Raw genomic sequence first — 112903 nt, forward strand, 5'->3', positions numbered from 1 at the left:
GGTCAAGAACGAGCCGACACTGCCCGGGCCGGTGTTCGCCGCTCACTTCCATCTGCCGGGCGAGGTGGCCGGCCCGTACTCCTACGGCCGTGACGACAACCCGACCTGGACCCTGCTCGAGCGCGCCATCGGCGAGCTGGAGGCGCCCGGACGGGACGGCGTGGAGACGCTGGTGTTCGCCTCCGGCATGGCCGCCATCTCCGCGGTGCTGTTCTCCCAGCTGCGCGCCGGGGACACTGTCGTACTGCCGTCCGACGGCTATCAGGTGCTGCCGATGGTGCGCGCCCAGTTGGAGGCGTACGGCATCGAGGTGCGCACCGCGCCTACCGGCGGCGACGCCCAGCTCGACGTCCTCGACGGAGCGAAGCTGCTGTGGATCGAGTCGCCGTCGAACCCCGGGCTCGACGTGTGCGACATCCGGCGGCTGGTCGAGGCGGCACACGCGCGTGGAGCCCTCGTGGCCGTGGACAACACCCTTGCGACGCCGCTCGGGCAGCGGCCGCTGGAGCTGGGCGCCGACTTCTCCGTGGCCAGCGGCACCAAGCAGCTCACCGGGCACGGAGACGTCCTGCTGGGATACGTCACCGGCCGCGACGCGGAGGTGATGGCCGCCGTACGCCGGTGGCGCAAGATCGTCGGGGCCATTTCGGGGCCGATGGAGGCGTGGCTCGCGCACCGCTCCATCGCCACGCTCCAGTTGCGCGTGGACCGGCAGTGCGCCACCGCGCTCGTGCTGGCGGAGGCCCTGCGGGCGCGGCCCGAGGTGAGCGGGCTGCGCTATCCCGGGCTGCCCGACGACCCTTCGCACAAGATCGCCTCGCAGCAGATGCGGCGCTACGGCTCCGTGGTCTCCTTCACGCTGCCCACGCGCGCGCGTGCCGAGCGATTTCTCGAGTCGCTGCGGCTGGTGGAGGACGCGACGAGCTTCGGCGGGGTGCGGTCCACGGCCGAACGGCGCCGCCGCTGGGGCGGAGACGCCGTCCCGGAGGGCTTCATCCGGTTCTCGGTCGGTGCCGAGGACGCCGAGGATCTGGTGGCCGACGTCCTGCGCGCGCTGGACGAGTCGGCGCAGTGACCGGATGACGGAGGCCTGACCGGGGGCGGCTACGTACAACGGACGGTCCGAGCCTCCCCCCTCGTGGCTCGGACCGTCCCCGGTTCCGCGCGCGAAGAACCGCGCGAACAAGGCTAGTTGACTCTGTGTCAGTGTCCAATCACTGTAGCGACAGAGACCTATCGACTTATTTATAGTTGGGCCCTGCTCGGGGGCTGGGGATGGGCAGGGAAGGGGAGGGCGTGCCATGGATCTGGCCTTGCTGCGCACTTTTGTGACCGTGCACCGGGCCGGCTCCTTCACTCGCGCCGCCGCACTGCTCGGCCTTTCGCAGCCGGCCGTGACCTCGCAGATCCGGACGCTGGAGAGACAGGTGGGCCGGCCGCTGTTTCTGCGGCAGGCCCGCGGAGTGACTCCGACGACCATCGCCGACGAACTCGCCCACAAAGCGGCACCGCATCTCGACGCCCTTGTGGAGATAGCCGAGACGGGCCTCGACGACGAGTCGGCCCTACGGACCCTGCACCTCGCCGGTCCCCCGGAATTCACCGCAGAACGCGCCCTTCCCGCCCTCACGGAACTCACCGGCGACGACGGCCAGGCCTTTGCGCTGCGCGCTTCCTTCGGAAACGCCGAGGAGATCCTGGAAGGACTGGCCGCCGGGCATCACGATCTGGCCATCAGCACGGCCCGTCCGCGGGGTGCCCTGCTCACGGCGACTCCGCTCTGCGACGAGGAGCACGTGCTGGTCGCCGCCCCGCGCTGGGCCGAGGAGATCGATGAGGAGCAGGTGTGCTGCAAGGGGGCACCCGCGCTGGAGAACCTGCCGGTCATCGAGGTCCATGAGTCGCTGCCCTTCGTCTCCCGCTACTGGGCATCGGTGTTCGACTGCCGCCCGGCGGCCACCGGCACCGTCATCGTGCCCGACCTGCGCGCGGTGCTCGCATGCACGATCGCGGGCGCGGGCCTCGCGGTGCTGCCCCGCTATCTGTGCGCCGCGGCCCTCGCGTCCGGTGACATCGTCGCGCTGCACGATCCCGCGGTGCCGCCCCTGCGGACGTACTTCCTGGTGATGCGCACCGGCACGCTCGCCATGCCGCATGTCGCACGGGCGCACGAGTGGCTCCAACGGGCGGCCGTGCACTGGGGCTGAGCACCTCGGCGGGCGAATCACGCCGTGCGGTCGGACAGTGGCGCTTTGCGATGTTTCACCTGGAACCAGCCGGGCCACATTTCCTCCATGACCGTCCGACCCGTGGTCAAGCGCACCGCTCGCGCCGTCCTGCTCGACGGTGACGACCTCGTCCTCATCAAGCGCACCAAACCCGGTGTCGATCCCTACTGGGTCACTCCCGGTGGCGGGGTCGAACCGGAGGACCCGACCGTCGTCGACGCCCTGCACCGCGAGGTGCACGAGGAACTCGGCGCCAAGATCACCGATGTGGTGCCCTGCTTCGTGGACACCGTGGAGCACATCGGCGAGGACGGCGGCACGACCGGCGTGAAGGTGCAGCACTTCTTCGTCTGCCGGCTGGAGTCCATGGACCCGGCCCTGCGCCACGGTCCCGAAGTGGACGAGCCCGCGGGTGAGTACGAGATCGTGCGCGTGCCGTTCACCCGCGTCGGCATCGCCTCCGTCCACCTCGTCCCGCTGTCCCTGAGGCACTATCTGGACGGCAACATCGAGGGCGTACGCGCCATGCACGCCCCGGACCTCGGCTGAGGCTGTACTCCGGCAGGCGCGGCAGCAGCAGGGGGAGGCTGCGCGCCGACGGGCGTGTGAGTGGCGGGATGCGGCTGCGCGGGCCGGCAGAATACGGCTGCGCTTCGCCGGGCACAGGGGCATACGGCCGGGCGCCTGTGGGCGAGGGAGCCGAGGGGCCGAGTGCCGGTATTCGTTCCTGCGCCGTGGGAGCCGGGCTCGTGGGAGCCGGGCCGCCGTGAGAGGCGGGAGTGTCCGTCGTCGGGCGTGAGGCGTCCGTGGTCGCATATGGAGGAGCGCCGTCGGTCCCCTGACGGCCCACCGGTCGTACGACGGCTGGGCGGCGGACCTCGTCGGGTTCCCGGTCATCGCCCGGCGGCGCGTCCGGCGGCATCTTACGCGGCGTGTACCAGCCGCCCGCGCCGTTGTCCGCCACCCTGGTGGTCGGAGCGTCCATGGTGTGCCTCGCCTCGAACATCTTTCGGTCGGTCTGGGCACTTCCTCGTCGGGAAGAAACCCGCTTCCCCCCGCGGACGGCTAGCCGTTCCCGCTCCAGCCAAGCGGCCGGTGAGGCCACCACAGCATCACATCCAGAGCGAATACCCATGCAAGAGGTGAAACCAATAATTCCCTCAACTACCGGGCATCACGCACCAATTCATAGGCATCCCATAGATTCCGGCCCGTGTACGAGTGTGTCGCGAGACCGGCGAGATGCCCGTCCGCGTTGACCGCGACGGACACTGGCACCGAGGCGAACAGGTCCTGGTCCGACATCGAATCCCCGTAGGCCACACAGTCGGCTCGCCGCACTCCGAACTCCGCGCACAGCCGGTCCGCGATCCGCACTTTGGCAGCGGCGTTGAGGACTCCGGCCGGATCCACCGGCTCGGTGAACGGTACGGCGGGAAACCGTGATCCGAATGCCGCGTGCGCGCCCCAGCCAAGGAGCCGTTCCACGAAGAAGGACGGGGAGAGCGAGACCACCGCGCAGTAATCGCCCGTACTTCTGATCTCCGCCCAGACCTCCCGGATGCGGGCCAACCAGGGAGCTTCCGCGAAGGCCGTGGCCACATGTGCCTCGGTGAGATCGGCCCAGAGGTCGTACACCTGCACCGCATACTCGGGCGAACCTATCCGCCCGGCCGAGATGGCTTGATCCAGCGCCACCGTCTCGGCTTCCCGCCCCAGTTGCCGGGATATCTCCACGGGCGCGGAGGTGCCGTGCAGCAACGTGCCGTCGAGATCGAAGAGATGAAGTCGCGCCATGAGCCCCGAGGCTAATCGGGACGGGTCCGTTTCTTCGATGAATTCGCAGGTTGCTCGCCGTTCGCCCGTGTTTCACGTGAAACACCTCGCGCCCGTCCGGATGGCGTGCTGAGAACCACGACATGACCAAAAGGACGTGTGTCTCCACCGAAACAGGTGGACGCGGGGGGTACAGGTCGGACAGCCTGACCTGCGTGCCGACTCCTTTCCTCGCCGCTCTGCCCATCCGCCGTCTGACGCTTCGTGATCTCAGCGCCTGCGCAGACCTGTCAGAAGACCGGGGGTGGCCTCGGGAGGAACACAAGTGGGGCTTCCTCCTCACCGCGGGAAAGGGTTACGGCATCGACGACCCCGACGGCGGCCTCGTCGCCGCATGCGTCGTCACCGAGTACGGCCCGCAGGACCGTCCGGATCTGGGTGCCATCGGCATGGTCCTGGTCGCCGAACGGTACGCCCGCCAGGGCGTGGGACGCCGGCTGATGCGCCACATCGTCTCGGCGATGGGGACCACGCCACTGACGCTGCACGCGACACCGTACGGTCGCCCGCTGTACGAGGAACTCGGCTTCAAAGTCACCGGCCGGGCGGAGATGCTGCGGGGCCACTTCACACCGGGCGAGCCGGAGCCCCGGGTGGCCACGCGTGCGGCCACCGCCGAGGACCTCACGTCGATCCTCCGGCTGGACGAGGAGGTGTTCGGCGCCGACCGCACGCACATCATCACGCGGCTGCCGGCCTTCGCCGACCGACTGCGCGTGGCAGAGGAGAACGGCCGTCTCATCGGATACGCGGGCGTCTGGCCCAACATGGACACGCATGTCATCGGCCCGCTGATCGCTCGCGACCCGGAGACGGCCAAGGCCCTCGTCGCCTCGCTCGCCGCCCACACCGACCGTCCGCTGCGCACCGACATCGACGTACGGCACGAGGATCTGCTGGCGTGGGCGAAGGAGCGCGGGCTGGCCTCCGTGGCCTTCAACGCCGTCATGACGTACGGCACCACGGAGCTGCCCGGCGACTGGACCCGGCGGTTCGCACCGGTGACAGTGGCAGCGGGCTGAGCGGCTGATACGGCGGCGCCGGCCCCCACTCCACGGTGGGGGCCGGCGTCTTCGTCGTCGGTGACTCAGGTGTCGGTGACTCAGACGAGCGCCGACACGGCCGCGAGGGCGAAGCCGTGGTCCTGCTCCGGCGCGCCTCCGCCCACACCGATCGCGCCGATCAGTCGGCCGTCGCGGTGGACCGGGATGCCGCCCGCGATGAACAGCAGGGGCCGGTCGAGCGCGGTGGGCAGGGTGTGGAAGAGACCGCCGGGCTGGACGGCGTCGACGAGATCCGCTGTGGGGGCATTGAGCTGGAGGGCCGTGTAGGCCTTGCGGGTGCTGGTCTCTCCGGAGATCAGCACGGCGCGGTCGTCCCGCCGGAAGGCGAGCAGATGGCCACCGGCGTCCAGGACGGTGACGCTGACCGTGACCCCGGCGGCCTCGGCCACGCGGCGGGCCGCGGTGACGAGGAGCTCGGCGTCCTGGGTGGTGAGCGGGGTGACGGTGGTCGTGCTCATGGAGAGTTCTCCCTGGGTGGTGCTGAAGGGGTGATTTCAAGGGGTGCCGGCGAGGGGGCTGCCAGGTTCATATGCGGGGCCGGAGACCGGCCCCGCAGCCCCGACGTCTCAGTGGTGAACCGCCGTGCGCTGCCGCGCGGGCGTGCCGCCGGCCACCACGACGCCGGGGGCGTCGGCCCGGTGCTCCAGGGCGGCCGAGAGGATGGCGAGGACGAGGGCGGCCGCGGCCAGGGCGGCGCCGACCCAGTTGGGGGCGGTGTAGCCGAAGCCGGCCGCGATGACGATGCCGCCGAGCCAGGCGGAGAGGGCGTTGCCCAGGTTGAAGGCGCCGATGTTGACGGCGGACGCCAGCGTGGGAGCGCCGTGCGCCTGGTCCAGGACCCGCTTCTGCAGCGGCGGGACGGTGGCGAAGCCCAGGGCGCCGATGAGGGCGATGGTCACGGCTGCCGCGATCTTGTTGTGCGCGGTGAGAGTGAACACGGCGAGCACGACGGCAAGGGCGCCGAGCGAGACGTACAGCATGGGCATCAGAGCGCGGTCGGCGAACTTGCCGCCGACGAGGTTGCCGCCGACCATGCCGAGGCCGAAGAGCACCAGCAGCCAGGTGACCGAGCCGTCGGCGAAGCCGGCGACGTGGGTCATCATCGGCGCGATGTAGGTGATCGCCGCGAAGACTCCGCCGAAGCCGAGGACGGTCATCGCCATGGCGAGCAGGACCTGGGCGTTCTTGAAGGCGGCCAGTTCGTGGCGCAGATGCACTCCCTCGGGCCTGGGCAGCTCGGGGACCAGCTTGGCGATGCCGACCAGGCCGACGACGCCGAGCGCGGCCACGATGCCGAAGGTGACGCGCCAGCCGACCTGTTGTCCGACGAGGGTGCCGAGCGGGACGCCGACGACGTTGGCCACGGTCAGGCCGGTGAACATCATCGCGATGGCCCCGGCCTTCCTGTCGGGGGCGACCAGTTCGGCCGCGACGACCGATCCGATGCCGAAGAAGGCGCCGTGGGCGAGGGAGGCGACCACGCGTCCGATCAGCATCACCGCAAAGACGGGCGCCACGGCGGAGAGCAGGTTCCCTGCGATGAACAGGCCCATCAGCACCATCAGCATCCGCTTGCGCGGGACCTTGGTGCCGAGCACGGTCATCAGCGGCGCGCCGATCACCACGCCGAGCGCGTACCCGGTCACGAGCAGGCCCGCGGTGGGGATGGAGACCCCGAAGCCGCCCGCGACCTCGGGCAGCAGGCCCATGATCACGAATTCGGTCGTTCCGATTCCGAAGGCCCCGATCGCGAGGGCCAGAAGCGCGAGAGGCATGAGGAGGTATACCTTCCCAGACGATTGCAGGAGCGCTTTGCGTGCGTTCACAATAGTTGCAGACGCGGACTATATGCAAGCACAGGATATTGCGACCCTGCTCTATCCTGGTTCCAGCCGCTCCGGGACGGAGGAAATGCCAATGACAGCGACGGACCCCGCGCTCACCGCCCTCGCCCAGGGCTGGTCCGCCCTTGCCCTGCTGCACGGGAGGATCGAGGCGCACATCGAGCGCGTCCTGCAGGCGAAGCACGACCTGAGCGTGCGCGAGTACTTCCTGCTCGACGTGCTCAGCCGGCAGCACGACGGCGACGGAGGTCATCTGCAGATGAAGCAGGTCGCCGACGCGGTCGTCCTGAGTCAGAGCGCCACCACCCGGCTGGTCACGCGCCTCGAGGACCGCCGCCTCCTGGAGCGCTATCTCTGCCCGACGGACCGACGCGGCATCTACACGAACGTCACCGCCGCGGGGCTCAAGCTGCTCGATGCGGCGCGTCCGACCAATGACGCCGCCCTGCGCGAGGCCCTCGACGAGGCGGCCAGGAACCCCGAGCTGGCTCCGCTGGTCCGCGTCGTAAAGTCGCTGAACGTACCCGCATAGGGTGCGGACATGGGAGATCTTGAAATACGCGCCGCCGTCGCCGACGACATCCCTGCGATCGTCGGCATGCTCGCCGACGACCCACTGGGCGCGCAGCGCGAGTCACCCGACGACATCGCGCCGTATCTGACCGCGCTGGAGCGACTGGACGCGGATCCGAACCAGCACTTGGTCGTCGCCGTGAGCGACGGCCGCGTGATCGGCACACTCCAGCTCACGGTCATTCCGGGACTGTCCAGGCGCGGTGCGACGAGGTCGATCATCGAGGCGGTACGCATCGACGCCGACGAGCGCGGCAGCGGTCTGGGGACACGGCTCATCGAGTGGGCCGTCGACGAATCCCGGCGCCTGGGCTGCCAGTTGGTGCAGCTGACGTCCGACAAGTCACGGACCGAGGCTCACCGCTTCTATGAACGGCTCGGGTTCACGCCCTCACACCTGGGATTCAAACTCCAGCTCTGAGGTCCGGCGCGCTCCCGGGAGCGGAAGAAGCGGCGTGTTTCACGTGAAACACGCCGCTTTCCCTTGATGCCTCCGCGTTCGATGGCGTCTAGCCGATCCCGCGCCACCCCTCCGGATCCACACCACCCGGCACCGGAGCCGCCTCGTCGTACGGCTGACGCGTGAACACGAACGAGCCGAGGTCGAGATGGCTCGCGGATCCGTCAGGACGCCGTACGGCCCGCAGGACCTCTCCCGCGTAATAGCCCTCGAGACCCGTCCAGGTGCCGTCACCATTGGCCCGGAACCGCGAGCGGCGGCCCTTGCCGGACAGCGGTTCCAGTGAGACGAGACCGTCGGCGGTCACCCTCAGGGCGAAGCCGTATGTGCCCCAGTACCATGGGCCCGCCAACTCCAGTACCGATCGGTCGACTTCGCGCAGGGGCCGCCAGGGCTCGGGGATCCTCGGCTCCGCCTCGGCGACGATGCGGATCAGATCGGCGCCGACCGCCGACAGCAACGGGCCCGAGGTGCAATTGGCCAGGACGACGGCGGCGACGTCGTCCTCGATACTGATGGTGAGGTTTGCCAGGAAGCCCGGGAGCGAACCGGAGTGACCGACAAGAAGCCTGCCGTCACGGTGCTGGACCTGCATACCGAGTCCGTAGGCGGCGCCGTCGACGACGTCGGCCGCTTCGGCCGGTGCCGCGGGCGTGCGCATCTCCCGTACGGACTCCGCGCTCAGCACCCGGTCGTCCCCGTTCGCCAGGAAGACCGCGAACCGGGCCAGATCTCCTGTGGTGGACCACAGTTGACCTGCCGGAGCCATACGGCCGAGGTCCTCGACGGGCTCCGGAAGGAGCGCGTCGGCCCAGGGATGCACGGCCCAGCCGCCCGCATGCGGTGCCCGCGGCTGTGCGCCGGTGCGATCCAGACCAAGGGGTTCCAGCACCTCGCGCCGCAGCACCTCCTCCCAGGGCGCACCACGTAGCTCCTCCACCAGCGCGCCCAGCAGGGTGTAGCCCGGGTTCGAGTAGTGGTGCCGCCGGCCGACGGCATGCACCAGGGGCTGTTCGCCGAGCACATCACTCAGTTCGGGGCGCAGCGACCCCGGCGTCCGCTCCCACCACGGCGCGGGTGACTCGGCCGCCAGCCCGCCCGTGTGCGCGAGCAACTCGGCGATCATGGCCTCCCCCGCGCCGGTGCCCGGCAGGTGCTTCTCCAACGGGTCACCCAGATCCAGCACGCCCTCGTCACGCAGCCGCAGCACGAGCACGGCCGTGAACGTCTTCGTGATCGACCCGATCCGGTACTGCACGTCCTCGTCGGGCCCGTGCCCGTCCACGGAGGTCCGCGACCCGTGCCACACGGCCCGGCCTCCCCGCACCACCGCCGCCACCAACGACGGCGCCCGTCCCGCGGCCTGCGCCACGGCAATCCGATGCACCAAAGCCCGCCGTGTACCGGGAAGCAACTCTTCCGAAGATGTCGTCATACCCCCAGTCCACCGGCTGGGATCGCGCGCGTCGAGTTCATTTCCCCGGGGTCGGCGGCCCGTCGAGCTCCCTGGGGCCGTAGGGGGCGGCTTCCGCTCCTGTCGTCAGCGCCCAGTAGCGGTCTCCGTACGACCAGTGCCACCACTCGGTCGGGTAGTTGACCAGACCGGCAGCCATGAGCGCCCTGCTCAGGATGTCCCGGTGCGAACGGGCCTCCTCGCTGATGTCGACGGCCCGGGTGTAGCAGGCGCCGGCGCTCTCCTCCGGGGTCGCGTTCATCCGCGTACCCAGGTCGAGTTCACGGCCGTCGTCATCGGCGAGCGTCAGGTCGACGGCCGCCCCGGCGCTGTGCGGCGCGATCTCGGGCGGAGACACATAGCGGCTGGCCGCGGAACGGACCTGCTCAGCGGTCCATTCCGGGTGATCGACTCGCAGTTCGCCGGCGTATGCGTCGAAGTACTGGCGCTGAAGGGACGGCGGCCGATACCCCTCGACGAACAACAGCCGCAGCCCCCGTGGGAGTTGCTTCTGCGCTTCGAGGAGGCGGTCGAGCACTCCTTCCCGAAGATGGGCGAAGGCGCCGGCGGCGTCGTGCCACTTCCGCTCGTCGACCAGCAGGCGGCCATGCCGCCGGACATCCATGAGCCGTTCGCCGCACTCCTCGACGGGCACGGCCGCGACCCTCGGGTCGGACATCAGAATGATCTCGGTCATGCCGCGATCATCTCCCGGGCCACAGGAACGAGACAGGCCCGCGACCGACGAACGTCAGGTCTGCGCCATGTCCACGAAGCGTGAGTAGTGGCCCTGGAAAGCGACCGTGATCGTGGCCGTGGGGCCGTTTCGGTGCTTGGCGACGATCAGGTCGGCCTCGCCCGCGCGGGGAGACTCCTTCTCGTACGCGTCCTCACGGTGCAGCAGGATGACCATGTCGGCATCCTGCTCGATCGACCCGGACTCACGCAGGTCGGAGACCATCGGCTTCTTGTCGGTGCGCTGCTCGGGGCCACGGTTGAGCTGGGAGAGCGCGATGACCGGGAGCTCCAGCTCCTTGGCGAGGAGCTTGAGGTTACGGGACATGTCCGAGACCTCCTGCTGACGGCTCTCGGCGCGCTTGGAGCCGCCGGACTGCATCAGCTGGAGATAGTCGATGACAACCAGCTTGAGGTCGTTGCGCTGCTTCAGCCGACGGCACTTGGCGCGGATCTCCATCATCGACAGGTTCGGGGAGTCATCGATGTAGAGGGGAGCCGCGGACACGTCCGGCATCCGGCGGGCCAGGCGCGTCCAGTCCTCGTCGGTCATCGTGCCGGACCGCATGTGATGCAACGCGACACGTGCCTCGGCGGACAGCAGACGCATCGCGATCTCGTTCCGGCCCATTTCGAGCGAGAAGATCACGCTCGGCAGGTTGTTCTTGATCGAGGCCGCCCGCGCGAAGTCCAGCGCCAGCGTGGACTTACCCATGGCAGGACGGGCCGCGATGACGATCATCTGGCCGGGGTGCAGCCCGTTGGTGAGGGAGTCGAAGTCGGTGAAGCCCGTGGGCACACCGGTCATCTCGCCGCTGCGCGAGCCGATCGCCTCGATCTCGTCGAGCGCGCCCTCCATGATGTCGCCGAGCGGCAGATAGTCCTCGCTGGTGCGCTGCTCGGTGACCGCGTAGATCTCGGCCTGCGCACGGTTGACGATCTCGTCGACGTCGCCGTCGGCCGCGTATCCCATCTGCGTGATGCGCGTCCCGGCCTCCACCAGGCGGCGCAGGACGGCCCGCTCGTGGACGATCTCCGCGTAGTACTCGGCGTTCGCCGCCGTGGGCACCGTCTGGACGAGACCGTGCAGATACGAGGCGCCGCCGACCTTGTTGATCTCGCCGCGCTTGGTGAGTTCGGCCGCGATCGTGATCGGGTCGGCCGGCTCGCCCTTCGCGTAGACATCGAGGATCGCCTGGTAGATCGTCTCGTGCGCGGGCTTGTAGAAGTCGTGGCCCTTGAGCAGCTCGACCACGTCCGCGATGGCGTCCTTGGACAGCAGCATGCCGCCGAGAACGGACTGCTCCGCGTCGAGGTCCTGCGGCGGCACCCGTTCGAAGGACGAACTGCCGCCGTCCCAGGCACCGTTCTCCCGGCCCCGGTCGTGCTGGTCGTCACGGATTCGGCCGGTGTCGCCGCGCCGGCGGGCGGCAGGCAAACGATCACCGGGTCCACTGTCGGCCCACGGGTCGTCCAAGGGCTCGGAAATGCTCATCGAGCCACCTCCTCCCGTCCGCCCGGCGGACCTCGCCATGCCCTCAGTTCTACGGCACGACACTGACAATTCGAGAGGCCCAACTCCGGTTCAGACGCGTCGGTTTTGTGACGTTTCCGAGTCCGCCGCACGGAGCGGGCGCCGGACCACGTTAGGCCCCTCGGCACCGTCAGCCAATCTGGTTATCCACAGGCCATGTGGACGACGGCCCCTATGCTGTGGAGAACTCGGCCAAACCTGTGCACGACCCGGTGGACAGTGCTGTGAACAAGCCCTCGATCATCTCAGAAGAACTAGCCTGACCAGCACTTTTCCCATCCACCGGCTGTGCAGAAGAAAAACTTCCTCAGTCGGACCAAGATCGGTTCGAACAGGACGCAAGAGCGCATGCCACGAGACTGACAGTAAGGGGTGCAAGCAGATTGCATCTCTTACCTGTGGACGATTAGATTAGTGCTCATGCCACAGGCTTCCGTGATCCCGAAGGCTACTCGACGACGCCACGATCGGGAGATCGTCGCACTGGCAGTCCCCGCCTTCGGCGCGCTCGTCGCCGAGCCCCTGTTCGTCATGGCCGACAGCGCGATCGTCGGCCATCTCGGCACCGCCCAGCTCGCCGGTCTCGGCGTCGCTTCGGCTCTGCTCACGACGGCCGTGAGCGTCTTCGTCTTTCTCGCCTACGCCACCACGGCGGCCGTCTCCCGACGTGTCGGCGCAGGCGATCTGCAGTCGGCCATCCGCCAGGGCATGGACGGCATCTGGCTGGCCCTACTGCTCGGCGCCGCCGTCATCGCCGTCGTGCTGCCTCTGGCCCCCGCTCTCGTCGACCTCTTCGGTGCCTCGCCCACGGCAGCCCCGTACGCGACGACCTACCTCCGGATCTCCGCCCTCGGGATTCCGGCCATGCTGACCGTACTCGCCGCCACCGGCGTACTGCGCGGGCTCCAGAACACCAAGACCCCTCTCTATGTGGCCGTCGCGGGGTTCGTGGCCAACGCGGCCCTCAACGCCGGACTCGTCTACGGCGCCGACCTCGGCATCGCCGGTTCCGCCTGGGGCACCGTCATCGCCCAGTGCGGCATGGCCGCCATCTACCTCGCCGTGGTCGTCCGCGGCGCTCGCCGGCATGGAGCGTCGCTGCGTCCCGACGCCGCCGGGATCCGGGCCTCCGCCCAGGCCGGTGTACCGCTGCTCGTCCGCACGCTCTCCCTGCGGGCGATCCTCATGATCGCCACGGCGGTCGCGGCCCGCCTGGGCGATGCGGACATCGCCGCCCATCAGATCGTCCTGTCGCTGTGGAGCCTGCTCGCCTTCGCGCTCGACGCCATTGCGATCGCGGGGCAGGCCATCATCGGACGCTACCTGGGCGCGGACGATCCCCGGGGTGCCCAGGACGCCTGCCGTCGCATGGTCCAGTGGGGCGTGGCCACCGGCGTGTTGCTCGGCCTGCTCGTGGTGGCCGCCCGGCCGCTCCTGCTGCCCCTGTTCACCGGTGACCCGGTAGTCAAGGACGCCGCACTGCCCGCACTTCTGCTGGTGGCGCTGTCCCAGCCGATCTGCGGCGTCGTCTTCGTCTTGGACGGCGTGCTGATGGGAGCAGGCGACGGGCCGTACCTCGCCTGGGCCATGGTGATCACTCTCGCGGTGTTCAGCCCGGTGGCTCTGCTCGTGCCCGCGCTCGGGGGCGGCCTCACCGCGCTCTGGGCGGCGATGACGCTCATGATGGCGGTCCGGCTGCTGACCCTCTGGGCGCGTGCCCGTTCCGGACGCTGGATCGTGACCGGCGCGACCCGCTGACCGTTTCACGTGAAACACCGCGGTCCCGTACATGAGTTGGGCCAAACGCGAGGGGCCGCACCCGGGAAGGGTGCGGCCCCTCGTACACCGGCTCAGGCCGAGCGCGGCGGTCAGGCCGAGATGACCTCGATGTTGACCTTGGCGGCAACCTCGGGGTGCAGACGCACGGACGTCTCGTGGGCGCCCAGGGTCTTGATCGGCGAACCGAGCTCGATACGACGCTTGTCGACCTCGGGGCCACCGGACGCCTTGATCGCGGAGGCGACGTCGGCCGGGGTGACGGAACCGAAGAGACGGCCGGATTCGCCGGAGCGGACGGCCAGGCGGACCTTCACGCCCTCGAGCTGGGCCTTGATGGCATTGGCCTGCTCGATGGTCTGGATCTCGTGGATCTTGCGAGCACGACGGATCTGCTCGACGTCCTTCTCGCCGCCCTTGGTCCAGCGGATCGCGAAGTTCCGCGGGATCAGGTAGTTGCGAGCGTAGCCGTCCTTGACGTCGACGACGTCACCGGCGGCACCGAGGCCGGAGACCTCGTGGGTGAGGATGATCTTCATGTGTCGGTCACCCTTCCTTTAGCGCGCAGTGGACGTGTAGGGCAGCAGCGCCATCTCACGGCTGTTCTTCACGGCCGTGGCGACGTCACGCTGGTGCTGCGTGCAGTTGCCGGTCACGCGGCGGGCACGGATCTTGCCGCGGTCGGAAATGAACTTCCGCAGCATGTTCGTGTCCTTGTAGTCCACGTACGTGACCTTGTCCTTGCAGAAAGCGCAGACCTTCTTCTTCGGCTTGCGCACAGGCGGCTTCGCCATGGTGTTTCTCCTGTGTGATCAAGAAGTTTGGGTACGACCCACCCTCGGCCTGAAGGCCTAGAAGGGGGGCTCGTCCGAGTAGCCGCCACCGCCACCGGAGCCTCCGCCCCAGCCGCCGCCACCCTGCTGACCGCCGGCGGGAGCGCCGGTCGCCCACGGGTCGTCGGCCGGAGCGCCGCCGCCCTGCTGGCCGCCGCCGGAGCCTCCGCCCCAGCCGCCGCCACCCTGGCCGCCACCGCCGCCGTAACCACCCTGGCCAGCGCGGCCGCCGCCAGAGGTCTTGGTGACCTTGGCCGTGGCGTTGCGGAGGCTGGCGCCGACTTCCTCGACGTCCAGCTCGTAGACCGTGCGCTTGACGCCCTCACGGTCCTCGTAGGACCGCTGCTTCAGCCGGCCCTGCACGATGACGCGCATGCCTCGCTGGAGCGACTCGGCGACGTTCTCCGCCGCCTGGCGCCAGACCGAGCAGGTCAGGAAGAGGCTTTCGCCGTCCTTCCACTCGTTCGTCTGGCGGTCGAAGGTGCGGGGAGTGGACGCGACGCGGAACTTCGCGACCGCCGCACCGGACGGGGTGAAGCGCAGCTCGGGGTCATCGACAAGGTTGCCGACGACCGTGATGACGGTCTCGCCTGCCATGGGGAACCTCTCGGCGGGTTTGCTGCTCTGGCTGCTTGGTTGCTGCTACTCGAATCCCGGGATCAGCTGAGCTGAGAAGCTCAGTGGGTCTCGGGGCGGAGGACCTTGGTCCGAAGGACCGACTCGTTCAGGTTCATCTGGCGGTCGAGCTCCTTCACGACCACAGGCTCGGCCTGCAGGTCGATGACCGAGTAGATGCCCTCGGGCTTCTTCTTGATCTCGTACGCGAGACGACGACGGCCCCAGGTGTCGACCTTCTCAACCTTGCCGCCGCCGTCACGGACGACGGACAGGAAGTTCTCGATCAGCGGGGAGACAGAGCGCTCCTCGAGATCGGGGTCGAGGATGACCATCACCTCGTAGTGACGCATGTGGAACCCACCTCCTTTGGACTCAGCGGCCACGGTCGTTCCGTGGCAGGAGGGTTGTGATGCGTTCGCAACGGTATCGGCCGCCACTGACAATCGGGGGTCCCGAGGGGATTCCCGTTCATGGCCCGGGCAGACACCGTGCAGCGGTACAGACTACCCGCACACCGGCTTCCGGTTGAAATCCGGCCGCGGGGGCCGTCAATCTGTACACATCGGGTGTGTACGGCGCTACGATGCGCCGCCTTCCGCAGGAGGTGCCCCATGGCCCAGGCATTGCGACCCAACACCGCCGGATCCCTCTTCGCCACGGACGACAGGCCCCATCCCGTCCAGGACGCCATGCTCGCCGTGACGCTGGTACTCGGACTGATCGCCTTCATCACGTCGTTCTTCCACAGCCTGCACCTGCTCAGCTCCTGGACCGGCCTGGCGGGCATCTTCACCGGCCTGTACGGACAGTGGATCTCGGAGACCACGCGTGAGCGCTTCGGCCTGATCCTGGGTCTCGGTGCCGCCGGCATCGGCTTCTTCATCGGTATGGCGCACGGAGGGCTGTTCGGCGGGCTCTTCTGACCATCCGGACACGCCCTCCGCACAGCACGTCGCTCCCACCGCAGCGCCCCGGCGGCCCACAGGCCGGGGCGAAGGTGCCGTACGCCCAGTCGGGGCGCTCGCGGGGCGCAGTAGGCTTCGGCGCGAGAGCCGGAGCCCCTGTACCCATGGGGACACACCAGCCGGAGGAGCCCCCCGAATGAGCCTGACCCTGAGGACGATCAGTCGCGAGCAGCATCTGGCGTACATCCAGAGCCTGCCCTCGGCGAGCCACATGCAGGTCCCGGCGTGGGCCGACGTCAAGGCGGAGTGGCGCTCCGAGAACCTCGGGTGGTTCGACGACCGCACCGGCGAGCTGGTCGGCGCGGGCCTGGTCCTCTACCGGCAGCTCCCCAAGATCAAGCGCTACCTCGCCTATCTCCCCGAGGGCCCGGTCATCAACTGGTTCGCGCCGAATCTGGACGACTGGATCCAGCCGATGCTGGCCCACCTCAAGCAGCAGGGCGCCTTCTCCGTGAAGATGGGCCCGCCGGTGATCATCCGGCGCTGGGAGGCCAACTCCATCAAGCAGGGCATCCAGAATCCGGACGTGAAGCGCCTGCGCGACATCGAGGCCGATTTCATCGAGCCGCGCGCCTTCGAGGTGGCCGACAAGCTGCGCCGCATGGGCTGGCAGCAGGGCGAGGACGGCGGCGCCGGCTTCGGCGACGTCCAGCCCCGCTACGTCTTCCAGGTGCCGCTCGCGAACCGCTCTCTGGAAGAGGTCCACAAGAACTTCAACCAGCTGTGGCGCCGCAACATCAAGAAGGCCGAGAAGGCCGGCGTCGAGGTCGTCCAGGGCGGCTACCAGGACCTCGAGGAATGGCAGCGCCTCTACGAGATCACCGCCGTGCGCGACCACTTCCGGCCGCGGCCCCTGTCGTACTTCCAGCGCATGTGGACGGCCCTCAACACCGAGGACCCCAACCGCATGCGGCTGTACTTCGCGCGGCACAACGGCGTGAACCTGTCGGCAGCGACGATGCTGATCGTCGGCGGGCACGTCTGGTACTCCTACGGCGCCTCCGACAACATCGGCCGTGAGGTCCGGCCTTCGAACGCGATGCAGTGGCGGATGCTGCGTGACGCCTACGCGCTCGGCGCCACCGTCTACGACTTGCGCGGCATCTCCGACTCGCTGGACGAGACCGACCATCTCTTCGGTCTGATCCAGTTCAAGGTGGGCACCGGCGGGCAGGCGGCCGAGTACCTCGGCGAGTGGGACTTCCCGCTCAACAAGCTGCTCCACAAGGCGCTCGACATCTACATGTCGCGCCGCTGATACCGGGCCGTTTGGTTCGATAGCTTCCACACCTCTGATACACCGCAGCGACGAGAAAGGTTCCGGGTCCGGCCATGGCGCTCACGCTCTACGTCGACACCGCGCGCTGGCGGGCGCACCACAAGCACGTGCAGGAGCAGTTCCCGGGGCTCGTCCCGGTCTGCAAGGGCAACGGCTACGGCTTCGGGCACGAACGGCTGGCGGAGGAGGCGACGCGGCTCGGCTCGGACGTCCTCGCCGTCGGCACGACGTACGAGGCCGCGCGCATCAAGGACTTCTTCGGCGGCGACCTGCTGGTGCTGACGCCGTACCGGCGCGGCGAGGAACCCGTTCCGCTGCCCGACCGGGTCATCAGGTCGGTGTCGTCGGTGGACGGCGTGTACGGCCTCGTCGGTGCGCGTGTGGTCATCGAGGTGATGTCCTCGATGAAGCGGCACGGGATCAGCGAGCAGGACCTGCCGCAACTGCACACCGCCATAGAGAACGTCCGGCTGGAGGGCTTCGCCATCCATCTGCCGCTGGACCGCACCGACGGCTCGGACGCCGTCGAGGAGGTCATCGGCTGGATGGACCGGCTGCGTGCGGCACGGCTGCCGCTGCACACGATGTTCGTCAGCCACCTCAAGGCCGAGGAACTCGCCCGCCTGCAGCAGCAGTTCCCGCAGACGCGCTTCCGCGCCCGGATCGGCACGCGGCTGTGGCTGGGGGACCACGAGGCCACGGAGTACCGCGGCGCGATCCTGGACGTCACGCGCGTGTCGAAGGGCGACCGGTTCGGCTACCGCCAGCAGAAGGCAGCCTCCGACGGCTATCTGGTGGTCGTCGCGGGCGGTACCTCGCACGGGGTGGGCCTGGAGGCTCCGAAGGCCCTGCACGGTGTCATGCCGCGCGCCAAGGGCGTCGCACGGGCCGGTCTCGCCACGGTCAACCGGAACCTTTCCCCGTTCGTCTGGGGCGGCAAGCAGCGCTGGTTCGCGGAGCCCCCGCACATGCAGGTGTCGATCCTGTTTGTGCCGTCGGACGCGCCCGAGCCGAAAGTCGGCGAGGAGCTGGTGGCCCATCTCCGGCACACCACCACGCAGTTCGACCGGCTGGTGGACCGCTGACGGTTTCCCTGGCAGGCGAAAGGCCGTACACGAACGACCGTGTACGGCCTTTTCCGTGGCCTGAGCGGAGCCCAACACATGGCCCGCTGCGCGCTGTTCGCTCAGAGCGAACCGTCCGTGGAGGACGGCGCTCCGCGGCTTCCCCATGCGACTGCGGGCCCCTCGAAGTGGGCGGCATGGCGCCGCGGACGGGCCGCAGCGCCGAACACGAAGACGTCCTCGGCCCCGTCCAGCACACCGCCCGCCGGATCGTCGTCGCCGGCCCGGCGCACCACGTCCCGTTCGGGCATGAAGATGTCGCGGACGACCACGGCGCACAGGTAGAGCGTGCCCAGCAGATGCACGGCGATCGCCCAGTGATAGCCGTGGGTGGGCAGGCCCTTGTGGGCGTCTCCGCTGGTCGTGTACGCGAGGTACATCCAGATCCCCAGGAAGTACGCCACCTCGCACGCCTGCCAGATCAGGAAGTCCCGCCACTTGGGCCGGGCCAGGACGGCCAGTGGCACGAGCCACAGGACGTACTGCGGCGAGTAGACCTTGTTGGTCAGGATGAAGGCCGCCACGATCAGGAAGGCGAGCTGGGCGAAGCGCGGACGGCGCGGGGCCGTGAAGGTGAGCGCCGCGATACCGCCGCTGCACAGCACCATCAGCAGCATGGCGAGCAGGTTGACCGTGTCGGTCGTGGGCGGCTTGCTGGTGTTCTGGGCCCAGATCAGCCAGAAGGAACCGAAGTCCACGCCCCGTTCCTGGCTGAACGTGTAGAACTTCGACCAGCCGTCGAAGGCGAAGAGCATCACCGGCAGGTTCACCACGAGCCAGGCGACCGCGGTACCGCCCAGGGCCTTGCCGAAGTCCCGCCACTTGCCCGCACGCCAGCACAGGACGAGCAGGGGGCCGAGCAGCAGCACGGGATAGAGCTTGGCAGCCGTGGCCAGCCCCAGGAGGACACCGAAGGCGAGGGATCGGCCCCGGGACCACATCAGCATCGCTGCGGCCGTCAGAGCGACCGCCAGCAGGTCCCAGTTGATGGTGGCGGTCAGCGCGAAGGCGGGCGCCAGGGCGACCAGCAGGCCGTCCCAGGGACGTCGCTTCTGCGTGCGCGAGACACAGACGGCGATGACCGCGGCGCACACCATCAGCATCCCGGCGTTCACGAACCAGTACCACTGCTCCTGGTGCTGGATGCTGCCGCTGCCGGGGGTGAGCCACGCGGCGACCTCCATGAACACGCCGGTCAGCACCGGGTATTCGAGGTAGTCCATGTCGCCCGGGAGCTTGTCGAAGTACGGCACGAGCCCGTCGGCGAAGCCGCGCCCCTGGTAGAGGTGCGGGATGTCCGAATAGCAAGCGTGCGTGTACTGGGAACTCGCGCCGAAGAACCAGGCGCCGTCGTAGCACGGAGCCTTCTGGACCAGGCCGAGGGCGAACATGCCGATCGCGACGAGCGCCACCACCCGCACGGGCGTCCACCAGGACGTCCCGAGCAGGGCGCGCCGCCCGATGGGGCCTCCGATCAGCTCGCTGCCGGCCGCGGCGACCTCGTCCTCCCTGGTCGGCCGCACCGGCTCCGGCTCGTGCGCGCTCGCGGGCGTCGTTTCTGCACTGGGCATGGACCACATCCTGCCGTACCCGCCCATGGATACGCCGAGGGCCGCCGCACCTCACAGGTGCGGCGGCCCATGTTTCACGTGAAACACCCGTGGCGGCCGAAATGACCGCCAACCGGCACTTCCCGGCTCAGCCGGTGTTTCCGCCGAAGAGGCCTCCGTTGCCGTTGCCCCTGCTATTGCCGGGCGACGAGCTGTCGGTGGGCGTCGGCGACTCCGTCACTCCTCCAGTCGTACCGCCGTTGCCGCCACCGTTGCCGTTGCCGCCGTTGCCACCGTTGCCGCAGCCCCAGAAGCCACAGGTGTTGCTGGCTGTGGGCGACGGGAAACCTGGCCTGTCCGTCGGCGACGGGCTCACCGACGGACTCGCCGACGGACTCTCTGTGGCCGAGGGAGTGGGCGTCGGGCTCGGCTCGGCGTTGATGACCTTGCCGATGGGCTCCGGGGTCGGGAACTTCTCCGGCTGCTCGCCCTGCAACGCCTCCGCCATGTAGTCGTGCCAGATCTGCGCCGGGAACGAGGCGCCGTGGATCTTCTCCTGACCACCTGTCCCGTACATCTCCAGGAACTTGCGGTTCTTGTTGCTCGCGTTGTCGTCCAGGCGGAACATGCTGATCGAGGTGGACAGCTGCGGGGTGTAGCCGACGAACCAGGCCGACTTGTTGCCGTCGGTGGTACCGGTCTTGCCCGCCACGTCGCGACCGGGCAGCTGCGCAGCCGTACCCGTGCCCTTGTCAACCACGGTCTTGAGGACATCGGTGACGTTGTCGGCGACCTTCGGCTCGAAGGCGTCCTTGGGTTGTGCCTTGTGGGTGTAGACCACCCCGTCCTTGTCCCTGACCTCCGTGACCGAGAACGGGTCGTTCTGCGTTCCACTGGACGCGAAGGTGGCATACGCACCGGCCATGCGGATGGCGCTGGGGTCGGACGTACCGATGGAGAACGACGGGAACGCGGAACTGGCCAGGCTGCCCTCCAGGACTCCTGCGTCCAGAGCTGCCTGCTTGACCTTGTCCAGACCTACGTCCATGCCCAGCTGGACGTAGGCGGAGTTCACCGATTGCCGCATCGCCTCACGAAGGTCGATCTTATAGCTGGGCGGGTTGATCGACTCGTTGCCGTCGTTGGTCTGAAGCCACTCCTTGCCGTCCTTGTCCGTCCAGACCGAGCCGTCGTAGTTCTTGATCTTGAGCTTGTTCTTGCCGCTGTAAAGGCTCTTCGGGGACGCCACGGTGCGTTCGTCCTGTGCCTGCGACTCGAGGCCGTCGGGGTTCCGTACGCCCCACTTCATCGCCGCCGCCAGCACGAACGGCTTGAACGTCGAACCCACCTGGGCACCGGTCGCGTCGGCGTTGTCGGTGAAGTGCTTGGTGGCGTTCTCACCGCCGTAGATGGCCTTGATGGCGCCCGTGGCCGGATCCACGGAAGCACCGCCGAACTGCACGTGAGTGTCGGTCTCGGGGCGGAGCTTGGGCTTGATGTTCTGTTTCTGGACCTTCTTGACGGCTGCCTCGAGCGCTTTGACCTTCTTCTTGTCGAAGGTCGTCCTGATCGTGTAGCCGCCCTGCTGCAGCTTGTCCGCGGTGATGTCGGTGTTGTTGACGATGTACGACTTGGCGAGGTCGACGAGATAGCCGATCTGCCCGCCCAGCTGGCTGTTCGACCGCGGACTCTGGACCTTCGGAAGCGTCGTGTACTTGGCCCGCACCGAGGCGTCCAGGTGGCCGTACTGGACCATCTTGTTCAGCGTGTCCTGCATCTGCGCCAGGGCCCGCTTCCGGTTGGCCTCGGGGGTGGCCGCCTGGTCGAGCGACCTCGCGCCCGCGGGGTCGTAATACGTGGCGCCCTTGAGCAGCGCCGACAGGAAGGCGCACTCACCCGGGTTCAGGTCCTTGGCTTCCTTGTTGAAGTACGCCCGCGCGGCCGCCTGGATGCCGTAGGCACCACGGCCGAAGTACGCCGAGTTCAGGTAACCGGCCATGATCTGGTCCTTGGGGACCGTGGCGCCGACCTTGACGGCGACGAAGATCTCCTTGAACTTTCGGGAGATCGTCTGCGACTGGTCGTCCAGCATCGCGTTCTTGACGTACTGCTGGGTGATGGTGGAGCCACCCTGCGTCTGGCCGCCCCTGGCCATGTTGAAGAAGGCACGCGCGATGCCGTTCGGGTCGATACCGCTGTCGGTCTCGAAGGTCTTGTTCTCCTGGGAGATCACGGCGTACCGCATCTCCTTGGGGATCATCGAGTAGTTGATGATCTGGCGATTGGTCTCACCGCCGGTGGCGACCATGACCGAACCGTCGGACCACTCGAAGACGTTGTTCTGCGCCGTGGCGGTCTTCGCGATGTCCGGCACGCTCACCATCGCGTACCCGATGCCGGCCACGGCCACCAGGCTCCCGATCAAGCCGATGAACGTGCCGGTGACGACCTTCCAGGAGGGCACCCAGCGGCGCCATCCGTACCTCCCCGCGCGGGGATAGTCGATGAAACGCTTCCTTGCGGGCGGGGCGGCACGGCCCCTGCCGCGGCCGGGGCCGGCCGGGTCGGGCGCTCTGCGGCGGCCGCCTCCGCCTCTCTGCGCCGCCCGGCGGGCCTCGGCGCGGCTGCCGTAGGGGCGCTCCTCACCTCCCGAGCCAGGGGAGTCCGACCCATAGGAATGTGCCCCATAGGAGTCGGAAGGAGACCCGGTGGCGCCTCGCGGTGCCGCTCGGCGGCCGGTGGACGAACCGGGCTGGCCGCGTCGGGCCGCGGCACGTCCGCCTCCCTGCGGCTGCGGCGGTTTGCGACGGTGCTCGCTCATCGAACGACTACTCCTCGGGCAGGCGCACCCGTGCGCGCCTGGAAACGGCGGCTGGTTTCCGGTCCCCCCGAAGTACGGATGTGGTCGGTTCGGCATTCACCCGTACTGCACCAAGGACGAGGACGTTCCCTGGCGTCACTTGGTTCCCGGCAGTTGGCATGCCGCACAGACTACGCACCGTCAAAACCTGTCTAATCCTGAAGTTCGTCCTAAAGCAGGCAACTTGCCTCCTGCGAATCGGTGATGTGATCCCGTTCACCGTCCTCCCTCTTGTCCCACGCGGAAGGCCGTTCTATCGTCAAGATGTATCGAGCCGATACATCAGCGTGAGATAAGCAAGTGACAGGGGCGAGAGGAGGCGACGATGAGCCGGCGTTCCGGCATCCTCGAGTTCGCCGTACTCGGCCTGCTCCGCGAATCTCCGATGCACGGCTATGAACTGCGCAAACGACTTAATACGTCACTGGGTGTCTTCCGGGCATTCAGCTACGGGACGCTCTACCCCTGCCTCAAGACGCTGGTCACCAACGGCTGGTTGATCGAGGAACCGGGGAACACCCACGAGGACGCCCTCGCCGCACCACTCGCGGGGCGCCGCGCCAAAATCGTCTATCGGTTGACGGCGGAAGGTAAGGAGCACTTCGAGGAACTGCTCTCGCAGACGGGCCCGGACGCGTACGAGGACGAGCACTTCGCCGCCCGGTTCGCCTTCTTCGGGCAGACGTCGCGCGATGTGCGCATGCGCGTCCTCGAGGGCCGCCGCAGCCGGCTGGAGGAGCGCCTGGAGAAGATGCGCGCCTCGCTGGCACGCACCCGGGAGCGCCTCGACGACTACACGCTTGAGCTCCAGCGCCACGGGATGGAGTCCGTGGAGCGCGAAGTGCGCTGGCTGAACGAGCTCATCGAGAGCGAGCGGGCCGGCCGGGACCTTCAGGGTTCCGCGTCCGGGGGGTCCGCTCAGCAGGACACCACATCTGGAGCGACGGGCGGCCTGCCCCGTCCCGGGGACGACCCCGGGACGGATACGCCCGGCGACACCGCCACGTGAAGCCCACTCAGGGCCTCACTCGTACACACAGGGAGCAACCGGAATGGGTTCGGTTCGCGTAGCCATCGTCGGCGTGGGCAACTGCGCCGCCTCGCTGGTGCAGGGAGTCGAGTACTACAAGGACGCCGATCCGGCGTCCAAGGTCCCCGGCCTGATGCACGTGCAGTTCGGCGACTACCACGTGGGTGACGTGGAGTTCGTCGCTGCCTTCGACGTCGACGCGAAGAAGGTCGGCCTCGACCTCGCGGACGCCATCGGCGCCTCCGAGAACAACACCATCAAGATCGCCGACGTGCCGAACACCGGCGTCACGGTCCAGCGTGGCCACACCCTCGACGGCCTCGGCAAGTACTACCGCCAGACCATCGAGGAGTCCGAGGCCGAGCCGGTCGACGTCGTCCAGATCCTCAAGGACAAGCAGGTCGACGTCCTGGTCTGCTACCTGCCCGTCGGCTCCGAGGACGCGGCGAAGTTCTACGCCCAGTGCGCCATCGACGCCAAGGTCGCCTTCGTCAACGCCCTCCCGGTCTTCATCGCCGGCACCAAGGAGTGGGCGGACAAGTTCACCGAGGCGGGCGTCCCGATCGTCGGCGACGACATCAAGTCCCAGGTCGGCGCCACTATCACGCACCGCGTCATGGCGAAGCTGTTCGAGGACCGGGGCGTCATCCTGGACCGCACGATGCAGCTGAACGTCGGCGGCAACATGGACTTCAAGAACATGCTCGAGCGCGAGCGCCTGGAGTCCAAGAAGATCTCCAAGACGCAGGCCGTCACCTCCCAGATCCCCGACCGGGACCTCGGCGAGAAGAACGTCCACATCGGCCCGTCCGACTACGTGCAGTGGCTCGACGACCGCAAGTGGGCCTACGTCCGTCTCGAGGGCCGTGCCTTCGGCGACGTCCCGCTGAACCTGGAGTACAAGCTCGAGGTCTGGGACTCCCCGAACTCCGCGGGCGTCATCATCGACGCCCTGCGCGCCGCGAAGATCGCCAAGGACCGCGGCGTCGGCGGCCCGATCCTCTCCGCCTCCTCGTACTTCATGAAGTCCCCGCCGGTCCAGTACTTCGACGACGAGGCCCGCGAGAACGTCGAGAAGTTCATCCGCGGCGACGTCGAGCGCTAAGGCGACCGCTCGCAGAGAACGCTCCTGCCAGGGCTGAGAGGGTCCTCGGGTCCATGACCCGGGGACCCTCTCCGTATGTGAGGCTGTGCCCCATGCCCGTCGTCCGCGACCTGCGCGTCCTGCTCCGCTTCCGGGACTTCCGCCGCCTGCTCGCCGTACGCCTGCTCTCCCAGGGAGCCGACGGCGTCTACCAGGTCGCCCTCGCCACATACGTCGTCTTCTCCCCGGAGAAACAGACCTCGGCCGCCGCGATCGCCTCCGCGATGGCGGTCCTGCTGCTCCCGTACTCGCTCGTCGGCCCCTTCGCGGGCGTCCTGCTCGACCGCTGGCGGCGCCGTCAGGTCTTCGTGTACGGCAATCTGCTGCGCGCCGTGCTCGCGTCGGCCACCGCCGTCCTGATGGTCGGCCAAGCCCCCGACTGGCTGTTCTACGTCTCCGCACTGTGCGTCACCGCAGTCAACCGCTTCGTCCTCGCCGGACTGTCCGCCGCCCTGCCGCGCGTCGTCGACAGCGAGCGACTGGTGATGGCCAACTCCCTCTCCCCGACCGCCGGCACCCTCGCCGCGACCGCGGGGGGCGGTCTCGCCTTCGTCGTACGGCTGCTGGTGTCGGACTCCGACGCCGCGGTGGTCCTGCTGGGCGCCGCGCTCTATATGTGCGCCGCGCTGGCGTCATTGCGTATGGCTCCCGCACTGCTCGGCCCCGACCTGGCGCCGGTGCGGCCGCGGCTGGCGGCGACGCTCGCCGGCACGGCACGGGACCTGCTCGCGGGCGTACGGCACCTCGCCGCGCCACCGCGCCGGGAAGCCGCGTGGGCGCTGGCCTCTATGACGCTGATGCGCTTCTGCTACGGCGCCCTGCTGGTCCTCCTGCTGATGCTGTGCCGGTACGCCCTCTCCTCGACCCCGGACGAGGGGCTCCGTCTCCTGGGACTGGCCCTGGGCGTGTCCGGCGCCGGCTTCTTCGCGGCGGCCGTGGTGACGCCCTGGGCGGCGGGACGGCTCGGTCCCGGCTGCTGGATCGCTGTGTGCGCGGCCGCCGCCGCGGTGCTGGAGCCCGCGCTGGGTCTCCCCTTCGCCACCGTTCCCATGCTCGTCGCGGCGTTCGTCCTCGGACTGATCACCCAGGGCGCAAAGATCGCCACGGACACGATCGTCCAGTCGTCCGTCGACGACAGCTACCGGGGCCGGATCTTCTCCGTGTACGACGTCCTGTTCAACATGGCGTTCGTGGGCGCCGCGGGAGTGGCCGCGCTCATGCTTCCACCGGACGGCCGCTCGACGGTCCTGGTGGTCACGGTCGCCGTTGTCTACGGGGTGGTTGCGGCAACTATGGCCCGCTTTGAACGGCGGAGAGTGTCACAGCAATGACACAGCGTCCTTCCTGGCCGCGGGCGTGTCAGCGGGAGCCGCTAACTTACGTGGGTCTTATGTAGCGCGGTGCCCATCCATATTCCGTCGTGCGCACCCATGTTCCAGGGGGACTCCACAGTATCTACTCCGCCGCCGCCCCAAGGGCCGAACCCGTACGCCCAGACACCGCCTCCGCCGGCGGGGCAGCAGCCCTACGGACAGCCGGGGGTTCCCCCACAGCAGCCGTACGCACCGTTCCCGAACCAGGGTGCGGGCGCCCCCGTTCCGCCGCCGGCGGCGCCACCCAAGCGGAGCAAGAAGGCGGTCCGCATCATCGGCGCGATCGTCGTCTTCATCGTGATCGCCGCCGTGAAGTTCGGCATCGGCTTCGGCATAGGCCTTCTGGACAAGGAAGACGCGGAGACCACCTCTGCGGGCGCCTCCATGCACAACAACGGGACGGAATCGAGTCCGGACCTCAAGGAGGTCGACTGCACCTCCAGCGACGCCCAGTACAAGGTTGTCCAGAAGTTCGACGACTCCACCGACACCTCCAAGTGCGAGAGCGTCACAGAGTCGACCATCGCCTACGTCCAGTACCGCACGGGCCACAAGGTCGTGCTCTGCCTGAAGGGCGTGTAGCGACCCCCACGTTCAAGCAGAGCCGGAGGGGCGATGTTTCACGTGAAACATCGCCCCTCCGCACGTGCGAACGGGGTCATGTTTCACGTGAAACATGACCCCGTTTTCGCGGCCTGTCACCCTCAGTCCTGCTCGGCCCACCACTCCTTGAGCGCAGCCACCGCCACGTCGTGCTCCATCGGCCCGTTCTCCAGGCGAAGCTCCAGCATGTGCTTGTACGCCTTGCCCACCACCGGGCCCGGTCCGACGCCCAGGATCTCCATGATCTGGTTACCGTCGAGGTCCGGGCGGATCGCGTCGAGCTCCTCCTGCTCCTGGAGTTCGGCGATGCGCTGCTCGAGGCCGTCGTAGGCACGGGAGAGCGCGACGGCCTTGCGCTTGTTGCGGGTGGTGCAATCGGAGCGCGTCAGCTTGTGGAGGCGGTCGAGCAGCGGGCCGGCGTCACGGACATAGCGGCGCACCGCCGAGTCCGTCCACTCCCCGGTGCCGTAGCCATGGAAGCGCAGATGGAGTTCGACCAGACGTGAGACGTCCTTCACGAGCTCGTTGGAGTACTTCAGAGCCGTCATGCGCTTCTTGGTCATCTTCGCCCCCACCACCTCGTGATGGTGGAACGAGACCCGGCCGTCCTGCTCGAAGCGACGGGTGCGGGGCTTGCCGATGTCGTGCAGAAGCGCCGCCAGCCTGAGCGTGAGGTCGGGGCCGTCCTCCTCCAGAGCGATGGCCTGTTCCAGGACGATCAGCGTGTGGTCGTAGACGTCCTTGTGCCGGTGATGCTCATCACGCTCCAGACGCAGGGCAGGCACCTCGGGCAGCACATGGTCGGCCAGCCCGGTCCCGACGAGCAGCGTCAGGCCCGTGCGGGGGTGGCCGGAGAGGATCAGCTTGTTCAGCTCGTCCCGCACCCGCTCGGCCGAGACGATCTCGATGCGTGCAGCCATCTCCTTCATCGCGGCGACGACCTCGGGGGCCACCTCGAAGTCGAGCTGGGCGGCGAAGCGCGCGGCCCGCATCATCCGCAGCGGGTCGTCGGAGAAGGACTCCTCGGGCGTACCCGGCGTGCGCAGCACCCGCACCGCGAGGTCCTCGAGCCCGCCGTGCGGATCGATGAACTCCTTCTCCGGCAGAGCCACGGCCATCGCGTTGACCGTGAAGTCGCGCCGGACGAGGTCCTCCTCGATGGAGTCGCCGTACGACACCTCGGGCTTGCGCGAGGTCCGGTCGTACGCCTCCGATCGATACGTGGTGACCTCGATCTGATAGCCCTCCTTCTGCGCGCCCACCGTGCCGAAGGCGATCCCGACCTCCCACACCGCGTCCGCCCACGGCCGCACGATCTTCAGTACGTCCTCGGGGTGGGCGTCGGTCGTGAAGTCCAGGTCGTTACCGAGGCGGCCGAGGAGCGCGTCCCGGACCGAGCCGCCGACCAGGGCGAGGGAGAACCCGGCTTCCTGGAAACGGCGAGCGAGCTCGTCGGCGACAGGGGCCACCCGCAGCAGCTCGCTCACCGCGCGCTGCTGCACCTGGCTCAGGGCAGTAGGAGTGTCTTCGTTGGCGTTCGGCACAACAGAAGAGGGTACGTGGCCCGGGCACCCAGGAGCGCCTCCTTTGTGTTCGCACGGACGCCTCCGCCCATACCTCCACAAGGGCTGCCCTCACGGCGTACGAACACGCCGCACTCGATACTGGACATAAGGGCTCGCTGCTGTCATCCGCCCGATCTTGTGGACCGGACCGCGGCACTTCCCCTCAGCGCGCATCGTTACCATGCGTGGACGCACATTCCAACGACCACTGACGACGAGGGACGGACGAACGCGTGGCCGAGGCGGCAGACTTCCAGGGCATGAGTCCCTCACCGCCCCGTCGGTGGCTGCGGCGCACCGGAGCACTGCTGGCCGGAGCGCCTCTGCTGGCCGGCCTGCTCCAGCTGCCCGCCGCTGTGCCCGCACAGGCGTCCTCCTCCGGCGATGTGTCCGTCTCGGTGGACACCCTCACGCCCAGCGCCCCCACGGACGGGGACACGCTGACCGTCACCGGCACGGTGACCAACGAGGGCAAGCAGACGGTCACCGGCGCTCATGTGGGACTCCGCCTGGGCTCCCTGCTGAACACCCGCTCGGCCATCGACAACGTCGCCGACAACCCCGACGACACGCACGCCTACCTCGGCGCCGAGGTGGGCGACAAGTACGTCCAGGAGTTCGCCAAGCTCGCCCCGGGCGCCTCCCAGCCCTTCAGCATCTCCGTGCCGGTCGACAAGCTGGACCTGGGCCAGGACGGTGTGTACGAGTTCGACGTCTCCCTGTCCGGCCAGACCGCGGCGCAGCCGTGGGACCAGGTGCTCGGCGTCCAGCGGACCTTCCTGCCCTGGCAGGCCGAGGAGGCCGGCACCAGGACGAAGACGACGTACCTGTGGCCGCTCGTCTCCGACGTCCACATGACGGCGAAGACGGGTCCGGGTGAGCAGCAGACGCCGGTGTTCGACAACGACGAGCTCGCCAAGGACATCGCCCCGGGCGGCCGCCTGGCCCAGATGGTGAACCTCGGCAAGGACCTCGACGTCACCTGGGTGATCGACCCGGACCTGCTGGCCTCGGTCGATGCGATGACCCGCAACTACCGCGTCCAGAGCGACGGCGACACCACCACGGCCGGCACCCACCAGGCGCAGGCCAAGAGCTTCCTCGCCGATCTGCAGAATGCCGTGACGGATCGCGAGGTCGTCGCCCTGCCCTTCGCCGACCCCGACCTGGCCTCCCTGGCCCACAACGGCACCAGCGTCACCGGTTCACTGAGCCACCTCAAGGACGCCACCGACGTGGCCGCCATCACGGTCAAGACCGTGCTCCACGTCACACCGAGCACCGACTTCGCCTGGCCCGTGGAAGGCGCCGTGGACCCGTCGATCATCAAGGTCGCCACGTCCGCGGGCGCCGACAAGGTGATCGCCCGCAGCGACAGTCTCCAGGAGACCGGCGGACTGACCTACACGCCCTCCGCGGCCCGCCCGATCGGCGGCGGCACGACGGCGGTGATCGCCGACGCCCGGCTCTCCACGGCGTTCGACGGCAACCTCAGGAAGGCAGGCGCGGCCACGCTCGCCGTGCAGGAGTTCCTGGCGCAGAGCCTGGAGGTCGACCTCCAGACCGGCAAGCAGCGCAGCATCGTCGTCGCCCCGCAGCGCATGCCGTCCATGAGCCAGGCCCAGGCGATGGCCCAGGCCGTCATGGCTCTCCAGGACGGCACCTGGTCCGAGTCCCAGGAACTCACCGCGGCCGCCAAGGCCAAGCCCGACCCGGCCGCTTCCACGCGCGTCCCCTCGACCTCGGCCTACCCTTCCTCGCTGCGAAAGAAGGAACTGCCCCGGTCGGCCTTCGAGCAGATCGCGCGGACGCAGGACAAGCTCGACAACTTCCAGGTGGTCCTCACCAAAGAGTCCCGTGTGGTGACCCCCTTCGGACGGGCCGTGAACCGCGAGATGTCGACGTCATGGCGGGGCCGAGCATCCGAGGCGGCCATCTTCCGGGCCGGTGTGGAGGTGTGGCTCGACGACCTCACCGACCAGGTCAAGCTGATCGACAAGTCCGAGACGAAGCTCTCCGGCCGCAGCGCAACCATCCCGGTGACCGTCCAGAACAACCTGGTGCAGGGTGTGGACCACCTGGTCCTGCGGCTCACCTCGACCATGCCGACCCGCCTCGAGGTCGGCGGCAAGGCCTACCAGGAACAGCCCGTCACGGTCTCCGGCGGGCACAGCCAGTCCGTGAAGTTCAGCACCTCGGCCAACGCCAACGGGCGTGTGACGGTCATCGCCCAGTTGTACACGGAGGACGGCCAGGAGTACGGCGCCCCGGTCAGCTTCGACGTGAAGGTCACCGAGGTCACACCCACCGTGATGCTGGTCATCGGCGGCGGCGTCCTGCTCCTTGTCCTCGCCGGCTTCCGCATGTACACCCAGCGCAAGCGCGCCGCGTCCCGGCAGGCCGAGGACGACGGACCCGACGAGCCGGGGGAGACCACCGAAGCGTCGCAGAACCCCGAGGGCCCCGCGGAACGTCTCCAGGAGGAGTCCGACGCCCGCCTGCGGGCAGACGACCCGGAGCAGCCGAGTGACCCGACGCCGGACACCGCATCGGAAAGCGCCGACCCGTCCACGACGGGTGAGAGAGTGGACCGTTGAGCGATGTCGCGGCCGGTCGGCCTGGGGACGATGAGGTGGGGTAACCATGAACGCGCCGTACGACGGTGACCGTGGCCAGGCCGCGGCCGGCTCGGGCTACCCCGAGCCGCCGCCCGAGCCCGGCCAGGTGCCGCCGCAGCACGCGGCGGACATGTACCTCCAGGACGCCTACGACGACGACCCCTACCGGGCGCAGGACCTCTCCGCTCAAGACCCGGTCGCCGAGGCGCTCTACGACCGTGCCGCGCACCCGCCGCCGCCCCCGGGCACATACCCGCAGGAGCCGCTGTACGGACAGCCGGCGCAGTCGCCGTACGCCCCCGATCCGCGCGTGTGGGCTCAGACCCCGGCGCCGGAGCCGGACAGGCCGGCGCAGCACCTGCCCTACGGCGACAATCCGCGTACGACGCAGTTCGTGGGGGTGGACGACCTGGTGACCCACTCCAGCGAGGAGCACCACGAGCCGGACGCCTTCGCGCACCTCTTCCGGGACCAGCAGCAGGGCGGCGGCCGTCCGCCGATGGACCCCCCGGCGGTACCGGGTCCGGCCGGCGCGCCGGGCACGGGACAGGGCCCGGCGGGGCAGTACCCCCAGGGCCAGTACCCGCAGGGCCAGTACCCGCAGGGGCAGTACCCGGCGACGCCGTACCCCGCGAACCCGGCCCCCGGCGCCCAGTACTCGGCGCTGCAGTACCCAGCGGTCCCGCCCACACCCCCGGTTGCCGCACCGACGCCTGCCGCGACCACGGTGCCGCCCACGCCAGTGGCCCCCACCGCCGCGTCCGCGCCGGTGGGGAAGAAGGGCGGGCGCGCCTCGGGCCTGCTGAAGTCCAGCGCAGTGATGGCGGCAGGCACGATGGTGTCCCGGCTCACGGGGTTCGTCCGCTCGGCGATGATCGTCGCCGCGCTGGGCGTCGGCCTGCTGGGTGACACCTTCCAGGTCGCCTACCAGCTGCCCACGATGATCTACATCCTGACCGTGGGCGGTGGCCTCAACTCCGTCTTCGTGCCGCAGCTCGTGCGTGCCATGAAGGAGGACGAGGACGGCGGTGAGGCCTACGCCAACCGTCTGCTGACCCTGGTGATGGTGGCCCTCGGCGGGCTCACCGTGGCCGCGGTCGTCGCGGCCCCGCTCCTGATTCGCCTGCTGTCCGATCCGGTCGCCAGCGATCCGGCGGCGAACGAGGTCGGTATCACCTTCGTCCGCTACTTCCTGCCCTCGATCTTCTTCATGGGCATCCATGTGGTGATGGGTCAGATCCTCAACGCCCGCGGGAAGTTCGGCGCGATGATGTGGACCCCGGTCCTGAACAACATCGTCATCATCGTGACGCTGGGCATGTTCATCTGGGTGTACGGCACCGCCGCGAACTCCGGGATGAAGGTCACGACCATCCCGCCGGAGGGCCAGCGCCTGCTCGGCATCGGCGTGCTGCTCGGTCTCGTCGTCCAGGCCCTGGCGATGATCCCGTATCTGCGCGAGACGGGCTTCCGGCTTCGGCTGCGCTTCGACTGGAAGGGCCACGGCCTCGGCAAGGCCGCCACGCTCGCCAAGTGGACCGTCCTGTTCGTCCTCGCCAACCAGGCGGGCGCCATCGTCGTCTCTCAGCTGTCCACCGCGGCCGGCAAGGCCTCGCCCGTCGACGGAACCGGCTTCGCCGCCTACGCCAACGCCCAGCTGATCTGGGGCCTGCCCCAGGCCATCATCACAGTCTCCCTGATGGCGGCCCTGCTACCGCGCATCTCCCGCTCAGCCGCGGAGGACGACGGGGGCGCGGTCCGCGACGACATCTCGCAGGGCCTGCGGACCACGGCTGTGGCGATCGTGCCCATCGCGTTCGGTTTCCTGGCCCTCGGCATCCCGATGTGCACGATGATCTTCGGCTCCTCGGGCACCAGCGAAGCCACCAACATGGGCTACATGCTGATGGCCTTCGCCCTCGGCCTGATCCCGTACTCCGTGCAATACGTCGTCCTGCGTGCCTTCTACGCGTACGAGGACACGCGCACGCCCTTCTACAACACCGTCATCGTCGCCGTGGTCAACGCGGGCGCCTCGGCGCTCTGCTACTTCCTCTTCCCGGCCCGCTGGGCCGTGGCCGGCATGGCCGCGGCGTACGGCCTCGCCTACGCGATCGGCGTGGGTGTCGCGTGGAAGCGCCTGAGCAAGCGCCTCGGGGGCGACCTGGACGGCTCCCGCGTCCTGCGCACCTACGCCCGCCTCTGCATCGCCTCCGTCCCTGCCGCTCTGCTCAGCGGTGTCGTCGTCTACGGCATCAGCCAGGCCCTCGGTCAGGGCGTCTTCGGTTCGTTCGCCTCACTCGTGGTCGGCGGTGCCGTCCTGCTCGGCGTCTTCTTCGTCGCCGCTCGCCGTATGCGCATCGAGGAACTCAACTCCCTCGTGGGCATGGTCCGAGGGCGTCTGGGACGCTGAGGCGGGGGTAGGCGCACAACCATCGTCCGCCGCCGCGTGTCGTGCATAGCGCCGGACTGTGGGCACAATTGGTTTCGGCGTCGGACAGCGTGCAACGCAACGGATGGGGAGGCAGGGAACGACGGTGGCGGAACGGAGCACGGCTGCCGTCGACGTGGCAGACAACAGCGGTGACCAGCCGCTGACCGCCAAGGCGGACCAGGCCACGGCCGACGGGGTGGCCCAGAACCCGGAGCGGGACACGGAAAGCGACGAGGCACAGGGAAACAGCGGGACCGGGAGTCCCACGAAGAAGACCTCACCTCCCGAACTGCACAGCGGTCACAAGCTCGCCAGACGCTACCGCCTCGAGGAGTGCGTCACCCGTCTGGACGGATTCAGCAGTTGGCGAGCGGTCGACGAGAAGCTCCGTCGCGCCGTCGGCGTCCACGTTCTTCCCGCGGACCATGCGCGAGCCCGTTCGGTGCTGGCCGCGGCACGCTCCTCGGCCCTGCTCGGCGATCCACGCTTCGTCCAGGTCCTTGACGCCGTCGAGGAGAACGACCTCGTCTATGTCGTGCACGAGTGGCTGCCCGATGCCGTCGAGCTGACCACCCTGCTGTCTGCGGGCCCACTGGAGCCGCACGACGCGTACCAGATGGTGAGTCAGGTCTCCTCCGCGATGGCCGCCGCCCACCGCGAGGGCCTCGCCCATCTCCGCCTCAACCCGAACGCCGTGCTGCGCACGTCGACCGGCCAGTGGCGCATCCGCGGCCTCGCGGTCAACGCCGCGCTGCGCGGCATCAGCTCCGACACCCCGCAGCGCACCGACACCGAGTCGATCGGCGCCCTGCTGTACGCGGCGCTCACCCAGCGCTGGCCGTACGACAACGACGCCTACGGTCTGTCCGGGCTGCCCAAGGACGTCGGTCTGATCGCGCCGGACCAGGTGCGGGCGGGCGTCCATCGCGGGCTGTCCGAGCTCGCCATGCGCGCGCTCGCCAACGACGGCGCCACCGCCTCCCGGCACGAGTCCCCGTGCACGACACCGGAGGAACTGGTGAAGGCGATCGGCGAGATGCCGCGCATCCGCCCCCCGGAGCCCGCGTTCACGGCCCCGCCGGAGTATCAGCGCACGACGTACCAGCAGGGCACGTACGGCCGCCCGGCCCCGCGCCCCGGTGCCGCCCAGCCCCTGCAGGCCCCGCCGCCTCCGCTCCAGAGCCGTACCGGCAAGGCACTCAAGTGGGCGGTCTCGGCCCTTCTGATCGCCGCGCTGGGCCTGGGCAGCTGGCAGCTCGCCGATGCACTGATGGACCAGGGCAGCGGCTCCGACGACACGAACAACACGCAGACGACAGACGGGGGCGACAAGGGCGGCAGAACCAAGCCCGCCACGCCACTCAAGATCCAGGATGCGCAGGAGTTCGTCGCGAAGGGCGACGCCCAGCATCCAGGCGACGTCAACAACACGTACGACGGCGACCCCTCGACGTCCTGGCGCACCAAAACCTTCACCGGCGGTCCTTCCATCCCGCCGTACAAGCCGGGCGTGGGCATCGTCTACGACCTCGGCTCGGCCAAGAAAGTGTCCGCCGCGAGCATCGGACTTCGCTACGGCGGCGATCACACCACGGTCAAGCTGTACGCGTCCGACACACTGAAGCCGGCGTCGCTGGACTCCCTGAAGGCGATCGGCAGCGTGGACACGAACGGGACCACCGCCACGGTGAAGCTCGACAAGTCCGTGAAGAGCCAGTACGTCCTCGTGTGGCTCACGGCCGTGCCGTACTCGGGCGCGGACGCGGCGTCGTACAGCGGCACCGGATACAAGCAGGCCATCACTGAGGTGAAGTTCACGGGCTGACGTCTCACCGGAGGCGGAGGGGGTCAGATGGCGGAGGGCGCCGGTTTCGACGGTGCGAGCGATCAGGAACTGCTCGGCCGGCACGTCGAGGGTGATCCGGAGGCCTTCGGTGAGATCGTGCGGCGTCATCGGGACCGACTGTGGGCGGTGGCGCTGCGGACTCTGGGGGACCGTGAGGAGGCCGCCGACGCGGTTCAGGACGCCCTCGTGTCCGCGTACCGGGCCGCCCACACCTTTCGCGGCCAGTCGGCCGTCACCACCTGGCTGCACCGGATCACGGTGAACGCCTGCCTGGACCGTGCCCGCAAAGCGGCCACACGGAAGACCTCCCCGGTCGATGACACCGAGCGGCTGGAGCAACTGCTGGAGCCCCACGAGTCGGCCTCGGCGCCGGCCGAGCGCAACGATCTGCACCGCCAGCTCCTCGAGGCCCTCGGCACGCTGCCGCACGATCAGCGGGCGGCCCTCGTCCTGGTGGACATGCAGGGCTATTCCGTCGCCGAGGCCGCCCGCATCCTCGACGTGCCGACCGGCACCATCAAGAGCCGGTGCGCCCGAGGCAGAGCCAGACTTCTCCCGCTCCTCACCCACCTACGGCCGGACAACACGGGCGACGGGAAAGAGCAGGACCCGGCACGGAACCGGGCGCAGGAGACATCCGTCCCACCCGCAGCAGGACCTGAGCACAGAGGTTCCCAGGGAACGGGGCCGAGCGATTCAGCCGCAGTGAAGGGCGGAGGTGGGCGAGCGTGACTTCCACGACGGACACGGCCGGGCACCCGGACGTCGCCGAGATCTCCGACCTCACCGAAGGCCTCCTCCCCCCGGACCGGACCGCGGACATACGGCGTCACCTGAACGAGTGCGAGCTGTGTACGGACGTCCATGCCTCGCTGGAGGAGATCCGCGGGCTTCTGGGCTCCCTGCCGGGACCATCCCGTATGCCCGCCGACGTCGCCGAGCGCATCGATGCCGCGCTCGCGGCCGAAGCGCTGCTGAGCGCCACCGCTCCCGACTCGGTGACCACTCCGGTCCTGGTCTCCGCCTCCTCCACTGCGTCCGACGACGCCGAGCCCCATGTTTCACGTGAAACATCGGCTCCCGGGGGCCGGCCCGCCGGGCGACCGCAGGCGGCGACCGGTCCCGGCCGCAAGGACCGGGGGCCAGGCCGGCGTCGCAGGAAGATCGTCCTGGGCGCCGTCCTCACCGCCGCCGTCCTGGGCGCAGGATCGCTGTTTCTTCAGTCGCTCGGTGAAGACAAGTCCCACTCGACTGCTCAGGGCAAGGAGACGAGCGCCTCCGGCACCTTCTCCGGGAGTCCACTCAAGAGTGAGGTGAAAGGCCTTCTCTCCACGCGGCCGAACTCTCAGCGCGGCTCCGACAGCCAGAAGCCGCGACTGGGCATCGAGTCGGAGACCGATACCCCGAACTCGACGGAGAGCGCGAACACGCTGCTCAAGCCGTCGGTTGCGGTCCCTGACTGTGTGCGGCTGGGCATCAACAGCAATGCGGATGTCCTAGGTGCGAAGAAGGGGACGTACGACGGCAAGGAGGCGTACCTCGTCGTACTGCCGGACGTCTCCGACACCACGCGGGTCACCGTGTATGTCGTCGACACGGCCTGCGTCGGCGGGCAGCCCGTGGCGCCCGGCAAGGTCCTGTTCAAGCAGTCCTTCGCGCGTCCCTGAGCCGTCCGCGTCTCCTCTCCCGTCCAACGCTCTGGTTCCCTCCTACGGGGCATGCCCGTGTGCCCGGGCACGGCGGGAATGCGCGCCCCGTAGGATCCGTTGGGTGGGGTGGGAGCTCCGAGAGGGGCTCACACCGGTCGAATGACGCAGACCAGAGACGAGGAATCCAGCCGTGAGCGACGTCCGTAACGTGATCATCATCGGCTCCGGGCCCGCCGGTTACACGGCGGCGCTTTACACCGCGCGCGCGTCGTTGAAGCCCCTGGTGTTCGAGGGGGCTGTCACCGCGGGCGGTGCACTCATGAACACCACCGATGTGGAGAACTTCCCCGGCTTCCGCGACGGCATCATGGGCCCCGAGCTCATGGACAACATGCGCGCCCAGGCGGAGCGCTTCGGCGCCGAGCTCATCCCGGACGACGCCGTCTCCGTCGACCTGACCGGTGACATCAAGACCGTCACGGACACCGCAGGCACGGTCCACCGGGCGAAGGCCGTCATCGTCACGACCGGATCGCAGCACCGCAAGCTCGGCCTCCCGAACGAGGACGCTCTCTCCGGCCGCGGCGTCTCGTGGTGCGCCACCTGTGACGGATTCTTCTTCAAGGACCAGGACATCGCGGTGATCGGCGGCGGTGACACCGCGATGGAGGAGGCCACCTTCCTCTCGCGGTTCGCCAAGTCCGTGACCATCGTTCACCGCCGGGACAGCCTGCGCGCCTCCAAGGCGATGCAGGAGCGCGCCTTCGCCGACCCGAAGATCAAGTTCGTCTGGGACAGCGAGGTCGCCGAGATCCAGGGTGACCCGAAGCTCTCCGGCCTGAAGCTCCGCAACATCAAGACGGGCGAGCTGTCCGACCTGCCCGTGACGGGTCTGTTCATCGCGATCGGCCACGACCCGCGCACCGAGCTGTTCAAGGGCCAGCTGGACCTCGACGAGGAGGGCTATCTGAAGGTCGACGCGCCCTCCACCCGGACGAACCTGACCGGTGTCTTCGGCGCCGGCGACGTGGTCGACCACACCTACCGCCAGGCGATCACCGCAGCCGGCACCGGCTGCTCCGCCGCTCTCGACGCCGAGCGCTTCCTCGCCGCACTCGCGGACGAGGAGAAGGCCGAGCCCGAGAAGACCACCGTCTGACCCCCTTCCGCCCTCCGCACGAACGAGTTAAGGAGCCCGCTGTGGCCGGCACCCTGAAGAATGTGACCGACGATTCCTTCGAGCAGGACGTCCTCAAGAGCGACAAGCCCGTCCTGGTGGACTTCTGGGCCGCCTGGTGCGGTCCGTGCCGCCAGATCGCCCCGTCCCTCGAGGCCATCGCCTCCGAGTACGGCGACAAGATCGAGGTCGTCAAGCTCAATATCGACGAGAACCCGGGTACGGCCGCCAAGTACGGCGTCATGTCCATCCCGACCCTGAACGTGTACCAGGGTGGCGAGGTCGCCAAGACCATCGTCGGTGCCAAGCCCAAGGCCGCGATCGTGCGCGACCTCGAGGACTTCATCGCCGAGTGACGTTTCACGTGAAACACGAATGGGCCAACCCGGAAGGGTTGGCCCATTCGTGTAAGAGCTGAGCGCTGCGACGGGACCGCCACCGCGGCCGAGAGCGCTAGAGCGGCCGAAGCGCCGGTTCCTTCTGTACGGCCCCCAGCAGCCGGTCGATGGCCATCTCCACGTCTTCCTTCCAGGAGAGCGTCGTACGCAGCTCCAGGCGAAGCCTCGGGTACGTCGGATGCGGACGTACGGTCTTGAAGCCCACCGCGAGGAGATGATCAGCCGGCAGCACGCAGGCGGGCTCCTTCCAGCGGGCATCCCCGAAGGCTTCGATCGCCTTGAAGCCGCGCCGCAGGAGATCCTTGGCCACGGTCTGCACCATCACCCGGCCCAGCCCCTGCCCCTGGTAGCCCGGCATGATGAACGCCGTCATCAGCTGCACGGCGTCGGGCGAGACGGGGCTCGTCGGAAATGCCGTCGAGCGGGGGACGTACGCGGGCGGAGCGTAGAGCACGAAGCCCACCGGCACGTCGTCGACGTAGACCACCCGGCCGCACGATCCCCAGTCCAGCAGGACGGCGGAGATCCAGGCCTCCTTCTCCAGCGCTGCCGTGCCCGCTCTTACCGCTGCCTCGCCGCTGACTGGGTCCAGCTCCCAGAAGACGCACGAGCGACAACGCTTGGGAAGGTCCTGAAGGTTGTCCAGCGTGAGCGGTACGAGCCGACGGCCCATGAAGGCTGTTCCTCGCTTCCCTCGCCCGCGGCGTCGCGAGCGGCTGTCAGAGCGTTCCGTTCCCTCAGCAGACCTCCGACGAACCCGCCGACGACCCCCAGGCCCAGGCCCGCACTCACCAGTCCGGTGCGGCTCATCGTTCGCATGGCCCCCGCCTCCCACTCCGAGGTGCTGCCCGGTGGATGCGCCATACCCGAGTCGCATCGTATCGACGATGTGATTCCACCGATACCGCCTGAAAGCAAAGAGCGGACCGTGTTCCGGTACACACCGGACACGATCCGCTCCACCGCCCGACAGGAGACGTTCACACGAGGCTCAGTCCTCGGCTTCGTCGGCTTCCTCAGCGTCGCCATCGTGCAGGCCCTTCTGCAGGACCGGCCCCTCACCCGGGGCAAGAGTGCCCAGGATCCGCTCGAGGTCCTCCATGGAGGCGAACTCGACGGTGATCTTGCCCTTCTTCTGACCGAGATCGACCTTCACCCGCGTCTCGAAGCGGTCCGACAGGCGCGTCGCCAGGTCGGTGAGCGCCGGGGAGACACGGCCTCCGGCACGCGGTCCCTTGGCCCGCTGGGCCGCCTGGGGCCGCGAACCCATCAGGGTCACGATCTCCTCGACGGCCCGCACCGACAGGCCCTCGGCCACGATCCGGTGGGCCAGACGGTCCTGCTCCTCCGAGTCCTCCACGGACAGCAGCGCCCGGGCGTGCCCGGCGGACAGCACACCGGCTGCGACCCGGCGCTGAACGGCCGGCGAGAGCTTCAGCAGACGCAGCGTGTTGGACACCTGCGGGCGGGAGCGCCCGATACGGTCGGCCAGCTGGTCGTGCGTGCAGTTGAAGTCCTTGAGCAACTGGTCGTAGGCGGCCGCCTCTTCCAGCGGGTTCAGCTGCGCGCGGTGCAGGTTCTCCAGGAGCGCGTCCAGGAGGAGCTTCTCGTCGTCCGTTGCCCGCACAATCGCCGGGATGGCCTCCAGCCCCGCCTCACGACAGGCCCGCCAGCGCCGCTCGCCCATGATGAGCTCGTAGCGGGCGGGACCCAGTTGCCGTACGACGACGGGTTGGAGGAGACCGACCTCCTGGATGGAGGTGACCAGTTCCTGCAGCGCGTCCTCGTCGAAGACCTCACGCGGCTGCCGCGGGTTGGGCGAGATGGCATCGAGCGGGATCTCGGCGAAGTGGGCGCCCATGGGCGACGCGGGAGCCTCCGTGAGGCCACTCGCCGAAGGCTCCTCGGTTTCATATGAAACGGGCGGCAGTATGGCCACCTTCGCCGCGGCCACGCCCCGGTCGGTCGTGAGGACCGGAACCGCCGCGGGGGGTGCGGGAGTCGCGCCGCCCACCGCGGCCGAGGCCGGGTTCTTCTCGGTCGGGGCCGCTGGGATCAGCGCGCCTAGACCACGGCCAAGCCCCCTCCGTCGCTCACTCACTGGATCCCCTCCACCATGTTCGGGTTGCTCTGTGCGCCGATGTGGGCCTGCGTCGGGTCATAACTGACTCCGACACCCTTCAGCGCGATTTCCCGTGCCGCCTCAAGATAGGAGAGGGCACCGCTCGATCCTGGATCGTAAGTCAGAACCGTCTGGCCATAGCTCGGTGCCTCGGAAATACGGACCGAACGGGGAATGCTCGTCCGCAGCACCTCGTCGCCGAAGTGGTTGCGCACCTCTTCCGCGACCTGGGAGGCGAGACGCGTCCGGCCGTCGTACATGGTGAGCAGGATGGTCGACACGTGCAGGGCTGGGTTGAGGTGCCCACGTACGAGGTCGACGTTGCGCAGCAGCTGCCCAAGGCCCTCCAGCGCGTAGTACTCGCACTGGATCGGGATGAGCACCTCGGCGCCGGCGACCAGCGCGTTGACGGTCAGCAGGCCGAGCGACGGCGGGCAGTCGATGAGAACGTAGTCCAAGGGCTGCTCATACGACTGGATCGCCCGCTGCAGTCGGCTCTCGCGCGCCACCAGGGACACCAACTCGATCTCCGCACCGGCGAGATCGATCGTGGCGGGGGCACAGAAGAGGCCTTCGACGTCCGGGACCGGCTGTACGACCTCGGCGAGAGGCTTGCTCTCGATCAACACGTCGTAGATGGAGGGGACTTCGGCGTGATGGTCGATGCCCAGAGCGGTGGACGCATTGCCCTGCGGGTCGAGGTCGATCACCAGGACACGGCCACCGTGCAGAGCCAGCGAAGCGGCAAGATTGACGGTCGTCGTCGTCTTGCCCACGCCGCCCTTCTGGTTGGCGACCACGATCACTCGGGTCTGCTCTGGTCGTGGCAGGCCCTCTCCGGCACGACCCAGAGCCTCCACCGCCAGTTGGGCAGCACGACCGATGGGAGTGTCGTCCATCGGAGGCGGTGTTTCACGTGAAACATCCGCCCCCATCGACTCGGTACGGGGACCGGGGACCGGATCGGTCATCGGTCCCGCGATGTTGGCGTCGGACCGCAAGGATTCACTCTCCTCGACTTCAGGCTCGCAATGAACAGAGCCTCCCATGTCTTCGGGGTCGTGAACCAGTGAGGCCTGGCGTTCTGTGGAGAAATCCACCTCTGTGGACAACTCCGCAGCCCCTCCGAGTGAACCGAGAGGCTTTCGATCGCGCGGTTCGGCGGCAGCGCGACCCCGACTGATGATCCCGTGGAGCAGTGAGCGACGTTTCACGTGAAACACGATGCACAGCGGTCGCTGTACGATCTCCGCGACACTCCGGGTTGCGTAGGTTTGGCAGCTTGTGTGGAGTACGTGTCGTCGTCAGGACGGATCAGCGTCGCCGACGTGCTCGTCCAGCACGTGCGGCCTTCGCTCGCTTCGCCGCGAAACGCACACCGCCCGGGGACTCGCCGACCTCCACGCGCACCACGGTGGACTGCGGGTCCACGACTCCCTCACCCACGTGGAGGATGGACGTCGACACCGCCCCGAGCTTGCTCAGGGCGGTGGCCGCTGCCTTCAGTTCCTCCTCGGCCGTGTCGCCCTTCAGAGCGAGCATCTCGCCGTAGGGGCGCAGCAGGGGAATGCCCCACGTGGCCAGGCGGTCCAGGGGGGCCACCGCCCGCGCGGTCACCACATGCACCGGCTGCAGCTTGCCCATGACCTCCTCGGCACGGCCACGGACGACGGTCACATGATCCAGGCCCAGTAGCTCCACGACCTCGGTGAGGAAATTCGTGCGCCGCAACAGGGGTTCGAGCAGCGTGATCTTCAGGTCCTCCCGGACGAGCGCCAGAGGGATACCCGGCAGCCCTGCGCCCGAACCGACGTCGCAGACCGTCACCCCCTCGGGGACGACCTCGGAGAGCACCGCGCAGTTCAACAGGTGTCGCTCCCACAAGCGGGGAACCTCCCGCGGCCCGATCAGGCCACGCTGCACGCCCGCCTCGGAGAGCAACTCCGCGTAGCGCACCGCGTCCGCGAAGCGATCACCGAAAACCTCACGCGCCTGTTCAGGCGCAGAGGGGAGCTCCTCTGCCTCGGTCACGGGGACCGTCCTTCCCTACAGCGCCGACGCACCGAGCGCCGACCACCAGAACTACCAGGCTGACAAAGTTCGGCCCCGTCTGCAGGCAGACGGGGCCGGTGGAACGTAGGTGCCGATCAGGCGGGAAGGACGACGACGAACCGCTGCGGCTCCTCGCCCTCCGACTCGCTGCGCAGCCCCGCGGCCTTGACCGCGTCGTGCACGACCTTGCGCTCGAACGGGGTCATCGGCTTCAGCTTCACGGGCTCACCGGAGCTCTTCACCTCGGCGGCGGCCTTGGCGCCCAGCTCGGACAGCTCGGCGCGCTTCTTGGCCCGGTAGCCCGCGATGTCCAGCATCAGCCGGCTGCGGTCCCCGGTCTCCCGGTGCACGGCCAGGCGCGTCAGCTCCTGCAGCGCCTCCAGCACCTCGCCGTCACGGCCGACCAGCTTCTGCAGGTCACGGCTGCCGGCGTCGCTGATGATCGACACGGAGGCGCGGTCGGCCTCGACGTCCATGTCGATGTCGCCGTCAAGGTCGGCGATGTCCAGCAGACCCTCGAGGTAGTCCGCCGCGATCTCGCCCTCCTGCTCCAGGCGGGTCAGGGTGTCTGCACCCTCGGCAGCGGCGGAGGTGGTGCCTTCCGTCACGGGATGGACTCCTTCTTACTTCTTGGACGGGGACTTGGGCCGCTGCGGGCCCTTACGCTGACCGGATTGCGCCTTGCTCCGGCCGGCAGAGCCGGGCTTCGCGGGCTGCTTCGCCGCGGGCTTGCGGTCCTGCGGTTCAGTCTCCTCCGGCTTGGCGTCCTGCGGCTCGTCGGACTTCTCCAGCGACGTGGCCGGCGCGGCGTCGGCGGTCTGCCGTGCACCGCCCGATTGGCGCTGGGCCTTGGTCTGGCGCTTGGGCTGCTGACGCCGGGCGGTGGTGCCCGTGCCGTCCTCGGCCTGGGCGACGGCCTGGGCCTCGCTCTGGATCACGGTGCCGTCGGTCTGCGCGGCGAGACCCGTCTTGGTCAGGCCGTTGACGAACTTGCGCTCGAACTCGTTGCGGTCACGGCCCTTGGCGACGATCGCCTTGACGATGGCCTTCTCACGCCGGTTGCGGGTCTTGCCATGGTGCGTGACGTGCTTGGTGAGACGCTCCAGGTACGCGGCCTGGGCCTTGGAACCCGGGGTGGGGTTGTTGTGGATCACGTACATCTGCTGGCCCATGGTCCACACGTTGGTGGTCAGCCAGTAGACGAGGACACCGACCGGGAAGTTGATGCCGAAGACCGCGAACATGACCGGGAAGACGTACATCAGCATCTTCTGCTGCTGCATGAACGGCGTCTTCACCGTGGTGTCGACGTTCTTCGTCATCAGCTGGCGCTGCGTGTAGAACTGCGACGCCGACATGAGGATGATCATGATCGCCGTGACCACGCGGACGTCGGTCAGAGAGGCACCGAGCGAGGCGACCTTGTCAGCGCTGTCCGTGAACTTCGCGGCCAGCGGAGCGCCGAAGATGTGCGCCTGACGGGCGCTGGCCAGCAGCTGATCGTCGATGACGCCGATCGTCTTGCCGGTCGCAATGCCGTTGAGCACGTGGTACAGAGCGAAGAAGAACGGGGACTGCGCCAGGATGGGAAGGCACGAGGAGAGCGGGTTGGTACCCGACTCCTTGTACAGCTTCATCATCTCTTCGGACTGGCGCTGCTTGTCGTTCTTGTAGCGCTCCTGGATCTTCTTCATCTCGGGCTGCAGTGTCTGCATGGCCCGGGTCGCCTTGATCTGCTTCACGAAGAGCGGGATCAGGCAGATACGGATCAGAATCACCAGGGACACGATGGACAGGCCCCAGGCCCAGCCCGTGTCGGGACCGAAGATCTGCCCGTACACCGAGTGGAACTGGACGATGACCCAGGAAACGGGTGTCGTGATGAAGCTGAAGAGGCTGGCAATCGTGTCCACTAATCATGCTCCTTGGGCATGGGACGAGGTCTCTGCGGCCGGGCTCGACGACATGGTCCCGTCAATGGCCGGTTCGACGGCGGAGGGCCCGCCCTTGCGCGCACGCCAGGCGTTACGCAGCATTTCGTGCCACCGCGGACGCTTGCGCGGCGGAACATGGTCCACACCACCCAGCGACCACGGATTGCACCGCAGGATGCGCCAGGCGGTGAGTGCCGTCCCCTTGACCGCACCGTGGCGGTCGATGGCCGTGTAGCCGTAATGGGAGCACGACGGGTAGTACTTGCACACCGGTCCGAGCAGCGGACTGATCGTCCACTGGTACAGCTTGATCAGTGCCAGCAGTGGGTACTTCATCGCGCGCCCCCTCCCAGCAGCCGTTGAAGGGCGGCATCCAGGTCTCGGGCCAGCTGTGCATGGTCTGCGTCACCCGCTCCGGGCAGCGCTCGTACGACTACCAGGCTACCGGGGGGAAACAGGGCGACTCGCTCCCGCATCAGATGGCGAAGTCGGCGCTTCACTTTGTTGCGCACGACCGCGCCACCCACTGCCTTGCTGACGACGAAACCCGCACGCGTCGGGGGAGCGCTCTCCCCTGGCGCGTGCGGGTCCGTGACACCGCTTCGAAAGTGGACGACGAGGAGCGGGCGCCCAGCCCGACGACCTCGTCGTACCGCGGTCGCGAAGTCCTCGCGCCGCCTCAGCCGGTTCTCGGTGGGCAGCACGACGTCATGACCTGATCGGAATCAGGCGGACAGGCGGGCGCGACCCTTGCTACGGCGGGACGCGAGAATCGCGCGGCCGGCACGGGTGCGCATACGCAGCCGGAAGCCGTGGGTCTTCGCGCGACGACGGTTGTTCGGCTGGAAGGTGCGCTTGCTCACTCGGGGGCTCCAGAAATCAATCGGTAGTGGCGGGGTGCCGTCCTGGCTGTCACCGTGCGCCCACGAGTAGCTCGTATCACGCCCGAGTGCACCGCTTCCCGATCACCCAAGTGACCTGTGCCCATCGGAGGCAGGCGGCAGCAGCCATCGACAACTCGACCTGGTTACGGTACGCGGGGCTACGCCATCCGGTCAAACCAGGGGCCGCCGGGAGACACTGTCCACAGGCTGGGGACAACAACTTGAACCGCACCCGCCCCGCTGACTACCGTGACTGGACTCCGATTCGTTCCCTTATCCCTGCACGAGCGGGATTGCCCCCGCCCGTCCACCCGGATCCCGACCCAACCCGTCCCCGAATCACACGTTCGTGGGACCTGTGAGAGAGCGTGCCCTGTGGCTGACGTACCTGCCGATCTTGCCGCAGTGTGGCCACGAGTACTCGAGCAGCTCCTCGGGGAGGGCCGCGGCCAGGGAGTCGAGGCGAAGGACGAACACTGGATCCGGCGCTGCCAGCCCCTCGCGCTGGTCGCGGACACCGCTCTGCTCGCCGTACCGAACGAATTTGCGAAGGGCGTACTGGAGGGCCGTCTCGCGCCGATCGTCAGCGAGACCCTGAGCCGCGAGTGCGGCCGCCCGATCCGCATCGCCATCACCGTCGACGACTCCGTCGGCGAACCCCCGGCCCCGCCTTCGCCGCCCGTACAACAGCAGCCGCGCTACGAAGAACCCGAACTCCCCTCCGGACACGGCCAGTACGAGGGATACGGCCGCCACCGATCCGACCAGCTGCCGGGCGGCCCGGCCGACCAGTCCGCACGCCCCGATCCGCTGCCCACCGCGCGCCCGGCCTACCCCTCCGAGTACCAGCGCCCCGAACCGGGCGCCTGGCCGCGCCCCTCGCAGGACGAGTACAGCTGGCAGCAGCCCCGGCTCGGCTTCCCCGAACGCGACCCCTACGCGTCCCCGTCGCAGGACTCCTACGGATCGTCCCCACGCGACACATACGGAGCGCCGCCGCAGGACTCCTACGGCTCCCCCCAGGACTACCGCCCGCAGGCGATGGACCGCCCGTCCTACGAGCAGCAGCGCTCCGAGTACGACGGGTCACGCGTCGACTACGACCAGCGCGACCCCGTCCGCCGCGACCTGACCGAGCCCTCGTCCGGCTCCGGCCAGGCGCACCGCGGCGGTCCCTCGCGCGTCCACCTGCCGGCGACCGGCGCCCCCGGACCACTCGGCGCGAAGCCCGCGCCGGCACCCGGTCCCGGTGAACCGACAGCGCGGCTGAACCCGAAGTACCTCTTCGACACATTCGTCATCGGCGCCTCGAACCGGTTCGCGCACGCGGCCGCGGTCGCCGTCGCCGAGGCGCCCGCCAAGGCGTACAACCCCCTCTTCATCTATGGGGAGTCCGGGCTCGGCAAGACGCACCTGCTGCACGCCATCGGGCACTACGCGCGCAGCCTCTACCCCGGCACGCGCGTGCGCTACGTGAGCTCCGAGGAGTTCACCAACGAGTTCATCAACTCCATCCGCGACGGCAAGGGCGACAGCTTCCGCAAGCGCTACCGCGAGATGGACATCCTGCTCGTCGACGACATCCAGTTCCTGGCGGACAAGGAGTCGACGCAGGAGGAGTTCTTCCACACCTTCAACACGCTCCACAACGCCAACAAACAGATCGTGCTGTCCTCCGACCGGCCGCCCAAGCAGCTGGTGACGCTCGAGGACCGGCTGCGGAACCGTTTCGAGTGGGGCCTGATCACCGATGTCCAGCCGCCCGAGCTGGAGACACGCATCGCGATCCTCCGCAAGAAGGCGGTGCAGGAACAGCTCAACGCCCCGCCGGAGGTACTGGAGTTCATCGCCTCCCGCATCTCGCGCAACATCCGCGAGCTGGAGGGCGCGCTGATCCGCGTGACGGCGTTCGCCTCCCTCAACCGGCAGCCCGTCGACCTCGGCCTGACCGAGATCGTCCTCAAGGACCTGATCCCCGGCGGCGAGGACTCGACTCCGGAGATCACCGCGACGGCCATCATGGCGTCGACCGCCGACTACTTCGGCCTCACGGTGGACGACCTGTGCGGCACCTCGCGCGGCCGCCAGCTGGTCACGGCCCGCCAGATCGCCATGTACCTGTGCCGCGAGCTCACCGATCTGTCGCTGCCGAAGATCGGCGCGCAGTTCGGCGGCCGCGACCACACGACGGTCATGCACGCCGACCGCAAGATCCGCGCGCTGATGGCGGAGCGCCGCTCCATCTACAACCAGGTGACCGAGCTGACGAACCGCATCAAGAACGGCTGACGGCCGTAGCGGTACGGCATCGAGGGCGCCCTCGGGAGATCCCGGGGCGCCCTTTCGTCGTCCAGGGCGGCCGGCGGACGTACGGCGCCGGGTCGGCAGCCTTGGGAGGGAGGCAGGCCGCCCGTCGCCCGGCGTCGGCCGAGGGTCGTCCCGAGCTGGGCCGGTGATCGTCCGGAGCCGAGCAGGCCATCCCTCGCCACCCGCCCACCGCCCTTGGACACGCGCCCGCCGACCGCTCGCCGCCCTCCCACCGGCCCCCTCGGCGCCAGCCGCTGTTCGAATACCGGCCGGGTTACGGTCACTCTCCACAGATTGGGGAACTTTCTTCCGTCCACACGCTGGGGACTGCGAAGTTGTCCAGATCGTGTCCACAGGCTGTGCTGTTGAAAGACCATCAGCCCAGCTCAGCTGGCTGTGGATTCGTGGACGAACGATCTCCACAGGCTGTGGACGACGAAGAGATCCACAGGCTGTGCGCAAAGTTGTCCACCAGCGACCCACAGGCTGGGGCCAGTTGTCCCCAGCGAAGGGAAGCTTCTCCACATGGCTGTCCACTGTTCGGCAACGTGGCGCGCCTCCTCACCGCGTCGAGTGAAAGGCGTCACACCAAGGTGCCGGATCGGCCTGTGGGAAAGATGACCAAAGCTGGGGACGACGCTGGGGAGAACTCACCCAGGGCTGTGCACGGCGTGTGCAGAACTTTCTGTTCTCCACAGACGGGCTCAGTTGTCCACCGCCTCCACCCACAGGGCCAGTGGACAAAATCTTGGCTCTGAGCTGGGAAAACGTGGTTATCCACGGTATCCACAGGGCCTACTACTACTCCCAACTAGAGAGAGCTGGGAATCCGTTTCGAAGTGGGTCCTGTGCACAACTGACCCTCCGGTGTCCGACCGCGCCTCGTCACGACTTGACCGGGAGCGGCACCGACTGTCAGTGAGGTGCGTCAGACTGTTCCCCGGTGTCCTTCCCCTCCCAGGGGTCCGCGACACCGAGTCAGACGACGAAGGCGAAGCAGGGCGAGAAGCGCCGGCAACAGCAGGAGGCGGCTTACGGTGAAGATCCGGGTGGAACGCGACGTACTCGCGGAGGCAGTGGCCTGGGCGGCTCGCAGCCTCCCGGCCCGTCCGCCGGCTCCGGTCCTCGCGGGCCTGCTGCTGAAGGCCGAGGACGGCCAGCTGAGCCTGTCCAGCTTCGACTACGAGGTCTCCGCACGCGTGAGTGTCGAGGCGGAGGTCGAGGAGGAGGGCACGGTCCTCGTCTCCGGCCGCCTCCTCGCGGACATCTCCCGCGCCCTCCCCAACCGGCCGGTGGAGATTTCCACAGACGGTGTACGGGCGACCGTGGTCTGCGGCTCCTCGCGGTTCACACTCCACACCCTGCCTGTGGAGGAGTACCCGTCGCTGCCGCAGATGCCGAACGCGACGGGCACCGTCCCCGGCGAGGTCTTCGCCGCGGCCGCAGCCCAGGTCGCCATCGCCGCGGGCCGTGACGACACGCTGCCCGTCCTGACCGGTGTGCGCATCGAGATCGAGGGCGACCGGGTCACGCTGGCCTCCACCGACCGCTACCGCTTCGCGGTCCGCGAGTTCCTGTGGAAGCCGGAGAACCCGGACGCGTCCGCGGTCGCTCTGGTGCCCGCCAAGACGCTCTTGGACACCGCCAAGGCGCTGACCAGCGGCGACAGCGTGATCCTGGCGCTGTCGGGCTCGGGCGCGGGCGAGGGCCTGATCGGTTTCGAGGGTGCCGGCCGGCGGACGACGACGCGTCTGCTGGAGGGCGACCTCCCGAAGTACCGCACGCTGTTCCCGACCGAGTTCAACTCAGTGGCCGTGATCGAGACCGCCCCCTTCGTGGAGGCCGTCAAGCGCGTGGCCCTGGTCGCCGAGCGCAACACCCCGGTGCGGCTCAGCTTCGAGCAGGGTGTCCTGATCCTGGAGGCCGGCTCGAGCGACGACGCACAGGCTGTGGAAAGGGTGGACGCGCAGCTCGACGGCGACGACATCTCCATCGCCTTCAACCCGACCTTCCTGCTGGACGGTCTGAGCGCGATCGACTCCCCGGTGGCCCAGCTGTCGTTCACGACGTCCACGAAGCCCGCGCTGCTGTCCGGCAAGCCCGCGCCGGACGCCGAGGCGGACGAGGCGTACAAGTACTTGATCATGCCGGTGCGCCTCAGCGGCTGACCGTTCCGTCCGGTAAAGCCCCAGGTGGGGGCCTACGCATGAGCGCGTATGCCCACAGATGTGCGTGCACGTCCGGGTTTAGGCTCGGACGTGGGTACGAAGGTGCCTCTCGCGTCACACAGCTACCGAAGGACAACAACTGATGGAGCTCGGTCTCGTCGGCCTCGGCAAGATGGGCGGCAACATGCGCGAGCGGATCCGCCGCGCGGGTCACACCGTCATCGGATACGACCGCAACGCGGACCTCGCCGATGTCCACAGCCTGGAAGAACTTGTGGGCAAGTTGTCCGGTCCGCGCGTGGTCTGGGTGATGGTCCCGGCGGGCGAGCCCACGCAGTCCACGATCGACGAGCTGGCGAAGCTGCTGGAGCCCGGTGACGTGGTCGTCGACGGCGGCAACTCCCGCTGGACGGACGACGAGAAGCACGCCGAGGAGCTGGCGGCCCAGGGCATAGGTTTCGTCGACTGCGGCGTCTCCGGCGGCGTCTGGGGCCTGGAGAACGGTTACGCGCTGATGTACGGCGGGGACGCCGAACATGTCGCCCAGGTGCAGCCCGTCTTCGACGCGCTCAAGCCGGAGGGCGACTTCGGTTCGGTGCACGCGGGCAAGGCCGGTGCGGGCCACTTCGCGAAGATGGTCCACAACGGCATCGAGTACGCGATGATGCAGGCCTACGCCGAGGGCTGGGAGCTGCTGGAGAAGGCCGACTCCGTGACCGATGTCCGGGAGGTCTTCCGCTCCTGGCAGGACGGCACGGTCATCCGGTCCTGGCTGCTTGACCTCGCGGTGAACGCCCTCGACGAGGACGAGCACCTGGAGAAGCTGCGGGGCTGCGCACAGGACTCCGGCGAGGGCCGGTGGACCGTGGAAGCGGCCATCGACAACGCGGTGCCGCTGCCCGCGATCACGGCGTCGTTGTTCGCGCGGTTCGCCTCGCGGCAGGAGGACTCGCGGCAGATGAAGATGATCGCGGCGCTGCGGAACCAGTTCGGCGGCCACGCGGTCGAGAAGAAGTAGTCCACAGGGTCGGTTCCACGATCCACAAGCCCGGGGGAGGTCGGTGAACGACCATGCACGTCACGCATCTGTCGCTGGCCGACTTCCGCTCGTATGTCCGGGTCGAGGTCCCGCTCGACCCGGGCGTCACGGCCTTCGTCGGCCCGAACGGGCAGGGCAAGACGAACCTCGTCGAGGCCGTCGGCTATCTCGCCACGCTGGGCAGTCACCGTGTCGCCTCGGACGCGCCCCTGGTGCGCATGGGTGCCGACCGGGCGATCATCCGCGCGCAGGTGAGGCAGGGCGACCGGCAGCAGCTGGTCGAGCTGGAGCTGAATCCCGGCAAGGCCAATCGTGCCCGTATCAACAGGTCCTCGCAGGTGCGGCCGCGTGACGTGCTGGGGGTCGTACGGACGGTCCTGTTCGCTCCGGAGGATCTGGCGCTGGTGAAGGGCGATCCCGGTGAGCGGCGGCGCTTCCTCGACGAGTTGATCACCGCGCGCTCTCCGCGGATGGCGGGTGTCCGCTCCGACTACGAGCGGGTGCTCAAGCAGCGCAACACCCTCCTGAAGACGGCCGCGCTGGCCCGCAGGCACGGCGGCCGGTCCATGGACCTGTCCACGCTCGACGTCTGGGATCAGCACCTCGCGCGGGCGGGTGCCGAGTTGCTGGCCCAGCGGCTCGATCTGATCGCGGCGATCCGGCCGCTGGCCGACAAGGCGTACGAGCAGCTGGCGCCCGGCGGCGGTCCGGTCGCGCTGGAGTACAAGCCGTCGGCGCCGGGCGAGGCACACGCGCGCGAGGAGCTCTACGCCCAGCTGATGGCGGGGCTCGGTGAGGTGCGCAAGCAGGAGATCGAGCGGGGCGTCACGCTCATAGGTCCTCATCGGGACGATTTGATTCTCAAACTCGGTCAGCTGCCCGCCAAGGGTTACGCGTCGCACGGCGAGTCCTGGTCCTTCGCGCTGGCGCTGCGTCTGGCGTCGTACGACCTGTTGCGCGCGGAGGGCAACGAGCCGGTGCTGGTCCTCGACGACGTGTTCGCCGAGCTGGATGCCCGGCGCCGGGAGCGGCTGGCCGAGCTGGTCGCTCCCGGTGAGCAGGTCCTGGTGACAGCGGCGGTCGACGACGACGTACCGCACGTCCTGGCGGGGGCGCGGTACGCGGTGTCCGGGGGGACGGTGGAGCGCGTATGAGCGGCGACGGGGCCGGCCCCGAGAGGGACCTGGCGAAGAACGCGAAGGCGGCCGAGCCTTCCGGTGTCGACCTCGCGCGCGTGGCGTTGCGTGCGGCGAAGGAGCAGGCACGCGCGCGTGGGGACGCGGCGCAGCAGAAGAAGCAGGCGCGGCGCGGCGGCCTGCGCTCCGGCGCGCGCGCAGACGGCCGCGACCCGATGGCGTTGGGCGCGGCCATCAACCGGCTGATCACCGAGCGCGGCTGGGAGACGCCGGCGGCGGTGGGCGGGGTCATGGGCCGCTGGCCGCAGATCGTCGGTGAGGACCTGGCGAAGCACTGTGTGCCGCAGCGCTACGACGAGGACGAGCGCGTCCTGATCGTGCAGTGCGACTCCACGGCGTGGGCCACCCAGCTGCGTCTGCTCGCTCCCGCCCTGGTCGCGCGCCTCAACGAGGACCTGGGCCACGGCACGGTGCGGCTGATCAAGGTCTACGGCCCCGGTGGTCCCGCCCGTCGCTACGGTCCCCTGCGCGCTCCGGGCAGCACGGGCCCCGGCGACACCTATGGGTGACGTACTTCACGTCACCTGGGCGGTGTGACGCTCCGTCCTCGACCGCACGCGGTTGCGAAGCGTGATCTGACCCCGGAGTAGCCAAGGGTTGACAGCCGGAAGCGCTGAGTGCCTCCGTGAGCCTCTTGGAGCCCCCTTCCGTATATCGGGACCCGGCTGAGCCCGGTTGAGGGCGGCACATGGGGACTCAGGTACCGGCAAACCCCCATCACTGTCGGCGCTACCGGTAGACTGGAGGCAATCCCGCCCCGAACGTGGGGACCGCCCGGGAAAAGCTGAGCAACGCTGATCAAGGCTTACCAACGCAACATGCCGCAGCCGCTCCGGCAACCCGCCGACGAGCCCGGCTCGTGCTGTGCCAGAAAGGGCGCTTCGTGGCCGATTCCGGCAACCCCAACGAGAACATTCCGTCCACCGACGCCGGCGTGAGCAGCGCGGTGACCTCGTCGAACGGCGAGGTCACCGCCTCGTACGACGCCAGCGCGATCACCGTCCTCGAGGGCCTGGACGCGGTTCGCAAGCGACCCGGTATGTACATCGGCTCGACCGGCGAGCGCGGCCTGCACCACCTCGTGTACGAGGTCGTCGACAACTCCGTCGACGAGGCGCTGGCCGGTTACGCGGACACGATCGACGTCAGGATCCTCGCCGACGGCGGTGTGCGTGTCGTCGACAACGGCCGTGGCATCCCGGTGGGCATCGTCCCGTCCGAGAACAAGCCGGCCATCGAGGTCGTGCTGACCGTCCTGCACGCGGGCGGCAAGTTCGGCGGCGGCGGTTACGCGGTCTCCGGCGGTCTGCACGGCGTCGGCGTCTCCGTCGTGAACGCCTTGTCGAGCAAGGTGTCCGTCGAGGTGAAGACCGACGGCCATCGGTGGACGCAGGACTACAAGATGGGCGTGCCGACGGCGCCGCTCGCCCAGCACGAGGCGACGGACGCGACCGGTACGTCGGTCACGTTCTGGGCCGACGCGGACATCTTCGAGACGACCGAGTACTCCTTCGAGACGCTGTCGCGGCGTTTTCAGGAGATGGCGTTCCTCAACAAGGGCCTGACGATCAGGCTCACCGACGAGCGTGAGTCGGCGAAGGCCACCTCCGGGGCGGACGAGGCGGGTGCGGACGAGAAGGACGAGGTCAAGACCGTCACGTACCACTACGAGGGCGGCATCGTCGACTTCGTGAAGTACCTCAACTCCCGCAAGGGCGACGTGGTGCACCCCACGGTCATCGACCTGGAGGCGGAGGACAAGGACAAGAGCCTGTCCCTCGAGGTCGCGATGCAGTGGAACAGCGGCTACAGCGAGGGTGTGTACTCGTTCGCCAACATCATCCACACGCATGAGGGCGGTACGCACGAGGAGGGCTTCCGCGCGGCCCTCACGAGCCTGATCAACAAGTACGCGCGCGACAAGAAGCTGCTGCGCGACAAGGACGACAACCTCACGGGCGACGACATCCGCGAGGGTCTGACGGCGATCATCTCGGTCAAGCTGAGCGAGCCGCAGTTCGAGGGCCAGACCAAGACCAAGCTGGGCAACACGGAGGCGAAGACCTTCGTCCAGAAGGCGGTCTACGAGCATCTCAACGACTGGCTGGACCGCAACCCGGTCGAGGCCGCGGACATCATCCGCAAGGGCATCCAGGCGGCCACCGCGCGTGTGGCGGCCCGCAAGGCCCGTGACCTCACCCGCCGCAAGGGCCTGCTGGAGAGCGCGTCCCTGCCGGGCAAGCTGTCCGACTGCCAGTCGAACGACCCGACCAAGTGCGAGATCTTCATCGTCGAGGGTGACTCCGCCGGCGGCTCGGCCAAGTCCGGCCGCAACCCGGAGTACCAGGCGATCCTCCCGATCCGCGGCAAGATCCTCAACGTCGAGAAGGCCAGGATCGACAAGATCCTGCAGAACCAGGAGATCCAGGCGCTGATCTCCGCGTTCGGCACGGGTGTGCACGAGGACTTCGACATCGAGAAGCTCCGCTATCACAAGATCATCCTGATGGCGGACGCCGACGTCGACGGCCAGCACATCAACACCCTGCTGCTGACCTTCCTGTTCCGCTTCATGCGGCCGCTGGTCGAGGCCGGGCACGTGTTCCTGTCGCGTCCGCCGCTCTACAAGATCAAGTGGGGCCGGGACGACGTCGAGTACGCGTACTCGGACCGCGAGCGCGACGCCCTGATCGAGCTGGGCCGCCAGCGCGGCAAGCGCGTCCGTGAGGACTCGATCCAGCGCTTCAAGGGTCTCGGCGAGATGAACGCCGAGGAGCTGCGCGTGACGACGATGGACCAGGAGCACCGGGTCCTCGGCCAGGTCACCCTCGACGACGCCGCCCAGGCCGACGACCTGTTCTCGGTCCTCATGGGCGAGGACGTGGAGGCCCGCCGCCAGTTCATCCAGCGCAACGCCAAGGACGTCCGCTTCCTCGACATCTGAGTCGGTCTCAGCTGACCGCACCAGGAAGGATCCCCACCAGCAATGGCCGACGAGAACACTCCTGTCACGCCTGAAGAAGGCGGCGAAACCGCCCTGCGTGTCGAGCCTGTCGGGCTCGAGACGGAGATGCAGCGCTCGTACCTGGACTACGCGATGTCCGTCATCGTGTCCCGTGCGCTGCCCGACGTCCGTGACGGTCTCAAGCCCGTGCACCGGCGCGTCCTGTACGCCATGTACGACGGCGGCTACCGCCCCGAGCGCGGCTTCTACAAGTGCGCGCGCGTGGTCGGCGACGTCATGGGCAACTACCACCCCCACGGCGACAGTTCGATCTACGACGCGCTCGTCCGTCTCGCCCAGCCGTGGGCGATGCGGATGCCGCTGGTGGACTCCAACGGCAACTTCGGCTCCCCGGGCAACGACCCGGCGGCCGCCATGCGCTACACCGAGTGCAAGATGGCGCCGCTGTCGATGGAGATGGTCCGTGACATCGATGAGGGGACCGTCGACTTCACGGACAACTACGACGGCCGCTCCCAGGAGCCGACGGTCCTGCCGTCACGCTTCCCGAACCTGCTGATCAACGGCTCGGCCGGCATCGCGGTCGGCATGGCGACCAACATCCCGCCGCACAACCTGCGCGAGGTCGCGGCCGGCGCCCAGTGGTACCTGGAGAACCCCGAGGCGAGTCACGAGGAGCTGCTCGACGCGCTGATCGAGCGCATCAAGGGCCCCGACTTCCCGACCGGGGCCCTGGTGGTGGGCCGCAAGGGCATCGAGGAGGCGTACCGCACGGGCCGCGGCTCGATCACCATGCGCGCGGTCGTCGAGGTCGAGGAGATCCAGAACCGCCAGTGCCTGGTGGTGACGGAGCTGCCGTACCAGGTGAACCCCGACAACCTGGCGCAGAAGATCGCCGACCTGGTGAAGGACGGCAAGATCGGCGGCATCGCGGACGTCCGCGACGAGACGTCGTCCCGTACGGGCCAGCGCCTGGTCATCGTGCTGAAGCGGGACGCGGTCGCCAAGGTCGTCCTGAACAACCTGTACAAGCACACGGACCTGCAGACGAACTTCGGCGCCAACATGCTGGCGCTGGTCGACGGCGTGCCGCGCACGCTGTCCCTGGACGCGTTCATCCGCCACTGGGTGACGCACCAGATCGAGGTCATCGTCCGCCGTACGCGCTTCCGGCTGCGCAAGGCGGAGGAGCGCGCGCACATCCTGCGCGGTCTGCTGAAGGCCCTGGACGCCATCGACGAGGTCATCGCGCTGATCCGGCGCAGTGAGACCGTCGAGGTCGCGCGCACGGGCCTGATGGGGCTGCTGGAGATCGACGAGATCCAGGCGAACGCCATCCTCGAGATGCAGCTGAGGCGACTCGCGGCCCTCGAGCGGCAGAAGATCGTCCAGGAGCACGACGAACTCCAGGCGAAGATCACCGAGTACAACGCGATCCTCGCCTCCCCGGTCCGCCAGCGCGGCATCGTCAGCGAGGAGCTCGCCGCGATCGTCGAGAAGTACGGCGACGACCGCAAGACGATGCTGGTGCCCTACGACGGCGACATGTCCATCGAGGACCTCATCGCCGAGGAGGACATCGTCGTCACCGTCTCGCGCGGCGGCTACGTCAAGCGGACCAAGACGGACGACTACCGGGCGCAGAAGCGCGGCGGCAAGGGCGTGCGCGGCACGAAGCTGAAGGAAGACGACATCGTCGACCACTTCTTCGTCTCCACCACGCACCACTGGCTGCTGTTCTTCACCAACAAGGGCCGGGTCTACCGGGCGAAGGCGTACGAGCTGCCGGACGCCGGCCGGGACGCCCGCGGCCAGCACGTGGCGAACCTGCTCGCCTTCCAGCCGGACGAGGCGATCGCCGAGATCCTCGCGATCCGTGACTACGAGGCGGCGCCGTACCTGGTCCTGGCCACCAAGGCGGGCCTGGTCAAGAAAACGCCTCTGAAGGATTACGATTCGCCGCGCTCCGGCGGTGTCATCGCGATCAACCTGCGGGAGCGGGAGGACGGTTCCGACGACGAACTGATCGGTGCCGAACTCGTCTCGGCCGAGGACGATCTGCTGCTGATCAGCAGGAAGGCACAGTCGATCAGGTTCACCGCCTCGGACGACACCCTGCGGCCCATGGGCCGTGCCACCTCGGGTGTCAAGGGCATGAGTTTCCGTGAGGGCGACGAGCTTCTCTCGATGAATGTTGTTCGACCCGGTACGTTCGTGTTCACTGCCACGGACGGTGGGTACGCGAAGCGGACCGCCGTCGACGAGTACCGCGTCCAGGGCCGCGGTGGCCTCGGTATCAAGGCCGCCAAGATCGTGGAGGACCGCGGTTCGCTCGTCGGCGCGCTGATTGTCGAGGAGAGCGATGAGATCCTCGCCATCACCCTGGGCGGCGGTGTGATTCGTACGCGAGTCAACGAGGTCAGGGAGACGGGCCGTGACACCATGGGCGTCCAACTGATCAACCTGGGCAAGCGCGATGCCGTGGTCGGTATCGCACGTAACGCCGAGGCCGGCCGCGAGGCGGAGGAAGTCGACGGTGCGGACACCGTGGACGAGACCGCCGAGGGTGCCGTGACCACCGGCACGGACGAGGGTGACACGCCCTCGGCCGAGTAGCACGAGGAGTGAGACAGCGTGAGCGGAGCCACGGGCGCCGGCGCCGGTCCGGTCGGTACCTCGAGCGGTACCTCTGCAGGTGACGACACGGACGGCGGCGGCCGTGGCTCCGCCGCGCGTGCGGCGGACCCGCACACGACGCAACTGCGCAAGGTCGACGCAGGTGCGACCGACTCCCACTCGCCCGACACGCATGGATCCCAGGGGGGAACTGTGACGGACACCCGAGGCCCGCAGACCCAGCACTACGCGGCTGGAGCGGGCCCGGCCGCTCCGGGCGCCCAGCACCCGGCACCCGGGGCGCAGGCCGGCTCGCCGCTGCCGGGCGAACGCCAGCCGCAGCAGCCCGCCGGGCCCTACCACCCGCCGCAGGCCTATCCCGCGCAGAGCTCGTCGGGCGCGGTACGGCGTCCGCGCACCGGCGCGCGGACCACGCCGCGCACGCGCAAGGCGCGGCTGCGGGTGGCCAAGGCCGACCCTTGGTCGGTGATGAAGGTCAGCTTCCTGCTCTCGATCGCGCTCGGCATCTGCACGGTCGTCGCGTCGGCCGTGCTGTGGATGGTCATGGACGCGATGGGCGTCTTCTCGACCGTCGGCGGCACGATCTCGGAGGCGACCGGCTCGAACGAGGCGAACGGCTTCGACCTCCAGGCGTTCCTGTCGCTCCCGCACGTCCTGACGTTCGCGGCGATCATCGCGGTCATCGACGTCGTCCTCGCGACGGCCCTGGCCACGCTGGGCGCGTTCATCTACAACCTCTCCGCGGGCTTCGTCGGCGGTGTGGAGCTGACGCTGGCAGAGGACGAGTGACATACCACGCAGGGGCGATTCCAAACGTCCGCTGACGGTCCTCCGACAACCGATTTTGGGACTGCCCCGGTCGTGCGCTAATCTTCAGGAGTCAGCGCGCGGGACACACCCCGCAGAGCGCGGCGGGGCTATAGCTCAGTTGGTTAGAGCGCATCCCTGATAAGGATGAGGCCACAGGTTCAAATCCTGTTAGCCCCACCAGCGAGAAGACCCCCAGCCGATCAGGCTGGGGGTCTTTTGACACCACCGGTTGACACCAACGGCGACGATCAGCCGATGAGCGGATCTTCCAGCAACTCGGCGAGCATCGCGACGGCTTCTCGCTCGCTGTCGCCGACCACGTGCGTGTAGACGTCCATCGTCATGCTGATCTGGCTATGCCGGAGGATCGCCTGAGCGACCTTGGGGTGCACCTTCAGGAAGGCGAGCAGAGTGCCGCAGGTATGCCGGGCGAGCCGGACCGTGATGCGGCGAACGCCAGCCCGCTTCACGAGCCGCTCGAAGGTTCGAGAGAAGCCCATCGGGTCGATCATGCCGCCATGTGCGGACGAGAAGATCAGGTCATGGTCCGGCTCCTGAGACCAGTGGTCACCGCCGATCTTCCGTTCTAACTCTTGCAGCTCCCGGCGCTCTTCCAGGGCGCGGGCGCAGAACTCCGGCAGGGGGAGCACCGCCTGTGACGACTCGGTCTTGAGATCCTTGAGGACAAGACCGACGTGCTTCACGCGCTGCACCTGCTTGACCGGCGTGAATTGCCTCGCCTCGAAGTCGACGTCCTGCCAGCGGAGTCCCAGCACCTCACTACGGCGGAGGCCGAGCACCAGGACGAGCACGCAGGCCGCATAGAGGCGGTGCGCACGAGCCGCGCGGAGGAACGTGATCGCCTCACGGGCGTTCCATGCCGTGCCCTTGTCCTTGCTGACCTTGGGCATGTCGACCAGGAGAGCAACGTTGCGCGTCAGCAGCTCTTCGCGGATGGCCCGGTTGAGGGCGTTCCGGAGCACACGGAGCACCTCGAAGCGCGTGGGCGCCGGCACCTTGTCGCGCTTCAACGTGGCCATGAAGGCGCGGACCTGGGCGGGAGTCAACTTGACCAGTGACTTCTTGCCGAGGTGCGGCACCAGGTACAGCCTGACCTTGGACTCGTACTTGGCGTACGTGTTGTGCTCGGAGTCTGGCTCAACGATGTGCTGCAGCCAGTAGGCCAGCCACTCCCCGAGCGACCAGGTGCGGGACGGCACCGGGACGCCGTTGCGCTCCTGGGCTTGGAGCTTGCCGAGCTTCTCGTTGGCTTCGTCCCACGTGGCGCCGTAGACCGTCTTGCGGACGCGGTTGCCGTCTGTGTCGGTGACGTATGCGCGGCCCATGTATCGGCCGTCCGCTCGCTTTGAGATCGTGCCCCCACCGTTGGGACGCCTCTTGGCCATCAGGCACCCCTCTCGATCTGCCGCCGAATGAAGTCCCCGACCGAGTCAGCCGGGATGCGACGGCAGCCGTCGACTTTGATCGAGACCAGGCGGTGAGTGCGGATCAGGTCGTAGACCTTGGTCCGGCCGACCTTGAGACTCGCCATGACCTCCGGCACGGTGAGCAGTTCGGGCGTAGCGGTGGTCATGCGGCGGCTCCTTCCAGGTCGAGCAGGGCGGGTAGTTCCTCGCGGACGGCTTCGCGGTTGTGCTGGATGTCGCGGCGGACGTTGGCGGCGAGCCAGGATTCGCCGGGGGTGTGGCCGTGTCCGGCGTAGGACCAGTGCGCGAGCGTGAGCGTGGTTGCCTCCGGGTTGTCGTCGGGATCGGGCAGGCCGAGGGCTTCGCGTTGCTGGGCGGCGCGGTAGTCGGCACGGACCTGGCGCAGGGCGCCGAGGGTGGTCGAGTAGCGGCGGGACTTGGTGGAGAAGTGGCCGCGGAAGCCGAGCATGTGAGCCCAGTCCCGTAACTTCCGGTCCGGGTAGAGCGGGTGCAGGTCGAGGCAAGCTTCGATGAGTCGGCGAGGGTGGTCGGCTACGCCGAGGAGGATTAGGGCTTCCTTGTTGCCGATGCGGCGGTCCACGGTGCCGGTGGTCTCGGCGGCTTTGGTGGCGTACTTGGCGACGTAGGAGGCGACAGCCTGTTCGGTGATGTCTTCGCCGTGGCCGAAGGCGCCGATCGGCTGGACGTCGAGCTGGGTTCCCCAGCGCAGGGTGCGTGCGGGCTGGTCCCCGGCCGGGTCGACGTCGACCGCGACGCGGGCAGCAGCCGCGTGGATCGAGTCGGTAAGCAGGTCGAGCGTGGCCCAGGCCGGGGGCGGGTCGTCGGGTCCGTCGGGGCCGTCGAACCGGATCACGGCATGGAAGTGCACGGCGCCGCGCTTCTGGTACTCGGCGACCTTGCCGAACGAGACCCGGGACTGTTCGTGGGCGGCTTTCTGGGTGAGTCCGGCCCGCTTCGCTATCTCACGGCGCAGGTAGATCGTGAAGTAGCGCCACAGCTCGGAGGCGTGGTTGTTCCACAGCACGGCGCCCGCGTAGTCGTACGTATCCGGGTCGAGGGGTGTTCCGAGTTCGGCAGCGTCCTCGGGGTGACGAGTGCCGCAGCGGCAGGGCCGGTTTCCGGGGCGGTTGTGGACCGGGCCGAACGAGGGCGCGGTGAGGGTGGCGAAGACGCGGGGGTGGTCGCGGATCGTGTGGGGGGTGCCCTTGTCGGGGTCGCCGACCAGTCCGGCCCGGATCAGGTGGTAGGTGTCTCCGGCGTAGGTCCAGGCGCAGGCCGGGCAGCGGGAGGCACGGCGGTTACCGCAGGCGACCCGGAGCGTGCCGCCCGGCTCCTGGTCGGTGCTGTAGGAGTGCAGCACGTGGCCGGTTGCCCGGTCGATGGTCTTGGTTGCGCCGGTGAGGCGGATCGGGTCGGCGCAGCCGCCGGTGCGTTTGATCTGTTCTTGCCAGCGGTCGAAGCCGGTGGACCCGGCCAGCCTCAGCACGTCGGCGAGGGTGGCCGGGTCCAGGCCCGCCATGGTGGCGGCGGTGGTCACGCGGTTACTTCCTTCCGTGTGCGGGGCCGTGGTCGGCGCTCCAGCCCTCGACCAGGGCGCGAACCTGGGTGTCGCCGGTGGCGGTGGCGCTTGCGCCGCAGTGGCAGACGGCCGAGGCGGTGGCGGGGGCGGACGGGGATGGCTTGCTGACGTGCAGACCGGGGCGGTCCGGGGTCGGGGTGAGGTCAGCCACGGCCGGGCACCTCCGGCGCGTCAGCGGTCAGGGCGTCGAGGGCGTCAGCGGCTTCGATGGCGGTGGTGGCCAGGTTGCGCAGGGCCTTCGAGGTGCCAGGCGAGGCGATGAGCGCGATCTCTACGAAGTCGCCGCCCATGCGGAGGCTGACGAAGGGGGTGGCGCGGTCCGGGAACGCGGTGACGCGGAAGCGGGTGTTCGGCTCGATGTGGGCTGAGGCGGTGAGGTTCTTCATGCGGTCACCGCCCGGCCTGTGCGAGCGCGGGGGCGGGTGTAGGGGTGGTGTGGCCGGTGCCCTTGCAGGTCGGGCAGGCGACGCGGAGGGTGGCGCGGGTGCCGTCGGAGTGGCGGGTGCCGGTGGTGATGGCGGCGGTGGCGAAGCCGTCGCAGTTACGGCAGACGCGCGGGCTCGGGGCGTGCTGGGGCATCATGGGGCATCCCTTTCGGGTCCGTTGGATCAGGAAGGTGGGAAGGCGCCCGGAGCGGCGGAAGTTTGGCGACCGAGGCCGCTCCGGGGGCCGTTCAGCGGTGCTTGTCGAGGTCCTTCAGCAGGGACTTGAGGACGACCGCGACCACGGCCACGGACATGGCGGTGATGGCGACCGCGAGGAGCATGGAGACCAGGACCGCGCCGACGACGAGGACCACGGCGCCGCCGCCCGCGGCGAGGGCGAGCGCGCTGCCGGGGGTGAGCTGGATGGTCGGCCGGTTCGATGCCGGGGCCACCGGGACCGGCGCCGGAGCCTGAGCGGCCGGGACGGACACCGGGGCGGGGGCGGCGGTTCGGGGCTGGACGGCGGGTGCTGGGGCGGTGTCCTGCGGCGGGTACTTCGGCGTGAACATGAGGCGGGTTCCTTTCCTGGTCAGGGGTTGCAGCGGTGGGTGCGGGCAGCGAGTTCAGCGGCGGAGCGGTCACGGTGCTCGGTGGAGAAGCCACAGTTCGGTGCAGTGCAGGCGGCGGTGTGCCGGGTCTGGCCACGACCGTTGTTGAACGTGCCGACCCGGACGGGGCCGATCTGGATCACGTCGTAGAAGCGGTTCGGGCGCACGGTGGAACCTCCTTCCTGATCAGGCGAGTTGGGCGACGATCACTCCGGCGAGGTCTTCCGGGATGCCGAGGCGGGCGCGCAGGGTGGCGGTGTCGATGTCCGTGCCGGTACGGGTGCGGTGGTCGGCCGCCAGCTTGCGCGCGTGGTCGACCAGCGCCGGAGGCACAGACGGGGCGGCTTGGGGCAGGGCCGGAGCGGGCTCCGGCGCGGTGATCTGCTCAGGCACGGCTTCTGGCGCAGGCTGAGCGACGACGGGTGCGGGCGGCGCGGGCTCCGGGTCCGGGGTCGGCGCGGGTGCCGGCGTGGGGGTGTGGGCGAGCAGGGTGCCGCCGAGGAAGGCGAGTGCCGGCCAGCCCGCGACGACGATGCGCAGCCAGGCCGGGACGTGTTCCAGGTCGAGGAGTCCGGCGGTGGCGATGTTGGCCCCGAGTGAGGCGACCAGGGCGATCAGGAACCAGAACCAGGCCAGTCCGGATCGTTCGGTGCGCAAGCGGCGCCACACGGCGACAAGGAGCAGGTCAACGGAGACCGGGTAGGCCCACGCCTTCCAACCGGACTGTCCGGCAGCGGCGGCAAGGTCGTGCAGGTGGGCGAAGGACAGCGCACCGGCGATCACGGCTTGGACCAGGACGGCATCCGGGCGGATGGAACGGGACACGGGTCTTCACCTCCTTCAAGGAGATCGGGCCAGGGGGCGGGCGGCGGGATCGGTGTCCGGCCGCCCGGCACCTGGCGGGGTCAGTCGTCGGCGGGGATCTCGCCAGCGCCCAGGCAGCCCAGGCAGACCCCGGTCTGTTCGCCGACGTGGCGGTGCTTGCGGCCCACCCGCACCTGGCGGGAGACCTCACCCGTGCCGTGACAGGCCGGGCACTGCTTGACGTTCGGCTTGGCGGTCTTGCGTGCCATGAGCGATCTCCGTTCGGTTTTCGGCATGGCTGGGGTAGGGACCTGGCGCGAAGGCGGTCACGCCGACCGGGGGAAGCGGGGTGTTACTCGGTGACGGGCTGCGGCTGTGCCAGCGGCGGCACGGTCGGCATTGGCGGTGCGGTGATCTGGCCGACCGGGCGGAACGGGGCGAGGAACGGCAGAGCCGGGGTCAGGTGGGCGAACTGGCGGCAGACAGCGGCGGCGTGCGCGGGTGTGATCTCGGGAGTGCGGATGCGGGACCAGCCGCCGGAGGTGTCGCCAGCCACCGCGACGCCGGGGCGGTTCGGGGCGATCCCGGTCACGGCCATCACCGCGTCCGGGGCGATGTCACCCAAACCCATCTCCGCGGTCTGCTTGTCGTTGACGCGGTGGACCACGCGGCCGGTGAGCTGAGCCCGCAGGGCGGTCGCACCCCGGCCCAGGTCGGAGCCGAAGCGCTGCCCGCACACCTCCAGGTAGATGCCGACCGCGCGGGCCATCTGCCCGAGCCGGACCAGTTGCATGACCGTCTGGTCACGGGCCGGTTCGTCCTTCTTCGAGGTCACCCAGAACAGCTCTGCCACCTCGTCGATCAGCACCACCAGGGGCACCGGCCGGACCTTGTCCGGCAGCTCCCACAGATCCGAGACCCCGTGCAGGGCGAGGAGATCGAAGCGGTCTTCCATCTCAGCGACCAGCGCGTCTATCAGGCGTCCAGCGGACTGCGGGTCAGTGGCCAGAGCCGACAGCCGAGGCGCGTAGCGGCCCTGCTCGACACCGCGCTTGCAGTCGATGCCGATCAGCCCGACCGGGAGCTGAGCGAGACCCTTGATCAGGTTGCGCTGATACATGGATTTGCCGGACTGGTTGGCGCCCAGCGTCAGGGCGTGCGGGATCTTGCGGTAGTCGCGCTCGAAGACCGTGCCGTTCTCCCGCAGTGCGACCGGGACGACCAGGTCACGGGGTCGTGCCGTGCGCGGCAGGCGGACCCGGCGCAGCACGTCGTACCCGGTCATCCGCAGTTCGACATAGCCCGGCTTGGTCTCGGCCACGGTCACCGAGCGCACCCCCCAGGCGTGGCGGAGGCGTTCGCAGGACGCGCCAATGTCGGCGGGCTCCAGGCCAGCGGGAAGCCGCAGGGTCACCCGCAGCCCGACCGACGTGGGGCTGACCCGGCGGACCTTCGGCGGCACCGGCCGCACCTCGCTACGGGCCAGGTTGCGCTTGACGAAGGCACGGAAGCCGGACGGCTGCACCGTCAGCCCGCACACCTCCATCGTGTCGCGGTAGGTGAAGGTGAACCGGCTCCAGGTGACCGGCAGGCCCACCAGCGACCAGTACACGCGCGGCGCCCGCACCTTCGCATACCCGAGCCCACCGACACCGGCCGCAGCAGTCCCGGCCTCCAGCCAGGTCACCAGGTCCGCCATGATCAGGCACCCGCCGTGATCGCAACCGCGCGGAAGCTGATCCCGTGGCGCTTCTGGCCGTTGAACTCGTTCTCCCAGTCACGGGCCTTCAGCCCGACGACCCGCACCGGCGTTCCCGGCACGAGGCCCTCAGGGAGACCCGTCTCCGGCACGGTCACCTGGTAAAGGTTCCCCTCCCCCTCGTCCGAGATCAGCAGACCCACGGACGACAGGTCCGCACCCGTCTCCCGGTCCACGGCCCGCTCACCAGTCTTCTTGTTGACCATCTTCGGCTCCGGGGCAGTCGCCACGAACACCACAGCGGACGAAAGGTCGATCTTGAAGGACGGCATTGCGTCTCCTCTAGTGGAGCGGATCTCCTGCACTCATGTACAGGAGTTACGAGTAGAAGAGTGCCTAACTCATGTACAGGAGTCAAGCGCTCTGGTGTGCCAGGCCGTGAAGTGGCTTGAAAGAGACGGGGCCGTCAGTCCCGCGCAGGGAAGCGATAGTCCAAAACGAACTGGTCAGCGGCCATGACGGTGTCGCACACCTCGACCACTTGCCCGTCGTCCGAAAAGGCACTGCGGACCAAGTGGATAACCGGGGCGCCGGGACTCAGGGCAAGAGCGGTCGCCTCAGCCTTGGTGGCCAGTCGTGCCTTCACCGTCTCGACGAACTCCGCCAGCAGGTGACCGTGCTCTTCAAGTCGCGCGTAGATGCCACCGCCCCCGGGGTTCTCGGCGAACATCTCGGGGATGTCCTTCACCACATCCCACGGCAGATAGGACGTTGCCTCTTCAGTGGGGATGCCGTCGCGGAAGTACCTGCGCTTGCGGGCAAGAACCTTGGTTCCCGTTCCGACGTTCAGTCGCTCCGCAATCTCGGTCGGCGCCTCGACGGGGCCAACGTAGAGCACGTTCACGGAAGGAGTGCCGCCAGACTGTTCGGTTTCGGCGAGATAGGCAGCCTTGCCCGCTTTGCGGTGTGCCCGACGGAAGCGATCAGATGACTTCCGCTGAACAGGGGGGCGTGAGCGGACGAAGGAACCTCGCCCATGATGGGTCTCGATCAACTGCGCAGCGCGCAGCTCGGCCACCGCCTTGCGTACCGTTCCTGAGGCGACGCTGTACCGAGCCATTAGCTCAGTCTCACTGGGTACCGGAGTCCCAGGCTTCAATGCCCCTGATCTGATCTGCGCTGCGAGATCATCCGCGATCTGGAGGTACTTAGCCTTGGCCGAAGATGTCACGTCGCCTGTCGCCATAGTCCTACAGTCTCCCCTATTCTCCTGTACATGAGTAACAGCCGCCCGCAGAACCCGTCAACGCCGCTTCACTCGGTTTCCGTGGCGGGAGTCGTTGTGCGTGAGGACGGACGCGTGTTGGTGATCCGCCGTGCCGACAACGGCACCTGGGAGCCGCCCGGCGGGGTGCTCGAGCGCACGGAAGCCATCGAAGATGGGGTCCGCCGTGAGGTGTACGAAGAGACCGGGATCAAGGTGCGCGTGGAGCGCTTGACCGGCGTCTACAAGAACATGACGGTTGGCGTTGTGGCCCTGGTGTTCAAGTGCCAGCCCGAAGGCGGCCACGAACAGCTCTCGGACGAGTCGACCGCTGTTGCATGGCTCACCCCGGACGAGGCAGTAGCCGCGATGAGCGAGGTCTACGCGGTGCGCATCACGGACGCTTTGCGCGACGAGGCGCCGCACATCCGGACACATGACGGCCGCAAGCTGACGCCGCTGGTAGGCAACTGAGCTTCGGCCGGAGGCCCGGACCTGTTACAGGTTTCTCTACCTCATCAAGCCCCGGCTGCGCTCCGCTCCGCCGGGCGCGCTCCCGGCTCCGCTCCGGGCGCCGCTCCTGCCTCCGGCCCGCTCCGCCCGCGCTGCGCCGACGCGCGCCCACATGTGGAAAGGGCCGGTGGCCATGAGTCGATCGCCGCAGGGCACGGCCACGGTCAAGGCGACGCCTCCGGCGGGGGATCGGCCGACACCGGGATGGAGGGGGCGCCGTTCCCGCCTGCGGGTCCGTAGGGGTGTGCGCGGTGCTCCCATCCCGTCCACCGTCGACCCAGGCAGAGCCGAGCAGACGCGGCCCATGGCGTCCAGGTCGTTCGTACAGTGGCGCGCTCCACCTGGACGCCATGAACCACGCCCGCTCCACAGTGTGTGGGTCGACGGCGGACGGGATGGGAGCTGGGAAGAGTGATGGGTGCAGGAAGCGGGCAGGTCCATGCCACACTCAGGCGGCCCGGTTTGCGGGCGTACTGACTCGGGAGTGCGCAATGGACCCGCGCTTGAGGACGCTTGGCAACGGCCTGATCACCTGCATCGCCCTGGCTTGGCTCGGCTACCAGGTCCTATATGGCGAGGGGATGCTGCGGATCTTCGCCGCTTTCACGTTGGTGATTGGCGTGGTGAGGACTGCAGGCGACATCCTCGACTACATCCGCCCTCGACCAAAGCGGCGCCGATCCCGTGAGCGGGACGGGAATTGAAATGCCCCTGCCGCCACTGGCCCTCCCGGCCGAGTTGGTGATGCTTGTTGATGCTTGTCAAGACCGCGTGTAGGAGCTGACACCAGCCTCTGACACCAACATGCGCGAACAGCAGCGGTTAGCGCGGAACCTCAGCAGACAAGTAAGCCAAGTACGGCGTTGGTTGGCCGACGCCGAAGAGTTGCTGTGATCGACCTGATAAGGATGAGGCCACAGGTTCAAATCCTGTTAGCCCCACCAGCGAGAAGACCCCCAGGCGGTTGTGCCTGGGGGTCTTTGACATCTACGGCCGGCATCAGCCGATGAGCGGGTCCTCCAGAAGTCCGGCGAACATTCTGAGCGCTTCCCGTTCGCAGACGTCCATGGTCATCTGATCTCCTCATCGTCGAGGGAGCAGCGGACACTCGAGGTCCGGGTGGAAGAGGTTGGGGCAGCACACGATGGACAGCGGCAGCAGGCTGCGGGACTGGGTGTAGTGGACCCAGGCGATGTCGACTCCCCGGGGGAGGACGTCGTACGCGTACGCGATCTTTCCGTCCAGACTGCCGTAGGACCGCAGTCCGTCGGTCCGCTCGAAGGGCGGTTGGTCGTTGTAGTGCCGCTTCAGCCATTCGACGGCGTCCGTGACGTCCGTCCAGGTGCGATCGGCTGCGGTCTGCCCCTGCTTGGCCAGCCAGTGACCGGACATCAGCGGCGGAAGGCTGGACGTGGCGAACTCGCCGGCACCCTCCTGGTATCGGCCGGCATGGTCCGCTTCGGGCGCCGGCCGCACGGGGTGGGGCGGCCTCCTGTTGCCCTCCTTCGCGTAGGTGCTGGGAGGGCCGACCCAGGGGCCGAAGCCGTGCCAGTGACCGGCCCAGGTCTGGCTCGTGAGTCCGGGTGCCTCGGGAGCGGTTGCGGTCATGCGTCCTCCTGGGCAGGCTGCCCTGCGGCGGCGAGGCGGCCCGGGTGTGCGATGAGGGAGCGCTCAGGTCAGAGCGCCAGGCCTCGGCCGCTGTCCCGGTCGATGGCGAACGAGTCGAGTTCCGTGCCGGTCATGGGCAGCTCGCGACCGGTACCTTCGGGCTTCGAGTCGCCGACGGCGTACGCCGCCGCAGCACTTCCGTTCGGGCGCGTCCGCGGCAGCGGGCAGCGGCGGATGAACCCGCGACAGGTCGGTGGTGCGTTCGCGGGGTCGTGGCCGGGGGTGCCGGTCACGCTGTCCGAAGGGGCGCCATGATGGTGCCGGGCAACGCACCTCCGAAGAAGGCGGCATGGCATGGCCTACGGCTACATCGGCTCGATGAAGACCCAGCCCGGCAGGCGTGACGACGTGGTCGCGATCCTGCTCTCCGGAGCCGAGAGTCTCCGGGAGATCGGCTGCCGAAGCTACGTGGTGGGCCTGGCCGCCGAGGACCCGGACACGATCGTGGTCACGGAGGTCTGGGAATCGAAGGAACACCACGACGCGTCCTTGCGGTTGCCCGAGGCCAAGGAAGCGATCGCGGCCGCCATGCCCATGCTCACCGGCGAGTTCACCAGTCGCGAACTGGCGGTCGCGGGAGGCCTCGGCGTCTGACCGGCCCACGTCCGGGCGTCCGCGCTACCCGGTGGATACGTGCCACCTGTTCGGTGGAGAGCGTTGGGGAGGGGGCTCGAGAGTGCCTGGCCGATCGATTGCGGCCGCGGGTCTTTGACGTCTTGTCAGGCCTCGCACGGCGGGTCGTACGAGAGCCGGGGCAGGTACTCGTGCCATGTCGCCGGGGTCAGGACGCCGTGTGTGGTCGAGCAGATGTGGGCGATGGCCCGGTCGACGTTCAGGTTCCACAGGCGGACCGTGTCCGAGCCGCTCGAGACTCCGAGCATGTGGCTGTGGGGGCTGAACGAGAGGAAGTTGCCCGTCCTGGCGTTGGGGCTCAGGGACTGGCCGATCGGGGAGGCCCGGGACGGGTCCGTGACGTTCCACAGGCGGACCGTGTTGTCGTTGCCGCCGCTGGCCAGGGTGTGGCCGTCCTCGCTGAACGTGAGGGACACGACCGCCTCGGTGTGGCCCGTGAGGGGGGAGCCTGCCGGCGTCGCACGGGACGGGTCCCCGACGTTCCACAGGCGGACCGTGTCGTCGTCGCTGCCGCTGGCCAGCGTGTGGCCGTCCGGGCTGTACGCGAGTACGTCGACCGGGCCGGCGTGCCCTCCGAGGGGAGCGCCGAGGGGCGTGGCGCGGCTGGGGTCGGTCACGTTCCACAGGCGTACGGTGCCGTCCGCGCTGCCGCTGGCGAGGGTGCGGCCGTCGGTGGCGAACGCGAGGCTGTGGACGTACCCCCTGTGGCCCTTGAGGGGTGGGCCGAAAGGTGTCGGGTGCGCGGGGTCGGTGACGTTCCACAGGCGGATGGTGCGGTCGTCGTAGGCGGTGGCCAAGGTGTGCCCGTCCGGGGCGAAGGCCAGCGCGTCGGGGCCCGAGAACCGGGTCCGCAGCACGATCTGGGGCCTGTGGACGACGGGCCGGGCAGGGTCGGTGACGTTCCACAGCTGCACCGTGCCGTTCGCCGTCAGTACGGCGAGGGTGCTGCCGTCGGCGGAGAAGGCCAGCGACCGTACGTCGCCCTCACCGGGCCGGAACGGCCGGCCCAGCAGGACGGGCCGGTCCGGCCGCTCGACGTTCCACAGCCGGACCGCACGGTCGCGGCCGGCCGTGGCGAGCACCCGGCCGTCCGGGCCGAAGGCTCCGATTCTGCCGACCATGTCCGACGTCGGCAGGGACCACAGCCGGACCTTGCTGTCGCCGTTCCCGGTGGCGAGGGTGCGGCCGTCGGGGCTGAAGCCCAGCGCGAACATCTCACCGCTGCCGCCCGCGAGGGGCTCGCCGACCTGCGAGGGGTAGGCCGGATCCGTCGTGTTCCACAGGCTCGCCGTGCTGTCCGCGCTGGCGGCGGCGAGCGTGCGGCCGTCGGGGCTGAAGGCCACCGACCACACGGGGCCGGTGTGACCGGTCAGGGGCGAGCCGAGCGGTGCCGCGTGACGTGGGTCGGTCACGTTCCACAGCCGGACCGTGTCGTCCTCGCTGCCGCTGGCGAGCGTGTGCCCGTCGGGGCTGAAGGCCACCGAGTGCACCAGGCCGGTGTGGCCGCGCAGCGGCGTGCCGAGCGGTGCCGGATGGCGCGGGCCGGTCATGTCCCACAGGCGGACCGTGTCGTCGTCCCCGCCTGCCGCGAGCGTGTGCCCGTCGGGGCTGAACGCCAGGGACCGTACGGCGGCGGTGTGGCCGGTCAGCGCGCCGAGCGGTTTCGGCCGGCCCGCGGCGCCCATGTCCCACAGGCGGACGACGTGGTCCTCGGTCGCGGCTGCCAGGGTGCGGCCGTCCGGGCTGAAGGCGAGCAGGTAGATCGTGCCGTCGTGGCCCGTCAAGGGCCGGCCGAGCGGTTCGGGACGGGCGGGGGAGCGTACGTTCCACAGGCGGACGGTGCCGTCGTCCGAGGCGCTGGCGAGGGTGTGCCCGTCGGGGCTGAAGACGGCGGTGCTCACCCAGCTCGTGTGACCCGTGAGGGGCCTGCCCAGCGGTCGGGGGCGGGCCGGGTCCGCCACGTCCCACAGGCGTACGGTCCGGTCGTAGCTGGCCGTGGCCAGGAGCCGGCCGTCCGGGCTGAACGAGGTGAGGTAGACGGCGCCGGTGTGGCCGACGAGCGGTGTGGCCAGCGGGGCGTTCACGATCGACATGAGGCGGTTGTTCGCGCCCGCGTCGTCCGGCCGCAGCCGGTGTGCCACCAGGTCGAGCTGGGCGGACAGGGACGGATCCGTGTACTGGACGCGATCGGCCTCGGCCACCACCTGCGCGAACTCGGCGTCGTTGCGCTGCTGCCACGCGATCACAGCCGAGCCAACGGCCAGGAGCGCCAGGACGACCAGGGCGGACACCGCGCCCCGGCCCATCCGCACCGTGCGCTTGCGCAGCCGGGCCGAGGCGGCCAGGAACTGGGCCGCGCTCCTGGTCGGAAAGGTGTCACCGGCGGACGCCGCCCAGGCACGGGCCTGCTCCAGCCGGGAGCCCCGGTAGAGCAGGGACGGGTCGCGGCTCGATCTCTCCCACGCCCTGCTGTCCTCCTCCAGGCGCTGGCGCAGCAGATGGCCGTTCCGGTCCTCGTCGATCCACTGGCGCAGCCGTGGCCAGGCGTGCAGCAGCGCCTCGTGCGTGATCTCGACAGTTTCGGCGTCGAGCGTCACCAGCCGGGCGCATACGAGCGCTTCGAGCGACTTCTTCGTACCGGCGAGGTCCGCCGACTCCTGCGTCAGCTGACGGCGGGTGCCCCGCCTGCGGGTGGCCGGGGTGTCCTCGCCCAGCCGGACCAGCCTGAGCAGGAGCAGCCGCGCGGCCGTGCGCGCCGCCGGGTCGAGGCCGGACCAGGCCCGCTCGGCCGTCGTGGCCACCGCTCCCTGGATTCCGCCGGCGGCTCGATAGCCGGCCAGCGTGAGCCTGCCCGCCTTCCTGCGCTGCCAGGTGGCGAGCAGGGCGTGCGAGAGGAGCGGCAGTACGCCCGCGTCGTGCGCCCCGCGCGGGCCGTCGGCGTTCACCTCCCGCAGGATCAACTCCGCAAGTCCCGGTTCGAGTTCCAGGCCCACCGCCCTGGCCGGCTTGATCACGGCCTCGCGCAGCTCCGCGCTCGTCAGCGGCCCGAGCACCATGTGCCGGTGCTGCAGCGCGTCGGCGAGTTCCGGGTGGCCGAGGCACTGCTCGTAGAAGTCGGCGCGCACACCGAGGACGACGAGCACGGGAGGGGGGACGGCCGGGTCGCCGGTCGTGCACGCGGCGCGGAGGGTGCGGATGAAGGCGCGCCGGTTCTCCTCGCCGGGGCAGAGAGTGAACGTTTCCTCGAACTGGTCCACGACGATGACCGCGCGGGCGCGGGACGACGGCGCCTCGCGGCCGGCCCACGTCCTGAGAGCCTCCCGTACCGCGCGCTCGAACTCGGGAGTGCAGGGTCCTTCCGCCGCCGGTTCGTCCGTGGTCCGGGCGACGGATGCCAGTTCGGGTATCCGGTCGATCAGTGCCGAGAGGGGGTCCGCGCCCGGCACGAGTTGAAGGACATGCCGTGGCGGGTCGTTCTCGTCGTCCGGATCGCCGTTCTGCAGCGTGGGCACCAGGCCGGCGTTCAGGAGGGACGACTTCCCCGCCCCGGAGGCGCCGACGAGCATGACCACGCCGCCTGTCCGCTCCGCTGCGAGAAGCTGCCCGACGAGGGCGTCCGTGCTCCGCTCGCGGCCGAAGAACCAGCGGGCGTCCTGGCGCCGGTACGAGGCCAGGCCCGGGTACGGGCACACGCCCCGCACGGGAGGAGCATCGTCCGGGGCGCCCACCTCCGGGTCCGCGGACGGTGCGGCGGCCTCGGAGACGGGGCCCGCGATCGCGCGTTCCCACAGGCGCTGCCACTCGTCCAGGTCGTAGAGGCCGGGATGCACCGGCGTGGGCTGCAAGCGCCGTGCCTCGGGGATCAGGACGTGCAGGACCGCGCGGAGGGCGCCGAACTGGGCGGGCACGTTCCTGGCCCGCCGCCAGTCGCTGACCCGCTGGGCGGACACCCGGATCGGCCGCCCCCGCTCGTCCACGCGCTGGAGCCGTACGACCGCCTCGGCCACGCGCTTGAGGGGAGGATTGCCCGCCTCTGTGTAGAGCAGCGCGAGACGCTCGGCGAAGGATGCGCGTGCCTCCGGCTCGGAAGTCAAGGTCCCCCCTTACTGTCCGCATCCGGCCGTCCGGACCGGAAAACTCACCTTATAGAGCTGATCTGCGGTAATGCCCACGGCCGGGCATCAGCCTCTCCTCCCTGTGACCTGCCGATGGCAGGATCACGCCCACAGCAGTGAACCAATCGGCCACTGTCTCGAATGCGCGCCGGTAGCCGATGCGGCGCGCATCGACGCCGCCGGATCGTCGGGTACCGGTCCCCGCGTGGGGAGGGACCGGCATCGGACGACGGGCGGTGCGGCACGTGCGCTCGCCCCTCCCGGCGAACGCACCTCGACCCCCGACCGTCCGGTCGGGGGTTTCGTCGTGTGAGGCGCTGTACGCAATTCGCCGTTACGAAGGTACGACTGGTTCTGCGACTGCTCGTGCTGCAGCGGATGCCGCGTGTGCGTCTGCTGCTGGTCCTGTGCCGGTCCTGCTACTGCTGCTGTCGGGTACTGCTGTTACGTCCGGTCCTGCTCCTGCTTCGCTGCCCGGTGCGCTCAGCAGTTGAGAGGGGCCGTGGGCTCGGACGGGGTGGCGGATTCGGTCTCGTCGAGGGAGCGGTGCCGGCAGCTGGGGGTCTTGCCGTGGGCCTCGGCCCGGATCCGTTGCTTCATCGTGGGGGGCAGGGCCCTGGCTTGGGACCACCAGGCCCAGTGGTACGCCGCCGGTGCGGGGACCTGCGCGGTGGTGGTGCTCGGTTTCTCGTTCCCGGTCTGCGGCGTGGCCGCCGCGGCGGCGGTCGAGGTGGTGACGAGTCCGAGCGCCGTGCACAGCGCGAGGAATGCGGTGACGAAGGCGGTCCACAGCTTCATGACCTTGGTGCCGGTCATGGCCCCTCACTTTCGGGTTGGGCGATTTGCGTACTTTCCTCATGATGTGTATGAGGGTCGCGAAGTGTTGGACCTCGACTCGTGGCGCGGCGATGTTCAGATGAACAACACCCGGATGGGCGCAGAAGGGGGCGAAATCTCATAGAAAGCAGCGAGAGCTTGCGAGAAGTAGTGAATAGCGAACAAAGTCACTGTTCGTAGAGGTGTGATCACCCTCCGATCGGAGCGGTCCCGTACTGCCCCTACTGCGCTCTCGTGAGCGGGAGTTGGGGCCCCATGCAGGTCACCGACCGATATCGGGCGGTGTGTATAGTCGGGCGCCAGAGGTCCCCTACGTCAAGGAAAGACGAGGTCGCGCGGTGAAGAAGCTTCTCCTGGTCGCACTGGCCGCCATCGGCGGGCTCCTCGTGTACCGCCAGATCCAGGCGGATCGCGCCGAGCAGGATCTGTGGACGGAGGCGACTGACTCCGTGCCCACGGGTTCGTGAGTACCGATACCGGAAACTGATCAGACCCCGACCGCCGCTTGCGGTCGGGGTTTTGTGTTGTGAATGCCCGGATGGCGCGGGGCGGGCCGGGGCAGGATGGCCAGCGGCCGGTGGGTGGTGCGGTGCGACGCGTCGGTGATCGGGTCACGGCGACGGTCCGCGGACGACGGTGAGGGGGGCGCGTGATGGGGCGGTGGGGTACGGCGTCGTGGCGGGCCGGCGCGCGGCGGCGCCTGCGGCTGTCGACAGGCGGCGTGCGCGCTTCCGTGGTAGCGACGGTGCTGTGCGTCGTCGCGGCCCTGCCGGATGCGGGTGCGGCGGCCGCCGCTACCCCGTCCGGCGCACCGGGCGGCTACGCGTTCGCCGAGGGCGCGCGGACCGTCGCCGGAGGGGCCGGCACCGCGGACGCCGTACGGCTGGAGCCGGGAGCGACGTACCGGAGCTCCATTCCCCAGGACGCCACGCTGACCTACCGCCTCGAACTCGACGCCACGACGACCGCCTACGTCCCCGTCACCGTCGTTCCCCCCGCCGATGCCACCGTCTCCGCCACCGACGGCATCAGGGTGCGCATGCAGGACGCCGACGGCAGCCCCTGCTCCTACGGCTCCGCGCGCTTCGGCGCCGGCCTGAGCCCGCGCCCCGTCACGGCTCTGGCCATGCGCGAGATCGGCAAGTCGCTGTGCCAGGCCGCCGGTACCTATTACGTGGTCGTCGAGCGCGTGCAGGCGAACGCGGCGGACTCCTCGTCCTCGGGCGCAGCCCCCTCGTCCCCCTTCTCCTCGGGCGCCTGGGACCTGGAACTCGCCCCGGTCTCCGAGCCGCGCCTGGCGAAGGCCGCGGCCACGGACGCGCCCGAGGCCTGGAACTCCGCCTCCCCCGAGGCGCTCACCGGCGAACCCCGGCGCCGCGACGGCGCGGCGGGCTTCGCCACGGCGCGGGCGCTGGGGCAGGGAGTCTGGCAGGCGCGCCTCGAACCCGGACAGACCCTCTTCTACAAAGTCCCGGTCGACTGGGGCCGGCAACTGCACGCCACCGCCGAACTGGGCAGTTCGAGCCAGGACGGCGGCTACGTCAGCGGCGCCCTCAACCTGTCGCTCTACAACCCCGTCCGCGGCTACGTCGACGACGTGGCCCTGCACTACAGCGGCAACCGGAAGACGGTGGCCCTCGAACCGCTGCCGCCCGTCGAGTACCGCAACCGGTACGGCAACCGCGACGAGGTGCGCGGCATGCGCTTCGCCGGGGCCTACTACCTGGTCGTGCACCTGAACGGACAGATGGGCGACACGTTCGGCCACGGGCCGTTCGGCGTGACGCTGCAGGTGCGGCTGAGCGGCGGCGCGCACGCCGCACCGGGATACGCCGGACCGTCCGAGCCACGGAACCTCTTCGAGGTCACCGACCGGGACCGGGCCGCCGCGGCCACCGGGGGCGCCGGGGGTGGTGGCGATGACACCGCGATGAAGGTGCTCGCCGCGGCCGGCATCGGCACGGGCAGCGCGCTGCTGCTCGGGCTCGGGGCGTGGACGGTGGCCGCCCGGCGACGGGCCGGGGCTCAGATACGGGTCAGCGCCCAGAAGCCCACGACGTAGCAGGCCAGCGCGAGCAGCAGGATCGGGATCGCCGCCTGCGCGGGCGGACCGGGGCGGCGACGGCGGGCACGGCGTCCGCCGGTGCGGTACGGCGGCGACAGGGCCGGCGGCGGAGGTGGAACCTCTGGGCTCCGAGCGGTGTATGAAGCAGTAGAGACATCAACACGCTGCCGTGGCAGCGGCGTTTGCGGAGTCGGGAGGACATGTGGCGGGGGAAAGGGCTGTGGAGGGGGGAGGTGGAAGCTGCCGGTGTCCGACATGGCGGACGGCTCGGGGATGAGACCGGTCGCCCCGGTGGTCGGCGTGCCCGTGGCCGTACCGGTGTCCCTGTTTGTCCGTGAGCCCGTGCCCGTTCCCGCGATCGCGTCGGTCCGGACTCCCGGCGCCTTCCTGACGGGCCCCGAGGCGGTGAACCCCACCGGAAGAGGCCCGAGTTGGTCGAAGATCTCGATCAGCTCGTCGTCCGGGCCGGGTTCCGGCAGGAGATCCGCGGCCGAGGCCAGGGCCTTGCGGGCCCCGGTCGCGGTGCGGAAACGGGCGTCCGGGTCCGGTTGCAGCAGCGTGGCGACGACCTGCCAGAGGGGCTCCGGGATTCCCTTGGGCGCACCCGGGATGCCGTGCTCGGAGAAGTACTGGACGAGGGCCTTGACGTCCGGCTTGGCGCCCTCCAGCAAATAGAGCGCGACCAGGCCCACGGCGAACAGGTCGGCGGTGAAGTCCGGTTCCGCGCCCAGCATCTGCTCGGGCGCGAGATAACCCGGCGTCCCCACCACGAGGTTGGTCTCCGTCAGACGCGGCTCGCCCAGCCGCATCGCGATACCGAAGTCGGACAGGCGCAGCCGCGGACGGCCCGTTCCGCTGGCTTCCAGAAGGACGTTGGCGGGCTTGATGTCCCGGTGCACGACACCTTCCGTGTGCACCGCGGCGAGCCCGGAGAGGAGCTGGTCGAGCAGTGTGCAGACGAAGGCCGGCGGCAGGGGGCCGTAGTCCCCGACCAGATGCACCAGCGAGCCGCCGGCGACGAGGTCCATGGTGAACAGGACCTGGTCGTCGTCGGCGGCCCAGCTGGCCGGTGCGAGTACATGGGGGTGATCGATCCGCAGGGCCTGTTCCCGTACGAAGCGCAGGAGCGAGTGGGCGTCGCGCTGCTGGAGCACCTTGGCCGCCACATAGCGGCGGCGACGGTGGTCCCAGGCACGCCATACGGCGCCGACGCCCCCGCGTCCGATCGGGTCGGCCAGTTCGTAGCGGCCGGCGAAGACCTCACCCATGGCTGTCCGTCGCACCTCCCCCTGTGACACCCCCCTTGCCTCCCCCGTGACGAGCGATACGACCCCTCCCGTGCCCGAGTCCGTGTTCCGGCCGGTGCCCACACGCACCGGCCTCGGCGTCGGCCCGGCCCGCCGGACCCCCTCCGGTGGACCGGGCCGCGGGCTCAGCTCTGGTGGGACTGGTAGTGCGCCACCGCGTCGGACGTGCGGCCCGCGCCGTAGACCCGGAGGAACTCCGCCAGTTCCGGATGGGTCGGGGCGAGGCTGTCGGCGGCCTCGATGATGTCCCCCGCGGCGGCCACCGAGCGCAGCAGCGACTGGATCTCGCGGACGACCCGCTTGACCGTCGGCGCTCCCGAATTGCTGGTCGTCTGCGTGGTGTTGCTGAGCACGGAACCCCCCTGGGACTTCTTGATCTCCTCCATGCGCTCGATCGCCTCGGCCGCGCTGACGCTGCCGTCCGCGACCTGTGCCGCCAGGTCCTGCAGCTGCTGCACCCGCTGGACCACCGCGGGATTGCCGATCTTCGCCCGCTGGCCGCTCATCAGCTGCGACAGCATCGGAGCGGACAGTCCCAGGACCGCCGCGAGACGGGCCTGGTTCAGGCCGAGATCGTCGATGAGCTTACGGAAGAGCGCCCCCAACGGCTCTCCGTACCAGTTCCGCTGCAGCTCCCGCGCTCTCGCGGTGGCTTCCTGCTGTGCGGCGTCCATGTTGCGTCTCCCCATCGCTTCCCCAAAGACGTGGTTCGCTGTCGCGAACCACGTCGAGCATCTTACGGAGAGTGGTCGTGCACAGGGACCCCCATCTTTTTTGCGAGATCCAGGGGGTGACCCGGTAGTCTGGTCCCCGACGCCCTCCGGAGAGCGAGGCTCTCGGAGGTCGTTGCTCGTACGGGGCCTTAGCTCAGTTGGTAGAGCGCTGTCTTTGCATGGCAGATGTCAGGGGTTCGACTCCCCTAGGCTCCACTCCTCCAGATCCCCTCTGACCTGCGGAAACGCGGGTCAGAGGGGATCTGGGCGTTGGGGGGCAGGGGCCGTCAGGGGCGCGCTCCGGTGGTCGCCGGGTCCGTGGCGGCCGTGAGGCTGCCCAGGAGAGGCAGAGACGCCTCCGAAGGGGAGCCGGGCACGGGGGTGCAGGCGATGATCCGCTGCCTCGCGCTGCCGGGGATGCGCAGGTTCTCGAAGCTCAGCTCCAGCGCCCCGACGGCCGGATGGTGCACGTACTTGATGCCCGACGTACAGGTGCGGCCGGATGCCGGGCCCACAGGGAAGCGAACTCGGCGCTGCGCATGGAGAGTTGCCCGATCAGCTCGGCCGGCCCGCGGTCGTCGGGATGGCGGCCCGCGACCAGCCGCAGGGACGCGACGGCGAGCTGGGCCTCCTCGTTCCGGTCGGGGTACAACCCCCGGTACCGCTCGTCCAGGAACAGCATCCGCACGAGATTGGGGCGGGCGCCCGCCGTATCGGGGCCCTCGGCCGGCAGATGGCCGGCGAGCAGGGCGTGACCCAGTTGGTTCCAGACGAGGACGTCGCCCCGGCGGTCCAGGACAAGAGAGGGCACGTCGGTCATGGCAGCAGCTGACGGGACGAGGTACTGGCGTGCTCCGCACAGGGACGAGCGGGGCGGGACGAGGGCGTGGCCCGGGCGAGGTTCTTGAGGTGAGCCGTCTCCTCCGCGGTGAGCCGCAGCGTGCGGGCGATCGCGTCCAGTACGGAGTCCGAGGCGCCGTTCGCCCGGCCCTGCTCGAGGCGCGTGCAGTGGGTGATGCTGACACCCGCGAGCATGGTCGGCTCCTCCCGACGCCGCCACCTTCGCCGGCGGCGTCGGGAACATGCTCGTCATCGTCGCCTTCATGGTCACCGCCACCTCGGGGCTCGCCGACCACGAACAGGCCCTGGCCACAGGACTCGCCACCATGACCCAGCAGATCGGCATCACCATGGGCACGCCGATCATGAGCGCGATCGCCACGGCCGTCCTCGGCGGGCTGCGGGTCGCGATCGCGGTGAACGCCGCCCTCGTGCTCCTCGGCGTCCTCACCAGCACCGTGTTCCTGCGCGGCGCCGACCGGCCGAGAGCGTCGTAGCGGCGAGGCACAACTCACCGCACTGGCACCGAAGTTGATGTGCGAAGCTGTCGTCGGACGTGAGGAGGGACACAGAGTGAGTCAGGACGGTTCCCGGATCGGGGAGATCGACACCAGCAGGCCGCATCCCGCGCGGATCTACGACTACCTGCTGGGCGGCAAGGACAACTACGAGGTCGATCAGCAGGCCGGCGACCAGCTCGCCGCCGCCGCACCCGAGGTGCGGATCGGGCTGCGGGCCAACCGCGACTTCCTGCGGCGCGCCGTGCGATACGTCGTCGACAGCGGCGTGCGCCAGATCGTCGACATCGGCACCGGGCTGCCCACCTCACCGAACGTGCACGAGGTCGCCCAGCACACGGCACCGGACGTGCGGGTCGCCTACGTCGACAACGACCCGATCGTGAAAGCCCACGGCGACGCGCTGCTCAGCGGCTTCGGCACGACCAGCATCGTGCTCGCCGACCTGCGCGAACCGCACGCCGTCGTGGACCACCCCGACGTCCGCCGGATCATCGACTTCGACGAACCGGTCGCGCTGCTCCTGGTCGCCGTCGTCCACTTCCTCACCGATGAGGACGAGCCCGCACAGATCGTCGCCACCCTGCGCGACGCACTTCCGGCCGGCAGCTTCCTGGTCCTCTCGCACGCCACGGGCGACTTCGCCGACCGCAGCGAGGCACAAGCCGTCTACACCAGGGCCAGCGCCAGCCTCAACCTGCGCACCCGTACCGAGATCGAGCACTTCTTCGACGGCTTCGACCTGGTCGAGCCCGGCCTGGCCCAGGTCCCGTTCTGGCGCCCGGACACCCCGCCACCACCCCGTTCTGCCGAGATCGGCTTCTACGGCGGCGTGGCCCGCAAGACCGGCTGACCCCCACCGCACGGATGCCGCCGAACCCCGGCCCACCCACCCTCGTCAGAACAAGCCGCGGGGCGGAAGACGCACAACCGCCCTCTGCCCCGCCGTACCGTCCGCCCGAAGGGCCGCCGTCACCTGAAAGGGCCAGCCGCCACCCTTGTCGGTTACCGGTCCTCGTCCCTCTCAGCCGCATCCTCGGCCGCCTTGGCCTGCGCCTCCGGGTCGAGGCTGCCGTCCACCGAGTGCAGCCCACCGGACTCCGGCACCTCCGTCGCGGCCGGCGGCTCCACCAGCCAGTCCGGGTTGGCCTGCTTGTCCCACCACTTCCAGGCGGCGAACGCACCACCCGCCAGGGCACCCAGCACAGCGAGCACCCTCACGGCCCGGCCGGCCCGCGCCCGCCGCTCGTGCTTGCGCGCCAGCTTCCGGATGTCCTCGGCCGAGACGTGCCCGCGCAACGCGGCCAGCGCCGCGGCGCCCCGCTGCGCGGCCTCGTCGCGCACCGGCCCGGCCGCGGCCACCGCCTGCTCGATCCTCGGCCGGGAATAGTCGGCGGCCTGCCGGGCCGCGCTGCGGGTACGGACCGCGGCCTCGTGCGCGGCCTGGTCCACCTTCGGCGGTACATGGGAACGCGCCTGCTCCAGACGCGGCGCGAGATGGGCGTCGTACTGGACGCGGGCCTGGGCGCGAGCCTGTTCAGCGGCCTGCGACACCACGGGCGCGAGCCGTACACGTGCCTCCTGCGCGTAATACGCGGCACGCTCCTTGGCCGTGTCGGCGTAGGGCGCCACCACTTCCGCGGCGTGCAGCACGCTGTCCTTCGCCGAGCCGGTCGCGGCGCGCACGCTGTCGATGCGGGTCACGGGAACCTCCTCCTCGGTGGCGTACGGTATTTCGACTGTCCACCCTTTTACGGATCATGCCTGTCGACGAGCCGGGAGGCATGCGAGGACGGGCATACGGGTGCCGATCGACTCCATCAAGACCAAGAGCGGATGAAAGACGAATTCTGGGCAACGGGAGCTTGACGTCGACAATGCCACGGATCGCCGCCGCGCGCCCCCGCCCCGAGCGGACACGACCGGAAATCCGCACGTGGTTCGCCCGGATACACACCCGTCAGCCGCAGCAGGGCGACGCACCGCCCCGACCGTGCGAGGATCAGGGGATCGCAGGAGACAACGGAAGGCAGATCGTGGCCGAGCAGCTTTACGCCACCCTGAAGACGAACCACGGCGACATCGAGGTCCGGCTGTTCCCGAACCACGCGCCCAGAACGGTCGCGAACTTCGTCGAACTCGCACAGGGCGAGCGTGAGTGGACGCACCCCCAGACCGGTGTGAAGAGCACGGACCGGCTCTACGACGGCACGATCTTCCACCGCGTCATCGGCGGCTTCATGATCCAGGGCGGCGACCCCCTCGGCACGGGCATCGGCGGCCCCGGCTACGAGTTCGCGGACGAGTTCCACCCCGAGCTGTCCTTCAACAAGCCCTACCTGCTCGCGATGGCCAACGCCGGCCCCGGCACCAACGGCTCCCAGTTCTTCATCACCGTGGCCCCCACCGCCTGGCTGACCCGCAAGCACACCATCTTCGGCGAGGTCACCGACCCGGCCGGCCAGAAGGTCGTCGACGCGATCGCCGCCGTACCCACGACCAAGCCGAACGACCGGCCCGTCAACGACGTCGTCATCGAGTCGATCGTCGTCGAGAAGCGCTGAGGCCGGGCCCTCACCGGGTCCGTCGGCATGCCGGACCCTCCCGCAGGGAACAAAACGCCCCGCTCGTCCGTAAGGATGAGCGGGGCGACGTATGCGCCCACGACGACCGAGGGGACCCCATGGACCAGGCCGCAAGCAGTGCACAGGGCGCTCAGAACACGCCCGTGTGCTACCGGCACCCGGACCGCGAGACGGGCGTCCGCTGCACCCGCTGCGAGCGCCCGATCTGCCCGGAGTGCATGGTCAGCGCCTCCGTGGGCTTCCAGTGCCCCGACTGCGTCCGCGAGGGCTCCGGCACGGGGCATCCGCCGGCGGCGACGCAACCCCGCACCCTGGCGGGCGGCACCGTCGCGGCCGACCCGCGCCTGATCACCAAGGTGCTGATCGGCCTCAACCTGGCCCTCTTCATCGTGCAACTCGCCGTCGGCAACCGCTTCACTGACCGGTTCGACCTGATCGGCCAGGCCTACGTGCCGCTGCTCGGCTCCCTCGAGGGCGTCTCACAGGGCCAGTACTACCGCCTGCTGACCGCCATGTTCCTGCACGGCGGCTACATCCACATCGCCTTCAACATGCTCAGCCTGTGGTGGATCGGCGGCCCCCTGGAAGCCGCCTTCGGCCGCGCCCGCTACCTCACGCTGTACATCGTCTCGGGCCTGGCCGGCAGCGCGCTCACCTACCTGGTCGCCGAACCCAACGTGCCTTCACTGGGTGCCTCCGGAGCGATCTTCGGCCTCTTCGGCGCCACCGCCGTCCTGATGCGCCGCCTCAACTACGACATGCGCCCGGTCATCGCGCTCCTGGTGATCAACCTGATCATCACCTTCGGGGTGCCCAACATCGCCTGGCAGGCCCACGTGGGCGGCCTCGTCGCCGGTGTCATCACGGGCTACGCCATGATCCACGCCCCGCGCGAGCGGCGCGCCCTCGTCCAGTACGGCACCTGCGCCCTGGTTCTGGTCGTCGTCGCGGTCATGATCGCTCTGAGGACCGCTCAGCTCAGCTGATACCGAACCGTTGTCCACAGTTTGTGGGGGATCTTGTGCACAGCGTGGCGGAACGGCTGTGCCCCCTACCTCTCCGGGGTGTTTTCCCAGGTGGGGCAGGGGGCGAACAGGTTTTCGAGCGCTGGTGGGCAGTCATATCGGCGTCAACGTTCTGTGAGTTATCCACAGATCGTAGTTTCTTGTCCCCAGCAGCCTGTGGATGGCGCATCAGAGTTGTGGATAACTCAGCGGATAGCCCTGGGTAGAGCTGCGTTCACCGGGGTGACGTGCTTACTTCCACTGCGTGGAGACGCCGAAGCCCGCCGCGATGAAGCCGAAACCGACCACGATGTTCCAGTTGTCCAGCGAGTCGATCGGCAGCGAACCGTCGGTCACATAGAAGACGACGATCCAGGCCAGGCCGATCACGAACATGGCCAGCATGACCGGGGCGACCCAGGTGCGGTTGTTCAGCTTGATGGCAGCCGCCTGCTTCGCCGGGGGCGGCGTGTAGTCGGCCTTCTTGCGGATACGTGACTTCGGCACGAGGGTCTCTCCTGTCGATGCGCTGCGTGGCCGCGCAGATATCTGGGTCGGGCTCCGGAGCAGCGTACAAGGGGACACTGAGGGCTCCCCCGGGCGTCCGTTAGCGTAGTGCTTCCGCGGCGCTGAAGGAGATAAGGGTACGTTGAGCAATTCTGCCGACTCACCCGGGACGGGATCAATGGGTTCCGGCCCCGGTCGTACGCCGCGCTTCCGGCCCGTGCGGATCCTCACCGTCGCCGTGTTCGCCCTCGCCGGGCTGATCTTCTTCACCAGCTTCGACACGGCCAAGGGCACCGACATCCGTACGGACGCGTCCTTGCTGAAGCTGTCCGACCTGATCCAGGAGCGCAGCCACAAGAACAAGGAGCTGGACGAGTCCAACGCGGGTGTGCGCGACCAGATCGAGCGGCTGGCCGAGCGGGACGACGGCAGCACCTCGGCCGAGGACGAGAAGCTCGCCGGCCTGGAGGGGAGCGCCGGCACCCGCCGGCTCACCGGCAAGGCCGTCACGGTCACGCTCAATGACGCGCCGCCGAACGCCACGGCCAAGCTCCCGGGCTACCCCGAACCGCAGCCGGACTACCTCGTCATCCATCAGCAGGACCTCCAGGCCGTGGTGAACGCGCTCTGGAAGGGCGGTGCCCAGGGCATCAAGGTCATGGACCAGCGGCTGATCTCGACCAGCGCGGTGCGCTGCGTGGGCAACACCCTGATCCTCCAGGGCCGCGTCTACTCACCGCCGTACAAGATCACAGCGATCGGTGACCCGGACGTGTTGCAGAAGGCGCTCGCGGAGAGCCCCGCGATCCAGAACTACATGGTGTACGTCAACGTCTACGGCCTCGGCTGGAAAGTCACCGAGGACGGGACGGTGACTCTGCCCGGCTACTCGGGCACAGTGGATCTGCAGTACGCGAAGCCCGTGGAGTAGGCAGGTAGGCGGTCCGTTCAGGAGCCGCCGGTGCGCGTGTTCGTCAGGACCGTGAGCGAGCTGTTCATCACCGTGGGCACCCTGATCGTACTGTTCGTCGTCTATGTGCTGTTCTGGACCGGTGTGAAGGCCGACGGTGTCATGGACGACCAGATCGACCGGCTCCAGGAGCAGTGGTCGAAGGGGGCGGTGCACGAGCCGTCCGGAGCCGGTGCCCCCGCGAGCGCGCCGAAGCCGGCCGCGTACCGCTACGGCAGGCCTTTCGCGATCATGTACATCCCCCGGCTCGGTTTCACGTGGAACAAGCCCGTGCTGGAGGGCACCGGCACGGACGTGCTGAAGAAGGGCCTCGCCCACTACGCGCGCACGGCGGGGCTGGGGCAGGAGGGCAACTTCGCGGTCGCCGGTCACCGGCGCACCTACGGTGACCCGTTCAAGGACTTCCCGAAGCTGCGTTCGGGGGACGCGGTCGTACTGACGGACGGGACGACCTGGTTCACGTATCTGATCGACAAAGGGCCCGACAAAACAGTGCCCTCGGACGTTGAAGTGATCGACCCTGTGCCACGTAAGTCCGGGTATACGCGTCCCGGCCGCTATCTGACGCTGACCACGCGCGATCCGGAATGGGGGCACAGTCACCGGCTGATCGTCTGGGCGCACCTGGACTCCACCCAGCCTGTGGAGGCAGGTAAACCGAGGGCTCTGCGCCGTTAGTCTGTTGCTGTACGGCGTGAGTCTGGTGCCGTGGGCGACGAAAGGGACGGCATGTACGGCTGGATCTGGCGGAATCTGCCGGGCAACGCGTGGGTGAAGGCGTTGATCTCGCTCGTGCTGGTCATGGCTGTGGTCTACGTCCTGTTCCAGTTCGTCTTCCCGTGGGCCGAACCGCTGCTGCCCTTCAACGATGTGACGGTGGACAACCAGTGAGTGCGCGGATTCTCGTCGTCGACAACTACGACAGCTTCGTCTTCAACCTCGTCCAGTACCTGTACCAGCTGGGCGCCGAGTGCGAGGTGCTGCGCAACGACGAGGTGTCGACGGCGCATGCCCAGGACGGCTTTGCGGGTGTGCTGCTGTCGCCGGGGCCCGGCAAGCCCGAGGAGGCCGGCGTCTGCATCGAGATGGTCCGCCACTGCGCGGCCACCGGTGTCCCGGTCTTCGGTGTCTGCCTGGGCATGCAGTCGATGCAGGTGGCGTACGGCGGTGTGGTGGACCGGGCGCCGGAACTGCTGCACGGCAAGACGTCCCTGGTCGAGCACGAGGGCAAGGGCGTCTTCGCCGGACTGCCGACGCCCTTCACCGCGACCCGCTACCACTCGCTGGCCGCCGAGCCGGCCACGGTTCCGCCGGAGCTGGAGGTCACGGCCCGCACGCACGACGGCATCGTCATGGGCCTGCGGCACCGTGAACTTCCGGTCGAGGGCGTGCAGTTCCATCCCGAGTCGGTGCTGACCGAGCACGGGCACCGGATGCTGGCCAACTGGCTGGTGCAGTGCGGGGACGAGGGTGCGGTGGCGAGGTCGGCGGGGCTCGCCCCGGTGGTGGGCAGGGCCACGGCGTGACCGCGCTGCGCCCCGAGCGCGAGACCGATGCCTCGTACGGGGATCAGTCGTACGGGGCATCCGGCGCGCTCGGGGACTGGCAGCAGGGGCAGGGGCACGGTCAGGGGGCGTACGAGGCGTACGAGGGATCGCCGGAGGTGTCGTACCAGCCGCCGGTCGACGACGAGACGGTAGCGCTGCGGGAGGCGTCGTATCGGCCCCCGGCCGACGACGAGACGGTGGCGCTGCGCATCCCGGACCCGCCGCCGGAATCCGGGAGCGGGGCCACAGCGGCCTCTGCCGCTTCATCTGCCGCGTCGGCCACGGGAGTGACAGCGGGGGGCCGTGCGGCCCGCAGAAAGGCCGCGAAGCGGCGTGGTGGCGGACGGCACGGCGGCGGTGCGCGCGAGACGGCACCGTCGGAGCAGTCGGACTCGGGGGCGCCGCTCTCCCGGGTGGAGGCACGGCGGCAGGCGCGGCTGCGCAAGCCGAGTCCCGCCGTGGTGGCGAGCCGGGCGATCGGCGAGGTGTTCATCACCACCGGCGTCCTGATGCTGCTGTTCGTGACCTACCAGCTGTGGTGGACGAACGTCCGGGCGCACGCGCAGGCGGACAAGGAGACGAGCAGCCTGCAGGACGACTGGGCGAGCGGGAAGCGCGCGCCGGGCGCGTTCGAGCCGGGACAGGGCTTCGCCATCCTGCACATCCCCAAGCTGGACGTCGTGGTGCCGATCGCCGAGGGCGTCAGCAACAAGAGGGTGCTCGACAAGGGCATGGTCGGCCACTACGGCGAGGACCCGCTGAAGACGGCGATGCCGGACGCGAAGACGGGTAACTTCGGGCTGGCGGCCCACCGCAACACGCACGGCGAACCGTTCCGCTACATCAACAGGCTCGCCGCCGGCGACCCGGTCGTGGTCGAGACACAGGACAAGTACTTCGTGTACAAGGTGGCTTCGACGCTGCCGGTGACGCCGCCGTCCAACACGAGCGTGCTGAACCCGATCCCCAAGGGGTCGGGTTTCACCGCACCGGGTCGCTATATCACGTTGACGACGTGCACGCCGGAGTTCACCAGCAAGTACCGGTTGATCGTCTGGGGCAAGATGGTCGAGGAACGGCCGCGCAGCAAGGGCAAGCCGGATGCGCTCGTCGAGTAGGGGCAGATGAACAGTGGCAGCGACCGCGGACGACACCGAAGAGCACATGGGGATGCCGGGCGCGGTGCCCGGCCCGCGACGCCGGGGACCCGGCCGGATCGCCACGGCGGTCAGTGTCTTCGGTGAACTCCTCATCACGGCGGGTCTGGTGCTCGGCCTGTTCGTCGTCTACTCCCTGTGGTGGACGAACGTCGTGGCCGACCGCGAGGCGCACAAGCAGGCCGACAAGGTGCGTCACAACTGGGCCCAGGACACCGGTGGTCCCGGCGCGCTGGACACCAAGAACGGCATCGGCTTCCTGCACGTACCGTCCATGAAGAACGGCGAGGTGCTGGTCGAGAAGGGCACGTCGACGGAGGTCCTGAACAACGGCGTGGCCGGCTACTACACCGACCCGGTCAAGGCGACGCTCCCCATGTCCGGCAAGACGGGCAACTTCACCCTCGCCGCGCACCGTGACGGGCACGGCGCCAAGTTCCACAACATCGACAAGATGAAGAAGGGCGACCCGATCGTCTTCGAGACGAAGGACAAGTGGTACGTCTACAAGACCTACGCCGTCCTCCCGGAGACGTCGAAGTACAACATCGAGGTCCTCGCCCAGGTCCCCGGGGAATCCGGCAAGAAGAAGCCGGGCCACTACATCACGTTGACTACGTGCACGCCGGTATATACGTCTCGGTACCGGTATGTGGTGTGGGGGGAGCTGGTGCGGGTGGAGAAGGTGGACGGGGAGCGGACGGTGCCGAGGGAACTGCGCTGACTTGTTCGAGAGTGACACGCTGGCACTCTCGAGATGAGCTGGGCCCGAAGCCGCAACTACCTTTTGCGACTTCGGGCCCTTTGGGATGACGCCGTGCCTACTCCAGAACCTTCAGCGGTTCCCCGGCGCTCCACTCCTCCAGCATGCCGCGGTGTACGGCGGTGATACCGGCCTCGGCGGCGATGTGGGTGATGCGTTGGTCGATGCGGTCGTCGAGGGAGGGCGGGGCTGTGGCGACGGAGTTATCCACAGGCTGTGTGCGAGGAGGTGCACACGCACCTGACGTGCGACTTCGCTGTCCCGGAGCAGCATGGCGACGTTGAGGACGGCTCGGCGGGAGAACAGGGCCAGTGCCCTGGAACGTGACTGGATCCCACTGACCCCCTTAAAGAGGGCCAGTCGTTTGCCTGTCAGGACCTGGTAGCAACCGCGTGAGGGGTGATGTCCCTCACGCGGTTTTGTTCACAACGGTGTGGATCAGCCGCCGCCGAAGAGGCCTCCGTTGTCGCCTCCGTTGTTGCCGTTGCCGTTGCCGCTGATGGTCGTCAGCGTGATCTGCGTGGCGGCAGGATCGTCGACCTGTTGGTTCGGCTTCGGGTCCTGATCGGTGACGATCGCCGCGTCACTGCCGTCGCTACCGGGCCCGAACTGGATGTTGGTGAAGCCCTGGGCGTTGAGGAGCTGTTTGGCCATGGCCACGGGCCGCCCACGGACGTCCGGCACCTGAGTCTTCTTCTGCAGCTTGCCGACGTTGATCGTCACTTGGCTGTTCTTGTCGGCCTTCTGGCCCGCCTGCAGCGAGGTCGAGATGACCTTGCCGTCCTGGTTCGGGTCGGTGGTGGGCGTGTCGACACAGTTGCCGACCAGGTTGCTCTCCGTCATCTGGGCCCTGGCCTCGTCGCAGGTGCGGCCGATGACGTCGGGGACGGTGGCCCTGTCGGCCTCCTTGGCGACCGTGAGGGTGATCGTGGAGCCCTTCTCGACCTCTGTGTCGCCGGACGGGTTCTGGTCGATGACGACATCCGGGGTCTGGTCGGAGACCTCGGTCTTCTTCTCGACCTTGAATCCCTTGTCCTCGAGCTGGGACTGGGCCTTGTCGAAGGTGAGGCCCTTCACGTCCGGCACCGAGACCTTCGGCGCCCCCGTCGACACCACCAGGTTGACCGTGTCGTTCTTCTTCACGTCCGTGCCGGGCGTCGGGTCCTGCGAGCAGACCTTGCCCTTGGGCTGGTTCTCGCACTCCTTGTTGGTGAACGACAGGTTGAGGCCGACGTTGTCGGCCATCTTCGTGGCCGTCGCCTTCGTCGATCCGACGAAGTTCGGGGCGGCGAACGTGTCGTTGCTCGTGTCGTTCCCGCTGAAGGCCCACTTCCCGATCAGGATCGCGCCGATCAGGACGAGGATGCCCGCGACCACGAGGAGGACCGTCGAGGTGTTGTTCTTCTTCGACTGGCGGCGCCGGTCGCGGCGCTCGTCGTAGCCGAAGCCACCGTCGTCCGGGTTCATCGGCGGGAGCATCGACGTGGCTGCCGCGCCGGGGTCCGTGCGCAGGGCGGTGGTCGGCTGGTCGTCGGGGTAGGCGCCGTAGCCGACCGCGCCCATGGCCGCCGTCGCCGCAACGGGCTGGCCGTCGAGGCAGGCCTCGATGTCGGCGCGCATCTCGTCGGCGGACTGGTAGCGGTAGTTCGGGTCCTTGACCAGTGCCTTCAGGACGATGGCGTCCATCTCGGGCGTGATCTCGGGGTCGAAGACGGACGGTGACTGCGGTTCCTCGCGGACGTGCTGGTAGGCCACCGCGACCGGGGAGTCGCCCACGAAGGGGGGCCGTACCGTCAGCAGCTCGTAGAGGAGGCAGCCCGTCGAATAGAGGTCCGAGCGGGCGTCGACCTGCTCGCCCTTGGCCTGTTCCGGTGAGAGGTACTGGGCCGTGCCGATGACCGCCGCCGTCTGTGTCATCGTCATGCCGGAGTCGCCCATGGCGCGGGCGATGCCGAAGTCCATGACCTTGACCTGGCCGTTGCGCGTCAGCATGACGTTCGCGGGCTTGATGTCGCGGTGGACGATGCCGTTGCGGTGGGCGTACTCGAGGCCCTGGAGGATGCCGACGGTCATCTCCATGGCCCGTTCCGGCAGCAGCTTGCGGCCGGAGTGGAGCAGCTCACGGAGCGTGGAGCCGTCGACGTACTCCATGACGATGTACGGGATCGAGACCCCGTCGATGTAGTCCTCGCCCGTGTCGTAGACCGCGACGATCGCGGGATGGTTGAGCGAGGCGGCCGACTGGGCCTCCCGGCGGAACCGGGCCTGGAAGGACGGATCGCGCGCGAGGTCCGCGCGCAGCGTCTTCACCGCCACGGTGCGGCCGAGCCGGGTGTCATGCGCGAGGTAGACCTCCGCCATGCCACCACGGCCGAGCACCTGGCCCAGCTCGTACCGGCCGCCGAGGCGACGCGGCTCTTCCATAGCTACCTACCAGCCCTCTCCGTCGGTCCCGGCCGGCACATGGTGTGCGGCCGGAGGCTGCCGTCCGGGCCTACCGTACCCGGATCGCATTGTGTGACCTGGCCAAGCCCGTGACCCGATACAGGACCGGTATCGCAACGTGCACCGATGTGAAGGGGACGTGATCGGGGTCACTTCTTGGAGTTGATGACCGCCTCCATCACGCTCTTCGCGATCGGCGCGGCGAGACCGCCACCGGAGATGTCGTCCCGGTTGGCCTGGTCGTCCTCGATCACCACGGCCACGGCGACCGGCGAGCTGCCGTCGCTCGTCTTGGCGTAGGAGAGGAACCAGGCGTAGGGGTTCTCGCTGTTCTCGACGCCGTGCTGGGCGGTACCGGTCTTGCCGCCCACGGTGACGCCGGGGATCTGTGCGCTCTTGCCGGTGCCGTCCTTGACGACCGTCTCCATCATCGACTGCAGGATCTGCGCGTTTTTCGAGGTCAGCGGCTGGCTGAGTTCCTGCGGATCGGTCTGCGCGACGGTGTCGAGGTTGGACGACTGGAGCTTGTCGACCATGTACGGCTTCATCAGCTTGCCGTCGTTGGCGACCGCCGAGGCGACCATGGCCATCTGCAGCGGGGTGGCGGCGGTGTTGAACTGGCCGATCGAGGACAGCGCGGTCTGCGACTGGTTCATGTTGTCGGAGAACACCGAGGCGCTGGACCGGGTCGGGGTGAACTGCTCGGCGTCGAAGCCGAACTTCTTCGCCTCTGCCAGCATCTTGTCGTTGCCGAGGTCGGCACCGATCTTGCCGAAGACGCTGTTGCAGGAGTACTGGAGCGCGACCCGCATTGTTGCGTTCTTGCAGGGGATGTTGCCCTCGTTCTTCAGCGGGGTTGTGGTACCGGGCATGATCCAGGGCAGCGGCGAGTCGGTCTTCTCGTCCGCGGAGGTGTACTTGCCGTTCTCCAGCGCGGCTGCGGCGGTGACCACCTTGAAGGTGGAGCCCGGCGGGTAGGTCTCGCGCAGCGCCCGGTTGAGCATCGGGTCGTTGGGGTCGTACTTCTTCTGCAGGTTCTTCCAGGCCTTGGCGTCGGTGTCCGAGTTACCCGCGAAGGACGAGGGGTCGTACGACGGGAACGAGGCGAGGGCCAGGATCTTGCCGGTGGCCGGGTCGAGGGCGACGACGGCACCCTTGCCGCCCTGGGCCTTCAGCCCGTTGTACGCGGCCTTCTGCGCGGCGGCGTTGAGCGTCGTGACGATGTTGCCGCCCTGCTTCGGCTTGCCGGTGACCATGTCGAGGGTGTTGCGGAAGAACAGCCGGTCGTCGGTGCCGGTGAGTATGCCGTCCTCGATGGACTCCAGCTGGTTGGCGCCGAAGGCCTGGGAGGCGTACCCGGTGACCGGTGCCCACATGGGGCCGTTCTGGTAGGTGCGCTTGTACTTCAGGTCGTTGACACCGGACTTGCTGGTCACGGTGGACCCGGTGATGGGGTCGCCGCCGGAGACGATGATGTCGCCTCGCGGGGTGGAGTAGCGGGCGATGGTGACCCGGCGGTTCTTGGGGTCTTCCTTGAGGCCGTCGGCCTTGACGTACTGGAGCCAGTTGTCCCGTAGCAGCAGGGTGAGGACGAGGAGGCCGCAGAAGATCGCGATCCGGCGCAGGGGCTTGTTCATGACGGGCGGACCACCTGGGTCATCTCGGCGTCGGGGTTGGCGGCGGGGGCGGGCGCCGGTCGGCGAGCGGTGTCGCTGATGCGGATCAGGATGCCGATGAGCGCCCAGTTGGCCAGCACGGAGGAACCGCCGTAGGCGAGGAACGGCATCGTCATACCGGTGAGCGGAATGAGCCCCATGACACCGCCAGCCACGACGAAGATCTGCAGGCCGAAGGCGCCGGACAGGCCGACGGCGAGGAGCTTGCCGAACGGGTCGCGGGCGGCGAGGGCGGTGCGCACACCGCGCTCCACGATCAGGCCGTACAGCAGCAGGATCGCCATGATGCCGGCCAGGCCCAGCTCTTCGCCGAAGGTGGCGAGGATGAAGTCGGAGTTGGCGGCGAACCTGATCAGATCGGAGTGACCCTGGCCCCAGCCGCTGCCGAGAGTGCCGCCCGAACCGAACGCCCACAGGGCCTGCTGGGCCTGTTCGGAGTGGCCCCCCACTCCCTGCTGACTGAGCGTGTACTCCTTCATCGGGTCGAGCCAGGCCTGGACGCGCTGCTGGACGTGCGGTTCGAAGCTGGCCACACCGACCGCGCCGACCGCGGACATCAGCAGACCGAAGACGATCCAGCTGGTCCGCTCGGTGGCGACGTACAGCATGATGACGAACATTCCGAAGAACAGCAGCGACGTACCGAGGTCCGTCTCGAAGACCAGGATGAGGATCGAGATGAACCAGACGACGAGGATCGGGCCGAGGTCGCGGCCGCGCGGCAGGTACAGGCCCATGAAGCGGCGACTGGCGAGGGCCAGCGCGTCCCGCTTGACCATCAGATAGCCGGCGAAGAACACGGCCAGCACGATCTTCGCGAACTCACCGGGCTGGAGCGAGCCCAGGCCGGGGACCCGGATCCAGATCTTGGCGCCGTAGATGTTGGCCCCGAGGCCCGGTACCAGCGGCAGCAGGAGCAGAACGAGCGCGGCGAACATGGAGATGTAGGTGTAGCGCTGCAGGACCCGATGGTCCTTCATGAAGGCCAGCACGACGGCGAAGAGGGCGATGCCCATGGCCGTGTACAGCAGCTGGCGGGGCGCGGCCGTGACAAAGGTGGGCAGCGACTGGAGCAGCTTCGACTGGTCGAGCCGCCAGATGCACACCAGACCGAGCCCGTTGAGTAGGACGGCCAGCGGCAGCAGCAACGGGTCCGCGTACGGTGCGAACTTCCGTACGACGAGATGGGCGACGCCGGCGAGGAGGCCGAGGCCGAGGCCGTAGGCCAGCAGGCCGGCGGGCACCGAGTCGTTGATGGCCAGGCCCACGTTGGCGTAGGCGAACACCGGGATGGCGACCGCGAACACCAGCAGCGCGAGCTCGGTGTTGCGTCGGCTCGGTGCGCCGATGGCGCCGATCGTGGACGTGTGGTTCGTCGGGGAAGTACTGCTCATCGTGTGACAGGGCCTCTCACGGCTTGCCTACTGCTTACCGCACAGCGAGACGACCTTCTGCTCATCCTCCGAGAGGGTGGGGCCGGGGCTGGGGGTCGCGGACGGGGTCGTGGACGGAGACTGCGAAGGTGCCGAAGCGGACGGGTTCGGTGACGGAGATGCCTTGGACGTGAAGGACGTCCGGCTGGTTCCGGTGGTTCCACCGGCCTGGCCCTGGCCCGTCTTGGCGTTGCTCTCGCTCCCGGCGGCCTGGCGCTGGGCCTCCTTCTTGCATGCGGAGGCCTGGACGGCCAGTTCCTGGACCTTCGACCGGGCGTCGTTCAGACCGCCCTCAGCGATGGTGGCCTTGACCTGCTTCTGCTGGTAGGGCGGCAGGTACTTGAGTTCGATCTCGGGGTGGTCCTTCTCCACCTTCGACAGCGACACCCAGGCCAGGTCCTGGCTGATGCCCTGGTACAGCGTGACGTGTTCGCCCTTGGTGCCGACGTAGTACTGGGTCTGCGTCCAGCGGTAGCCGCCGTACAGGCCGCCGCCGATCACGCCGAGGGCGAGGATGCCGTAGAAGGATCTCTTCAGCCAGCGGCGGCCGCCGCGCGGTTTGACGAAGTCGTCGTCGGTGTAGTCGCCGAAGCTGCCCGCCGGGACGTAGCCGGTGGTGTCGCCGCTGCCGGGCGGGCCGAACTCGCCGCCGCCCTGGCCGGGCACCTGGCGGCCGAGGTGCGAGGCGCGGCCGGCCGGGGTCTGCATGATGCCGTTGTCGTGCAGGTGGTTCTGGTTCTCGGCGACCGCGCCGACCACCACGGGGGTGTCGGACAGCTGGCCGGCGAGGGTGTCTCCGGTGTCCAGGTCGAGGACGTCGGCGATGATGACGGTGATGTTGTCGGGGCCGCCGCCGCGCAGTGCGAGCTGGATCAGTTCCTGGACGGTCTCCTGCGGGCCCTGGTAGCTGGCGAGGGTCTCCTCCATCGTCTGGTGGGAGACGACGCCGGAGAGGCCGTCGGAGCAGATCAGATAGCGGTCGCCGGCGCGGACTTCGCGGATGGAGAGGTCGGGTTCGACGTGGTCGCCGCTGCCGAGCGCGCGCATGAGGAGCGAGCGCTGTGGGTGGGTGGTGGCCTCTTCCTCGGTGATCCGGCCCTCGTCGACGAGCCGCTGCACCCAGGTGTGGTCCTGGGTGATCTGCGTGAGGACGCCGTCGCGCAGCAGGTAGGCGCGGGAGTCGCCGACGTGCACGAGCCCGAGCCGCTGCCCGGTCCACAGCAGGGCGGTCAGGGTCGTCCCCATGCCTTCGAGCTGGGGGTCCTCCTCGACCATGGAGCGCAGCTGGTCGTTGGCGCGCTGTACGGCGGCGCCGAGGGAGGTGAGGATGTCGGAGCCGGGCACGTCGTCGTCGAGCGTGACCAGGGTGGAGATCACCTCGGAGGAGGCGACCTCACCGGCGGCCTGGCCGCCCATGCCGTCGGCGATGGCGAGCAGCCGCGGACCGGCGTAGCCGGAGTCCTCGTTGCCCTCCCGGATCATCCCTTTGTGCGATCCGGCGGCGAAGCGCAGTGACAGACTCATGCGCACCTCGCCCGTCGGCTCCGGGTACATCCGCACGGTGCCCACCCTCCGGTCGGGAGCGCGCCGACGGCCGCCGTGAGGCGGTACGCCGTTGCGTGCTCGCTCCGCTCGCTCATTGTCGTACTACTTCCGCAGCTCGATGACGGTCTTGCCGATGCGGATCGGCGCGCCCAGCGGGATCGGTGTGGGGGTCGTCAGCCGGGACCGGTCCAGGTACGTGCCGTTGGTGGATCCGAGGTCCTCGACGATCCACTGACCGTCACGGTCGGGGTAGATCCTGGCATGGCGGCTGGAGGCGTAGTCGTCGTCCAGCACGATCGTGGAGTCGTGTGCGCGGCCCAGGGTGATCGTCTGGCCCTGGAGCGCGACGGTGGTGCCGGTGAGGGTGCCCTCGGAGACGACCAGCTTGGTGGGGGCGTTGCGCCGCTGGCGGCCGCCGCCCTGCTGGGCGCGCTGCTGCGGGGGCGTGGCCTGCTGCCGGGCGGGCTGCTGCTGGCGCCCGGCGTCCCTACGCGATCCGCGCTGGGTGACGCGCGTACCGAACAGGTCGCTGCGGATGACCTGCACGGCCACGATCACGAACAGCCACAGTACGGCCAGGAAACCCAGCCGCATGACCGTGAGGGTCAGCTCTGACATTGCCCCCGCTTCACCCTTCGGCTTGCCGGTAAATGATGGTGGTGCTGCCCACGACGATCCGCGAGCCGTCGCGGAGCGTAGCGCGGGTGGTGTGCTGTCCGTCCACCACGATGCCGTTGGTGGATCCGAGATCCTGGATCGTCGAGGGCGTTCCGGTCCGGATCTCACAGTGCCGGCGGGAGACGCCGGGGTCGTCGATCCGCACGTCGGCCTCGGTGCTGCGGCCCAGCACCAGCGTCGGGCGGGAGATCTGGTGGCGGGTGCCGTTGATCTCGATCCAGTAGCGCATGCGTCCGCCGGCCGTGGGGGCGGCCGGGGGCCGCTGGGCCGCGGGCTGCGGATAGCCGTAGCCACCGGGCCGGGAGCCGGGCGGCGGCGAGGACGGCATCGGGGGTGCTCCGGCGGGCGTGGCCGACGGGTAGCCGTAGCCGCCCGGGGCGCCGCCGGGGCCGGGGCGGCCGGGTGCGGCGGCGGGCGGGGCCTGCTGGCTGCTGGAGGAGGCGAGCGTACGGCTGCGGACCCGGTACAGGCCGGTGTCCAGGTCGTCCGCCTTCTCCAGGTTGACCTTGATCGGCCCCATGAAGGTGTAGCGCTGCTGCTTGGCGTAGTCGCGGACCATGCCGGCGAGCTCGTCGCCGAGCTGGCCCGAGTAGGGGCTGAGGCGCTCGTAGTCCGGTGCGCTCAGCTCCACGATGAAGTCGTTGGGTACGACGGTCCGGTCGCGGTTCCAGATCGTCGCGTTGTTGTCGCACTCCCGCTGGAGCGCGCCGGCGATCTCGACGGGCTGGACCTCGGACTTGAACACCTTGGCGAAGGTGCCGTTGACCAGACCTTCGAGACGTTGCTCGAACTTCTTCAGGACTCCCATGGGGCACCTCCTCCATCGTCGCCGTACTGCCTGCTGTACCGCTGTCGCCTGTACTGCTCTGCCTGGTACTGCTTACTGATCGTATCCACGCGCCCGGCAATCAGCCGGTTCCCCCAGCGCCTCCCCTCCGAACCCTTCCTGCCAAGGATCGTAGAGGCGGCCGAAGACCAGTGTCCCGCACCCGACCGTCCGCTCGGTCCGCCTCCTGGGGAGATGGGCGTGACCGGTACGAGGTTGATACGTGAACCGTTCCACGTTGAGACGTGGCGGCCGCCTCCGGCGTCACGCGGCCCTCGTGGGGGTGCGGCGGCGGCCGGGGCGGGCCTTCGGTGGCGGCCTGGTCAGGGATCCGGCGTAGGCCCTGGCCTCGGATCAGGCCTCGGATCCGGCCCGGATAAGGGATGTGAATCCACCCTCTACGGCATGCTAATCTTCTGCATGTCGGAAGGCGGCGGCCCCAAAAGGCCGGAGCCGGAGGACACACCCAATGCGCGGGTGGCGGAATAGGCAGACGCGCTGGATTCAGGTTCCAGTGCCCGCAAGGGCGTGGGGGTTCAACTCCCCCCTCGCGCACAGAGGCTACGGGCCCATCGCTTCGGCGGTGGGCCCGTTGGCGTGTGTACGGAGCGCGGTGCGAGGGGTTGGAGCGGGTCTCCGGGCGGGACTTGGGGACTGCTCTTGTTCTTTCCTACTTCTCACCTGGGGCGTGAGGTATCTCACGGCGGTCTGAGCCGGCCGGAACTCTCCACTCAGGATGCGGACTCTGCTTCCGGGGAGGGCGGCAAAGAGTCGACCACGAAGGTCCCCAGGCCGACCTCGCCCCGGGTCCAGCCCTGTTCCCGTACATGACGCATGGCCTTCGCCGCTGTCGCGTTCACCACGCCGAACTCCTGGGCGATCTCCAGGGTGGACGGCACACGGCTGCCAGGCGGATACGTGCCGTCCTTGATACGCCGGATGATCTCCGCGGCGATCTGCCGCCACAACGCCCGGGTGCGGTCGAGGTCCATAGTTTCAGCGTGGGTGACCATGGCATTCCATGCATCCGTAGTTATCTACGGTCATCCACGCTATGTTGAACTCCGAACACAGAGCGGCCCCGACGGGAAGCGGCTACTTCCTCACCGGGGCCTGAGCCGACTGAACTGGAGTCGACCTATGCGCAGCCTAGTGGCGGCCATTCTGAGCCCTCTCTCCCTGGCGGCCGCCGTATGAGCGCCCCGCGTCCCCGCAGCCTCGGTGTCGACCCCGCCACCGGCAAGGAGGCGTTCGTCGTCGCGCGGCCCGGCGGGTTTCTGGAGGCGTTGGCGGATGTGTATGCCCTGGAGACCGCTGCCGTTCTCGTGGCGGTCGTCAAAGCCGTACTCGAGGCCGGTGAGGCGTCGGACGTCGAACTCGCCGCGCTCGTACGGCCGTTGCACGCAGCGCTCGAAGAATGCGTCGGCATGATGGCCGTGAACGGTGAGGAGTGATACGGAGTCGGCCTCGACGATCACCGTCACGGGCCCGAAGGACCCGATCGCCAAGGGCGACCACGTCACCCTGACGGCGACGGGCGACCAGATCGGCGGCGACAACACCGCCCCGTTCACGATCCCGGTCGCGGACCCGGCGTCCCACGTCTGGACCTCCAGCGACCCGAAGGTCGCCTCTGTGGACCGCTCCACGGGCGCCCTGACCGCCCACCGCCCCGGCACGGTCACCGTCTCGGTGACGTCCGGCGGCGTGACGGGCAGCGCGCAGGTCGTCGTTCAGTGACCTGAGGTACGGGTCTGGTGACCTGATGCATGACGGGGTGCCCGGAGGGTTCCGGGCACCCCGTCGGCGTTCTGCGGACTGCCCGCCCGCCCAAGTACGGGCCGGGGACGGGGGCGTGGAGTTTTCCACAGGTGGGCAGTTGTCCACAGGGTCTGACGCGTTGTGGCGAGCGGCTGTACGGTCGGGGCGAGTTGATGTTCGGGCGCGCGGGTGTACGGGGGAGGCGGTCGCAGTGACCGAGGCCGGTGTGGGAGCGACGGGTGCGGCGACCGGGGCGGTGCCGAGGCTGCCCAGGGCGCGGGGCTTCGCCCAGTGGCCGCACCAGGGGTCGCCGAAGGAGGAGGGCAAGGCGCTGCGGTCGAGCGTCCCGCGCCGCGCGCACAGCGCCCTCGACGCGGACGGCTCCCGCCCCGACGCGGTGAGCGCGGTAGAGGAGTCCAACCAGGGCCGCATCGCGAGGCTCACGCCGATACGGGTGGGCAGGATGGCCGCGACCCCCTTCGCGTTCCTGCGCGGCTCGGCAGGCCTCATGGCGTACGACCTCGCGCGCACCCCCATGACCCGGATCGCCGCCCAGATATGCGGCGACGCCCACGCGGCCAACTTCGGCCTGTACGGCGACGCCCGCGGCGACCTGGTGATCGACCTGAACGACTTCGACGAGACGGTGCGCGGCCCCTGGGAGTGGGACCTCAAGCGGCTGGCCGCCTCCCTGGTGCTGGCCGGACGGGAGGCGGGCGCCGACGAGGACACCTGCCGCAAGGCGGCGTACGACGCGGTGGGCGCGTACCGGCGCACCATGCGTCTGCTCGCCAAGCTGCCGGTCCTGGACGCGTGGAACGCCATCGCGGACGAGGAACTCGTCTCGCACACCGACGCGCATGACCTGCTCGGCACGCTGGAGCGGGTCTCGGAGAAGGCGCGCGCCAACACCAGCGGACGGTTCGCGGCGAAGTCGACCGAGCCGACCGAGGAGGGCGGGCGCCGCTTCGTCGACGCCCCGCCGGTGCTGCAGCGGGTGCCGGACCCGGAGGCGGCCGAGGTGGTGGCGTCCCTGGAGCAGTATGTGACGACCGTCTCCGAGGACCGTCTCCCGCTGCTCGCCCGGCACGCGGTGCAGGACGTGGCGTTCCGGGTGGTCGGCACGGGCAGCGTGGGCACCCGTTCGTACGTCGTCCTGCTCCTGGACCACCGCGGCCAGCCGCTCGTCCTCCAGGTGAAGGAGGCCCGCCCCTCGGCGCTGGTCCCGCATCTGGCGACGGCCGGGTTCGAGGCCGCGCCGGTCGACCACGAGGGCCGCCGGGTGGTCCTCGGCCAGAAGCGGATGCAGGTGGTCAGCGACATCCTGCTCGGCTGGACGACGGTCGAGGGCCGCCCCTTCCAGGTCCGCCAGTTCCGCAACCGCAAGGGCAGCGTCGACCCCGCCGCGCTCGCCGCCGACCAGGTCGACGACTACGGCCGGATGACCGGCGCGCTCCTGGCCCGCGCCCACTCCCACAGCGCCGACCCGCGCCTGATCGCCGGGTACTGCGGCAAGAACGACGAGCTGGACGAGGCGATAGCCACGTTCGCCGTCCGCTACGCCGACCGCACGGAGGCGGACCACGCGGAGCTGACGGCGGCGGTGCGGGCCGGGCGGATCGCGGCGGAGCTGGACGTGTGAGGCGCGCGAGGTGTGAGGGGCGTGTGGGGCCGGATGCGGGTCGCGCAGGCCGGTGAGGTACATGGAGCCGAGCGGGGGTGAGGGGAGTGGCAGGGTTCCTCGACCTGGGCCCTGTCCGGCGCCGCGGTCCGGCCGGTGGCCGGGGAGGCCCGTGCTTCGGGCCACCGTGGGCGCGGGGTTTCGGCCGTGGCCTAGGCTGGGCGGATGACGACCCCGGAAGCTGAGCAGTCCCAGGCGCCACGGCCCGAGGAACGGCTGGAGCGTGCCGTGCGGGCCGCCGAGCAGGCGCTGATCGAGTTCGAGATCGCGGTGGAGACCTTCCGCGTCGAAGTCGAGAACTTCTCCCGCCTGCATGAGCAGAAGCTCGGTCCCATGTACTCGCGGCTGGAGGAACTGGACGCCCGGATCGCCGAGGTCAAGGCGGCCCGTACGGGCGATCCGGAGGACATCCGGCTCGCCGAGGAGCTGCGGGAGCGGGTCATGCCCATACCCGGCGTGGAGGAGCTGCTGCACGGCTGGATGGACGGGCACGGCCTGTTCCCGGAGGCCACCTCGATGCTCACGGAACAGGAGGTGCGGCCCCCGCAGCGGGTGCGCCCCAGCGAGGAGGCCCGCCGCTTCTACCGCGAGCTGGCCCGCAAGGCCCACCCGGACCTGGCGCAGGAGGAGGGCGAGCGGCAGCGGCGCGAGGAGTTCCTCACCCGGGTCAACGCCGCCTACGCCCGCGGGGACGAGGCCCTGCTGCGGGAGCTGGCCGAGGAGTGGGCCGCGGGTCCGGCCCCAGCCGAGCGGCCCCCGAGCCGCAGCGAGGAGCTCTACGCCCGCCTCGAGTGGCTGGCCGAGCGCAAGGAACTGCTCACGCTGGTCGCCCGGGAGCTGGAGAACAGCGCGATCGCCTCGATGCTGCGGCTGGCGCCCGAGGACCCCGACAGCCTCCTCGAGGAGATCGCCGAGAAGCTCCGGGCCGACGTGATCGAGCGCGAGGCGCAGCTGGCGGGGCTGCTGGCGCAGGAGTAGCGGAGGTGGCGGCCGGGCACGCCGGTCACCTTCGTCGCGCGGTCGGGTAGCGTCGGGGGCATGAGTTTCGGAGCTGGTGTGCCCACGGTCGAGGTCACGGACCTCAAGGACGGCGACTTCCTGCTGGACGTCCGCGAGGACGACGAGTGGCAGGCCGGCCACGCCGAAGGGGCGCTGCACATCCCCATCAGCGAGTTCGTGGCCCGTTACGGCGAGCTGACCGAGGCGGCCCCGCAGGACGGCCGTATCCATGTGATCTGCCGTTCCGGTGGACGCTCGGCCCAGGTCACGATGTATCTGGCCCAGCAGGGCATCGACGCCGTGAACGTCGACGGCGGCATGCAGGTCTGGCAGGCGGCGGGCCGTCCCGTCGTCACCGACGAGGGCCTGCCCGGCCACGTTCTCTAGGCCGGCTCCGAGAACCGGCGACCGCGGGCCGGGTCCGGGACGGACCGTTCCGGTCAGCCCAGGGGATGGGTGGCCGGCAGGTCGCCCAGGGTCTCCTCGTAGGCGGCCGCCGGGCCGAGCGACAGCTCCAGTTGCTTGGCCCAGGCGTGGTAGCGGTGCAGGGCGTAGCCGGTGTCGGCGCCGAACCCGCCGTGCAGATGCTGCGCCGTCTGCACGACGCGCCGTACGCCCTCCGCGGCCCAGATCTTCGCCACGGCGACATCCCCGGCGACGGGCAGTGTGCCCGGCGGCCCCGAGGCGATCCGCCACGCGGCCTGCCACAGTGTGGCCTCCATCGCGCGCAGGTCGATGTAGCGGTCGGCGGCCTGGACGGCCACGGCCTGGAAGGTCGCGATCGGATGCCCGAACTGCTCGCGTTTGCCGGTGTATTCGCTCGTCATCCGCAGTACTCGCTCACCCAGCCCGAGCGCCAGCGCGCATGTGCCGGTGGCCAGCAGGCCGCGCAGCCACTCCCAGGCACCCTCCGCCTCGATGACGTCCCGGGCCGCGATCCGGGCGGATTCCAGGCGCAGTTCGCCGAGGCGCTCCCCACTGGTGGAGACCTGCTCGGCGAGGACGGCTCCTGCGTGGCCGTGCGGCACCAGCGCGAGGACGGTCCGGCCGGCACCGGTGTGGGCGGGGACGACGACGAGGTCGGCGCCGTACGCCCACGGCACGGCCGTCTGCACCCCGTCCAGCACCCACATGCCACCGTCCCGCCGTGCGCTCACGGCGAGTTCGGCCGGGTCGTGTCCGGTACGGCCGCTCGCGGCGACGGTCAGCACCGGCTCGCCGCGCCCGGCCCGGGCCGTCAGCTCGGCCGCCGACTCCTTCGCCCCGTAGGCCTGTACGGCCGCCGTGGCCGCGCTGTGCTCCAGGAGCGGCACCCGCGCGGACTCCCGCAGCACCAGGCACAGCGCGATGGCGTCCAGCCCGGACCCGCCGTGTTCCGGGGCGAGCGGCAGGCTCAGCAGGTCCGCGTCGGCGAGCTTCGCCCACAGCGCCCGGTCGAAGTCGTCGGCCACGGCGCCGGTGGTCAGCGCGGGGCTGGGCACCGAGTCCGGGGCCACCCCGGCGAACACTCCCCGGGCCGCCTCGGCCGCCGCCAGCTGCTCCTCGGTGAAGGTGAAGTCCACGGTTCTGTCCTTCCTGCGGATCGGCCATCTGACGGTCCGTCAAGATAGAACAGGCTCTAGAAGAAGAAAACGGTGTGGCGCCCGGCCGTTGTCAGCGGTCGAAGTCCAGCTCCACCTTCTCCGTCACCGGGTGCGACTGGCAGGCCAGCACATAGCCCGCCCCCGTCTCCTCCGCCTCCAGCGCGAAGTTGCGGTCCATGCGCACCTCGCCCGAGACCAGGTAGGCCCGGCAGGTGCCGCACACGCCGCCCTTGCAGGCGTAGGGCGCGTCGGGGCGGTTGCGCAGCACCGTCTCCAGGAGCGACTCGCCGTCCTGCACGGGCCAGGTCCCGCCGCGCCCGTCGAGCCGGGCGGTCACAGTGCTGTGCGCGGGGGCATCGGCGCTCGGTACCGGCGCCGCTCCCGCGTCCACGTGGAAGATCTCCTCGTGGATCCGGGCCCGCTCCACACCGAGCCCCCGAAGCGCCCGCTCCGCACCCTGCACCAGCCCGTACGGCCCGCACAGGAACCAGCCCGCCACGCCGGCCACCGGCAGCAGCGCGGGCAGGAGCGCGGTCAGCCGCTCCTGGTCGAGCCGCCCGGACGGCAGCCCGGCCTGCTGCTCCTCCCGGGACAGCACCGTCACCAGCTGGAGCCGCTCGGGGTGCCGGTCCTTCAGGTCGGCGACCTCCTCGAGGAACATCGTCGAGGCCGCCGTACGGTCGCTGCGTATCAGACAGAACCGTGCCCCCGGCTCCCGCTCCAGCAGGGTCGAGACGATGGACAGCACCGGGGTGATGCCGCTGCCGCCGACGATCGCCGCGTAGAGACCCGGCGCTGGTTCGAGGGTGAATCGGCCGGCCGGGGTCATCACGTCCAGCTCGTCGCCGACGTTGATCTCCTTCAGCGCGTACGTCGAGAAGGCTCCGCTCTCCACCAGGCGCACCCCGACCCGCAGGGTGGCCGGACCCGCGGCGCCGGGCTCGGGCGCAGGCGAGCAGATCGAGTACGTCCGCCGTATCTCCGTCCCGTCGCAGCGGCGTCGCAGCGCCAGGTGCTGGCCCGGGGTGTGGCGGTACTCCTCGCGCAGCTCCGGGGGCACGTCGAAGGTCAGGGCCACGGAGTCGTCGGTGATCCGGTCGACCGCGGCCACCGGGAGCGCGTGGAAGCGGGCCATCACAACTCCTTGAAGTGGTCGAACGGTTCACGGCAGGACAGACAGCGCCGCAGCGCCTTGCACGCGGTCGAGGAGAACCGGCTGAGCAGCTCGGTGTCGGCGGATCCGCAGTGCGGGCAGCGGACGGCTTCCTCGGGTGTGGCCGTGCGGGTCGGGCCCAGAGCGAGCGTCACCGGTCCGGCGTCCCGGTGCTCGCGCGGGGGAGCGATGCCGAACTCCCGCAGTTTGCGCCGCCCTTCGGCGGTGATGTCGTCGGTCGACCAGGCGGGCGAGAGCACTTTGCGCACGGTGACCTCGCGCAGGCCGTGCTCGCGCAGCACCCGCTCTATGTCCAGGGACATCGCCTCGACGGCCGGGCAGCCCGTGTAGGTCGGGGTCAGCTCGACCTCGGCCGAGTCCGCGCCGCGGACGTGCACCGCGCGCACCACGCCCAGTTCGGCGAGGGTGAGCACGGGCAGTTCGGGGTCGGGCACCGAGCCGGCGAGTGCGAGGAGTTCCGCCTCCAGCGGGGTGGTCGTGGTCACCATGCCGCCCCCGGGTGGCTGCGGTGCAGGTGCTGCATCTCGGCGAGCATCCGCCCGAACGGCTCGGTGTGCAGGCCCTGGCGCCCGGCGCCCGCCGACCACGCGCCGGTCCGCGCTCCCTCGGGGAGTGTCAGGGTGGCGCGGCGCAGGACGTCGCCCACGGACTCCAGCCAGGCCGTCTCCAGGCCCGAGAAGCCGGCGTCCAGCCCCTCCACCGGCTGGAACGGCTCCCCGGTGAACTTCCACAGCGCCTGGCACGCCCGCCGCATCCGCTCGTGGCTCTCGTCCGTGCCGTCCCCGAGCCGCAGCGTCCACTGCTCGGCGTGATCGCGGTGGTAGGCGACCTCCTTGACGGCCTTCGCGGCGAGCGGCGCGAACGGGCCGCCGCTCGCGGCCAGTTCGGAGTACAGCAGGTGCTGGTAGGTGGAGAAGTACAGCTGGCGGGCGATCGTGTGCGCGAAGTCGCCGTTGGGCTGCTCGACCAGCTGCAGGTTGCGGAAGGCGCGCTCCTCGCGCAGATACGCCAGGTCGTCCTCGTCGCCCACCATGGACAGCAGCACCCGGGCCTGGCCGAGCAGATCGAGGGCGATGTTGGCGAGGGCGACCTCCTCCTCGAGGACGGGCGCGTGGCCCGCCCACTCCCCCAGGCGGTGGGAGAGCACCAGGGCGTCGTCGCCGAGGGCGAGTGCGGCGGTCATCGGCACGGTGGCGGTCACAGGTGCTTCACCCCTTCCGGGATCTCGTAGAAGGTCGGGTGGCGGTAGGGCTTGTCGGCGGCCGGCTCGAAGAAGGGGTCCTTCTCGTCGGGCGAGGACGCGGTGATGGCGGCGGCCGGGACGACCCAGATCGAGACGCCCTCGCCGCGCCGGGTGTACAGGTCGCGGGCGTTGCGCAGGGCGAACTCCGCGTCCGGCGCGTGCAGGCTGCCGGCGTGGGTGTGGGAGAGGCCGCGGCGGGAGCGCACGAAGACCTCCCACAGGGGCCAGTCGGTGTTCGTCATGCGCGGGCTCCTCCTGTGCCGCCGGTGTGCTTGACCGCGTACGCCGCGCCCGCCTCTCTCACCCACGCGCCCTCGTCATGTGCCCGGCGGCGCTGGGTGATCCGCTCTTCGTTGCACGGGCCGTTGCCCTTGAGGACCTCCCAGAACTCCGTCCAGTCGATCGCCCCGAACTCGTAGTGCCCCCGTTCCTCGTCCCAGCGCAGGTCCGGGTCGGGGAGCGTGAGGCCGAGGGATTCGGCCTGGGGAACGCAGATGTCCACGAAGCGCTGGCGCAGCTCGTCGTTCGAGCGGCGCTTGATTTTCCAGGCCATGGACTGCGCCGAGTGCTGCGATTCGTCGTCGGGCGGGCCGAACATCATCAGGGACGGCCACCACCAGCGGTCCACGGCGTCCTGCGCCATGGCGTGCTGCTCGGGCGTGCCGTTGCTCAGCGCCAGCAGCAGCTCGTACCCCTGGCGCTGGTGGAAGGACTCCTCCTTGCAGATGCGGACCATCGCGCGCGCGTACGGGCCGTACGAGCAGCGGCACAGGGGCACCTGGTTGGTGATCGCGGCGCCGTCCACCAGCCAGCCGATCGCGCCGACGTCCGCCCAGGTCAGGGTGGGGTAGTTGAAGATCGAGGAGTACTTCTGGCGGCCGCTGTGCAGCTTGTCCAGCAGCTCGTCGCGGCCCGTGCCGAGGGTCTCGGCGGCGCTGTACAGATAAAGACCGTGCCCCGCCTCGTCCTGGACCTTGGCCATGAGGATGGCCTTGCGGCGCAGCGAGGGTGCGCGCGTGATCCAGTTGGCCTCCGGCTGCATGCCGATGATCTCGGAGTGGGCGTGCTGGGCGATCTGCCTCACCAGCGTCGCGCGGTACGCGTCGGGCATCCAGTCGCGGGGTTCGATGCGCTCGTCCGCGGCCACGGCGGCGTCGAAGGCACGCTCGAACTCCGCCGTGCCGGCGGTGTCCTCGCCGTATGCCCCCGCGGGGTCCGTACGGTGCGCGGCTGCTGTGGTCATGCGGTCCCCCTGACCTCGGGCTCTGCCTGGACATCGTCCCGACCGATCGTTCGGTCCGTGCGATTCAATGGTGAGCGAGCGGTCGTGACGTGTCAACCGCTGTGGACAACCGGGCGATCCGGCCTGTGGACAACTCGTGGAGCCCGGCGCTGGGCCCGTGCACTGCGGGCCCGGATGCGGGCGCCCCACCAGCGGCGACGGCGGAATCGGGCCCCGCGAGCGGTACGGCCACGCCGGCGACCGGCCGCCCGGGGCTGCGCCCGGCCACCGGGGCTGAGTACCGTTCCGTGCGAGCGCCGTGGAGTGGCGTTCGTGGACCTGGCCAGGCGGTGTCCCTCGGCGGGGCGACCGGACAACGGAGCGGGATCGGGAACGGGGCGGAATGGACGCGTATGACGGGGACTCGAACGCCCCGGACGGGCCGATCGGGGCGAACGGGACGCGTCGAGCGGGGGACCCGGAGGATCTGCGGAGCCCGGAGGGCTTGGGGGATCTGGCCGGCCCGGAGGGCTCCAGGGACCCGGAGAATTCGGGGAGCCCGGAGCCCGTGCCCTCGCTCGCTCCGGCCCCGCCCCCTCCCCCCACCGACCGGCCGGGGCCACCCCGCACCGGTGTCGCCGCTCTTTCGCTCCGGTATCAGATCGGTGCCGCCCTGGCGCTCGCGGCGGTGGCCGTCGGGGCCTGTGTGCATCTCGGGATGGTGTTTCTGAGCGTCGCGCCGGCGAACACCGTGACGAAGCAGCACGGCACCGCGATCGAGGAGTGGGTGTACCCGGAGTTCGAGCAGAACTGGCGGCTCTTCGCGCCGAACCCCCTGCAGCAGGACATCGCGATACAGGTGCGTGCCCAGGTGAGGACGAAGGACGGGAACATCGAGACCACCGGCTGGAACGATCTGTCCGCCCGTGACGGCGAGGCCATCGACGGCAGCCTCCTGCCCAGCCACACCCGGCAGAACGAGCTGCGCCGGGCCTGGGAGTTCCTCGCCGCCACGCACGGCGGCGACAACCGCCCCGCCGGTCTGCGTGGCGCGCTCTCCGAGCAGTACGTGCGCCGGATCGCGGTGATGCGGCTGTACCGGGAGGACGCGACGAGCCGGCAGGGCACCATAGAGAGCGTCCAGGTCCGCTCGGAGACGATCAACGTGCCGCCGCCCGCGTGGAGCCACGAAGAGGTGTCCCAGAAGCCGGTCTACCGCCTGCTGCCCTGGTGGACGGTCACTCCGGACGAGGCCGCGAGGGGGGTCCGGTGAACCGCTTCGCCCTGTCGCTCTCGCGCGGCATCGCCCGTGTCACCGAGGCGGCCCTCGGCCCCTACCAGTCCGCCGTGATCCGCATCGGCTTCGCCGGCACCTGGCTGCTGTTCCTGCTGCGCGAGTTCCCGCACCGCCAGGAGCTGTACGGCCCCGACGGTCCGTGGAGCTGGGATCTCGCCCGGCAGCTGACCGCGGACAACAATGCCTTCACCGCGCTGCTGTGGTTCGACGGGCAGGCCTGGTTCGAGTTCTGCTATCTGCTGGCCGTGGTCGCGTGCCTTCTGCTGCTGCTGGGCTGGCGCAGCCGTACGGCCTCGGTGCTGTTCATGGTGGGCGTGCTCTCGCTGCAGAACCGCAGTGTCTTCATAGGCGACGGCGGCGACAACGTGCTGCACCTGATGTCCATCTATCTGGTGTTCACGCGCTGCGGCCAGGTCTGGTCCCTGGACGCGCGGCGGGCGGCGCGCAAGGACGCGGCATGCGCGCGTGGCGAGCGGGTCACCGACCGGGTCGGTCCGGTCCTGTGGGCGGTGCTCGGAGTGGGGCTCCTGACGGTGACCCTGAGCGGCCGGCTGGGCAGCGGCCTGCTGGTGCCCGTGCTCCTGTGGACGGTGTGGGCGGGGCTCGCCCTGTGGTGGGCGGTCGGGCGCTGGGCGCGGTCGGCCGAGCCGCGGATCCTGCTGGACGTCGTCGCGAACATCCTGCACAACGGCGCCATGTTCGTGATCACGGCCGAGGCGTGCCTGATCTACGCGACGGCCGGTTGGTACAAGATCCAGGGCTCACGCTGGCAGGACGGCACCGCCGTCTACTACCCCCTGCACCTGGACTCCTTCTCGCCCTGGCCGGGGCTCGCCGACCTGATGTCGTCGAACGGCACGCTGGTCATGCTCATCACGTACGGGACGGTCATGGTGCAGGTCGCCTTCCCGTTCACGCTGTTCAACCGGCGGGTCAAGAACGTCCTGCTGGCCGCGATGATGACCGAGCACGCGGTGATCGCGGTCGTCCTGGGGCTGCCGTTCTTCTCGCTGGCGATGATCGCGGCGGACTCCGTCTTCCTGCCGACCTCGTTCCTGCGCCGGCTCGGCGGCTGGGCTGCACGGGCGCGTGAGCGGCTGCGCGGAGGCGGCGGCCGGATGCTCCCGCCGCCCCGCTCCCCGGAGGGCGGCGAGCGGGCGCGCGTAGGCTTCACGGCATGACCGACCCCGTGCTCCGCTGGGCCGAGGGCGCCGGCACCGGCGTCCTGCTCGACGGCTTCCACCCCCTCAAGCACGCCCTGCGCTTCGGCGCCGAGGTGCCGGTGGCGGTCACCACGGACCGCAGCGCCGCGCTCGCCCTCGCCGGAGAGCTGGCTGCGGATCTGGTGGACACCCTGGGCGCGCTGCTGACCGAGGTCACCGAGGAGACGTACGCGTCCCTGGTGCCCCGCCCGCATCCGACAGGGGTCGCCGCCCTGGCCGTACGGCCGTCCCGCGCGGGCAACCTGCGCGCGCTGGCCCGCACGCCCCGCACCGCCCCGGTGGTGGTCCTCGACAACCCCCGCAACCTCGGCAACGCGGGCGCCGTGATCCGGCTGGCCGCGGGCTTCGGCGCGACCGGGGTCGTCACCACGGGCACGCTCGACCCCTGGCACCCCACCGTCGTGCGCGGCGGGGCGGGACTGCACTTCGCGACCGCCGTGGAGCGCCTGGCCGTCGAGGAACTGCCCGCCGGGCCCGTGTTCGCGCTCGATCCCGAGGGCGAGGACATCCGGGGCACGAAGCTCCCCGACGACGCCGTGCTGGCCTTCGGCTCGGAACGCAACGGGCTGTCCGCCGAACTGCGCGCGCGTGCCGACCACTTGCTGGCCCTGCCGATGCGCCCCCAGGTCTCCAGCTACAACCTCGCCACCAGCGTGGCGATGGCCCTGTACCACTGGAGCGTCACCGGGGGCGCGTCCGTGACGCCCTGAGCGGCCTTGCCCCCGGGTTCGTCACCGCTCTTCCAGCGGAGCGCCTAGGCGTCCTCGCGGACCTCGACGACCCGGAAGCGGCTCGCGACGAACGCACCGTCCGTGAGGGCCGCGTTGGCCGCCGGGTTGCCGCCCGAGCCGTGGAAGTCGGAGAAGGCGGCCGTCTGGTTGACGTACACCCCGCCGGTGAGGTTGAACGACAGCTGGGCCGCCTCCTCCAGGCAGACCTCCCGCACCGCGTCCTCGACCTCCGGGTCGGTCGTGTACGCGCCTACCGTCATCGCGCCCTTCTCGCGGACCGTGCGGCGCAGCAGCTCCACCGCGTCGGAGGCCGAGTCGACGGCGACGGCGAAGGAGACGGGGCCGAAGCACTCGCTCATGTAGGCCGCCTCGTCGTCCGGCTTGGCGCCGTCCAGTTTGACGATCACGGGCGTGCGCACGACCGCCCGCGGGAACTCCGGGTTGCTGATCTCGCGGGAGGCGAGGGCGACTTCGCCGAGCCCGGCCGCGGCCTCGAGGCGGGCCTTGACGTCCGGGTTGACGATCGCGCCGAGCAGCGCGTTCGCGCGCGTGTCGTCGCCGAGCAGGCCGTCGATCGCGCGCGCGAGGTCGGCGACCACCTCGTCGTAGGACCTGGGGCCCTCGTCGGTGCGGATGCCGTCGCGCGGGATCAGCAGGTTCTGCGGGGTGGTGCACATCTGGCCGCTGTACAGGGACAGCGAGAAGGCCAGGTTGGCGAGCATCCCCTTGTAATTGTCAGTCGACTCGACGAGCACCGTGTTGACGCCGGCCTTCTCCGTGTAGACCTGCGCCTGGCGGGCGTTGGTCTCCAGCCAGTCACCGAACGCCGTGGAGCCCGTGTAGTCGATGATCCGGATCTCGGGGCGGGTGGCCAGGGTCTTCGCGATGCCCTCGCCGGGCCGCTCGGCGGCCAGCGCGACCAGGTTCGGGTCGAAGCCCGCCTCGGCGAGCACCTCGCGCGCGACCTGGACGGTGAGAGCGAGCGGCAGCACCGCGCGCGGGTGGGGCTTGACCAGGACCGCGTTGCCGGTGGCGAGGGAGGCGAACATGCCCGGGTAGCCGTTCCACGTCGGGAAGGTGTTGCAGCCGATGAGCAGCGCGATGCCGCGCGGGACCGGCGTGAACTGCTTGGTCATCGTGAGCGGGTCGCGCTTGCCCTGGGGCTTGACCCACTCCGCCGTGTCGGGCGTGCGGACCTGCTCCACGTACGCGTACGCCACCGCCTCCAGGCCGCGGTCCTGCGCGTGCGGGCCGCCCGCCTGGAACGCCATCATGAACGCCTGGCCGCTGGTGTGCATGACCGCGTGCGCGAACTCCATCGTGCGGTCGCTGATCCGCTTGAGGATCTCCAGGCAGACCACGGCACGGGTCTCCGCGCCCGCGTCCCGCCACGCGCGCCGGCCGGCCTTCATGGCGGGCAGCAGGGTCTCCACGTCCGCGTGCGGGTACGTCACGCCCAGCTCGACGCCGTACGGCGACACCTCGCCACCCACCCAGTCGTCCGTGCCGGGCTGGCCGAGGTCCAGACGGGTGCCCAGGACGGCGTCGAAGGCCGCCTTGCCCTCCGGCAGGCTCAGGCTGCCGTTCTCCCCGTACGCCTTGGGATGTTCGGGGTGCGGGGACCAGTACGCGCGCGTGCGGATCGCCTCCAGCGCCTGGTCGAGCGTGGGCCGGTGCCTGGCGATCAGCTCGTGCGGGGTCAGTTCGGCCATGGGGGACCAACTCCTCGTCTCAAGAGCTCCTCGTCGAGCTCATGACCTGGGCAGAAACATGGGCGGAAACGGGCGTCCAGAGTTAGAGTAACCGAACGATCGGTCGGGACAAGGGGGTCCGCCGCATCTGTGGACAACGCCGTGCGGGAGGATCGCGCACATGACAGCACTCGACCTCAGCAGCCCCGTGGGCGTCGTCGGCACCGGCACCATGGGCCAGGGCATCGCCCAGGTCGCGCTGGTCGCGGGCCACCGCGTGCGGCTCCACGACGCCGTGCCCGGGCGCGCCCGGGAAGCGGCCGCCGCGATCGGCGCCCGCCTCGACCGGCTCGTCGAGAAGGACCGGCTCTCCGCGTCCGGCCGGGACGCGGCCCGCGCGCGGCTGGCACCCGCCGAGAGTCTCGCCGAACTCGCCGACTGCCACCTGGTCGTCGAGGCCGCGCTGGAGCGGCTCGAGGTCAAGCAGGAACTCTTCCGCGAGCTGGAGGACGTCGTCGCCGACGACTGTCTGCTCGCCACCAACACCTCGTCCCTGTCGGTGACCGCCATCGGCGGCGCCCTGCGCAGCCCGGGACGCTTCGTGGGCCTGCACTTCTTCAACCCGGCCCCGCTGCTGCCGCTCGTCGAGGTCGTCTCCGGGTTCGCCACCGACGTCACGTCGGCCACGCGCGCGTACGAGACCGCCCGCGCCTGGGGCAAGACGCCGGTCGCCTGCGCGGACACCCCCGGCTTCATCGTCAACCGCATCGCCCGGCCCTTCTACGCCGAGGCCTTCGCGGTCTACGAGGCCCAGGCCGCCGACCCGGCCACCATCGACGCCGTCCTGAGGGAGAGCGGCGGCTTCCGGATGGGCGCCTTCGAGCTGACCGACCTCATCGGACAGGACGTCAACGAGTCCGTCACACACTCCGTGTGGGAGTCCTTCTTCCGCGACGTCCGCTTCGCGCCCTCCCTGGCGCAGCGCCGGCTCGTCGAGTCCGGCCGGCTCGGCCGCAAGTCCGGACACGGCTGGTACGACTACGCCGACGGCGCCGAGCGGGCCGAGCCGCACACCGCCGAGAAGGAGCGGCCGCCCGCGTACGTCGTCGCCGAGGGCGACCTGGGTCCGGCGTCCGAACTGCCCGCCCTGATCCGCGAGGCGGGCATCCAGGTACGCACCGAGGAGGAGGACCACGGCACCCGGCTCGTGCTGCCCGGCGGCGGCCAGCTGGCGCTCGCCGACGGCCAGACCTCCGTGGAGTTCCGCGACGTCGTCTACTTCGACCTGGCGCTCGACTACCGCAGGGCCACCCGCATCGCCCTGTCCGCCTCCCAGGACACCTCGCCGGCCACCCTCGCCGAGGCCACCGGCCTCTTCCAGGCGCTCGGCAAGGACGTCAGCCTCGTCGGCGACGTCCCCGGCATGATCGTCGCCCGCACGGT

Annotated in this window: 110 protein-coding genes, 3 tRNA genes and 3 pseudogenes (2 of these 116 only partly in view); 56 read left to right on the top strand and 60 right to left on the bottom strand. The window is 69.4% G+C overall.

Going from position 1 to position 112903, the window contains the following annotated elements; translation table 11 throughout:
* The 3 genes from IEZ19_RS13355 to IEZ19_RS13365 form a co-directional block, all read left to right on the top strand.
* Positions 1–1075: the 3' portion of a cystathionine gamma-lyase gene (locus tag IEZ19_RS13355; protein WP_189311365.1), read on the top strand. Its footprint begins 62 nt before the window's first position; only the last 1075 of its 1137 coding nucleotides appear in the window; the start codon falls outside the window, past its left edge; the stop codon is at positions 1073–1075.
* A gap of 226 nt (positions 1076–1301) precedes the next feature.
* On the top strand, positions 1302–2207 hold the full coding sequence (locus IEZ19_RS13360) for a LysR family transcriptional regulator (RefSeq protein ID WP_189311366.1): 906 nt from the start codon (positions 1302–1304) through the stop codon (positions 2205–2207).
* An 87-nt stretch (positions 2208–2294) separates the two neighbouring features.
* Positions 2295–2777 carry an NUDIX domain-containing protein gene (locus IEZ19_RS13365; RefSeq protein WP_189311367.1) on the top strand — a complete coding sequence of 161 codons (483 nt, stop codon included), beginning with the start codon at positions 2295–2297 and terminating at the stop codon, positions 2775–2777.
* A 615-nt stretch (positions 2778–3392) separates the two neighbouring features.
* Here IEZ19_RS13365 and IEZ19_RS13370 read toward each other — a convergent pair.
* Positions 3393–4025, bottom strand: a complete 633-nt coding sequence (locus IEZ19_RS13370) for an HAD family hydrolase (RefSeq protein WP_189311368.1) — start codon at positions 4023–4025, stop codon at positions 3393–3395.
* A 194-nt stretch (positions 4026–4219) separates the two neighbouring features.
* Here IEZ19_RS13370 and IEZ19_RS13375 point away from each other — a divergent pair, with 194 nt between their 5' ends.
* Complete coding sequence (locus IEZ19_RS13375; RefSeq protein WP_189311369.1) at positions 4220–5086, top strand: GNAT family N-acetyltransferase; 867 nt, start codon at positions 4220–4222, stop codon at positions 5084–5086.
* Between the two features lie 80 nt (positions 5087–5166).
* Here the strand turns inward: IEZ19_RS13375 and IEZ19_RS13380 are convergent, their stop codons facing one another.
* Together IEZ19_RS13380 and IEZ19_RS13385 are read right to left on the bottom strand one after the other, a co-directional pair.
* Positions 5167–5586, bottom strand: a complete 420-nt coding sequence (locus IEZ19_RS13380) for a GlcG/HbpS family heme-binding protein (RefSeq protein WP_189311370.1) — start codon at positions 5584–5586, stop codon at positions 5167–5169.
* 108 nt (positions 5587–5694) lie between these two features.
* Complete coding sequence (locus IEZ19_RS13385) at positions 5695–6903, bottom strand: MFS transporter (RefSeq protein WP_189311371.1); 1209 nt, start codon at positions 6901–6903, stop codon at positions 5695–5697.
* A 142-nt stretch (positions 6904–7045) separates the two neighbouring features.
* Here IEZ19_RS13385 and IEZ19_RS13390 point away from each other — a divergent pair, with 142 nt between their 5' ends.
* Both IEZ19_RS13390 and IEZ19_RS13395 read left to right on the top strand, forming a co-directional pair.
* Positions 7046–7504 carry a MarR family winged helix-turn-helix transcriptional regulator gene (locus IEZ19_RS13390; RefSeq protein WP_189311372.1) on the top strand — a complete coding sequence of 153 codons (459 nt, stop codon included), beginning with the start codon at positions 7046–7048 and terminating at the stop codon, positions 7502–7504.
* A 9-nt stretch (positions 7505–7513) separates the two neighbouring features.
* A complete protein-coding gene (locus tag IEZ19_RS13395; RefSeq protein WP_189311373.1) occupies positions 7514–7966 on the top strand; it encodes a GNAT family N-acetyltransferase in 453 nt (150 codons plus the stop codon).
* A gap of 88 nt (positions 7967–8054) precedes the next feature.
* Here the strand turns inward: IEZ19_RS13395 and IEZ19_RS13400 are convergent, their stop codons facing one another.
* The 3 genes from IEZ19_RS13400 to dnaB are packed head-to-tail and all read right to left on the bottom strand — an operon-like array spanning position 8055 to position 11688.
* On the bottom strand, positions 8055–9440 hold the full coding sequence (locus IEZ19_RS13400) for a serine hydrolase domain-containing protein (protein WP_189311374.1): 1386 nt from the start codon (positions 9438–9440) through the stop codon (positions 8055–8057).
* 37 nt (positions 9441–9477) lie between these two features.
* A complete protein-coding gene (locus IEZ19_RS13405; protein WP_189311375.1) occupies positions 9478–10155 on the bottom strand; it encodes a M15 family metallopeptidase in 678 nt (225 codons plus the stop codon).
* Positions 10156–10209: 54 nt separating this feature from the next.
* Entirely contained in the window at positions 10210–11688 is a 1479-nt protein-coding gene (dnaB, locus tag IEZ19_RS13410; protein WP_189311376.1) for a replicative DNA helicase, read from the bottom strand.
* A gap of 459 nt (positions 11689–12147) precedes the next feature.
* On the opposite strand from dnaB, the gene IEZ19_RS13415 reads away from it, so the two are divergent.
* Complete coding sequence (locus IEZ19_RS13415) at positions 12148–13485, top strand: MATE family efflux transporter (RefSeq protein ID WP_189311377.1); 1338 nt, start codon at positions 12148–12150, stop codon at positions 13483–13485.
* A 110-nt stretch (positions 13486–13595) separates the two neighbouring features.
* Here IEZ19_RS13415 and rplI read toward each other — a convergent pair whose 3' ends face one another.
* From rplI to rpsF, 4 genes are all read right to left on the bottom strand, one after another.
* The gene (gene rplI, locus IEZ19_RS13420) at positions 13596–14042 is read right to left on the bottom strand and encodes a 50S ribosomal protein L9 (protein ID WP_189311378.1); all 447 of its coding nucleotides are present in this window, start codon (positions 14040–14042) and stop codon (positions 13596–13598) included.
* Positions 14043–14060: 18 nt separating this feature from the next.
* The gene (gene rpsR, locus IEZ19_RS13425; RefSeq protein WP_003949403.1) at positions 14061–14297 is read right to left on the bottom strand and encodes a 30S ribosomal protein S18; all 237 of its coding nucleotides are present in this window, start codon (positions 14295–14297) and stop codon (positions 14061–14063) included.
* A 57-nt stretch (positions 14298–14354) separates the two neighbouring features.
* On the bottom strand, positions 14355–14933 hold the full coding sequence (locus IEZ19_RS13430) for a single-stranded DNA-binding protein (protein ID WP_189311379.1): 579 nt from the start codon (positions 14931–14933) through the stop codon (positions 14355–14357).
* Between the two features lie 80 nt (positions 14934–15013).
* Positions 15014–15304, bottom strand: a complete 291-nt coding sequence (gene rpsF, locus IEZ19_RS13435) for a 30S ribosomal protein S6 (protein WP_111001138.1) — start codon at positions 15302–15304, stop codon at positions 15014–15016.
* A gap of 261 nt (positions 15305–15565) precedes the next feature.
* Between rpsF and IEZ19_RS13440 the strand changes: the two genes are divergently transcribed.
* From IEZ19_RS13440 to IEZ19_RS13450, 3 genes are all read left to right on the top strand, one after another.
* A complete protein-coding gene (locus tag IEZ19_RS13440; protein WP_189311380.1) occupies positions 15566–15877 on the top strand; it encodes a hypothetical protein in 312 nt (103 codons plus the stop codon).
* A 178-nt stretch (positions 15878–16055) separates the two neighbouring features.
* Positions 16056–17177, top strand: a complete 1122-nt coding sequence (gene femX, locus IEZ19_RS13445; RefSeq protein WP_189311381.1) for a peptidoglycan bridge formation glycyltransferase FemX — start codon at positions 16056–16058, stop codon at positions 17175–17177.
* Positions 17178–17251: 74 nt separating this feature from the next.
* Positions 17252–18283 (top strand): alanine racemase, encoded by a 1032-nt coding sequence (locus IEZ19_RS13450; RefSeq protein WP_189311382.1) that lies wholly within the window; start codon positions 17252–17254, stop codon positions 18281–18283.
* A gap of 101 nt (positions 18284–18384) precedes the next feature.
* Here the strand turns inward: IEZ19_RS13450 and IEZ19_RS13455 are convergent, their stop codons facing one another.
* Positions 18385–19893 carry a glycosyltransferase family 87 protein gene (locus IEZ19_RS13455; RefSeq protein WP_189311383.1) on the bottom strand — a complete coding sequence of 503 codons (1509 nt, stop codon included), beginning with the start codon at positions 19891–19893 and terminating at the stop codon, positions 18385–18387.
* A 127-nt stretch (positions 19894–20020) separates the two neighbouring features.
* Entirely contained in the window at positions 20021–22693 is a 2673-nt protein-coding gene (locus IEZ19_RS13460; RefSeq protein WP_189311384.1) for a transglycosylase domain-containing protein, read from the bottom strand.
* Between the two features lie 364 nt (positions 22694–23057).
* Here IEZ19_RS13460 and IEZ19_RS13465 point away from each other — a divergent pair, with 364 nt between their 5' ends.
* From IEZ19_RS13465 to IEZ19_RS13480, 4 genes are all read left to right on the top strand, one after another.
* Entirely contained in the window at positions 23058–23741 is a 684-nt protein-coding gene (locus tag IEZ19_RS13465) for a PadR family transcriptional regulator (RefSeq protein WP_189311385.1), read from the top strand.
* Between the two features lie 43 nt (positions 23742–23784).
* Entirely contained in the window at positions 23785–24867 is a 1083-nt protein-coding gene (locus tag IEZ19_RS13470; RefSeq protein ID WP_189311386.1) for an inositol-3-phosphate synthase, read from the top strand.
* A gap of 92 nt (positions 24868–24959) precedes the next feature.
* Complete coding sequence (locus IEZ19_RS13475) at positions 24960–26237, top strand: MFS transporter (RefSeq protein WP_189311387.1); 1278 nt, start codon at positions 24960–24962, stop codon at positions 26235–26237.
* A 99-nt stretch (positions 26238–26336) separates the two neighbouring features.
* Positions 26337–26861, top strand: coding sequence for a DUF3824 domain-containing protein (locus IEZ19_RS13480; protein WP_189311388.1), 525 nt, complete (start codon positions 26337–26339; stop codon positions 26859–26861).
* Between the two features lie 122 nt (positions 26862–26983).
* On the opposite strand, the gene IEZ19_RS13485 is transcribed toward IEZ19_RS13480, so the two are convergent.
* Positions 26984–28426, bottom strand: coding sequence for a CCA tRNA nucleotidyltransferase (locus IEZ19_RS13485; RefSeq protein WP_189311389.1), 1443 nt, complete (start codon positions 28424–28426; stop codon positions 26984–26986).
* A 254-nt stretch (positions 28427–28680) separates the two neighbouring features.
* Here IEZ19_RS13485 and IEZ19_RS13490 point away from each other — a divergent pair, with 254 nt between their 5' ends.
* From IEZ19_RS13490 to trxA, 7 genes are all read left to right on the top strand, one after another.
* Positions 28681–31044 carry a DUF6049 family protein gene (locus IEZ19_RS13490; RefSeq protein WP_189311390.1) on the top strand — a complete coding sequence of 788 codons (2364 nt, stop codon included), beginning with the start codon at positions 28681–28683 and terminating at the stop codon, positions 31042–31044.
* A 46-nt stretch (positions 31045–31090) separates the two neighbouring features.
* Positions 31091–33478, top strand: a complete 2388-nt coding sequence (gene murJ / locus IEZ19_RS13495) for a murein biosynthesis integral membrane protein MurJ (protein WP_189311391.1) — start codon at positions 31091–31093, stop codon at positions 33476–33478.
* Positions 33479–33602: 124 nt separating this feature from the next.
* Positions 33603–35324: a protein kinase family protein gene (locus IEZ19_RS13500; protein ID WP_189311392.1), complete on the top strand. Its 1722-nt coding sequence runs from the start codon at positions 33603–33605 to the stop codon at positions 35322–35324.
* A 27-nt stretch (positions 35325–35351) separates the two neighbouring features.
* Complete coding sequence (sigM, locus tag IEZ19_RS13505; RefSeq protein WP_189311393.1) at positions 35352–36077, top strand: RNA polymerase sigma factor SigM; 726 nt, start codon at positions 35352–35354, stop codon at positions 36075–36077.
* Positions 36074–37012 (top strand): anti-sigma factor family protein, encoded by a 939-nt coding sequence (locus IEZ19_RS13510; RefSeq protein ID WP_189311394.1) that lies wholly within the window; start codon positions 36074–36076, stop codon positions 37010–37012. Before sigM ends, IEZ19_RS13510 begins: the two co-directional genes overlap by 4 nt.
* Positions 37013–37184: 172 nt before the next feature.
* On the top strand, positions 37185–38153 hold the full coding sequence (trxB, locus tag IEZ19_RS13515) for a thioredoxin-disulfide reductase (RefSeq protein WP_189311395.1): 969 nt from the start codon (positions 37185–37187) through the stop codon (positions 38151–38153).
* Between the two features lie 41 nt (positions 38154–38194).
* Positions 38195–38527 (top strand): thioredoxin, encoded by a 333-nt coding sequence (gene trxA, locus IEZ19_RS13520; protein WP_103545205.1) that lies wholly within the window; start codon positions 38195–38197, stop codon positions 38525–38527.
* A gap of 97 nt (positions 38528–38624) precedes the next feature.
* On the opposite strand, the gene IEZ19_RS13525 is transcribed toward trxA, so the two are convergent.
* From IEZ19_RS13525 to rpmH, 9 genes are all read right to left on the bottom strand, one after another.
* Positions 38625–39242 carry a GNAT family N-acetyltransferase gene (locus IEZ19_RS13525; RefSeq protein ID WP_189311396.1) on the bottom strand — a complete coding sequence of 206 codons (618 nt, stop codon included), beginning with the start codon at positions 39240–39242 and terminating at the stop codon, positions 38625–38627.
* Positions 39243–39560: 318 nt separating this feature from the next.
* Entirely contained in the window at positions 39561–40670 is a 1110-nt protein-coding gene (locus IEZ19_RS13530; RefSeq protein ID WP_189311397.1) for a ParB/RepB/Spo0J family partition protein, read from the bottom strand.
* Entirely contained in the window at positions 40667–41740 is a 1074-nt protein-coding gene (locus tag IEZ19_RS13535; RefSeq protein WP_189311561.1) for a ParA family protein, read from the bottom strand. The genes IEZ19_RS13530 and IEZ19_RS13535 overlap by 4 nt, the downstream gene beginning before the upstream one ends.
* Before the next feature lie 265 nt (positions 41741–42005).
* Positions 42006–42722: a 16S rRNA (guanine(527)-N(7))-methyltransferase RsmG gene (gene rsmG, locus IEZ19_RS13540; protein ID WP_189311398.1), complete on the bottom strand. Its 717-nt coding sequence runs from the start codon at positions 42720–42722 to the stop codon at positions 42006–42008.
* 116 nt (positions 42723–42838) lie between these two features.
* A complete protein-coding gene (locus tag IEZ19_RS13545; protein ID WP_189311399.1) occupies positions 42839–43351 on the bottom strand; it encodes a Jag family protein in 513 nt (170 codons plus the stop codon).
* Between the two features lie 15 nt (positions 43352–43366).
* Positions 43367–44656, bottom strand: coding sequence for a membrane protein insertase YidC (yidC, locus tag IEZ19_RS13550; protein ID WP_189311400.1), 1290 nt, complete (start codon positions 44654–44656; stop codon positions 43367–43369).
* A gap of 3 nt (positions 44657–44659) precedes the next feature.
* Positions 44660–45013 carry a membrane protein insertion efficiency factor YidD gene (gene yidD / locus IEZ19_RS13555; protein WP_189311401.1) on the bottom strand — a complete coding sequence of 118 codons (354 nt, stop codon included), beginning with the start codon at positions 45011–45013 and terminating at the stop codon, positions 44660–44662.
* Complete coding sequence (gene rnpA / locus IEZ19_RS13560) at positions 45010–45381, bottom strand: ribonuclease P protein component (protein ID WP_189311402.1); 372 nt, start codon at positions 45379–45381, stop codon at positions 45010–45012. The genes yidD and rnpA overlap by 4 nt, the downstream gene beginning before the upstream one ends.
* Before the next feature lie 21 nt (positions 45382–45402).
* Entirely contained in the window at positions 45403–45540 is a 138-nt protein-coding gene (rpmH, locus tag IEZ19_RS13565) for a 50S ribosomal protein L34 (RefSeq protein WP_003956500.1), read from the bottom strand.
* 396 nt (positions 45541–45936) lie between these two features.
* On the opposite strand from rpmH, the gene dnaA reads away from it, so the two are divergent.
* From dnaA to IEZ19_RS13610, 9 genes are all read left to right on the top strand, one after another.
* Entirely contained in the window at positions 45937–47850 is a 1914-nt protein-coding gene (dnaA, locus tag IEZ19_RS13570) for a chromosomal replication initiator protein DnaA (RefSeq protein WP_189311403.1), read from the top strand.
* Positions 47851–48905: 1055 nt separating this feature from the next.
* Positions 48906–50036: a DNA polymerase III subunit beta gene (gene dnaN, locus IEZ19_RS13575; protein ID WP_189311404.1), complete on the top strand. Its 1131-nt coding sequence runs from the start codon at positions 48906–48908 to the stop codon at positions 50034–50036.
* A gap of 142 nt (positions 50037–50178) precedes the next feature.
* Positions 50179–51054, top strand: a complete 876-nt coding sequence (gnd, locus tag IEZ19_RS13580; protein WP_189311405.1) for a phosphogluconate dehydrogenase (NAD(+)-dependent, decarboxylating) — start codon at positions 50179–50181, stop codon at positions 51052–51054.
* 53 nt (positions 51055–51107) lie between these two features.
* Positions 51108–52229: a DNA replication/repair protein RecF gene (gene recF / locus IEZ19_RS13585; RefSeq protein WP_189311406.1), complete on the top strand. Its 1122-nt coding sequence runs from the start codon at positions 51108–51110 to the stop codon at positions 52227–52229.
* Entirely contained in the window at positions 52226–52780 is a 555-nt protein-coding gene (locus IEZ19_RS13590; protein WP_189311407.1) for a DciA family protein, read from the top strand. Before recF ends, IEZ19_RS13590 begins: the two co-directional genes overlap by 4 nt.
* Before the next feature lie 350 nt (positions 52781–53130).
* The gene (gene gyrB, locus IEZ19_RS13595) at positions 53131–55215 is read left to right on the top strand and encodes a DNA topoisomerase (ATP-hydrolyzing) subunit B (RefSeq protein WP_308428957.1); all 2085 of its coding nucleotides are present in this window, start codon (positions 53131–53133) and stop codon (positions 55213–55215) included.
* A 42-nt stretch (positions 55216–55257) separates the two neighbouring features.
* The gene (gene gyrA / locus IEZ19_RS13600; protein ID WP_189311408.1) at positions 55258–57852 is read left to right on the top strand and encodes a DNA gyrase subunit A; all 2595 of its coding nucleotides are present in this window, start codon (positions 55258–55260) and stop codon (positions 57850–57852) included.
* Positions 57853–57870: 18 nt separating this feature from the next.
* Positions 57871–58662 (top strand): DUF3566 domain-containing protein, encoded by a 792-nt coding sequence (locus IEZ19_RS13605; protein ID WP_189311409.1) that lies wholly within the window; start codon positions 57871–57873, stop codon positions 58660–58662.
* A 124-nt stretch (positions 58663–58786) separates the two neighbouring features.
* Positions 58787–58863: transfer RNA gene (locus tag IEZ19_RS13610), tRNA-Ile, on the top strand.
* Between the two features lie 68 nt (positions 58864–58931).
* Here the strand turns inward: IEZ19_RS13610 and IEZ19_RS13615 are convergent.
* The 13 genes from IEZ19_RS13615 to IEZ19_RS13675 form a co-directional block, all read right to left on the bottom strand.
* A complete protein-coding gene (locus IEZ19_RS13615; RefSeq protein ID WP_189311410.1) occupies positions 58932–60089 on the bottom strand; it encodes a tyrosine-type recombinase/integrase in 1158 nt (385 codons plus the stop codon).
* Positions 60089–60277, bottom strand: a complete 189-nt coding sequence (locus tag IEZ19_RS13620; RefSeq protein ID WP_189311411.1) for a helix-turn-helix domain-containing protein — start codon at positions 60275–60277, stop codon at positions 60089–60091. Before IEZ19_RS13620 ends, IEZ19_RS13615 begins: the two co-directional genes overlap by 1 nt.
* A complete protein-coding gene (repSA, locus tag IEZ19_RS13625; RefSeq protein WP_308428958.1) occupies positions 60274–61668 on the bottom strand; it encodes a replication initiator protein RepSA in 1395 nt (464 codons plus the stop codon). The genes IEZ19_RS13620 and repSA overlap by 4 nt, the downstream gene beginning before the upstream one ends.
* A gap of 4 nt (positions 61669–61672) precedes the next feature.
* Positions 61673–61861 (bottom strand): hypothetical protein, encoded by a 189-nt coding sequence (locus tag IEZ19_RS13630; protein WP_189311412.1) that lies wholly within the window; start codon positions 61859–61861, stop codon positions 61673–61675.
* Positions 61854–62096, bottom strand: a complete 243-nt coding sequence (locus IEZ19_RS13635; RefSeq protein ID WP_189311413.1) for a hypothetical protein — start codon at positions 62094–62096, stop codon at positions 61854–61856. The genes IEZ19_RS13630 and IEZ19_RS13635 overlap by 8 nt, the downstream gene beginning before the upstream one ends.
* A 4-nt stretch (positions 62097–62100) precedes the next feature.
* Positions 62101–62289 carry a hypothetical protein gene (locus IEZ19_RS13640; RefSeq protein WP_189311564.1) on the bottom strand — a complete coding sequence of 63 codons (189 nt, stop codon included), beginning with the start codon at positions 62287–62289 and terminating at the stop codon, positions 62101–62103.
* A gap of 94 nt (positions 62290–62383) precedes the next feature.
* On the bottom strand, positions 62384–62704 hold the full coding sequence (locus IEZ19_RS13645; protein WP_189311414.1) for a SpdD protein: 321 nt from the start codon (positions 62702–62704) through the stop codon (positions 62384–62386).
* Positions 62705–62724: 20 nt separating this feature from the next.
* A complete protein-coding gene (locus IEZ19_RS13650) occupies positions 62725–62910 on the bottom strand; it encodes a mobile element transfer protein (protein ID WP_189311415.1) in 186 nt (61 codons plus the stop codon).
* A 19-nt stretch (positions 62911–62929) separates the two neighbouring features.
* On the bottom strand, positions 62930–63568 hold the full coding sequence (locus IEZ19_RS13655) for a DUF2637 domain-containing protein (protein WP_189311416.1): 639 nt from the start codon (positions 63566–63568) through the stop codon (positions 62930–62932).
* 80 nt (positions 63569–63648) lie between these two features.
* Positions 63649–63816 carry a hypothetical protein gene (locus tag IEZ19_RS13660; RefSeq protein WP_189311417.1) on the bottom strand — a complete coding sequence of 56 codons (168 nt, stop codon included), beginning with the start codon at positions 63814–63816 and terminating at the stop codon, positions 63649–63651.
* 83 nt (positions 63817–63899) lie between these two features.
* Positions 63900–65246: an FtsK/SpoIIIE domain-containing protein gene (locus IEZ19_RS13665; protein ID WP_189311418.1), complete on the bottom strand. Its 1347-nt coding sequence runs from the start codon at positions 65244–65246 to the stop codon at positions 63900–63902.
* Positions 65247–65248: 2 nt separating this feature from the next.
* The gene (locus tag IEZ19_RS13670; protein WP_189311419.1) at positions 65249–65578 is read right to left on the bottom strand and encodes an SCO3933 family regulatory protein; all 330 of its coding nucleotides are present in this window, start codon (positions 65576–65578) and stop codon (positions 65249–65251) included.
* Positions 65579–65712: 134 nt separating this feature from the next.
* Positions 65713–66492, bottom strand: a complete 780-nt coding sequence (locus tag IEZ19_RS13675; protein WP_189311420.1) for a GntR family transcriptional regulator — start codon at positions 66490–66492, stop codon at positions 65713–65715.
* A gap of 18 nt (positions 66493–66510) precedes the next feature.
* Between IEZ19_RS13675 and IEZ19_RS13680 the strand changes: the two genes are divergently transcribed.
* Positions 66511–66984, top strand: a complete 474-nt coding sequence (locus tag IEZ19_RS13680) for an NUDIX hydrolase (protein WP_189311565.1) — start codon at positions 66511–66513, stop codon at positions 66982–66984.
* A gap of 530 nt (positions 66985–67514) precedes the next feature.
* On the top strand, positions 67515–67727 hold the full coding sequence (locus tag IEZ19_RS13685; RefSeq protein WP_189311421.1) for a hypothetical protein: 213 nt from the start codon (positions 67515–67517) through the stop codon (positions 67725–67727).
* A gap of 379 nt (positions 67728–68106) precedes the next feature.
* On the opposite strand, the gene IEZ19_RS13690 is transcribed toward IEZ19_RS13685, so the two are convergent.
* Entirely contained in the window at positions 68107–68631 is a 525-nt protein-coding gene (locus IEZ19_RS13690; protein ID WP_189311422.1) for a hypothetical protein, read from the bottom strand.
* A 68-nt stretch (positions 68632–68699) separates the two neighbouring features.
* Positions 68700–68924 carry a hypothetical protein gene (locus tag IEZ19_RS13695; RefSeq protein WP_189311423.1) on the bottom strand — a complete coding sequence of 75 codons (225 nt, stop codon included), beginning with the start codon at positions 68922–68924 and terminating at the stop codon, positions 68700–68702.
* 61 nt (positions 68925–68985) lie between these two features.
* On the opposite strand from IEZ19_RS13695, the gene IEZ19_RS13700 reads away from it, so the two are divergent.
* Positions 68986–69285: a putative quinol monooxygenase gene (locus IEZ19_RS13700; protein ID WP_189311424.1), complete on the top strand. Its 300-nt coding sequence runs from the start codon at positions 68986–68988 to the stop codon at positions 69283–69285.
* A 125-nt stretch (positions 69286–69410) separates the two neighbouring features.
* On the opposite strand, the gene IEZ19_RS13705 is transcribed toward IEZ19_RS13700, so the two are convergent.
* Both IEZ19_RS13705 and IEZ19_RS13710 read right to left on the bottom strand, forming a co-directional pair.
* Positions 69411–73418, bottom strand: a complete 4008-nt coding sequence (locus tag IEZ19_RS13705; protein WP_189311425.1) for a WD40 repeat domain-containing protein — start codon at positions 73416–73418, stop codon at positions 69411–69413.
* 504 nt (positions 73419–73922) lie between these two features.
* A complete protein-coding gene (locus IEZ19_RS13710) occupies positions 73923–74255 on the bottom strand; it encodes a DUF6344 domain-containing protein (protein ID WP_189311426.1) in 333 nt (110 codons plus the stop codon).
* A gap of 359 nt (positions 74256–74614) precedes the next feature.
* Between IEZ19_RS13710 and IEZ19_RS50610 the strand changes: the two genes are divergently transcribed.
* Both IEZ19_RS50610 and IEZ19_RS13720 read left to right on the top strand, forming a co-directional pair.
* Positions 74615–74743, top strand: coding sequence for a DLW-39 family protein (locus IEZ19_RS50610; protein WP_003999697.1), 129 nt, complete (start codon positions 74615–74617; stop codon positions 74741–74743).
* Between the two features lie 185 nt (positions 74744–74928).
* On the top strand, positions 74929–76338 hold the full coding sequence (locus IEZ19_RS13720; protein WP_189311566.1) for a hypothetical protein: 1410 nt from the start codon (positions 74929–74931) through the stop codon (positions 76336–76338).
* On the opposite strand, the gene IEZ19_RS13725 is transcribed toward IEZ19_RS13720, so the two are convergent.
* On the bottom strand, positions 76302–77609 hold the full coding sequence (locus IEZ19_RS13725) for a serine/threonine-protein kinase (protein WP_189311428.1): 1308 nt from the start codon (positions 77607–77609) through the stop codon (positions 76302–76304). The two genes, IEZ19_RS13720 and IEZ19_RS13725, sit on opposite strands and share 37 nt — an antisense overlap.
* A gap of 164 nt (positions 77610–77773) precedes the next feature.
* Positions 77774–78322, bottom strand: coding sequence for a helix-turn-helix domain-containing protein (locus IEZ19_RS13730; RefSeq protein WP_189311429.1), 549 nt, complete (start codon positions 78320–78322; stop codon positions 77774–77776).
* A 182-nt stretch (positions 78323–78504) separates the two neighbouring features.
* Between IEZ19_RS13730 and IEZ19_RS13735 the strand changes: the two genes are divergently transcribed.
* Positions 78505–78577 (top strand) — tRNA-Ala (locus IEZ19_RS13735).
* Positions 78578–78648: 71 nt separating this feature from the next.
* On the opposite strand, the pseudogene IEZ19_RS50620 reads toward IEZ19_RS13735, so the two are convergent.
* Both IEZ19_RS50620 and IEZ19_RS50625 read right to left on the bottom strand, forming a co-directional pair.
* A pseudogene (locus IEZ19_RS50620) lies at positions 78649–79181 on the bottom strand (MmyB family transcriptional regulator).
* A complete protein-coding gene (locus tag IEZ19_RS50625) occupies positions 79178–79396 on the bottom strand; it encodes a helix-turn-helix domain-containing protein (RefSeq protein WP_229840293.1) in 219 nt (72 codons plus the stop codon). The pseudogene IEZ19_RS50620 and the gene IEZ19_RS50625 overlap by 4 nt, the downstream one beginning before the upstream one ends.
* A 17-nt stretch (positions 79397–79413) precedes the next feature.
* Here IEZ19_RS50625 and IEZ19_RS13745 point away from each other — a divergent pair.
* Positions 79414–79698, top strand: a pseudogene (locus IEZ19_RS13745) (MFS transporter); the annotation flags it as partial.
* A 76-nt stretch (positions 79699–79774) separates the two neighbouring features.
* The gene (locus IEZ19_RS13750; protein ID WP_189311430.1) at positions 79775–80572 is read left to right on the top strand and encodes an SAM-dependent methyltransferase; all 798 of its coding nucleotides are present in this window, start codon (positions 79775–79777) and stop codon (positions 80570–80572) included.
* A gap of 152 nt (positions 80573–80724) precedes the next feature.
* On the opposite strand, the gene IEZ19_RS13755 is transcribed toward IEZ19_RS13750, so the two are convergent.
* Entirely contained in the window at positions 80725–81423 is a 699-nt protein-coding gene (locus tag IEZ19_RS13755; RefSeq protein WP_189311431.1) for a DUF5324 family protein, read from the bottom strand.
* A gap of 332 nt (positions 81424–81755) precedes the next feature.
* Between IEZ19_RS13755 and IEZ19_RS13760 the strand changes: the two genes are divergently transcribed.
* Both IEZ19_RS13760 and IEZ19_RS13765 read left to right on the top strand, forming a co-directional pair.
* Positions 81756–82283, top strand: a complete 528-nt coding sequence (locus tag IEZ19_RS13760; RefSeq protein WP_189311432.1) for a peptidylprolyl isomerase — start codon at positions 81756–81758, stop codon at positions 82281–82283.
* Positions 82284–82402: 119 nt separating this feature from the next.
* Positions 82403–83290, top strand: coding sequence for a rhomboid family intramembrane serine protease (locus IEZ19_RS13765; RefSeq protein WP_189311433.1), 888 nt, complete (start codon positions 82403–82405; stop codon positions 83288–83290).
* Positions 83291–83560: 270 nt separating this feature from the next.
* Here the strand turns inward: IEZ19_RS13765 and crgA are convergent, their stop codons facing one another.
* Positions 83561–83815, bottom strand: coding sequence for a cell division protein CrgA (gene crgA / locus IEZ19_RS13770; protein ID WP_189311434.1), 255 nt, complete (start codon positions 83813–83815; stop codon positions 83561–83563).
* 142 nt (positions 83816–83957) lie between these two features.
* Here crgA and IEZ19_RS13775 point away from each other — a divergent pair, with 142 nt between their 5' ends.
* The 6 genes and pseudogenes from IEZ19_RS13775 (at position 83958) to IEZ19_RS13800 (ending at position 88213) form a co-directional block, all read left to right on the top strand.
* Entirely contained in the window at positions 83958–84746 is a 789-nt protein-coding gene (locus IEZ19_RS13775) for a DUF881 domain-containing protein (protein WP_189311435.1), read from the top strand.
* 30 nt (positions 84747–84776) lie between these two features.
* Positions 84777–85463, top strand: coding sequence for a class E sortase (locus IEZ19_RS13780; protein ID WP_189311436.1), 687 nt, complete (start codon positions 84777–84779; stop codon positions 85461–85463).
* 4 nt (positions 85464–85467) lie between these two features.
* Positions 85468–85676, top strand: a pseudogene (locus IEZ19_RS13785) (hypothetical protein).
* Positions 85673–86311, top strand: a complete 639-nt coding sequence (locus tag IEZ19_RS13790; protein WP_189311437.1) for an aminodeoxychorismate/anthranilate synthase component II — start codon at positions 85673–85675, stop codon at positions 86309–86311. Before IEZ19_RS13785 ends, IEZ19_RS13790 begins: the two are co-directional and overlap by 4 nt.
* On the top strand, positions 86308–87450 hold the full coding sequence (locus IEZ19_RS13795) for a class E sortase (protein ID WP_189311438.1): 1143 nt from the start codon (positions 86308–86310) through the stop codon (positions 87448–87450). Before IEZ19_RS13790 ends, IEZ19_RS13795 begins: the two co-directional genes overlap by 4 nt.
* A gap of 13 nt (positions 87451–87463) precedes the next feature.
* Positions 87464–88213, top strand: coding sequence for a class E sortase (locus tag IEZ19_RS13800; RefSeq protein ID WP_189311439.1), 750 nt, complete (start codon positions 87464–87466; stop codon positions 88211–88213).
* Between the two features lie 97 nt (positions 88214–88310).
* Here the strand turns inward: IEZ19_RS13800 and IEZ19_RS53035 are convergent, their stop codons facing one another.
* The 7 genes from IEZ19_RS53035 to IEZ19_RS13835 form a co-directional block, all read right to left on the bottom strand.
* Positions 88311–88463, bottom strand: coding sequence for a hypothetical protein (locus tag IEZ19_RS53035; RefSeq protein ID WP_308428960.1), 153 nt, complete (start codon positions 88461–88463; stop codon positions 88311–88313).
* A 227-nt stretch (positions 88464–88690) separates the two neighbouring features.
* On the bottom strand, positions 88691–90676 hold the full coding sequence (pknB, locus tag IEZ19_RS13810; protein WP_189311440.1) for a Stk1 family PASTA domain-containing Ser/Thr kinase: 1986 nt from the start codon (positions 90674–90676) through the stop codon (positions 88691–88693).
* A gap of 170 nt (positions 90677–90846) precedes the next feature.
* Positions 90847–92334 carry a peptidoglycan D,D-transpeptidase FtsI family protein gene (locus IEZ19_RS13815; protein ID WP_189311441.1) on the bottom strand — a complete coding sequence of 496 codons (1488 nt, stop codon included), beginning with the start codon at positions 92332–92334 and terminating at the stop codon, positions 90847–90849.
* Positions 92331–93767 carry an FtsW/RodA/SpoVE family cell cycle protein gene (locus IEZ19_RS13820; RefSeq protein ID WP_189311442.1) on the bottom strand — a complete coding sequence of 479 codons (1437 nt, stop codon included), beginning with the start codon at positions 93765–93767 and terminating at the stop codon, positions 92331–92333. Before IEZ19_RS13820 ends, IEZ19_RS13815 begins: the two co-directional genes overlap by 4 nt.
* A gap of 27 nt (positions 93768–93794) precedes the next feature.
* On the bottom strand, positions 93795–95330 hold the full coding sequence (locus IEZ19_RS13825; RefSeq protein WP_229840305.1) for a Stp1/IreP family PP2C-type Ser/Thr phosphatase: 1536 nt from the start codon (positions 95328–95330) through the stop codon (positions 93795–93797).
* Positions 95331–95453: 123 nt separating this feature from the next.
* A complete protein-coding gene (locus tag IEZ19_RS13830) occupies positions 95454–95969 on the bottom strand; it encodes an FHA domain-containing protein FhaB/FipA (RefSeq protein ID WP_189311443.1) in 516 nt (171 codons plus the stop codon).
* A gap of 10 nt (positions 95970–95979) precedes the next feature.
* Positions 95980–96837 (bottom strand): FHA domain-containing protein, encoded by an 858-nt coding sequence (locus IEZ19_RS13835; RefSeq protein WP_189311444.1) that lies wholly within the window; start codon positions 96835–96837, stop codon positions 95980–95982.
* A gap of 489 nt (positions 96838–97326) precedes the next feature.
* On the opposite strand from IEZ19_RS13835, the gene IEZ19_RS13840 reads away from it, so the two are divergent.
* Positions 97327–97410 (top strand) — tRNA-Leu (locus IEZ19_RS13840).
* Between the two features lie 176 nt (positions 97411–97586).
* On the opposite strand, the gene IEZ19_RS13845 is transcribed toward IEZ19_RS13840, so the two are convergent.
* Positions 97587–97847 carry a GntR family transcriptional regulator gene (locus IEZ19_RS13845; RefSeq protein WP_229840306.1) on the bottom strand — a complete coding sequence of 87 codons (261 nt, stop codon included), beginning with the start codon at positions 97845–97847 and terminating at the stop codon, positions 97587–97589.
* Between the two features lie 201 nt (positions 97848–98048).
* On the opposite strand from IEZ19_RS13845, the gene IEZ19_RS13850 reads away from it, so the two are divergent.
* From IEZ19_RS13850 to IEZ19_RS13870, 5 genes are all read left to right on the top strand, one after another.
* Positions 98049–98309: a hypothetical protein gene (locus IEZ19_RS13850; RefSeq protein ID WP_189311446.1), complete on the top strand. Its 261-nt coding sequence runs from the start codon at positions 98049–98051 to the stop codon at positions 98307–98309.
* Positions 98299–98595 (top strand): Ig-like domain-containing protein, encoded by a 297-nt coding sequence (locus IEZ19_RS13855; RefSeq protein ID WP_189311447.1) that lies wholly within the window; start codon positions 98299–98301, stop codon positions 98593–98595. Before IEZ19_RS13850 ends, IEZ19_RS13855 begins: the two co-directional genes overlap by 11 nt.
* Before the next feature lie 232 nt (positions 98596–98827).
* The gene (locus IEZ19_RS13860) at positions 98828–100258 is read left to right on the top strand and encodes a DUF2252 domain-containing protein (RefSeq protein WP_189311448.1); all 1431 of its coding nucleotides are present in this window, start codon (positions 98828–98830) and stop codon (positions 100256–100258) included.
* Positions 100259–100462: 204 nt separating this feature from the next.
* On the top strand, positions 100463–101275 hold the full coding sequence (locus IEZ19_RS13865; protein ID WP_189311449.1) for a hypothetical protein: 813 nt from the start codon (positions 100463–100465) through the stop codon (positions 101273–101275).
* A gap of 78 nt (positions 101276–101353) precedes the next feature.
* On the top strand, positions 101354–101683 hold the full coding sequence (locus IEZ19_RS13870) for a rhodanese-like domain-containing protein (protein WP_189311568.1): 330 nt from the start codon (positions 101354–101356) through the stop codon (positions 101681–101683).
* A 53-nt stretch (positions 101684–101736) separates the two neighbouring features.
* On the opposite strand, the gene IEZ19_RS13875 is transcribed toward IEZ19_RS13870, so the two are convergent.
* The 6 genes from IEZ19_RS13875 to paaA form a co-directional block, all read right to left on the bottom strand.
* Positions 101737–102858, bottom strand: a complete 1122-nt coding sequence (locus IEZ19_RS13875; protein ID WP_189311450.1) for an acyl-CoA dehydrogenase family protein — start codon at positions 102856–102858, stop codon at positions 101737–101739.
* Positions 102859–102949: 91 nt separating this feature from the next.
* A complete protein-coding gene (locus IEZ19_RS13880; protein WP_189311451.1) occupies positions 102950–104014 on the bottom strand; it encodes a 2Fe-2S iron-sulfur cluster-binding protein in 1065 nt (354 codons plus the stop codon).
* Positions 104014–104538: a 1,2-phenylacetyl-CoA epoxidase subunit PaaD gene (gene paaD / locus IEZ19_RS13885; protein ID WP_189311569.1), complete on the bottom strand. Its 525-nt coding sequence runs from the start codon at positions 104536–104538 to the stop codon at positions 104014–104016. The genes IEZ19_RS13880 and paaD overlap by 1 nt, the downstream gene beginning before the upstream one ends.
* Complete coding sequence (gene paaC, locus IEZ19_RS13890; protein ID WP_373296969.1) at positions 104535–105254, bottom strand: 1,2-phenylacetyl-CoA epoxidase subunit PaaC; 720 nt, start codon at positions 105252–105254, stop codon at positions 104535–104537. The genes paaD and paaC overlap by 4 nt, the downstream gene beginning before the upstream one ends.
* The gene (gene paaB / locus IEZ19_RS13895) at positions 105251–105538 is read right to left on the bottom strand and encodes a 1,2-phenylacetyl-CoA epoxidase subunit PaaB (RefSeq protein WP_189311452.1); all 288 of its coding nucleotides are present in this window, start codon (positions 105536–105538) and stop codon (positions 105251–105253) included. The genes paaC and paaB overlap by 4 nt, the downstream gene beginning before the upstream one ends.
* On the bottom strand, positions 105535–106539 hold the full coding sequence (gene paaA / locus IEZ19_RS13900; protein WP_189311453.1) for a 1,2-phenylacetyl-CoA epoxidase subunit PaaA: 1005 nt from the start codon (positions 106537–106539) through the stop codon (positions 105535–105537). Before paaA ends, paaB begins: the two co-directional genes overlap by 4 nt.
* A 382-nt stretch (positions 106540–106921) precedes the next feature.
* Here paaA and IEZ19_RS13905 point away from each other — a divergent pair, with 382 nt between their 5' ends.
* The 3 genes from IEZ19_RS13905 to IEZ19_RS13915 are packed head-to-tail and all read left to right on the top strand — an operon-like array spanning position 106922 to position 109748.
* Positions 106922–107791, top strand: a complete 870-nt coding sequence (locus IEZ19_RS13905; RefSeq protein ID WP_189311454.1) for a DUF5819 family protein — start codon at positions 106922–106924, stop codon at positions 107789–107791.
* On the top strand, positions 107788–108996 hold the full coding sequence (locus tag IEZ19_RS13910; RefSeq protein ID WP_189311455.1) for an HTTM domain-containing protein: 1209 nt from the start codon (positions 107788–107790) through the stop codon (positions 108994–108996). Before IEZ19_RS13905 ends, IEZ19_RS13910 begins: the two co-directional genes overlap by 4 nt.
* A complete protein-coding gene (locus IEZ19_RS13915) occupies positions 108993–109748 on the top strand; it encodes a TrmH family RNA methyltransferase (RefSeq protein ID WP_189311456.1) in 756 nt (251 codons plus the stop codon). The genes IEZ19_RS13910 and IEZ19_RS13915 overlap by 4 nt, the downstream gene beginning before the upstream one ends.
* Positions 109749–109792: 44 nt before the next feature.
* Here the strand turns inward: IEZ19_RS13915 and paaN are convergent, their stop codons facing one another.
* Positions 109793–111481 carry a phenylacetic acid degradation protein PaaN gene (gene paaN / locus IEZ19_RS13920; RefSeq protein WP_189311457.1) on the bottom strand — a complete coding sequence of 563 codons (1689 nt, stop codon included), beginning with the start codon at positions 111479–111481 and terminating at the stop codon, positions 109793–109795.
* Positions 111482–111641: 160 nt separating this feature from the next.
* Here paaN and IEZ19_RS13925 point away from each other — a divergent pair, with 160 nt between their 5' ends.
* Positions 111642–112903, top strand: the 5' portion of a protein-coding gene (locus tag IEZ19_RS13925; RefSeq protein WP_189311458.1) for a 3-hydroxyacyl-CoA dehydrogenase. The gene runs 256 nt beyond the window's last position; the window shows 1262 of its 1518 coding nt (coding positions 1–1262); its start codon is at positions 111642–111644; its stop codon lies beyond the right edge, outside the window.

It is taken from the genome of Streptomyces brasiliensis, from assembly GCF_014647875.1.
GTDB lineage: Bacteria > Actinomycetota > Actinomycetes > Streptomycetales > Streptomycetaceae > Streptomyces > Streptomyces brasiliensis.

Coding starts and splice junctions, on each gene's coding strand:
- IEZ19_RS13360 (WP_189311366.1), top strand. CDS start 1,302: ATGGATCTGGCCTTGCTGCGCACTTTTGTGACCGTGCACCGGGCCGGC.
- IEZ19_RS13365 (WP_189311367.1), top strand. CDS start 2,295: ATGACCGTCCGACCCGTGGTCAAGCGCACCGCTCGCGCCGTCCTGCTC.
- IEZ19_RS13370 (WP_189311368.1), bottom strand. CDS start 4,025: ATGGCGCGACTTCATCTCTTCGATCTCGACGGCACGTTGCTGCACGGC.
- IEZ19_RS13380 (WP_189311370.1), bottom strand. CDS start 5,586: ATGAGCACGACCACCGTCACCCCGCTCACCACCCAGGACGCCGAGCTC.
- IEZ19_RS13385 (WP_189311371.1), bottom strand. CDS start 6,903: ATGCCTCTCGCGCTTCTGGCCCTCGCGATCGGGGCCTTCGGAATCGGA.
- IEZ19_RS13390 (WP_189311372.1), top strand. CDS start 7,046: ATGACAGCGACGGACCCCGCGCTCACCGCCCTCGCCCAGGGCTGGTCC.
- IEZ19_RS13395 (WP_189311373.1), top strand. CDS start 7,514: ATGGGAGATCTTGAAATACGCGCCGCCGTCGCCGACGACATCCCTGCG.
- IEZ19_RS13400 (WP_189311374.1), bottom strand. CDS start 9,440: ATGACGACATCTTCGGAAGAGTTGCTTCCCGGTACACGGCGGGCTTTG.
- IEZ19_RS13405 (WP_189311375.1), bottom strand. CDS start 10,155: ATGACCGAGATCATTCTGATGTCCGACCCGAGGGTCGCGGCCGTGCCC.
- dnaB (WP_189311376.1), bottom strand. CDS start 11,688: ATGAGCATTTCCGAGCCCTTGGACGACCCGTGGGCCGACAGTGGACCC.
- IEZ19_RS13415 (WP_189311377.1), top strand. CDS start 12,148: ATGCCACAGGCTTCCGTGATCCCGAAGGCTACTCGACGACGCCACGAT.
- rplI (WP_189311378.1), bottom strand. CDS start 14,042: ATGAAGATCATCCTCACCCACGAGGTCTCCGGCCTCGGTGCCGCCGGT.
- rpsR (WP_003949403.1), bottom strand. CDS start 14,297: ATGGCGAAGCCGCCTGTGCGCAAGCCGAAGAAGAAGGTCTGCGCTTTC.
- IEZ19_RS13430 (WP_189311379.1), bottom strand. CDS start 14,933: ATGGCAGGCGAGACCGTCATCACGGTCGTCGGCAACCTTGTCGATGAC.
- rpsF (WP_111001138.1), bottom strand. CDS start 15,304: ATGCGTCACTACGAGGTGATGGTCATCCTCGACCCCGATCTCGAGGAG.
- IEZ19_RS13440 (WP_189311380.1), top strand. CDS start 15,566: ATGGCCCAGGCATTGCGACCCAACACCGCCGGATCCCTCTTCGCCACG.
- femX (WP_189311381.1), top strand. CDS start 16,056: ATGAGCCTGACCCTGAGGACGATCAGTCGCGAGCAGCATCTGGCGTAC.
- IEZ19_RS13450 (WP_189311382.1), top strand. CDS start 17,252: ATGGCGCTCACGCTCTACGTCGACACCGCGCGCTGGCGGGCGCACCAC.
- IEZ19_RS13455 (WP_189311383.1), bottom strand. CDS start 19,893: ATGCCCAGTGCAGAAACGACGCCCGCGAGCGCGCACGAGCCGGAGCCG.
- IEZ19_RS13460 (WP_189311384.1), bottom strand. CDS start 22,693: ATGAGCGAGCACCGTCGCAAACCGCCGCAGCCGCAGGGAGGCGGACGT.
- IEZ19_RS13465 (WP_189311385.1), top strand. CDS start 23,058: ATGAGCCGGCGTTCCGGCATCCTCGAGTTCGCCGTACTCGGCCTGCTC.
- IEZ19_RS13470 (WP_189311386.1), top strand. CDS start 23,785: ATGGGTTCGGTTCGCGTAGCCATCGTCGGCGTGGGCAACTGCGCCGCC.
- IEZ19_RS13475 (WP_189311387.1), top strand. CDS start 24,960: ATGCCCGTCGTCCGCGACCTGCGCGTCCTGCTCCGCTTCCGGGACTTC.
- IEZ19_RS13480 (WP_189311388.1), top strand. CDS start 26,337: ATGTTCCAGGGGGACTCCACAGTATCTACTCCGCCGCCGCCCCAAGGG.
- murJ (WP_189311391.1), top strand. CDS start 31,091: ATGAACGCGCCGTACGACGGTGACCGTGGCCAGGCCGCGGCCGGCTCG.
- sigM (WP_189311393.1), top strand. CDS start 35,352: ATGGCGGAGGGCGCCGGTTTCGACGGTGCGAGCGATCAGGAACTGCTC.
- IEZ19_RS13525 (WP_189311396.1), bottom strand. CDS start 39,242: ATGGGCCGTCGGCTCGTACCGCTCACGCTGGACAACCTTCAGGACCTT.
- IEZ19_RS13535 (WP_189311561.1), bottom strand. CDS start 41,740: ATGGGAGGCTCTGTTCATTGCGAGCCTGAAGTCGAGGAGAGTGAATCC.
- yidD (WP_189311401.1), bottom strand. CDS start 45,013: ATGAAGTACCCACTGCTGGCACTGATCAAGCTGTACCAGTGGACGATC.
- gnd (WP_189311405.1), top strand. CDS start 50,179: ATGGAGCTCGGTCTCGTCGGCCTCGGCAAGATGGGCGGCAACATGCGC.
- recF (WP_189311406.1), top strand. CDS start 51,108: ATGCACGTCACGCATCTGTCGCTGGCCGACTTCCGCTCGTATGTCCGG.
- IEZ19_RS13590 (WP_189311407.1), top strand. CDS start 52,226: ATGAGCGGCGACGGGGCCGGCCCCGAGAGGGACCTGGCGAAGAACGCG.
- gyrA (WP_189311408.1), top strand. CDS start 55,258: ATGGCCGACGAGAACACTCCTGTCACGCCTGAAGAAGGCGGCGAAACC.
- IEZ19_RS13615 (WP_189311410.1), bottom strand. CDS start 60,089: ATGGCCAAGAGGCGTCCCAACGGTGGGGGCACGATCTCAAAGCGAGCG.
- IEZ19_RS13620 (WP_189311411.1), bottom strand. CDS start 60,277: ATGACCACCGCTACGCCCGAACTGCTCACCGTGCCGGAGGTCATGGCG.
- IEZ19_RS13635 (WP_189311413.1), bottom strand. CDS start 62,096: ATGAAGAACCTCACCGCCTCAGCCCACATCGAGCCGAACACCCGCTTC.
- IEZ19_RS13640 (WP_189311564.1), bottom strand. CDS start 62,289: ATGCCCCAGCACGCCCCGAGCCCGCGCGTCTGCCGTAACTGCGACGGC.
- IEZ19_RS13645 (WP_189311414.1), bottom strand. CDS start 62,704: ATGTTCACGCCGAAGTACCCGCCGCAGGACACCGCCCCAGCACCCGCC.
- IEZ19_RS13660 (WP_189311417.1), bottom strand. CDS start 63,816: ATGGCACGCAAGACCGCCAAGCCGAACGTCAAGCAGTGCCCGGCCTGT.
- IEZ19_RS13665 (WP_189311418.1), bottom strand. CDS start 65,246: ATGGCGGACCTGGTGACCTGGCTGGAGGCCGGGACTGCTGCGGCCGGT.
- IEZ19_RS13670 (WP_189311419.1), bottom strand. CDS start 65,578: ATGCCGTCCTTCAAGATCGACCTTTCGTCCGCTGTGGTGTTCGTGGCG.
- IEZ19_RS13675 (WP_189311420.1), bottom strand. CDS start 66,492: ATGGCGACAGGCGACGTGACATCTTCGGCCAAGGCTAAGTACCTCCAG.
- IEZ19_RS13685 (WP_189311421.1), top strand. CDS start 67,515: ATGGACCCGCGCTTGAGGACGCTTGGCAACGGCCTGATCACCTGCATC.
- IEZ19_RS13690 (WP_189311422.1), bottom strand. CDS start 68,631: ATGACCGCAACCGCTCCCGAGGCACCCGGACTCACGAGCCAGACCTGG.
- IEZ19_RS13700 (WP_189311424.1), top strand. CDS start 68,986: ATGGCCTACGGCTACATCGGCTCGATGAAGACCCAGCCCGGCAGGCGT.
- IEZ19_RS13710 (WP_189311426.1), bottom strand. CDS start 74,255: ATGACCGGCACCAAGGTCATGAAGCTGTGGACCGCCTTCGTCACCGCA.
- IEZ19_RS13720 (WP_189311566.1), top strand. CDS start 74,929: ATGGGGCGGTGGGGTACGGCGTCGTGGCGGGCCGGCGCGCGGCGGCGC.
- IEZ19_RS13725 (WP_189311428.1), bottom strand. CDS start 77,609: ATGGGTGAGGTCTTCGCCGGCCGCTACGAACTGGCCGACCCGATCGGA.
- IEZ19_RS13730 (WP_189311429.1), bottom strand. CDS start 78,322: ATGGACGCCGCACAGCAGGAAGCCACCGCGAGAGCGCGGGAGCTGCAG.
- IEZ19_RS50625 (WP_229840293.1), bottom strand. CDS start 79,396: ATGCTCGCGGGTGTCAGCATCACCCACTGCACGCGCCTCGAGCAGGGC.
- IEZ19_RS13765 (WP_189311433.1), top strand. CDS start 82,403: ATGGACCAGGCCGCAAGCAGTGCACAGGGCGCTCAGAACACGCCCGTG.
- pknB (WP_189311440.1), bottom strand. CDS start 90,676: ATGGAAGAGCCGCGTCGCCTCGGCGGCCGGTACGAGCTGGGCCAGGTG.
- IEZ19_RS13815 (WP_189311441.1), bottom strand. CDS start 92,334: ATGAACAAGCCCCTGCGCCGGATCGCGATCTTCTGCGGCCTCCTCGTC.
- IEZ19_RS13820 (WP_189311442.1), bottom strand. CDS start 93,767: ATGAGCAGTACTTCCCCGACGAACCACACGTCCACGATCGGCGCCATC.
- IEZ19_RS13825 (WP_229840305.1), bottom strand. CDS start 95,330: ATGAGTCTGTCACTGCGCTTCGCCGCCGGATCGCACAAAGGGATGATC.
- IEZ19_RS13830 (WP_189311443.1), bottom strand. CDS start 95,969: ATGTCAGAGCTGACCCTCACGGTCATGCGGCTGGGTTTCCTGGCCGTA.
- IEZ19_RS13835 (WP_189311444.1), bottom strand. CDS start 96,837: ATGGGAGTCCTGAAGAAGTTCGAGCAACGTCTCGAAGGTCTGGTCAAC.
- IEZ19_RS13845 (WP_229840306.1), bottom strand. CDS start 97,847: ATGGACCTCGACCGCACCCGGGCGTTGTGGCGGCAGATCGCCGCGGAG.
- IEZ19_RS13850 (WP_189311446.1), top strand. CDS start 98,049: ATGAGCGCCCCGCGTCCCCGCAGCCTCGGTGTCGACCCCGCCACCGGC.
- IEZ19_RS13865 (WP_189311449.1), top strand. CDS start 100,463: ATGACGACCCCGGAAGCTGAGCAGTCCCAGGCGCCACGGCCCGAGGAA.
- IEZ19_RS13880 (WP_189311451.1), bottom strand. CDS start 104,014: ATGGCCCGCTTCCACGCGCTCCCGGTGGCCGCGGTCGACCGGATCACC.
- paaB (WP_189311452.1), bottom strand. CDS start 105,538: ATGACGAACACCGACTGGCCCCTGTGGGAGGTCTTCGTGCGCTCCCGC.
- paaA (WP_189311453.1), bottom strand. CDS start 106,539: ATGACCACAGCAGCCGCGCACCGTACGGACCCCGCGGGGGCATACGGC.
- IEZ19_RS13905 (WP_189311454.1), top strand. CDS start 106,922: ATGGACGCGTATGACGGGGACTCGAACGCCCCGGACGGGCCGATCGGG.
- IEZ19_RS13915 (WP_189311456.1), top strand. CDS start 108,993: ATGACCGACCCCGTGCTCCGCTGGGCCGAGGGCGCCGGCACCGGCGTC.
- paaN (WP_189311457.1), bottom strand. CDS start 111,481: ATGGCCGAACTGACCCCGCACGAGCTGATCGCCAGGCACCGGCCCACG.